A 97,218-nucleotide genomic window follows, 5' to 3' on the forward strand; every position below is an offset into this window, starting at 1 on the left:
GTCCAGCCCTGGTCGGCGCTCGCCCGGATGCAGGGCCGGCCGCGCCGGCCGGTGCGGGCCGTCACGGCGGCGGCGCTCCCCACCATCGCCACCGGCATCGGCGAGGCGCCGCGCGCCACCGGCTCGACCGGCGGGTCGGTCGAGCCGGGCCGGATCCTCGACGGCGCGCGGCTGGCCGCGGAGGCCGCCGCCCTGCCGACGCTCGCCGCCGTCCCGGCCTCGTCGCTGCCGCCGGCCTTGCGCCCGCCCGCGCCCCTCTGCGGCTCCGACGAGGTCCGCATCCAGGCCTATGCCGCCCGCATCGCCGGCAGCGTCGGCGTCAAGCCCGGCGACGATCTCGAGCTGTTCACGGCGGATGGCCGCGCCACCCCGCGCCTCGCGCCCGTCCTCCTGGCGATGTCGTCGGTCGAGCTCGGCGCGCTGCGGGCGAGCCCGGCCCTCGTCGCCGCGGCGATCGCGCGGGCGGATGCGGAGCGGACGGCGGCGCGCCGGCAGGCCGAGGCCGGCCCTCCAGCGACGCCCTGAGCCCTTGCGGAAGCCCGCTCCCCGCGCCACCTCCCGGACCAGACCAAGCGAGAGCTTATCCGCGTGCCGCCCCTGACCGATTTCGCCGCGCGTGCCGGCTCCCTCGTCAAATCCGTCACGGAGGCCACGCGCTCCCTGGCCGAGGCCTCGAACGACCTCCTGGTCCAGCCGACGGTGCGCCTCGGCGTCACCGGCCTCGCCCGGTCGGGCAAGACGGTGTTCACCACCGCGCTCGTGCACCAGCTCACCGGCCTGCACCCGCTGCCGGCCTTGCGCGCCTCGCAGGAGGGGCGCCTGCGCCGGGCCCGCCTGGTGCCCCAGCCCGACGACGCGGTGCCGCGCTTCTCCTACGAGGATCACCTCGCGGCGCTGACCGAGGCGCGGCGCTGGCCGCGCTCGACCGACCGGATCAGCCAGCTGCGCCTCGAGATCGACTACGAGCGCAAGAGCGGCTGGCGCACCGGACCGGCGAGCCTGATGGTCGACATCGTCGACTACCCGGGCGAGTGGCTGCTCGACCTCGCCCTCATCGAGCAGACCTACGAGGGCTGGTCGCGCGAGACGATCGTCGCCGCCGAGCGCCCCGGCCGGGCCGCGATGGCCGCGCCCTGGCTCGCCTCCCTGCGGGCCCTCGACCCCAACCAGCCCCTCGACGAGGTCGTGGCCGAGCGGGCGAGCGAGGCCTTCACCACCTACCTCGCCGCGGTGCGCGCCGGCCCCGAGGCGGTGGCGACCACGCCGCCGGGCCGCTTCCTGATGCCGGGCGACCTCGCCGGCTCGCCGGCGCTGACCTTCGCGCCGCTGATCCTCGACGGGCCGGTCAATCCCGACAGCCTGGGCGGCCTGATGCAGCGCCGCTTCGAGGCCTACAAGAGCCGGGTGGTGACGCCGTTCTTCCGCGACCATTTCCAGCGCATCGACCGGCAGATCGTGCTGGTCGACGTGCTGGCGGCGGTCGATGCCGGGGCGGCGGCGCTCGCCGAGCTCGAGGAGGCCCTCGACCGGGTGCTGATGAGCCTGCGGGTCGGGCGCAACACCGTCCTGTCGCGGCTCTTCGCGCCGCGGGCCGACAGGATCCTGTTCGCCGCCACCAAGGCCGACCACCTCCACCACGCGAGCCACGACCGGCTCGACGCGCTGCTGCGCCTCCTCGTCGCCCGTTCCCTGCGCCGCACCGAGGCGGCGGGCGCCCATGTCAGCACCCAGGCGCTCGCCTCCGTGCGCTCGACCCGCGAGACCGTGGTGCATGACGGGCCGGCGAGCTTCCGGGCGGTGGCCGGCACGCCGGAGGCCGGCGAGAGCATCGACGGCGAGACCTTCGACGGCGAGACCGAGGCCGCGATCTTCCCGGGCGAGTTGCCGGAGCGGCCGGAGGCGGTGCTGGAGGGCGCGGTGACCCCGGGCTCGCTGCGCTTCCCGCGCTTCCGCCCGCCGGCCGTCCCTCGCGATGCGCTGGGCCGCCCGGGCCGCCTGCCGCAGATCCGGCTCGACCGCGCCCTGAACTTCCTGATCGGCGACCGCCTCGCCTGAGGGCTCTTCCATGACCCAGCCGCCTCCCGCAAAGCCCCGGGCCTTCCGCCTTCCCCCCGCCGGCGCGCAGACCGCCAGCGCGCCGCCGCCGCCCGGCACCGAGACGGCGCTTCCCGACGGGATCCGGGTGGTGGAGGAGCCGTTCGAGATCGTCGAGGCCGCCGACGGCGTGCCGGTCCCGGTGGCGCCGCGCTCTCGCGCACCCTGGGCGACCCTGCTCCTCTCGGCCCTCGGGGGGCTGGCCTCGCTGGGCATCGGCCTCGCGGTCGAGCGGCTGATCGCTGACCTGTTCTCCGCCGCGCCCTGGCTCGGCATCGTCGCGCTGGTGCTGCTGGCAGTGGCCGTGGTGGCGCTCGCCGCCATCGTCTGGCGCGAGGTCGCGGGCGTCCTGCGCGAGCGCCGCATCGAGGCGCTGCGGGGCGACGCCCTCGACGCCCTGCGCTCGCGCGACCACAGCGCCGCCAAGGCGGTGGTGCGCAGTCTCTCGGCCCTCTATGCCGGCCGCCCGGCGGCCGAGGCGGCCCGTGCCCGCCTCGCCGCCCTCGACGACCAGATCCTCGACGTCGAGGACCGGCTCGGCATCGCCGAGGCGGAACTGCTGCGATCCCTCGACCGCGCCGCCAAGGCCGCGGTCGCCGATGCGGCCAAGCAAGTGTCGGCGGTCACGGCACTGAGCCCGCGGGCGATCGTCGATGTCGCCTTCGTGATCTTCGCAGGCGTCCGGCTCCTGCGCCGCATCGCCACCATCTACGGCGGCCGGCCCGGCCTGTTCGGCTTCCTGCGCCTCGCCCGCGCGGCGCTCGCCCACCTCGCCGTCACCGGCAGCGTCGCGGTCGGCGACAGCCTGGTGCAGTCGGTGCTGGGTCTCGGCGTCGCGGCGCGGATCTCGGCCAAGCTCGGGGAGGGGGTGCTCAACGGCCTGATGACGGCACGGTTCGGGCTCGCGGCCTTGGCCGTGTGCCGACCGCTGCCCTTCACCCGCGAGCCGGCGCCGCGGCTGGGCGACGTGGCGGGGGAACTGCTGCGTGGCGGCGGCGAGGGGGAAGACCGCGAGGCGGCACGGTAGCCGGTCGGCGGTCGCGCCCGTGAATCCCCGCGTCGCGAAGCGCCTGGCATCGCTCCGCGATCAGTGCTTTGCTCTGGATACAGTCACTGGCATCAGATGGAGCTGTATTGTCCCGGGCCCGGGGGCGTGTTGAAACACGAGGGCGAGCGGGGATAGCCGATGCCCGCCTCGGTCTCGCCGCTCGCACACTGCGCGCACCAGCCGCCTGACCCGACACAAACAGCCTCAGAAAAACCCGGGGCGGTTCAATCGGGGACGCCGAGACCGCGACCGCCCACCTGATCGGTGGTCGCCTGCGCGGTCGTGCGGGCGAGAAGGCGGGGCGCGGGGAGCCCAGATCCGCTATGACGGCGCCGATCGAGCGAGCCGGGCCCCCCGGCTTCGCCCTCGTCCGAAGTTCACGGGCACGCCATGCTGAAGACCGGTTCGAACGCGCCCATCGAAGACGACAAGAGCCTCGAGCGCGCCCTGGGCCATCAGGTCCGGACGCTGCGCCGGGAGCGCGACCTCTCGCTCGCCGATCTCGCGGCCGCGGCCGGCATCTCGCACGGCATGGTCTCGAAGATCGAGAACGGACAGATCTCCCCGTCGCTCGCCACGATCAACGCCCTGGCGCGGGCGCTGAACGTACCGATCACCACCCTGTTCGCCGCGTTCGAGGAGAGCCGCGACTGCTCTTACGTGGGGAAGGGGACGGGCGTCGTGATCGAGCGGCGCGGCACCAAGGTCGGCCACATCTACGAGCTTCTCGGCGCCGGCATCCGCGGCGAGACCGTGCTCGAGCCCTACCTCATCACGCTGGAAGAGGACGCCGAGGCCTATACGGGCTTTCGCCACGCCGGCGTCGAGTTCATCTTCATGTTGAGCGGGGAGGTGCGCTACCACCATGCCGGCCAGGACTATCACCTGAAGCCCGGGGACGCGCTGCTGTTCGACGCGGAGGCACTGCACGGGCCGCGTGAGCTGATCGAGCGGCCGATGACGTATTTGTCGATCATCGCGTATCCGCGGACTTAAGGACCTTCGGGCCTGTCCCTGGCCTCGGCCGTTCGCTGCCGCGCCGCGGTTCCAGCCGCCCGCCGTCGTTCGGCCCGGGACAGCTCGTCCGCCCCGGCAAAGCCCGTCGCCGCGGCGATCTGCGCTGCTGTCAGTGCCGTCTCGCGGCGCAACTGGCGCGCCCGGTCGAGGCGCACGCCGAGATAGTGCCAGTGCAACCCGTGCCCGAGCCCGTCGGCGAACAGGCGCTCGAGCTGACGCACCGAGACGCCCGCGAGCGCGGCGAGCGTCGTCCGGGCCAGGGGGGCCTCCAGGTTGGCCTCCATGGCGGCGAGTACCCGCAGCAAGCGGGGATCGCGTACGCCGAGGCGCTGGCGCAGGTCCATCCGCTGCGGGCTCAGGCCCTCCCGGATCCGGTTGTGCAGGAACCAGTCGCTCACGCCGGCGGCGAGGCCCGGGCCGTGATCGCGTCCGATCAGGTGGAGCATCAGATCGAGGGCGGCGGTTCCCCCCGAGCAGGTGACGCGGTTGCCCGCGATCTCGAACAGCGAGCGGACCACGTCCGCCTCGGGAAACTGCTCCTCGAAGGCCGGCACGTGCTCCCAGTGCACGGTGCAGCGGCGGCCCTCGAGCAGGCCGGCCCGGGCGAGGAAATAGGGACCGCCCGAGATCCCGCCGATCACGGCGCCGCTCCGGGCGAGATCGCGCAGCCAGGCCGAGAGGGCGGGATCGTCGAAGGCGGCCGGGTTGCCGCCGGCGCAAACGAAGACCCGGTCGGTCCCCGGGACCGCGGCGCCGACCGCGACGTCGGTCGGAATCGCGATGCCGCTCGAGGCCCGCGCAGGGCCGCCCCCCGGTGCGGCGTGCCACCAGCGGTACAGATCGGCGCCCGACAGGGTGTTGGCGGCCCGCAGCGGCTCGACCGCCGCCGCATAGGCCATCAGCGGGAAGTCGGGCACGAGCACGAACCCGATCGTCCGCCGGACCCGCTCCGTCCCGCCCGCGATCGCCGCTCCCGGTATCGTCGCCAAGGGCCGCCTCCGAGGGACACGACGAGGATTTCGGCGCGATTTGCCGGAAATGCGTCGCGAAATGCAAGCCGGGACGGCCTGGACGCCGGCTATCGAGGGGCGGTCGCCCGGCGCTCCCGACAGGTTCCCCGATGCACTTCTCGCTCCTCAGCGTCCTAGGCCAAGCCCTGCGGGGGCAGCGGGGCTGGACGCCGCACTGGCGGGATGCCGGCCCGCGCGATGCGTACGACGTCGTCATCGTCGGCGGAGGCGGCCACGGCCTCGCCGCCGCCTACTACCTCGCCAAGGAGCACGGCATCACCGACGTCGCCGTGCTGGAGAGGAGCCACGTCGGCTCCGGCAATGTCGGGCGCAACACCACGATCGTGCGCTCGAATTACGGCCTGCCCGGCAACATCCCGTTCTACGAGCGGTCGATGAAGCTGTGGGAGGGGCTGGAGCAGGACATTAACTACAACGCGATGGTGAGCCAGCGCGGGGTGCTGAACCTCTACCATTCGGATGGCCAGCGCGACGCCTATGCGCGGCGCGGCAACGCCATGCGGCTCGCCGCCGTCGATGCCGAACTCCTCGATCGCGAGGGCGTGCGGGCGATCGTCCCGTTCATCGATTTCGACAATGCGCGCTTTCCCGTGAAGGGCGGCCTCCTGCAGCGCCGCGGCGGCACCGTGCGCCACGACGCGGTCGCCTGGGGCTACGCCCGGGCGGCGGACGCCCGCGGCGTCGACATCGTCCAGAACTGCGCCGTCACCGGGATCCGGCGCGAGGGCGGGCGCGTCGTCGGCGTCGAGACGTGCCGCGGGCCGATCCGGGCGAGGAAGGTCGCCCTTTCGGTGGCGGGGTCGTCCTCGCTCGTCGCCGCCATGGCGGGCCTGCGCCTGCCGATCGAGAGCCACGTGCTCCAGGCCTTCGTCAGCGAGGGCGTGAAGCCGTTGATCGACGGCGTGATGACCTTCGGGGCCGGTCACTTCTACATCAGCCAGTCGGACAAGGGCGGCCTCGTCTTCGGCGGCGACATCGACGGCTACAATTCTTACGCCCAACGCGGCAACCTCGCGACGATCGAGGACGTGATGGAGAGCGGCATGGCCCTGTGGCCGGGGCTCGGCCGGCTGCGCCTGCTGCGCCACTGGGGCGGGATCATGGACATGTCGATGGACGGTTCGCCGATCATCGACCGCACGCCGGTGGACGGCCTCTACCTCAATGCCGGCTGGTGCTACGGCGGCTTCAAGGCCACGCCCGCCGCCGGCTTCTGCTTCGCGCACCTCATCGCCCGCGACGAAGCCCATCCGGACGCCGCCGCCTTCCGCCTCGACCGCTTCGCCACCGGCCATCTCATCGACGAGAAGGGCGTGGGCGCGCAACCGAACCTGCATTGAGGACCGGCACCGATGCGCATCCGATGCCCGTATTGCGGCGAGCGCGACAACGGCGAGTTCAGCTACCGCGGCGACGCCGCGCCGCGGCTCTCCGGGGGAGATGCCGACACGCCCGAGGCCGTGCACGACGCCGTCTACCTGCGCGACAACCCGGCCGGCCCGATCGACGAATTGTGGTTCCACGCCGCCGGCTGCCGCGCCTGGCTCGTGGTCACCCGCGACACAAGCAGCCACGCCATCGCCGCCGTCGTGCCTGCCCGCGCCGTGGCCCGCGCGCGGCAGGAAGGAGACGCCGCATGACCGCGCTCGCCCTCGCGCGCGCCGACGCGCCCGCCGCCCCGGCATCCGCGCAGCCGCAGCGGGTCGCCGGCGGCCTCATCGACCGCACCCGGCCTCTCGCCTTCACCTTCGACGGACGCCGCTACGGCGGCTTCCACGGCGACACCCTAGCCTCGGCGCTGCTCGCCAACGGCGTTCGCCTCGTCGGCCGCTCCTTCAAGTACCACCGACCCCGGGGCATCCTGTCGGCGGGCTCCGAGGAGCCGAACGCCCTGGTCGAGCTGCGCGGCGGCGCCCGGCGCGAGCCCAACACCCGCGCCACGGTGGCGGAACTCTACGACGGCCTCGAAGCCGCGAGCCAGAACCGCTGGCCGTCGCTCGCCCTCGACGCGCTCGCGGTGAACGGCCTCGTCGGCCCGGTGCTCTCGGCAGGTTTCTACTACAAGACGTTCATGTGGCCGGCGGGCCTGTGGGAGAAGCTCTACGAGCCGCTGATCCGCCGCGCCGCCGGCCTCGGCCGGGCCGCGGGCCAGGCCGATCCGGACTGCTACGACCGGACCCAAGCCCATTGCGACGTCCTGGTGATCGGCTCCGGTCCGGCCGGCCTCTCCGCGGCGCTGGCAGCCGGGCGCGCCGGCGCCCGGGTCCTCGTGGTCGACGAGGATGTCGTGCCCGGCGGCCGCCTCAACGGCGAGCGCCGGGAGATCGCCGGGCGTCCCGCCGCCGAGTGGCTCGCCGCGACGCTCGCCGAGCTGCGGAGCCTGCCGGAGGTGCGTTTCCTCGCCCGGACCACCCTGTTCGGCGTCTACGACCACGGCGCCTACGGGGCGGTTGAGCGGGTGGCCGACCATCTGGCGGTGCCGCCGCCCCACGCCCCGCGCCAGCGCCTTTGGCGGATCACGGCCCGCCGCGCGGTGCTGGCCGCCGGCGCCATCGAGCGCCCGCACGTCTTTCCCGGCAACGACCGCCCCGGCGTGATGCTGGCCGGTGCGGTGCGGACCTACCTCAACCGCTACGGCGTGCTGCCGGGCCGCCGGATCGCGATCCTCGCCTCCGGCGACGACGGCTGGCGGACGGTGGCGGACGTGCTCGCCGCCGGCGGCGAGGTCGCGGCGGTGATCGACACGCGCCCGCAGGCACCGGAGGCCTTGCGCCGCCGGGCCGAGGCGGCGGGCGCCCGGGTGATTCTCGGCGGCGCCGTCATCGGTACCCGTGGCCGCCTCGGGCTCGCCGCGATCGAGGTCGTCGATGGGCGCGGCGTGGGCGCCACCATCGCGTGCGACGGCCTCGCGATGGCCAACGGCTGGAACCCCGCGATCCATCTCGATTCGCACCTGTCGCGCCGGCCGGCCTGGTCCGAAGCGATTCAGGCCTTCGTGCCGAGCCCGGCCCCCGGCGGCATGATCACCGCGGGTGCCGCCGCGGGCCGCCTGACCCTCGCCGAGTGCCTGGAGACGGGAAGTGCGGCCGGTGCCGCCGCGGCGACGGAGTGCGGCTTTGCCGCCGAATCCGTCCCCGCGCCCGCGACCGACCCGGAGAGCGCCGCCCATACGCCCGTGTGGCGGGTGGCGCATCCGCCCGGCCGGCGCGCGTCCGGCAAGGCCTTCGTCGATTTCCAGAACGACGTCACCGCCAACGACGTCGCGCTGGCCCACCGGGAGGGCTTCCGGGCGGTCGAGCTCCTGAAGCGCTACACGACCCTCGGCATGGCGACCGACCAAGGCAAGACCGCGAACCTCGCGGGCCTCGGCCTCATGGCCGAGCTGACCGGGCAGCCGATTCCGGCGGTCGGCACCACGGTGTGCCGACCGCCCTTCACCCCGGTGGCGATCGGCGCCTTCGCGGGGACGCATCGCGGCCGCGCGTTTCGCCCGACCCGCTGCGTCGCCTCGCATGCCTGGGCCGAGGAACACGGTGCCGTCTTCGTGGAGACCGGGTTGTGGCTGCGCCCGGCCTACTACCCGAGGGCAGGGGAGACCGACTGGCTCCAGACCGTGATCCGCGAGGTCGAGACCGTGCGGGCCCGGGTCGGGCTGTGCGACGTCACGACCCTCGGCAAGATCGATATCCAGGGCGCGGACGCCCTCGCCTTCCTGGAGCGGGTCTGCGCCAATTCACTCGCGGGTCTGGCGGTCGGCCGCACCGCCTTCGCCTTCATGTTACGCGAGGACGGCTTCCTGAAGGACGATTGTTCGATCGCCCGCATGGGCGAGCGGCATTTCGTGATGACCGCCTCGACCGCGCACGCCGCCAAGGTGATGGAGCACCTCGAATATGGCCGGCAATGGTTGTGGCCGGACCTCGACGTGCAGCTCGCCTCGGTGAGCGAGCAATGGGCTCAGTTCGCGCTGGCCGGTCCCCGCGCTCGCGACACCCTGCGGGCGGTGGTCGATGACGGGTTCGACCTGTCGAACGACGCCTTCCCGTTCCTCGCATGCGGCGCGGTGACGGTCGGGGGTGGCCTTCCGGCGCGGCTGTTCCGGCTCTCGTTTTCCGGCGAGCTCGCCTACGAGATCGCGGTGCCCGCCTCCTACGGCGATGCGGCCTGGCGGGCGCTGATGGCGGCGGGCGAGCCGTTCGGCATCGCGCCCTACGGCTCGGAGGCGCTCGGGGTGATGCGGATCGAGAAGGGCTACGCCGCCGGGCCCGAGATCGACGGTCGGACCACCGCCCGCGACCTCGGCCTCGCCGGCATGGTCGCAGGGGACAAGGACTTCGTCGGCCGCCGGATGACCGACCGGCCGGGCCTGACCGACCCCGACCGGCCGGCGCTCGCCGGCTTCCGCCCGGTCGCGGTGGGCGAGCGCCTGCGCGCGGGCGCGCACTTCCTGGCGCTCGGCGCCGCCCCGAGCCTGGGGGCCGACGAGGGTGTGATGACGTCCGTCGCCTACTCGCCGAGCCTCGGCCACTGGATCGGCCTCGGGCTGATCCGGCGCGGGCCCGAGCGATACGGCGAGCGGGTGCGCGCCTACGATCCGGTGCGCGGCGGCGACGTCGTGGTGGAGATCTGCGCGCCCACCTTCATCGATCCGGACGGGGAGAGACACCATGGCTGAGGCGGCGCGCGCCCTCTGGCAATCCCGCAGCCCCTGGGTGGGCCTCGCGCGACCGGGCCGGCACGGCGCGGCGACGGGCGCACCGGGCATGCACGTCGCACTGCGCGATGGGCTCGGGCTCGCGACGATCGTCGCCGCGGACGGGTGCGAAGCGGTCTTGGCCGATCGCCTGCTGGCGTTCGGCGGGCTCCCCGAGCCCGGCAAAGCCCGCTTCACGGGCGAGCGCGGCCTCGTCTGGTCGGCGCCCGGCCAGTGGCTCGCCGTCGCCGAGGAACCCGGCGTCTTGTCCGGCCTCGCCGAGGAGTTGCATGGGCTCGCCGCCGTGACCGAGCAGAGCGATTCCCGTGCCGTCCTGCGCCTCACCGGTCCCCGCGCCGGCGACGCCCTGCGCAAGGGCGTCGCGGTGGACCTGCATCCCCGCGCCTTCGGGCCGGGCGACGCCGCCGTCACGGTGATCGCCCATGTCGGTGCCCAGCTCTGGCAGCTCGACGCGGCGCCGACCTACGATCTCGCCGTGCCGCGCAGCTTCGCCGGGAGCGTCTGGAGGTGGCTCGATGAGGCGGCGGCGGAGTTCGGCTACGTCGTCGCGGTGCGGTGAGCGTCGTCTCGAGCGATAGGGGCTGCCGACGTCGTCATGCGACCGCCCCGGCAACCGGAATCCGTGCGATCCTTTCTCCCGTACGCTCCCGCGGAAGCCGTCGGAACAGTTAAAGAGCGCGGCTCTTCCCAATCTCCCACCGTGCAGGGCAGTCCGGAGAAGGCAAAACGCTGTTTTCCCCTCTCCGCCACGGGCGGGAAGAGGGGTCCGGCGACCCTGTCGCTGGCGGAGGCGCAGCCCGAGCGAGAGCGAGGGGGGCTCGACGCGTGGGGGTCCTCCGACACCTGACCCTCGCCCATCGGGCTCCCATGAGCCTCTTCGGAGATCGGGCTCCCGTGAGCCTCTTCGGAGCTCGGGCCTTTCCCCACCCGCGGGGGAGGGGGGACACCGCGCCTCGTCCTGTCCCCGTCAGCCCCGGTCCGCGACTGGGGAATTCGAGCTCGCCGTGATCGCAGTGCGCCGCCTGCCGGGTTCGTTCCTCTGCCGGCATCCGTCCGCACCCCCGGGCCGGCACCGCTGTTGCATGGGATCTCACGACCGCCTTTTTCCTGAGAAGAAATTTTTGTGATCCATAGTTGACGCGCCCTGTTTCCCGTGCGAACCATATTCACACCAAACGGCGCGGGAAAATCTCCGGATGTGCGGGATCGTCGGCCTGTTTCTCAAGAATCCGCAGCTCGAGCCACAGCTCGGCGCGCTCCTCGCATCGATGCTCGGGACGATGACGGATCGCGGTCCCGACAGCGCGGGCTTCGCCGTCTACGGTTCCGCAGCGGAAGACCTGAAATTGACCTTGCGGGGACCGAGCGAGGCGGCCCTGAGGGCCGGCATCGCGGCGCTCGCGGCGGCGACCGGTCGGTCCTTCCCGGTCGAGATGCGCGACACCCACGCCGTCCTGTCGATGCCCGCCGAGGCCGAGGGCGAGATCCGGACATGGCTGCGTGCCAGCGCCCCCGGGCTCGACGTCGTGTCGGCCGGGCGGCGGATGGAGATCTACAAGGAGGTCGGCCTGCCGGCGGCGGTCGCTGCGCGCTTCGATCTCGCCGGGATGGCGGGCAGCCACGGCATCGGCCATACCCGCATGGCGACCGAGAGCGCGGTGACCACCGACGGCGCCCACCCGTTCTCCACCGGCACGGACGAGTGCCTGGTCCATAACGGCTCGCTGTCGAACCACAACGACCTGCGCCGGCGCCTCGGCCGCGCCGGCCTGTCCTTCTCGACACAGAACGACACCGAGGTCGCGGCCGGCTACCTGACCTGGCGCATGCGCGAGGGCGCCTCGCTGCGTCAGGCCCTCGAAGCGAGCCTCGACGATCTCGACGGCTTCTTCACCTTCGTGGTCGGCACCGAGACGGGCTTCGCCGTCCTGCGCGACCCGATCGCCTGCAAACCCGCCGTGATGGCCGAGACCGACGACTACGTCGCCTTCGGGTCCGAGTACCGGGCGCTGGTCGGCCTGCCGGGCATCGCGGGTGCCACCGTGTTCGAGCCGGAGCCGGCCCGGGTCTACGTCTGGGAGCGCCACTGATGCCGAGCTTCGACCTGCGGACCGCCCCCCTGCGCGAGCTGAACCGGGCCCTGCACGCCCTGCGGCCCGACACCAACGAGACGCGCTGGCTGATCGGGAACCCGGACGGGCGCCACGCCGTCGCGGTCGGGCTCGACGCGGCCGTGAGCGTCGAGATCGACGGTCACGTCGGCTATTACTGCGCCGGCATGAACAAGCGGGCGAGCGTCGTCGTCAACGGCAATGCCGGCGTCGGCGTGGCCGAGAACATGATCTCGGGCTTCGTCCACGTGCGCGGCGACGCCAGCCAGGCGGCGGGCGCGACCGCCCATGGCGGGATGCTCCTCATCGACGGCAATGCCGGCGCGCGCTGCGGCATCTCGATGAAGGGCGTCGATATCCTCGTGAAGGGCTCGATCGGCCACATGTCGGCCTTCATGGCCCAGGCCGGCACCCTCACCGTCCTGGGCGATGCCGGCGAGGCACTGGGCGACTCGCTCTACGAGGCGAGGCTCTACGTGCGCGGCGCGGTCGCGAGCCTGGGCGCCGATTGCGTCGAGAAGGCGATGCGCGACGAGCATCGCGCGCAGGTCTTCGCCAAGCTCGAGGCGGCGGGGCTCGCGGGTGAGGTCGATCCGGGCGAGTTCCGCCGCTACGGCTCGGCCCGCTCCCTCTACCACTTCCACGTCGACAACGCCGGAGCCTATTGATGGCCGAGCATCCGCCCGCCCCGCGCACGGCCCCGCGCCTATCGGCGACCTTCACCCCGGACGTCATGGCCGAGATCCGCCGTGCCGCGGCGACCGGCATCTACGACATCCGCGGCGCCGGGGCGAAGCGCGCCCTGCCGCATCTCGACGACCTGCTGTTCCTCGGCGCCTCGATCAGCCGCTATCCCCTCGAGGGCTACCGCGAGCGCTGCGGCACCGAGGTGGTGCTGGGCGCCCGCTTCGCCTCGAAGCCGATCCGCTTGAAGACCCCGGTGACGATCGCGGGCATGAGCTTCGGCTCGCTCTCGGCGAACGCCAAGGAAGCCCTGGGCCGCGGCGCGACGCTGGCCGGCACCTCGACCACCACCGGCGACGGCGGGATGACGCCGGAGGAGAGGCGGCACTCACGGACCCTGGTCTACCAGTACCTGCCGTCCCGCTACGGCATGAACCCGGACGACCTGCGCCGGGCCGACGCGATCGAGGTCGTGGTCGGCCAGGGCGCCAAGCCCGGCGGCGGCGGCATGCTGCTCGGCCAGAAGATCACCGAGCGCGTCGCCGGCATGCGCTGCCTGCCTCCGGGCATCGACCAGCGCTCGGCCTGCCGCCACCCGGACTGGACCGGACCCGACGACCTCGCGATCAAGATCGAGGAATTGCGCGAGATCACCGACTGGGAGAAGCCGATCTACGTCAAGGTCGGTGCCTCGCGACCCTACTACGACACCGCGCTCGCGGCGAAGTCCGGCGCCGACGTGGTGGTGCTCGACGGCATGCAGGGCGGCACCGCGGCGACGCAGGACGTGTTCATCGAGCATGTCGGCATCCCGACGCTGGCCGCAATCCGCCCGGCGGTGCAGGCGCTGCAGGATCTCGGTCTCCACCGCAAGGTGCAGCTCGTCGTCTCCGGCGGCATCCGCTCGGGCGCCGACGTCGCCAAGGTGCTGGCGCTCGGGGCCGACGCGGTCGCCATCGGCACCGCGGCGCTGATCGCGCTGGGCGACAACGATCCGCGCTGGCAGGCCGAGTACGAGGCTCTGGGCACGACCGCCGGCGCCTACGACGACTGGCACGAGGGCAGGGACCCCGCGGGCATCACCACGCAGGACCCGGTACTGTCCGCCCGCCTCGACCCCGAACTGGCCGGACGGCGGCTCGCCAACTACCTCGCGGTGATGACGCTGGAAGCCCAGACCATCGCCAGGGCCTGCGGCAAGAGCCACCTGCACAACCTCGAACCCGAGGACCTCGTCGCCCTGACGATCGAGGCCGCCGCGATGGCGCAGGTGCCGCTCGCCGGGACCGGCTGGATCCCCGGCAAGGGACTTCTCTGAAGCCGCCCGTTCACGCCCCTCCGAGCCGCGCCCCGGACGGGCGCGGCTCCCGCATCCGGCCGTCCTCGCCCACCAGAGGGTTTTTCGCGATGTCGCTCGACCTCGAGACCGCCGCCAGGGAGCGCGGCATCAAGTACTTCCTCGTCTCCTTCACCGACCTGTTCGGCACCCAGCGCGCCAAGCTGGTGCCGGCGGCGGCGATCGGGTCGGCCTGTCGCGACGGCGCGGGCTTTGCCGGCTTCGCTACCTGGCTCGACATGACCCCGGCCGATCCCGACCTCGTCGCGGTGCCGGATCCCGACGGCTTGATCCAGCTGCCCTGGAAGCCCGAGGTCGGCTGGCTGCCGGCCGATCTCGCGATGGCGAGCCGCCCCGTCGCGCAGGGGCCGCGCAACCTCCTCAAGCGCCTGATCGCCGAGGCCGCCCGCGACGGCCTGCAGATGAAGACCGGCGTCGAGTGCGAGTTCTTCCTCATCACGCCCGACGGCGCGGCCCCGGCCGACACCGCCGACCGGCAGATGAAGCCGTGCTACGACCAGTCCGCCCTGATGCGGCGCTACGACGTCGTCAGCGAGATCTCCGACGCGATGCTGGCGCTGGGCTGGAAGCCGTACCAGACCGACCACGAGGACGCGAACGGCCAGTTCGAGATGAACTGGGAGTACGACGACGCCCTCGTCACCGCCGACCGCCACACCTTCTTCAAGTACATGGCCCGCTCGATCGCCGAGAAGCACGGCCTGCGGGCGACGTTCATGCCAAAGCCCTTCGCCGACCTGACCGGCACGGGCTGCCACGCCCACGTCTCGCTGTGGCGCGGGGGCGAGAACGCCTTTTGCGACCGCAGCGACGCCGTCGGGCTGTCGCAGGCCGGCTACCACTTCATCGGCGGGCTGATCCACTCGGCCGAGGCCCTGGCCGCCATCACCAACCCGTGCGTGAATTCCTACAAGCGCCTCAACGCCCCGCGCACCGCCTCCGGGGCGACATGGGCGCCCAACACCGTGACCTATGCGGGCGACAACCGCACCCACATGATCCGCATTCCCGGCAGCGGCCGCTTCGAGTTCCGCCTCGCCGACGGGGCGGTGAACCCCTACTTGCTCCAGGCCGCGATCCTCGCCGCCGGCCTCGACGGGATGCGCCACCGCCGCGACCCCGGCCCGCGGCTCGACCTCAACATGTACACTCACGGCCACACGGTGGAGGGCGTGAAGCGCCTTCCGCTCAACCTCCTCGACGCGATGCGGGCGCTGGAGGGCAACGCCGTCCTGAGCGAGGCCCTGGGGGACTTCGTGCCGAGCTACCTGAAGCTCAAGCACGAGGAGTGGAGCGCCTATTGCCGCCACCTGACCCAGTGGGAACGGGATACGACGCTGGATTGCTGAGTCCGGGGCGCCGCCTCTCGGATGCCGCACGATCCGGCGCCATCTCGCGTCAGCCGCACGGCAGCGCACAGAGATTGCACATCGGCAGTCTGCAGCCGACCACGCTGGTTTCCTATGAAGCCGAGATCGATCCCGTCTTCGACGTCCGGGACGAGGCCGCGCTGAGAACGGTCGGCATGGACCGCGACGGCCTCGCGGACCCGGCCCGGCGCGACCGGATGCGGGCGCTGGGCGAGGCGCCGACGCAAGGCCTCGCGCGGCGACTCATGGGCGAGGGCTTCCACGGCCTCCCGGTTCGCAGCTTCGCACCCGGGGCGGGCGACCAGGACCCGAACCTCGTCCTGCGGCCTTGGGGCGATACCCGCACGCCTGACGCTGATCGATGACGAGGGGCGGCTTTCGCGGTAGGGCGCGGTCCGCTCGTTGCCTCGTCGATTCACCGTTCATCCGCTCCATGCAACGGATCGACGGAGGCGTGCATGCCGGTGCTCGTCGGTCGGACGGTCCGCAAGCGCCGCGATGCTCTGCGGGCGGCGGGCTTGCGCCCCATTCACCCATGTCGGCGAAGCGGGAGACGATCGGATCGTCCTTCGGCCGTCTCGAAGACGAGCGCCTGCTGGCGGTGACCCGCTCGCTGGCCATCGTCCTCGGCATGTCCTAGATTTGGCCCACGCCTCGGCAGTTGTTCGTCTCCCATCCCCCGGCTAGGACGGGGGCGGTCCCGCGCCGGCGGGCGATCACTCGCCGCGGATGGACGGGATGACGACGACAGACCGCGCCTCCAAGGACCGTCCCGAGCCGGCTCACCGGCCCGGCAGCCAGGCCGAGCGCTCGATGCGCACGCGCCAGCGCATCCTCGATGCCGCCCACGCGGTCTTCGTGCGCGAAGGGTTCGCCGGCGCCAAGATCGAGCACATCGCCGAGGCTGCCAACACCAACAAGCGCCTTGTCTACCACCATTTCGGCGGCAAGGACGAGCTGTTCCGGACGGTGCTCGAGACCGCCTACGCGGCGATGCGCCAGGCCGAGCAGGGTCTCGGCCTGGACCTGCTGGCGCCCCGGGACGCCGTCGACCGGCTGATCCGGTTCACCTGGACGTACTACCTCGAGCATGAGGACTTCATCTCGCTCGTCGCGACCGAGAACCTCTACAAGGCCGAGCACATCGCCGCCTCCGAGCACCTGCCGCGCCTGCGGTCGTCGCTGGTCGAGTTGATACGGGACATCGTGCGGCGCGGCGAGGCAAGCGGCGAGTTCCGCCCCGGCATCGACCCGGTGCAACTGTGGATCTCGATCGCGGCGATGTGCTGGTTCTCGGTCGCCAACAAGCACACCATCGCGGCGACTTTCGGTCCGGCGGCCGCGAACCCCGCGATCGGCGCCGATCGTCTCGCTCACATCCTCAGCGTGGTGCACGCCTTTCTCGCACCGGTGGTGGACAAACCCGCACCTTCGGATGCGATGCCCACTTGAGTAACGGGACCGTTACTGTTACCTTTCTTTGGGTGAGCCTACGAGCGAGCGGGGCGCGGCCCCGAACGGCTGGGCAGCTCTCCCGAGGAAAGCGACGCGGGATCCCCTCCCTGGGGTGATTTCGACAGTAGTCTCAGCCGGATTTTCGCGAGCAGCGAAAACCAGAGCGTGGCGTTTTTTACAAAAACATCAAATCCCGAGAAGTGCGCGTCCCGACAACCCCGTTTTCGCGAGGTGTTCGATGAGCCCTGTTATCCGGATCCTGTCCGGCGGCGCCCTTCTGCTCGGGCTGCTCGCCCGGCCCGCCGCCGCCGAGACCGTTAACCTGATGTCGTTCCCGGTGCTGTTCCAGGAGCGCTACACCAAGGCTGTGATCGCGCCGTTCGAGAAGGCCAATCCCGGCATCAAGGTCAGCTATTTCGGCCTGCCGAGCTCCGCCCAGATGCTCGGCACGCTGCGCGCCCAGAAGGCCGCGCCTCAGATCGACGTCGTGATCATGGACCTGGCGGTCTCGAAGGCCGGCACCGACGAGGGCCTGCTCGCCAAGCTCGACGAGGCCGAGATCCCGAACATGAAGGACTTGGTGCCCGAGGCACGCCGCCCGGAGCTCGCCGGGGTCGGCGTCACCTTCGACAACCTCGTGCTCCTCACCAACACCGACCTCGTCAAGGAACGCCCGGATTCCTGGTACGCCCTGCGCGACAAGGCCTATGCCGGACGGGTCGCGATTCCGGCGATGCCCGACATCGTCGGGCTGGCGCTGACGGTGATCCTCGACAAGGCGGAGGGCGGGCAAGATCCGCTGAAGACTGTCGACAAGGGCATCGCGGCTCTGGGCACCATCGCCCCGAACGTCCAGACCTGGGACCCGCGGCCGGAGGTCTACGCGCCGATCGTCTCGGGGCAGGCCGCGATCGGGGCCGGCTGGAACGCCCGGGCGCAGCTCAACCACGACATCTCCGGCGGCAAGCTCGCGGCCGTGCTGCCCAAGGAGGGCAGCGTCTTCCAGGCCAACACCATCAACCTGACGGCCAACAGCCCGAATGCCGCCGCCGCCAAGAAGTTCATCGACTACGCGCTGAGCGCCGAAGCCCAGAAGGCCTTCACCGAGGCGATGTTCTACGTCCCCTCGAACGCCAAGGCGCGGGCGGCGGTCTCGCCCGAGGCGATCGACCGCACGGCGCTCAAGCACGCCGACCGGATGATCCCCCTCGACTGGATCGCCATGGCCGGGCGGCGCGACGCGATCCTGGAACAGTGGCGCCGCCGCGTCATCCCGCTGAGCCGCTAGGGAGGCGTCGATGACCACAGACGCGCCCGGCCACCTCGCGATCCGCGGCCTGACGAAGCGCTACGGCGGCTTCACCGCCGTCGACGGCCTCGATCTCGACGTGGCCCGCGGCGAACTCCTCGCCTTCCTCGGCCCCTCGGGCTGCGGCAAGACCACGTCGCTCAGGATGGTGGCGGGGCTGGTGCCGGCGAGCGGCGGACGGATCGTCGTCGGCGGGCGCGACCTCACCGGCGTGCCGACCCACCGGCGCGACATGGGCCTGATGTTCCAGTCCTACGCCCTGTTCCCGCACCTCTCGGTCGCCCGCAACGTCGCCTTCGGGCTGGAGATGCGCGGCATCGGCCGGGCCGAGCGCGAGGCGCGGGTGCGCGAGGCGATCGCCCTCGTGCGCCTCACCGGCAAGGAGGAGCATCGCCCGGCCCAGCTCTCCGGCGGGCAGCAGCAGCGGGTGGCGCTCGCCCGCGCCCTGGTGATCCGGCCGCAGATCCTGCTTCTCGACGAGCCCCTGTCCAACCTCGACGCCAAGCTGCGCGACGAGATGCGGGTCGAGATCCGCGAGATCCAGCAGCGCCTCGGCATCACGGCGATCTTCGTCACCCACGACCAGGTCGAGGCGCTGACGATGTGCGACAAGGTGGCGGTGATGAATGGCGGGCGGCTCGAGCAGCTCGGCACCCCCCTCGACCTCTACGAGCGTCCCGCGACCCCCTTCGTCGCTCGCTTCGTCGGCCGCATCAACCAGTTCCGGGCCCGCGCCGCCGGCGGCACCGTCAGCCTCGGCGAGGCGCGCATCACCGGGGCGGGGCCGGCCGAGGGACCGGTCGAGGTGATGATCCGGCCCCACCGCATCGCCCTGTCCCCGGTCTCGGCCCCGGCCGAGACGTCCGACGCGCCCCTCAACACCGTCGCCGGGACCGTGGCGCGCACCACCTTCGCGGGCGACGTGCTGCACTACGAGGTCGCGGTCGGCGACGCCATGCTCTGCGTCGAGGAGGCGACGCGCTCCCATGCCGGGCCGGTGGCGCCGGGTACTCCGGTGCGGCTGTCGTGGCGGCCGGACGATACCCTGCTGTTCGCAGCCGCCGCGTGAGACGAGAGGATGCGCCCGTGACCGCCGCGCTCGCCGTGCCGCCCCCCGACATGCCGAACCCGAGGCGCCTGCCCGCCGGCCCGGCGCTGCTGGCGGCGATCGTCGCCGTCAACCTGCTCGGCTTCGTCGCGCCGGTGCTCAACCTGCTGCGCCTGTCCTTCCTCAAGGTCGACGCGATCGGCACCCTGCGGCAGAGCTTCGACCTGTCGAGCTGGCGCGCGATCCTCACCGACGGGTTCTACGCCGAACTCCTCGTCGACAGCGTGCGCACCTGTGCGCTCATCACCGGGCTCACCCTGGTCCTGAGCTACCCGATCGCGCTGCTGATCCACCGCTGCCGCGGCACGGTCCGCACCCTGCTCCTCGTGCTCGTCATCACCCCGCTCCTGACCTCGGCGGTGGTGCGCACCTATGGCTGGGTCGCGCTGCTCTACGACCAGGGACTCGTCAACGGCGTGCTGATGGCGCTCGGGATGTCGGCCCCCTTGCGGCTGATGTTCAACACGGTGGGCGTGGTGATCGGGCTCACCGAGATCCTGATGCCCTACATGATCCTGTCGCTGCTCGCCGGCTTCGGGCGCCTCGATCCGCGTTGCGAGGAGGCGGCGACGACGCTCGGTGCCTCGCCGCTGCGCACCTTCCTGCGGGTCGTGCTGCCGCTCACCCTGCCGGGGATCGCGCTCGGCTGCCTGCTCACCTTCGTGCTGGCGCTCAGCTCCTTCATCACCCCGAAGCTGCTGGGCGGCGGCCGGGTCTTCCTGCTCGCCACCGAGATTTACGACCAGGCGATGGTCACCCTGAACTGGCCGCTCGCCGCCGCCCTGTCGATCGTCATCCTGGCGATGTTCGGCCTCGCCCTCGTCCTCTACGGCCGCCTCGTGCGCAAGATCGGGTAACGAAGGAGCGGATGACCATGGACGAGCGCAAGGTGTCCCCCGGCCTGGTTCTGCTCGCGGTGCCGCTGCTGGCCTTCCTGCTGGCGCCGGTGCTGATCACGATCCCGATCTCGTTCAGCGCCGATCCCTACCTGTCCTTCCCGCCCTCCGGCTGGAGCCTGCGCTGGTACCGCGCCGCGTTCTCCGGCGGTGCGGTGCTCGACGCCTTCGCGACCAGCGTGATCCTGGCGCTGATCGTCACCGCGCTCAGCCTGCTGACCGCCCTGCCGGCGGCGGTCGCGCTCGTGCGGCTGCGCTGGGGGTGGGTCAGCGCCCTCGAGGGCTTCCTCACCGCTCCGCTGCTGCTGCCGGCGATCGTGCTCGGTCTCGCGATCCTGATCGTGTTCGCGCCGCTCGGGCTGCTGGCCACCTTCCCGGGCCTCGTCGCCGCCCATCTGGTGGTGACGCTGCCGTACGCCCTGCGGGTCCTCTCGACCGCGCTCGCCGCGGCGCCGCTCGCGGCCGAGGAGGCGGCGGCCACGCTCGGCGCCTCGCCCCTGCGCGTGTTCTGGCGCGTGACCCTGCCGGCGATCCGCCCGGGGCTCGCGGCCTCGGCCGCGCTCTGCTTCCTCGTTTCCTTCGACGAGGTGGTGATCTCGCTCTTCCTCACCGGGCCGCGCCTGACGACCCTGCCGGTCTGGATGTTCCACCACGTCGAGAACGAGGCCGACCCGCTCGTCGCCGCGGTCTCGGTGCTGCTCATCGCGCTCACGGTGATGATCGTGCTGGTGGTCGATCGCACCGCCGGGTTGTCGCGGACCTTCGTGAAGTAGGGGAGGGGGCCCCGAGCCCACTTCCCTAGAGATAAAAGTAACGGAAACGGTACTGTTACATTCGATTTGAGAGGAGCGATCATGGCCGCCGCCCGGCTTCGTGTAGCCTCCGACGTCGGAGGCACCTTCACGGACAGCATCGCCTACGACGAGGCGAGCCGCCGCATCAGCGTCTCCAAGGTGCCGACGACGCCCGGCAACCGCGCGCTGGGCACGGTGGCGGGCCTGAAGCGGGCGGTCGCCGCGCAGGGTCTCTCCGGCGCCGAGATCGCCTATGTCGGCCACGGCATGACCACGGCGACGAACGCGGTGATCCAGCGCAAGGGCGGCCGCACCGCCTTCGTCACCAACCGGGGGTTTCGCGACCTCCTGCTGATCGGCCGCCAGGACCGCCCGAGCCTGTTCGATCTCGACGACGTCCGGCCGCCGCCGCTGGTGCCGCAGGAGCTGTGCTACACCGCCGCCGGCCGCATCGATGCCGCCGGCCGTGAGATCGAGCCGCTCTCGCTCGCCGACCTCGAAGCGGCGGCCGCCGACATGCGGGCACGGGGCGTCGAGGCGGTCGCCGTGACGTTCCTGCATTCCTACGCCAACCCGGCGCACGAGCGCGCCGCCAAGGCCCTGCTGGAGCGCCTCCTGCCCGGCGTGCCGGTCTGCGCCTCGACCGAGATCGTCGCCGAATTCCGCGAGTTCGAGCGCGCCTCGACCGCGGTGCTCAACGCCTATCTGCGCCCGATCATGGAAACCTATCTCGGCTCCCTGGCGGGTCTGCTCGCGGACCGGGAGGACGGCCTCGGATTGCCCGAGACCAGCCCCGTGATGGTGATCGAGGCCTCGGGCGGCCTGATGACCCTCGATTCGGCCCGCGAGAAGCCGGTCCACACCGTGCTGTCGGGGCCCGCCGGCGGGGTGGTGGGCAGCGCCCACGTCGCCGGGCTCGCCGGCATCCGCGACATCGTCACGATGGATATCGGCGGCACCTCGACCGACATCAGCCTGATCCGCGAGGGGAAGCCGATCCTCACCCGACAGGCCCGGCTCGAGACGGTGCCGATCCGCCTGCCGGTGATCGACATCAACGCCATCGGGGCCGGGGGCGGATCCATCGCCTGGATCGACGACGGCGGCGCCCTGCGGGTCGGTCCGATGAGCGCCGAGGCGGTGCCGGGCCCGGCCGCTTACGGCCGCGGCGGGACCCGCCCGACCGTCACCGACGCCAACCTGGTGCTCGGCCGGTTCGGCGCCGACACGAGGCTCGGCGGCGACCTGACCCTCGACCTCGCGGCGGCGCGGGCGGCGGTCGCGACGATCGCCGCGCCGCTCGGCCTCGACGTCGTCGCGGCGGCGGCCGGCATCCTGCGGGTGGCGCACGCCACCATCGTGCGCGGCATCCGGGTGGTATCGGTGGAGCGCGGGCTCGACCCGCGGGACTTCGCCCTGGTGCCGTTCGGCGGTGCCGGGCCGATGCACGGCACCCCGGTCGCCCGCGACCTGGCGATCCCCCGCCTCCTGGTCCCGCCGACCCCCGGCATCCTGTGCGCGCTCGGCCAGCTCGTGTCGGACCTGCGCCACGACCTCGTCGAGACGCATGTCGGCGCCCACGCGGACTTCGCAGCCGAGCGGGCGGCCGGGATCGTCGCGGCGCTGACCGCTCGCGGCGACGCGCTACTCGCCGCCGACACGGTCCCGCCGGACCGGCGGACCGTCTCCGCCTTCGTCGACATGCGCTACGTCGGCCAGAGCTACGAGCTGCCGATCGCACTTCCCGCGCGCCTCGACGAGGTGGACTGGGCGGGCGTGCCGGCCCGCTTCCACGACGCCCACCGCGCGCGGTTCGGCCATGCGGACGCGTCCGCCCCCGTCGAGTGCGTCAGCTTCGGCGTCACCGCGGTCGGGCGGATCGACACCCCGGTCCTGCCGGTCCTGGAGGAGGGCGGGGCGGTGCCCCCGCCGGAGGCACGGACCGGCTCGCGCCCAGTCTATTTCGAGGCGCTGTCGCGAACCGACATCCCGGGCTTCCACGACGCACCGGTCTTCGCCCGCGCCGCGCTCCGCGCCGGCAACGTCGTCGAGGGCCCGGCGGTGATCGAGGAGGTCTCGGCCACCACCATCCTCTACCCGGGCGACCGCGCCGTCGCCGACGCGTCCGGCAGCCTGATCGTGGAGATGCCCGCATGACCGTCGATCCGATCACCCTCGAGGTGCTGCGCAACGCCCTGGAGGCGGTGGCGCAGGAGATGGGCGCGGTGCTCAAGCTCACCGCCTTCTCGCCGAACATCAAGGAGCGCATGGACGCCTCGACGGCGATCTTCGACGCCCGCGCCCAGCTCGTCGCCCAGGCCGAGCACGTCCCGGTCCATCTCGGCGCGATGATGCGGGCGATGCCGGCGATCCTCGCCCGCTCCGGGCCGCTCGAAGCCGGCGACGTGATCGTCGTCAACGATCCCTTCGTCGGCGGTGCCCACCTGCCGGACATCACCCTGGTGGCGCCGGTCCATGTCCGAGACGCGCAACACGGCGACCGGCTCGTCGGCTACCTCGCCTGCCGCGCCCACCATTCCGACGTCGGCGGGATGGAGCCCGGCTCGATGCCCGGCCGCTCGACCGAGGTGTTCCAGGAGGGCCTGATCATCCCGCCGGTGCGCCTGGTGCGCGCAGGCGCCGAGCAGGCCGACGTGATGGCGCTGATCCTCGCCAATGTCCGCACGCCGGAGGAGCGCCGCGGCGACCTCAACGCCCAGCTCGCCTGCCTCCGGGTCGGCGCACGCCGCCTCGCCGAGATCGCCGGGCGCTACGGCGCCGACACGCTCGTCGCCGGGTTCGACGCGATCCTCGACTATTCCGAGAGGCGGATGCGGCGCCGCCTCGCCGAGCTGCCGCCCGGAACCTACCTGGCCGAGGATCGCCTCGACGACGACGGCACCTCGGACGAGCCGGTGCCGATCCGGGTCTCCGTCACGGTCTCGCCGGAGCGGCTGATCCTCGACTTCGCCGGTACGGCGCCGCAGCGCGCCGGCAACGTCAACGCGGTCGCCCCGATGGCGCAATCGGCCGCCTTCTTCGCCGTGAAGGTGCTGACCGACCCGACCCTGCCGCCGAATGCCGGGGTGCTGCGGGCGATCGAGATCCGCATCCCGGAAGGCAGCGTCCTCGACGCCCGCCACCCGGCGGCGGTCTGCGCCGGCAACACCGAGACGACGCAACGGGTCTGCGACACGGTGCTGCGCGCCTTCGCGCAGGTCGCGCCCGATCGCATCCCGGCGGCGAGCCAGGGCACCATGAACCTGATCGGCATCGGCGGACGCGATCCACGCACCGGCCGATCCTACACCTACATCGAGACGATCTGCGGCGGGCAGGGCGGGCGCCCGCGCGGACCGGGCATGGATGCGGTCCAGGTCAACATGACCAACACGCTCAACACGCCGGTCGAATCGCTCGAGATCGCCTATCCCCTGCGGGTCGAGCGCTACGAGCTCCGCGACGTGCCGGGCGGGGGCGGCCTGCATCCGGGCGGGCGCGGCGTCGTGCGTGCGCTGCGGGTCCTCGATCACGAGGCCCGGGTCTCGCTCCAGACCGACCGGCGCCGCCACGCGCCCTACGGCCTGCACGGCGGCGAGGACGGGCGGCCCGGCATCAACCGCCTGGTCGACCGGAACGGCGCGGCCCGGACCGTACCGGGCAAGGGCTCGCACGGCGTGGGCGCCGACGAGATGGTGATCGTGGAGACCCCCTGCGGGGGCGGATGGGGAGCGCCGTGATGACGGGCATGACGAGCGGCATAGAACGGGGCGGCGTGCGGGTCGCCGCCGATATCGGCGGCACCTTCACGGACGTCGCGCTGATCCATCCGGACGGGCGCATCGCCACCCGCAAGGTGCCATCGACCCCGGCGGATTACGCGGGCGGCGTCGTCGAGGGCATCCGCCAGATCCTGGCGGCGGAGGGCGTGCCGGTCGGCGCGGTGTCGGAGGTGCTGCACGCCTGCACGGTCGCCACCAACGCGATCCTGGAGGGCAAGGGCGCGAAGACCGGCCTCATCACCACGGCGGGGTTTCGCGACGTGCTGGAGCTGCGCCGCATCCGCGTGCCGCGGCTCTACGACCCGCTCTACCGCAAGCCCCCCGTGCTGGTGCCGCGCTCCTTGCGTCTCGAGGTCGACGAGCGGCTCGACTTCGCCGGCCGGGTGCTCGAACCTCTCGACGAGGGAAGCGTGATCCGGGCGATCGACCGGCTCACCGCCGAGGGCGTCCAGGCGGTCGCGGTCTGCCTGCTGCATTCCTACGCCAACCCGGAGCACGAGCGGCGCATCGGCGTACTCCTGCGCGAGCGCCTGCCCGACGCCTTCGTGTCGCTCTCGGTCGACGTGCTGCCGGAGATGCGCGAATACGAGCGCACCTCGACCACGGTGATCAACGCCTATGTCGGACCGGCGGTGCGGGCCTACCTCGAATCGCTCGTCGCCCGGCTCGCCGCCGAGGGGCTGCCCGAGCGCTTGTTCATGATGCACTCGGCCGGCGGCATCGTCGATGCCCGCACGGTGATGCGCCGCCCGGCCCAGATCGTCGAGTGCGGTCCGGCCGCCGGGGTGCTCGGCGCCCGTCATCGCGGCGCTGCGGCGGGATACCGTGACGTGATCTCCTTCGACATGGGCGGCACCACCGCCAAGGCATCGCTGATCGAGAACGGTGCGCTCTCGCGCACCGACGAGTACGAGGTCGGCGGCGGCATCTCGCTCTCGTCCAAGCTGTCGAAGGGCGGCGGCTACGCCCTCAAGCTGCCGGTGATCGACATCTCGGAGGTCGGGGCCGGCGGCGGCTCGATCGTCTGGATCGACAAGGCCGGGGCGCTGAAGGTCGGGCCGCATTCCGCCGGCGCCGTGCCGGGCCCGGCCTGCTACGAGGCCGGCGGCACCGCCCCGACCGTCACCGACGCCAACGTCGTCCTCGGCTACCTCAACCCGCGGGCGCTCGCCGGCGGCAGCGTGCCGATCAGCGCCGCGGCGAGCCGGCGGGCGCTCGGCGAGAGCGTGGCCGAGCCCCTCGGCCTGTCCCTCGACGAGGCCGCCCACGGCGTGCACGAACTCGTCACGACCGTGATGACCCGGGCGGTGAAGAGCGTCTCGACCTATCGCGGGCGCGACCCGCGCGACTTCGCGCTGCTCGCCTTCGGGGGCAATGGCGGCATCCACGCGGCGTCCCTCGCCCGGGCGCTCGGCATCACCCGGATCGTGGTGCCGCCGGGAGCCGGCGTGTTCAGCGCGCTCGGCCTCCTCTACGCCGAGGTCGAGACCGGCGCCTCCGTCGCGCATCCGCGCCGCCTCGACGCCGCCGAGCCCCACGCCCTGGAGGCTGCCTACGAAACCCTGGAGGAGCAGGTCCTCGCCGAGCTCGGCGAGACGCGGCAGCGGCTGGTCCTCACCCGCGCCGCCGACCTGCGCTATGCCGGCCAGGCCTTCGAGCTGACCCTCGACCTCGACGCGGGCCGCGACCTCGCCCAGGCGGCGCGGCTGTTTTCCGAGGCGCACCGGCGCAGCTACGGCTACGACCTGCCGGGGAACCCGATCGAGATCGTCACCCTGCGGGTGACCGGGCGGCTGCCCCGGGACGCATCGGCGCCGGGCCACGGCCGCGCCGTGGCGACGCCCCAGGAGACCCGGCGGGTCTATTTCGGGCGCGACCTCGGCGCCCACGACACCCCGGTGATCGGCCGGGCCAACCTCGGCCCGGTCCCGCGCCCCGGCCCCCTCGTGGTCGAGGAGTACGAGGGCACGACCCTGGTGCCACCCGGATGCACCGCCTGCCTCGATCCCGACGGCAACATCCTGATCGCGCTCGGAGCCGCCGCGGCCGGCACCGCGCGGAACCCAGCCCAGCGGAGCCCCACCCATGCGTGACATCGACCCGATCCGCCTCGAGGTGATGAAGAACGCCTTCGACACCATCGCGGACGAGATGGCCCTGATCCTGATGCGGGCCGCCCACTCGCCGATCGTGCGCGACTCGATGGACTTCTCGACCGCGCTCTGCGACCCCGAGGGGCAAACCCTGGCGCAAGGCGTGACGACGCCGATGCATCTCGGCTCGTTCTACGACGCCATGCGCCACCTGATCACGCGCTACGCCGGCGACGTGCACGAAGGCGACACCTTCATCGGGAACGATCCCTACGCTGCGGCCGGCCAGCACCTGCCCGACTTCTACATCGTGCAGCCGATCTTCCTGTCCGGGCGCCTCGTCGGCTGGGCCACCACGGTCGCTCACCACGCCGATGTCGGCGGCATCGTCCCGGGCTCGAACGCGCTCGGGGCGACCGAGATCATCCAGGAGGGGATCCGGGTGCCCTTCCTCAAGCTCGAGGAGCGCGGCCGGCCGGACGCCAAGCTGTGGGAGATGCTGCGCCTGAACGTGCGGGTGCCCGACCAGCTCACCGGCGACCTCAACGCCCAGATCGCCGCCTGCGCCGCCGCCCGGCGCGGCCTGACCGAGCTGATGACCCGCTACTCGGTCGAGGAGGTGCTGGCCTATGCCGAGGAACTGCACGACTACACCGAGCGCCTGACCCGGGCCGAGATCCGCGAGATTCCCGACGGGACCTACCGCTTCACCGACCACATCGACGGCCTCGGCGAGACCCCTGAGCCGATCGTATTCCAGGTCGCCGTGACGGTGGCGGGCGACGCGATCACGATCGACTGGGAGGGCACCTCGGCCCAGGTCGAGGGCGGGGTCAACACGCCTTTGCCCTTCACCAAGGCGGGGGTCTACACGGCGCTGCGCTCGATCATGGGCTCCGAGCTGCCGAACTGCCACGGCTTCACCCGGGCGGTGACGGTCACGGCGCCCCTCGGTACCGTGGTGAACGCGGTCTACCCGGCGCCGACCGGCGCGCGCGGCATCACCGGCTACCGCATCATCGACTGCGTGATCGCGGCGCTCGCCCCGGTCCTGCCCGACCGCGTCACGGCGGACGGTCCGGGCGGCGCCTCCGTGCCGGCGATCGGCGGCTGGCACGACGGGCGCCCGTTCGTGTTCTCCGAGACCCTGATGGGCTGCTGGGGCGCGGCACGGGGCCATGACGGCCAGGAGGGCGTGCCGCATATGGGCGCCAACCAGGCCAACGTGCCGGTCGAGCTGATCGAGGCCAATTTCCCGATCCGGGTCCGGCGCTACGGCATCGCCCCGGATACGGGAGGCCCCGGGCGCCAGCGCGGCGGCCACGCGCTCCTGCGCGAATACGAGTTTCTGGGCGAGAGCGGCGTCCTCACCCTGCGGTCGGACAAGCGCGATTTCCCCCCGCACGGGCTCGACGGAGGAGAGGCCGGCAGCGGACCGGTCAACCGCGTGCTCTCGGGCGATGCCGAGCGCACCCTGCCGGTTCTGGTGACGGTTCCGGTCCGGCTGCGCCGCGGCGACATCTTCCTCCACGTCACGCCCTCCGGCGGCGGCTGGGGCGATCCTCTCACCCGTGACCCCGCCCTGGTGCTTCAGGACGTGATTGACGAAAAGGTGAGCAGGGCGGCGGCGCGAGCCCGGTACGGCGTGGTGATCGCCGGCGAGGACCGCCCATGCCTCGACCTCGCGGCGACGGCGGCCTTACGCCGGGAGGGGGGTCGGATGGCGTGAGAGAAGCGGCCATCCGCCTCGCGAAAGCCGTGCCGCGCGTGCGACCCGCCAAGGAATCACACCGTCAGCGACGGCCCGCGCCGTCGCCGGGGCAGCCGTTCGCACGGCTGCGTCGCGGGAGGCACGGAGCACGATCTCGTTGGTGCCCTGGATGGCGACGACGCCCGTCCTGAGGAGGCACCACGGACGACGCCATGTTCGATGACCCGAGCCGCAGCCTCGAGCAGGCTGCGGCGAGACCGTGCCGAGCCTGCGCGTCCACGTCCCTCGCAAGGTCGACGTTGCGGCGATCAGGAAGGCATTCGATCTCTCGCTTCGTCGACGAGCGGCACTCTGCGGTCGGATGACGGGACGACCCTGTCGCTGTTCGCCTTTACCAACGCCGAGCCAAGAGCCGGTGGTCGCCAAGGCCGTGAACAGTCCGGCGCAGGACGGCATCCAGGCGATCGCGCCGCGTGGTGATCGGCCCCCACGGGGGTTGGACGTCACCTTCCGCACCAACATCCACGCGATGTTCTACCTGACCAAGGCGGCGGTGCCGCACATGCGGCCGGGCGCGGCGATCATCAACACGACGTCGATCAACGCCGACGCGCCGCGCCCGCACTTGCTCGCCTACGCCACCACCAAGGGGGCGATCCGGAACTTCACCGGCGGCCTGGCGCAGCTGCTCGCCGAGGAGATCCGGGTGAATTGCGTCGCCCCCGGCCCGGTCTGGACCCCGCCGATCCCCTCGACCATGCCCGAGGAGAAGCTGCGCCAGTTCGGCTCGCAGGCGCCGATGAAGCGCCCCGGCCAGCCGGTCGACCTCAGCCCCATCTAAATGTCTCTCACAAAACTCCCGATCACCGCCTCGGCTTGCTGTGGCAGCGACATTGCAGCGGGAGTTTTGTGAGGTGCACTAAGTGATGCTGGCCAGCGAGGAGGCGAGCTACGTCTCGGGCGCCACCGCGGCGGTAACCAACGGCAAGCCGATGATCTGACGGCGCGCCGCCCCGGCGAAGACACCCCGGAGCGGCGGGCTCGGCTCTATGCGGCTGCGAGCGACACCCGGAAGAGCGTCCGCCCGGTCTCGTCGCGGACGTTCATGGCGAGGGCGGCGCCGGCGGAGCGGGCCGGGTCGAGGGAGCACGAGCGCAGGGCCTGGACGGCCTCGGCATGGGCGGCGCCGGCATCGATCAGCACGACGCCGATCGTGTCGCGGGCGTCCCAGGTTCCGGCTTCGAGGTCGAAGAAGTAGCGGTGCACGGCGTGTCCTCCCTGCTCGCCCCGGTCTTGCCGGGCCCCACGACAATCGGCCTTACGCAGGCTAAGCCTTGCCTAGCAAAGTTCGGGCCGCCCCGGAGCGGCCCACGAGACCGGTCGATTCGGCGCGGCTCTTGCGTCACCCTAGCCCGCCAGCGGGAAGGGACTCAAGCCGTGCGCTACACTTTAGGTTGTCGTCTCTCCTACGAGGTCGAGACGGAGACGGTTTTCATCTTCAACCTGGAGGTCGCACGGCTGGCGCGCCACGGCGACCTCTCGGAGACGCTGCGGCTCTCCCCGGATCTCGCCCTGCGCCGACACGAGGCGCCGGAGACCGGCAACCGCTACGTCGCCGTCACGGTGCCGCCCGGCCGCTTCAGCCTCGACTACGAGGCCGCCGTGACGCTCGATCCCCACCGGGCCGACCCCGCCGGGATCGGCGAGACGCCGGTGAAGGACCTGCCGCTCGCCATCCTGCCCTACCTGCTGCCGAGCCGCTTCGTCTCCTCCGATCGCCTCGCGGCCTTCGCCGAGGCGGAGTTCGGCGACGTCCCCCCGGGCTTCGAGCGGGTGAACCGGATCTGCAACTGGATCCACGACCACATCGCCTACGTGCGCGGCGCCAGCGACGAGGAGACCACCGCCGACGAGACGCTGCTGAAACGGGCCGGGGTGTGCCGCGATTTCGCGCATCTCGGGGCCGCGTTCTGCCGGGCGCTCGGCATCCCGGCCCGTTTCGTCAGCTGCTACGCCTACGGCCTCGTGCCGTGCGACTTCCACGCGGTGTTCGAGGCCTATCTCGACGGGCGCTGGTGGCTGTTCGACGCCACGCGGCAGGCCAATCTCGACGGGCTGGTGCGGATCGGCGTCGGGCGGGACGCGGCCGAGATCGCCTTCTCGACGCCCTTCGGCGAGATGAGCCCGACCGGCATGGAGATCCGCATCGAGCGGGCCGACGGCGCGCCGGAGACGGGCGAGCGCACGGTCGCGGCGATCTCGACCGCCGAGGAGGGCCCTGACGCCGGGGGCGGCCTGCGCTAGGTTCCACCCCGGGAGGCCCCGCATGAGCTACCGCCACGTCGTCGGACCCCGGACCTTCGTCTTTTCCGACCTCGCCGAGCTGATGGCGAAGGCGACCCCGCCGCGCTCCGGCGACCGGCTGGCGGGGCTCGCGGCGGAAAGCGCCGAGGAATGCGTCGCGGCGCGCTGGTGCCTCGCCGAGGTGCCACTCGCCGAGATCCTGGCCCGGCCGCTGATCCCCTACGAGGCCGACGACGTGACGCGGCTGATCCTCGACACCCACGACGCGGCGGCCTTCGCGCGGATCGGACACCTGACCGTCGGCGATTTCCGCGAGTTCCTGCTCACCGCCCCGTCCGAGACCCTGGCGGCGATCGCCCCCGGGGTGACGCCGGAGATCGCCGCCGCGGTCTCGAAGATCATGCGCAACCAGGACCTGATCCTGGTCGCCCGCAAGGCCCGGGTGGTCACCCGCCTGCGCAACACCATCGGGCTCCCCGGCACGATGGCGGTGCGCCTCCAGCCCAACCATCCGAGCGACGATCCCGCCGGCATCGCCGCGGCGATCCTTGACGGGCTGGCCTATGGCTGCGGCGATGCCTGCATCGGCATCAACCCGGTCTCGGATTCGGTGCAGGGGCTCGCCGGCCTGCTGCACCTCCTGTCCGAGACGATCGAGCGCTTCGACATCCCGACCCAGGGCTGCGTGCTCACCCACGTCACCACGACGCTGGAGGCGATGAACCGCGGCGTGCCGGTCGACCTCGTCTTCCAGTCGATCGCCGGCACGCAGGCCGCCAACGCGTCGTTCGGGGTCACCCTGCCGCTCCTCAGGGAAGCGCACGAGGCGGCCCTGGGGCAGAGGCGCGGGACCCTGGGCGACAACGTGATGTATTTCGAGACCGGCCAGGGCTCGGCGCTCTCGGCGAACGCCCATCACGGCATCGACCAGCAGACCCTGGAGGCCCGGGCCTACGCGGTGGCCCGCGCCTTCCGGCCGCTCCTCGTCAACACGGTGGTGGGCTTCATCGGGCCGGAATACCTCTACGACGGCAAGGAGATCATCCGGGCCGGGCTGGAGGACCATTTCTGCGGCAAGCTGATGGGCGTGCCGCTCGGCGTCGACGTCTGCTACACCAACCACGCCGAGGCCGACCAGGACGACATGGACACGCTGCTGACGCTGCTCGGCACCGCCGGGGTGACCTACGTCATGGGCATTCCCGGCGCCGACGACGTGATGCTGAACTACCAGTCGACCTCGTTCCACGACCAGCTCTACCTGCGCGAGGTGACGGGCCTGAAGCGCGCGCCGGAATTCGCCGCCTGGCTCGCCCGGATGGGCCTGACCGACGCCGACGGCGCGCTGCGGCCCGGCGGCGGGGCGCCGCTGCTCTCGGGGATCGCCGCGTGAGCCGCGACGACGAGGCGGCGAGGGCCTGGCGGCGCCTCGCCGCCCTGACCCCGGCCCGGATCGCCCTCGGCCGTGCCGGGTCCGGCCTGCCGACCCGGGAGGTGCTGCGCTTCTCCCTCGCCCATGCCCAGGCCCGCGACGCGGTCCACGCGCCCCTCGACGTCGAGGCGGTGCGGGGGGCGATCGCGGCGCTCGGCTTCGAGACGCTGGTGGCGGCCTCGGCCGCGCCGGACAGGGCGACCTACCTGCGCCGGCCCGATCTCGGGCGGCGCCTCGACGAGGCCTCGGCGGCGGCGCTCGCGGCGGCGGCGAGCGATCCGGTCGACCTCGCCCTCGTGGTGGCGGACGGCCTGTCGGCCCGCGCGGTCCACGAGGGGGCGGTGCCGCTGCTGGCGGCGCTCCAGCCGGCGCTCGCCGGCGCCGGGTTGCGCCTCGCCCCGGTGGTCGTCGCGACGCAGAGCCGGGTCGCGCTCGGCGACGCGGTCGGCGCGCTGCTCAAGGCCCGCGCCGTCGCGGTGCTGATCGGCGAACGGCCCGGCCTGTCCTCGCCCGACAGCCTCGGCGTCTACCTTACCTTCGGCCCGCGCCCCGGCCGCACCGACGCCGAGCGCAACTGCCTGTCGAACGTGCGCGCCGCCGGGCTCGCGCCGGACCTCGCGGCGTTCAAGCTGTCCTGGCTGATCGACCAGGCGCTGACCCGGGAGCTGACCGGCGTGGCGCTCAAGGACGAGAGCGACCGGCTGATCGAGGGACCGGCGGAGCGGCAGTCGCTGGGGCGGTGAGGCGGTGTCGCGTGAGGCCGGGGCCGCTTCCCGTCTCACCCCGCCCGCACCCTCTGTCCCTGCAAGACCTGCCCGTCATGCCCGGCGATCCGCAGGTCGATCAGCGTCCCGGCCTCGACGCCCTCCGGCAGCCGGACCGGCAGAAAGCCCTCGGTGCGGCCGGTGCCGCCGCGCTCGGCGAGGACGCGACGGGTCTCGCCGACCTCGCGCTCGAGGCGGCGGGCGAAGGCGATCGCGCCGGCCTCGCGCAGGCGCGCGGCGCGCTCCTTGATCGCCGCCGGGGCGACCTGGGGCATCCGCGCGGCCGGGGTGCCGGGGCGGGGCGAGTAGGGGAAGACGTGGAGCTGGGCGAGGCCGCATTCCGCGACGAGGTCGAGGGAGCGGGCGAACTGCGCCTCGGTCTCGGTCGGGAAGCCGGCGATCAGGTCCGCGCCGAACACCGCGTCGGGGCGAAGAGCCCGGATCTCGGCGCAGAACCGGATCGCGTCGTCCCGGCCGTGGCGGCGCTTCATGCGCTTCAGGATCAGGTCGTCGCCGGCCTGGAGCGAGAGGTGGAGATGCGGCATCAGCCGCGCCTCCTCGGCGAAGGCCGCCACCAATTCGGGATCGGCCTCGACCGAATCGATCGAGGACAGGCGCAGGCGGTCGAGGTCGGGCACCCCGCGCAGGATCGCCCGCACCAGGGCGCCGAGGCTGGTCTCGCCGAGATCGCGGCCATAGGCGGTGAGGTCGACGCCGGTCAGCACCACCTCGCGGGTGCCCTCCGCCACCAGCGCACGGACCTGCGCCACGACCTCGGCGGCCGGCACCGAGCGCGAGTTGCCGCGCCCGAACGGGATGACGCAGAACGTGCAGCGGTGGTCGCAGCCGTTCTGCACCGGCAGGAAGGCGCGGGTGCGCGCCCGCATCGCCGTCGCCGCGGGCACCGGATCGGGGCCCGGCGCCATCACGTCGTCGATCCGCACCCGCTCGGGCGCGGGGACGGTCCAGGTCGCCGGGTCGAGCTTGCGGCGGTTGCCGACGATCTCGGCCACCTCCGGCATGGCGGCGTAGGCGTCGGTCTCGACCTGCGCGCCGCAGCCCGTCACCACCACCCGGGCCGCCGGGTTGGCGCGGGCGGCGGCCCGGATCGCCTTGCGGGCCTGGCGGCCGGCCTCGGCCGTGACCGCGCAGGTGTTGACGAGGAGAAGATCGGTGCGGCCCGCGGCTTCCGCCTGCCGGCGCATCGCCTCCGATTCGGCGGCGTTGAGGCGGCAGCCGAAGCTCAGGACCTCCACGCTCACGAGGCGGCCTCGAACAGCGAGGGCGCGAAGGTGCCCTCGTGCTCCAGCTCGGTCGGGCCGGTCATGCGGACGTGGTCGTCCTCGCCCCAGACGATGCGCAGATCGCCGCCCGGCAGGGTGACGGTGGCCTCGCGGTCGGTGAGGCGCAGGCGCGCCGCTGCGACGAGAGCGGCGCAGGCCGCCGTGCCGCAGGCCCGGGTCAGGCCGGCGCCGCGCTCCCACACCTTCAGGCGGATGTGGCCGCGGTCGAGGACCCGGGCGAGGGAGATGTTGGCCCGGTCCGGGAAGATCGGGTGGCATTCGAGCAGCGGCCCGACCCGGGCGAGGTCGTAGCTGTCGGGGTCGCGTTCGACGAAGAACACCGCGTGCGGGTTGCCCATGCTGACCGCCCCCGGCGAGTGCAGCACCGGATCGTCGATCGGCCCGACCTGCAGCTCGATGCGGCGGGTGTCGGGAAAGGGCTCGGCGAGGGGGATCTCGTCCCAGCGCAGGCGCGGCCGCCCCATGTCGACGGTGAAGTCCACCGGCGACACCCGCACGACCGCGAGCAGGCCGGGCCGGGTCTCGAGAAGCAGGTTCTCGCCCAGCGGCGGGCGCGCCATCGCGGGATCGTCCAGCATCGCCCAGGCGACGCAGCGGGTGCCGTTGCCGCAGGCGCCGGCCTCCGAACCGTCGGTGTTGTAGATCCGCACGAAGGCGTCGGTGCCCGGGGTGACGGGATCGTGCAGCACCATCATCTGGTCGAAGCGCGAGGCCGGGTCGGCCGCGATGGCCCGGGCCTCGGCGGGCTGCACCCGCACGTCGCTCCCGCGCAGGTCCAGAACCACGATCTCGTTGCCGAGCCCGTTCATCTTCAGGAAGCGGCGATGGGCGAGGGGGGACACGGGCGGGGTTCTCCGGCGGGCACATGGGACAGGGGCCGGCCGCTGTATGGACCAGAACCGGTCCGCAGGCGAGACGAGGGCGATCCGTGGGGCCGATGCTCACGGTCTCGCGATGAGGGCGCAACGGCTTTGCGCTTGACGCGTTCGACCGGGCCGGCGATGCCGGCCCTACGCCAGAGCCGGCCGGCCCTCCGCCGGCCCCTGCCAGAGCCGGCCCCGGCCGGCCTACGCCAGAGACCGGAGCGTTCCGCCCGTGATGAAGACCCGCCTCCCGACGATCGCGATCGGCCTCGCCGCGTCCCTGGCCTGCGGGGCCTCCGTTCTGGCCCAGGCGCCCGCGCCGGCCCCTGTGCCGTCGACCGCAGCGCCCCCGGCCGCGACGCCCTCGCCGGCCCAGACGACGCCGCTGCCGACCACCACGGCCCCGGGCCCCGGCCCGGGCGCGAACCAGGCACCGACGCCACCCGCCCCCGAGAAGGCGCTGCTGCCCGGGACCCCGGCGGTGCCGCCCGCCGCGCCGGCGCCGTCGAGCGCCAACCGACCGCCCCTCGTCGCCAATCCGGGCGACCCGTCGGACGTCGACGAGGTGACGCTGCCGGCCAAGCCCGCCGCGATCCTGTCCGGCAACGCGAAGTGGGACCAGGCGGTGCCGAGCCTCAAGGAGGCGATCGCCAAGGTCGAGGCGGCTTTGGCCCAGGCCGGCATCAAGGCCAACGGCAAGCCGATCTCGGTCTTCAACCGCACCGACGACGACGGCTTCCAGTACGAGGTGATGGTGCCGGTCGAAGCGGTGCCGAACCCGCGCCCCGCCGGCCTGCCCGACGACCTGCGCTTCGGCGCGACCCCGAGCGGCAAGGCCCTGCGCTTCACCCACAAGGGGCCCTACGAGGGCATCGACCAGACCTACGAGACGGTGACGGCCTATCTCGACGCCAAGGGCATCCTGGTCCAGGACGCCTTCGTCGAGGAGTACCTGACGCCGCTCGCGAGCCCGTCCGACGAGGCGCTCGAGGTCAACATCTACGCCCTGCCGAAGTAGGAGCCGCGCGCCGTCCCGAATGACCGGAGCGTGCGTGGGATGACATCCGGGACTCGGGAAGCCGCGGAGCGGAAGACCGCGCCCCGATCCGGGATCGATCTCAGACGATACGCCGTAGAGACATACCTCGAAGGCCGTGGGCCGGAGGCCGCGGACGGGATCGGTCGGACCCCGCCGCGGGACGGCGATCCCGGGCGCTACAGCAACGTCCCCTTCAGGATCACCAGCGCCACCGTGAAGTAGATCACCAGCCCCGACACGTCGACGAGGGTGGCGACGAACGGGGCCGAGGCGGTGGCGGGGTCGAAGCCGACGCGCTGGAGCACGAAGGGCAGCATCGAGCCGGTGAGCGAGCCGAACAGCACGATGCCGACGAGCGCGGTGCCGACGGTCGCGGCCACCAGGAACCAGTGCTCGCCGTAATCGTAGAAGCCGAGCTTCTGCCAGATCACGATCCGCACCACGCCGATCGTCCCGAGGATCGCCCCGAGCGTGAGCCCGGCCGGGATCTCGCGGAGCGCCACCCGCCACCAGTCGCTCAAGCGCACCTGGTGGAGGGCGAGCGCCCGGATCAGCAGCGAGGTCGCCTGCGAGCCGGAATTGCCGCCCGAGCTCATGATGAGCGGGATGAAGAGGGTCAGCACCAGGGCCTTTTCCAGCTCGCCCTCGAAGCCCTGCATCGCGCTGGCGGTCAGCATCTCGGACAGGAAGAGCACGCAGAGCCAGCCGGCCCGCTTGCGGATCATGGTCAGGAAGTTGATCGACATGTAGGGCTCGTCGAGCGCCTCCATGCCGCCGAAGCGCTGCACGTCCTCGGTCTGCTTCTGGATCATCGCGTCGATCACGTCGTCGACGGTGACGATGCCGACCACCTGGTTGGTGGCGTCGACCACCGGGATCGCCAGGAGGTCGTATTTCGAGATCAGGCGGGCCGCCTGGTCGCGGCTGGCATCGGCCGAGACCACCACCGGGCGGCGGCTCGGCGCCACCGACAGGATGTTGTCCTCCGGGTTGCCGGTGATGAGGCGGCGCAAGGGGACCGCCTTGGCGAGCGCCCCGGTGCGCGGATCGAGGACGAAGATCGAGTAGATCGTCTCGCGGGTGCGCTCGACCTTGCGGATGTAGTCGAGGGTGAGCCCCACCGTCCACGTCGTCGGCACGGCGACGAACTCGGTCGTCATGATCGAGCCGACGCTCTCTTCCGGATAGGCGATGAGCTTGTCGACCGCCCCGCGGGTCTCGACGTCGAGGCGGGTGCGCAGGTCGGAGCGGCCCGGCTCCTCGATCTCGCGGAAGACGTCGGTGACCCGGTCGGCCGACATCCCCGACAGGAACGAGGCGACGCGGTCGCGCGGCAGCATCTCGATGATGTCGGGGGCGCAGTCGAGCTCGGGCTGGTCCAGCACCTCGACGGCACGGTCGTGCGGCAGGCTGAGCAGGATGGCGGCCGCCACCTCCGGCGCCTCCCGGTTCAGGGCCTCGACGATATCGGGGGCGCTCTCCTCGGAGAGGCGCGCGGCGAGGGCGGCGGGCTCGACGGGGGCGTCGATCACGGTGTCGGTCATGGCTCACCTGTTGGGCGCTGGCGTCGGCCGGCCGTCTCCGGCCGGTCGCGGCGAGCCGCCGAAAGGCTGAGCGCGCGGGACCTCAGGCCGAAGACGGCAAGGGCGGTCGACTGTGACTGTCGCTCGGCATGGAGTCGGGGGTGTCCGGGAATGCTGCGGCGCGAGAGCGCGCTGCGGGCGACCCGTCACTGCGCCGGGCGGGGGCTTGCGTCAAGAGGGGAACCGCGGGCGCGCAATCGGAATTCGTAAGCGGGGTCTCGTCGACTTGGAGCCCCTGGAAACATTCGAGAAAACCTTGGGGAAGCCCCGGGGAAACCGCGGGAGCCACGATGGTCACGACACGCATCCGCACCTTCTCGGATTTCGCCGCCGCGGTCGCCCGGGCGGCGGGGCGCCCCGGCACCTTCGCGGCGAGCCTGCTGCTGATCGCGGTGTGGGCGTTGACCGGCCCGCTGTTCCACTACTCGGACACTTGGCAGCTGATCATCAACACCGGCACGACCATCGTGACGTTCCTGATGGTGTTCCTGATCCAGAACACCCAGAACCGCGACGGCGCGGCGATCCAGGCCAAGCTCGACGAGCTGATCCGGGCGAGCGCGGCCCAGAACGCCTATATCGGCATCGAGAACCTGACCGAGGAGGAGCTCGACGGCCTGCGCGCCCGCTGCGAGGCGCGGGCTCGGGACTTTCGCCTCAGCGAGGCCGCGGACGCCGCCGAGGAGGCGGCCAACGCCAAGGCCGAGGCGGCGGCCCGGGCCGCGACCGGATCGCGCGGCGGCCTTAGGCGCTGAGCCGGCGGGCCTGCTCCATCTCGCCCCCCATCATCCGGGCGAGCCGCAGGATGTCGCCGATCACGTAGGGCTTGGTCACGAAGATGCTGCCAGACACCGCCGGGTGGTGCAGGTTGGCGGTGGTCGAGGAATAGATTACCGGGCGGTGCGGCTGGATCTGCCGGAAGGCCTCGGCGACGCTCCAGCCGTCGACGAGGCCGGGCAGCCGGATGTCGGTGAGGAGCCAGTCGATCCGGGCGCCGTGCTCGCGCAGCAGCATCAGGGCCGCCTCGCCGCTCGAAGCGGTCAGCGTCGCGACCCCGTGCTGCTCGCACAGGGTCACCAGGAGCTCGAGCAGCATGTAGCTGTCCTCGACGATCAGCACGCAGGGCCGGTCGCCGGGGCGGCGCGGGACGTCCGGTCGGGGCGTCGGAGGCGGGGGGAGAGGCGCTGGCATCGCCGGACGGTCCCGATGATCGATTCCCCGACGCTCGCGCGAATTGGTTAACCGCACGTCAATCCCGTGGCCGGCGCTGCCGTGCCCGGACCGCCCGATCTGTGGCCTTCGTGCAACGGCGTGGCGGCCCGTGGCCGGCCGGCCGGCGGCGCCGCAGCGTGGCCGTATTTCGACGGTGTTGTGTCGCCGGTTCCGGTCACCGTGCGGGGCCGACAGGTACCGGCCGGCGCGTCGAGGTCCCGTCAAGGTTGACGGAACCTTCGCTTAACCGGCCGGGACTACAGACGATCCGGTGTTCCAGTTCGTGGCGCCGCCGGACGGGAGGATCCGCTCCGGGCCGTCGCCGGGCGCGGCCCCGCCCGGGGCCGCCAGAGGAGTTTTGGTCGATGTCGCTGCCGCTCGCGCCCCTGCGCGCGCTCAAGATCGCCGCCGCCTTCGGGCTCGCCCTCTCGATGGCCGCCTGCGCGAGCAACAACGACCTCGCCGACGCCTCCGCGGCCTACGGCGCCGGGGGCGCGGGCGGGGCCGGCGGGTACGGGGGCCGCGGCGGCCCCGCGACGCCGGGCAGCGCCCAGGACTTCGTGGTCAACATCGGCGACCGGGTCTTCTTCGATTCCGACTCGACCGACCTGAACCCCACCGCCGTCGCCACCCTCGACAAGCAGGCCCAGTGGCTGCAGCGCTACCCGCGCTACACCTTCCTGATCGAGGGCCACGCCGACGAGCGCGGCACCCGCGAGTACAACTTCTCCCTCGGCGCCCGCCGCTCGCAGGCGGTGCGGGACTACCTCGCCTCCCGGGGCATCGGCTCGAACCGCATGCGCACGGTGTCCTACGGCAAGGAGCGTCCGGTCGCGGTCTGCAACGACATCTCGTGCTGGTCGCAGAACCGCCGCGCCGTCACGGTGCTCGACGGCGGCGCCGGCTCCTGAGCCTCGACAGGGGAGGGCGGCCCCGGCCGCCCCCTTTTGCCGGGAGGCGCGGCTTCTGCTAACCCGCCCTCCCGAGCGCGGACTCGCCGAGTGCGGACCCGCAGCCTGACCCGAGCCGTGATGCGCCCCGCCATGCTTCGCCGCCTGTTCCTTGCCCCCGTCCTCGCCGTCTCGGGGCTCGCCCTCGCCGCCGCCTGCCCGGCCGCGGCCCAGGACGCGTCGGAGTTCGTGGTGCGCCTCAACCGGCTCGAGAACCAGTCGCGCCAGATGTCCGGGCAGATCGAGTCGCTCCAGTACGAGAACCGCCAGCTCAAGGAGCAGCTGCGCAAGTTCCAGGAGGACGTCGAGTTCCGGTTCCAGGAGTCGAAGGGCGGCCAGCGCCCGGCTTCCGCGACCCCGCCGGCCAAGCCGCACAAGCGCAGCGACGCCTTCGATCCGTCCCAGAACCCCGATGCCCCGGGCGCCCCGCAGGCGCTCGGCACCGCCCAGGCCTCCGGCGCGACCCCGTCCCAGGCGACTCCCGCCGCGCCGCGCCCCGCCGCGACCCCGAACGCCACCGCCGCGCTGAGCGCGCCCCGCGGCGCGATCGAGGACGAGACCCCCGATTACGGCGCCCCCGTGGACCTGCGCCCGCCGGCTCGCGCCGCCGCCCCGGCCGCGACGCCGGCGCCGCGCCCCTCCGCCAGCGTCGCCGCCACCGGCACCGGCGACGCGAAGGCCGATTACGAGGCGGCCTACGCCTACGTGCTGCAGCGCCAGTACGAGCAGGCCGAGATGAGCCTGCGCCAGTTCATCCAGTCGCATCCCAGGGACACCCTGGTGCCGGACGCGACCTATTGGCTTGGCGAGAGCTACCTGCAGCGCAACCGCACCCGCGAGGCGGCCGAGCAGTTCCTGAAGGTCTCGACCGACTACGCCCGCTCGCGCAAGGCACCGGACGCGATGCTGAAGCTCGGCGCCTCGCTCAACGCGCTCGGCGCCCGCGAGCAGGCCTGCGCCACCCTGGCCGAGCTGGAGCGCAAGTTCCCGCAGGCCTCCTCGACCGTGAAGCAGGGCGTCGACCGCGAGCAGCGGCGGGCGCGCTGCGCCGCGTGAGCGGCCCGGCCCGAGCGGCTGCGCGGAGCCTGACCGAAGCCGATTTCCGCATCGCGAATCGATCCGCGGGCAATCGTACGAGAAGCCCGGTGTGAGAAACGCCGCATGAGCGACCGGGAGGCTCCCCTCGGCCCGTGCGAGCGCGACGATCTCCTCCATCCCTGGATCGGACCCGGCACGCCCTACCGGAGCGCCGTGCTCGCGGTGTCGGGCGGGCCCGATTCGACCGCCCTGATGGGCTGCGCCGCGCTCCTCGACGCCGCCATCCCGCTTCTCGTCGCCACGGTCGATCACGGCCTGCGGCAGAGCTCGCGCGCGGAGGCCGAGGGTGTCGCGGATCTCGCCGCGCGCTTCGGCCTGCCGCACCGGATCCTGTCCTGGACCGGGCCGAAGCCGGCCGCACGGCTGCAGGCGGCGGCGCGGGCCGAGCGTTACCGCCTTCTCGCGGCTCTCGCCGACGAGGCCGGGGCCGACCTGGTGCTGACCGCCCACACCCGCGACGACCAAGCCGAGACGGTGCTGATGCGGCTCTGCGCCGGCTCCGGCCCGGCAGGGCTCGCCGGGATGGCACCGGCCCGCCTCCTCCACGGCCCGGGTCCCGTTCGTGTCACCCTCGGCCGGCCCTTCCTCGACGTGCCGAAGGCCCGCCTCGTGACGACCTGCGAGGCCCATGGCTGGCCGTTCGTCCGCGATCCCTCGAACGCCGACCCGCGCTTCGGCCGCGCCCGGCTGCGGCGCCTGCTGCCGCTGCTGGCCGAGGAGGGCTTGAGCGCCGAGCGCCTCGCCCGCCTTGCCGGTCGGCTACGCCGCGACGAGGCGGCCTTGGCGCAGGCCGCCGCCGCGGCGTTCCACGACCTGCAACGGACCGATCCGGCGGGGGAGGGACGCCTCGTCCTCGACGGTCCCGGCCTCGCGGCCCTGCCGGAGGCGGTAGCCCTTCGGGTCGCGGGGCTCGGGCTCGAGGCGATCGGCGGGCACGGGCCGGCCCTGCGGCTCGAACGGCTGGAGCGGGTGCTTCTCGGCGAGGTTCTGCCGGCCCTGCGGGCGGGGGCCGCCTGCCGGCGCACGGTGGCGGGCCTCCTCCTCACCGCCCGTGGCGGCCGGCTGGTCCTGGAGCCAGAGCCGCCGCGCCGGCGCCCGCCAGCGGCGTGACGCGCGGGCAGGGGATGCGCGAGCGATGCGGCGCGCGGCGCCGCAGGCGCGGGGCCATTACTTGGCAAGCACCGGGTGGGTGCCTACATTGCGTTCCGAGTGCCGGTGCCCAACCCAGCACGCCCGCGCGGCGCCGCGCTCCTCAGGGATTGACTCTTCGATGAACCCCAATTTCCGAAATTTCGCCCTGTGGGTCGTCATCTTCCTGCTGGTGCTGGCCCTCGTGACCCTGTTCCAGAATCCGGGTCACCGCTCGGGCGGCGGGGAGATCGCCTACAGCCAGCTCCTGAACGACGCCGAGGCGGGCCGCATCCAGAACGTGGTCATCTCCGGCCAGGAGGTGAGCGGCAGCTACACGAGCGGCGGCACCTTCACGACCTACGCGCCGAACGACCCCTCGCTGGTGTCGAAGCTGCAGGGCAAGGGCGTGACCATCACGGCCCGTCCGCCCTCCGACAACACGCCGTGGTTCATCGCGCTGCTCGTCAACTGGCTGCCGATCCTGGTGTTCATCGGAGCCTGGATCTTCCTGTCGCGCCAGATGCAGTCGGGCGCCGGCCGGGCCATGGGCTTCGGCAAGTCCAAGGCGAAGCTCCTGACCGAGGCCCATGGCCGCGTGACCTTCGAGGACGTGGCGGGCGTCGACGAGGCCAAGGAGGATCTCCAGGAGATCGTCGAGTTCCTGCGCGACCCGCAGAAGTTCCAGCGCCTCGGCGGCCGGATCCCGCGCGGCGTGCTGCTGGTCGGCCCCCCCGGCACCGGTAAGACCCTGATCGCCCGGGCGGTCGCGGGCGAGGCCAACGTGCCGTTCTTCACCATCTCGGGCTCGGACTTCGTCGAGATGTTCGTCGGCGTCGGCGCCAGCCGCGTCCGCGACATGTTCGACCAGGCGAAGAAGAACGCCCCCTGCATCATCTTCATCGACGAGATCGACGCCGTCGGCCGCCACCGCGGCGCGGGCCTGGGCGGCGGCAACGACGAGCGCGAGCAGACCCTCAACCAGCTCCTCGTGGAGATGGACGGCTTCGAGGCCAACGAGGGCATCATCATCATCGCGGCGACCAACCGCCCCGACGTGCTTGACCCCGCCCTGCTGCGCCCGGGCCGCTTCGACCGCCAGATCATCGTGCCGAACCCGGACGTGATCGGCCGCGAGCGCATCCTGCGCGTCCACGTCCGCAAGGTCCCGCTCTCCCCCGACGTCGACCTGAAGGTGATCGCCCGCGGCACCCCCGGCTTCTCGGGCGCCGACCTGATGAACCTCGTCAACGAGGCGGCCCTGCTGGCGGCGCGCCGCGGCAAGCGCATCGTCACGATGCACGAGTTCGAGGACGCCAAGGACAAGGTGATGATGGGTGCCGAGCGGCGCACCCTCGTCATGACCGAGGACGAGAAGCGGCTGACCGCCTATCACGAGGGCGGCCACGCCATCGTGGCCTTCAACGTCCCGGCGACCGATCCCGTCCACAAGGCGACGATCATCCCCCGCGGCCGGGCGCTCGGCATGGTCATGCAGCTGCCGGAGCGCGACAAGCTGTCGATGTCCTTCGAGCAGATGACCTCTCGCCTCGCCATCATGATGGGCGGCCGCGTCGCCGAGGAGATGATCTTCGGCCACGACAAGGTCACCTCCGGCGCCCAGTCGGACATCGAGCAGGCGACCCGTCTTGCCCGGATGATGGTGACCCGCTGGGGCTTCAGCCCCGAGCTCGGCACTGTCGCCTACGGCGAGAACAATGACGAGGTCTTCCTCGGCATGCAGGTCAACCGGCAGCAGAACGTGTCGGAGGCCACCGCCCAGAAGATCGACGCCGAGGTCCGCCGCCTGATCGAGGCCGGCCTGCAGGATGCCCGCCGCATCCTCAGCGAGCGTCACGCCGACCTGGAGGCCCTGGCCCGCGGCCTCCTCGAGTACGAGACCCTGTCGGGTGACGAGATCCGCGATCTCATCAACGGCAAGCCTCCCGTGCGCGATGCCGGCGACTACCCGACCAACCCGAGCCGCGGCTCGCCGGTCCCCTCCGCCGGCCGCGGCCGGCCGCGGGAGAACGACGGTGGCTACGAGCCCCAGCCCCAGGCCTGACGGCGCCGGGGCGACCGAACGAGCCGGGGCGGGCTAAAAAGTCCACACCGGCCGGTTTTTGCAGCGAGGGGCGGCGGGAGGGATCCCGTCGCCCCTTGTCGTTGTGGCAGAGCCCCAAAATAACCCAACCAACGTGTGACCGCGTCCGGCGGGAAGAGGCGGCATCGGTCGCCGCGCCCCGAGCGGCGCGGCCTAGCGCCGACGGCCCGGACGGGACAGGGAGACGACGAGCGTGCGCAAGTATTTCGGGACCGACGGCATCCGGGGCCGGGCCAACGGCGTGATCACGCCGGAACTCGCGCTCAAGGTCGGCCAGGCCGCCGGGCTCGTGTTCCTGCGCGGCGACCACCGCCACCGGGTGGTGATCGGCAAGGATACCCGGCTGTCGGGCTACATGATCGAGACGGCGCTCGTCGCCGGCTTCACCTCGGTCGGCATGGACGTGATGCTGCTCGGCCCGATGCCGACGCCGGCCGTGGCGATGCTGACCCGCTCGATGCGCGCCGATATCGGGGTGATGATCTCGGCCTCGCACAACCCGTTCGAGGATAACGGCATCAAGATCTTCGGGCCCGACGGGTTCAAGCTCTCCGACGAGGTCGAGCGCGAGATCGAGCGCCTGATCGACTCGAATCTCCAGACCAAGCTCGCCGGCTCGCAGGACCTCGGCCGGGCCAAGCGGATCGAGAGCGTGCATGCCCGCTACATCGAGTTCGCCAAGCGCACCCTGCCGCGGGCGCTGACCCTCGACGGGCTGCGGGTGGTGGTCGACTGCGCCAACGGCGCGGCCTACCGGGTGGCGCCCGAGACGCTGTGGGAGCTCGGCGCCGAGGTGATCGCCATCGGCACCGAGCCGGACGGCTTCAACATCAACCGCGACGTCGGCTCGACCGCCCCCGAGGCGCTCGTCGGCAAGGTGCGCGAGCTGCGCGCCGATATCGGCATCGCGCTGGACGGCGACGCCGACCGGGTGCTGATCGTCGACGAGAAGGGCCAGCGGGTCGACGGCGACCAGCTGATGGCGGTGGTCGCCCGGTCCTGGCAGGAGGACCAGCGGCTGACGAAGAACGGCATCGTCGCCACCATCATGTCGAATCTCGGCCTCGAGCGCTATCTCGGGGGCTTGGGCCTCGGCATGGTCCGCACCGCCGTCGGCGACCGCTACGTGCTCGAGCACATGCGCGAGCACGGCTACAACCTCGGCGGCGAGCAGTCCGGCCACATCATCATGTCGGACTACGCCACCACCGGCGACGGGCTGGTGGCGGCGCTCCAGCTCCTCTCGGTCGTGCAGCGCCAGCAGCGCCCGGTGAGCGAGGTCTGCCACTGCTTTGAGCCGCTGCCGCAGGTGCTCAAGAACGTGCGCTACGGCGCCGGCCGCGAGCCGCTGCGCCAGGACAGCGTCGTCACCGCCATCGAGGGCGCCCGCCAGCGCCTCGGCGAGGGCGGCCGCCTCGTCATCCGTCCCTCCGGCACCGAGCCGGTGATCCGCGTGATGGCCGAGGGCGACGACCGCGACCTCGTGGTCCAGGTCGTCGACGACGTGATCGAGGCCCTGCGCAAGGTCGCGGCCTGAGCGAGGACGCCCCCACCGTCGCGCGATCGACGGACGAGGCGCGGGAACCCGCCGCCTCGTCCGGCGGAGGCATTGCGCGCGTGGCGGAAATCCGGGTCTCCCCGGTTTGTGCCGGCGCTGCGTCCTGCCGGATGCAGTCTCGCGCGAAAGCAACGATTTCTCAGGCATAAGGCTTAACGTTAAGGTCGGGTTTACCGAACGCGGCAAGAGTCGTGACGTCTTTCGGAACGGCCGCCCGATCTCCAGCGGCCCTTCGCAACAGGGAACCGTCATGGGCCGCAGCAAGCCACTCGCGCTGGCGCGCATCTTCACGCTCGCTGCGAGCGTGGCCGCGCCGGGGCTCGTTCACGCCGCCGACCTCCTGCCCCCGCCGCCGATGCCGCTGCCGCCCCCGCCGGTTGAGATCGGCGGCAGCTGGTACCTGCGCGGCGATGTCGGCGTCGGCATCCTCGATCTGCGTAAGACGGTCGTCGAGGACGTCTCGACCCCGCGCGTCCCCTACAAGTACACCGCGATCGAGGACCACGTCGGCGACCAGGCCTTCGTCGGCGTCGGCGTCGGCTACCAGTACAATCCCTGGCTGCGCTTCGACGTCACCGGCGAGTACCGCACGCAGGCGGAATGGCGCTTCCTGGCCGAGGACCGGTCCTACGACACCCGCGGCGGCTACAACCTCACCACGGGCAAGTTCTCGTCCGTCGTCGGCCTGGCGAACGGCTACGTCGATCTCGGCAACTGGTACGGCATCACCCCGTTCGTCGGCGCCGGCGTGGGCTTTGCCCACCACATGTTCGGCAGCGTGACGGACCAGGGCCAGGGCACCTACGCCGGCGGCCTCGGCTACGGGCGCGCCAAGGACAAGACCAACTTCGCCTGGGCGGCCCATGCCGGTCTCAGCTACGCGGTCACGCCCAACCTCAAGCTCGAGCTCGCCTACCGCTACCTGAACATGGGCGAGGCCGAGACCGGCGTCGTCGGCTGCCTGCCGAGCTGCGCCCTCAAGACGGTGTACCGCGCCAAGGAGCTCGAGTCGCACGACATCAAGCTCGGCATGCGCTGGATGTTCGGCGCGCCGGTCGTGACCGCCGCCTACGAGCCTCCCCCGCCGCCGATGCCGATGGCGCCGCTGGTGCGCAAGTACTGAAAAACCTCGCACACGCCCGCCCCCGCATCGGGGGCGGGCGGCGCGGCGAAAGGCACTTAAGGTTAAGGGCCCGCTAACCTTGCGGTCTTAATCCTCGTCATCGGGCCCGCGGGTCCGTCCGGCACGATCACGACGTACGCCCCGGCTGAGGAGCCGACCGGGCAGAAGAGGGCGCCCCATGGCACGGTTCGGTCACTGCATTCCGGTCGCGGCCTTCGGGCTCGGCCTGCTCGGCGCGCCGGCCCTCGCCGCCGATCTGCTCCCGGCGCTTCCGCCGCCGCCCCCGCCGCCGGTCGCCCCGGTGGAAGTCGGCTCCGGCTGGTACCTGCGCGGCGACTACACGGCGAGCGACTTCCGCCACCCGAAGGACGGCACGTTGCCGGGCACCGACGGCGCGCCGCTCGTCGGCTTCCGCATGGGGAGCACCGACGGATACGGCGGCGGCATCGGCTACCGCTTCAACAGCTTCCTGCGCGCCGACGTCACCATCGACGGGCGTACCCACAGCCGCTTCCGCGACTATTCCTCGCGCACGCTGTTCACCGAGGGCTTCAACACCGAGGCCGGCAAGATCGACGTCCTGACCGGCCTGTTCAACGTTTACGTCGACCTCGGCACCTGGTGGGGCTTGACCCCGTATGTCGGCGCCGGCGTCGGCATGGCGAGCAACCGCTTCCGCGATGCCTGGACCGGCACGACCTGCTACACCACCGCCTGCGGCGGCGGCGTCGACGGCGTGTACAAGCTCGGCGGCCAGGGCTTCGACGTGCGCGCCAACCACACCGCGATCGGCCTCGCCTGGGCGGCGATGGCGGGCATCTCCTACGAGATCGGCGCCGGCGTGAGCGTCGATGCCAGCTACCGCTACCTCAATGCCGGCAAGGCGCGCTCGGGCTTCGACGCCTTCGCCCAGAACACCCGCATCAAGGACATCACCGCCAACGAGTTCCGGGTCGGCCTGCGCTGGGCCTTCGGCAACGGCCTGGCGCTGCCGGGGCTCGGCGGGCTGACCTACTGAGCCTTCATGCCGACGGTCGCCGAGGAGCGCCGCCGGCACCGCGCATGCGCCGTCACCATCGATCGAACCGCCCGGTGCGCCCGTCGCACCGGGCGTTTGACTTTGGGGAAGCGACTCGCAGAAACCAGTTTCCGGAAACGCAATATTAAGGTTACCGAGTCATTCTGCCCATAACGGCGCGGCGACGACTGCCGATCGAATGGCCGGGGGCGGGTCCACCATGCGTTTCGCGATTCTCGGAATTCTGGCCGGTCTGGGCCTCGGCGCACCGCTGGCGGCGCAGGCCGCCGACCTCGATTTCGGGGTCCTGCGCGGCGGCGACTACGATCCCGTCGCCGCCCCGTCGCCGACCGTCTGGGACGGCATCTATGTCGGCGGCCATGGCGGCTGGTCGAGCGCGAGCTTCGGCTTCGGCGCGGTCTACCAGCCGATCGTCGCCGAAGTTCTGCGGGCCCGCGCGATCGAGAGCGACCTGCAAGCCTCGACGCTGCTGCACGCCGGCTCGGTGCGCCGGGACGGGGTGAGCTTCGGCGCCTATGCCGGCGTGAACTATCAGTTCGACGACGCGGTCTTCGGCATCGAGCTCGACTACACCCATTCCGGAATCACCGGGCGGGCGCTGACCAACACAATCGGTCGCAGCATCACCGGCAGCAACGGTGACTACCGCGCCATCAACCTGCGCGGCGACGCCTCGACGGAGATCGGGGACTACGCCACGATCCGGGCGCGGGCCGGCTACGCGATGGGCAACCTCATGCCCTACGTCACCGGCGGTCTCGCCATCGGCCGGGCGCAGGTCACGGAGCGCGTCTCGGTCCAGGCCTACGAGTTCGACCAGACGACCTACCGCGCCAACCAGTCGATCACCGACCCGTCGAAGCGCCCCCCGCTCTGGAATGCCGGCTACCGCACGTTCGACCAGACCGATGCGACCTTCAACCCCTACGCGCCGACCGCGGGCCAGCTCCTCGCCCCCGTCGTGGTGGGGCGCACCAAGGAGAAGATCGTCGGCGGCTTCGCGGCGGGCGCGGGCCTCGAATACGCGATCACCCCGGGCCTCATCCTGCGCGCCGAGTACCAGTACGTCCTGTTCAGCGATTTCGACGGCCACAAGTCGAACATCAACACCGTGCGCGGCGGTGCCGCGGTGAAGTTCTAGGTCCCGTTCACGGCGGGCGCTTGCGGGCGCGGCTCCGCCGCGCCACCCTGCCGGGCCGCCCCGCGAGAAGAGGCGGACCGAAGGGCAGGAGATTCCCGATGCAGCGTCTGGCCGGCAAGGTCGCCCTGGTGACGGGCGGCGCGCGGGGGATCGGGCTCGCCATCGCGCGGCGCTTCGCCCGCGAGGGGGCGGCCGCGGTGATCCTCGCCGACATCGACGCGGCGCAGGCCGAGCGCGTCGCGGCCGAGAACCCCGCCTTCGAGCCCTGCGCTCTCGACGTGACCCGGGACGAGGACTGGACCCGGGCGGTCGACCGCACGATCTCCCGCCACGGCGGCCTCGACGTGCTGATCAACAATGCCGGCATCGCCGTCGTCGGCACGATCGAATCCGTGACCCTGGAGGAGTGGCGCCGGGTCCAGGACGTCAACGTCGACGGCACCTTCCTGGGCTGCCGCCATGCCGTACGGGCGATGAAGCCGCCGGCCGGGCGGGGCGGGGCGATCGTCAACCTCTCGTCGGTCTCCGGCATCGTCGGCGGGCACAACCTCGCCGCCTACAACGCCTCGAAGGGGGCGGTGCGGCTCCTCACCAAGTCGGTCGCGCTGCATTGCGCGCGCCAGAATTACGGCGTGCGCTGCAACTCGATCCATCCGGGCTTCACCGAGACCGACATGCTGCGCGACCTCGCCGCAGGCAGCCGCCACAGCCCAGAGGAGCTGCGCCAGCGCCTGCAGGCCGCGGTGCCCCTGGGGCGCAACGCCGCGGCCGACGAGATCGCCGGGCTCGCCGCCTACCTCGCCTCCGACGAGGCCGGCTTCGTCACCGGGGCCGAGATGGTGATCGACGGCGGCGTGACCGCCCAATAAACGGCTGCCCCGAAAGTCGGAACCCGGCGGCAGGCTGCCCCCTCTACAGGTCGCCGATTCGCGGCTATTTGTATGCGCCGCAGCAAATTCTCCGGAGACCTGACCGATGTCCGCCCAGGCCGCCCCCGCCCCGACCGATCTCGTCACCCTCGCGCAGGAGGCGGGCCTTTCCGCGAAGGCGCTCGCCGCGGATGCCGCCCGGCGCGTGCGCGCCGGCCTCGTCGGGGCCGACGGCCGCCTGTCGGCGGAGCGCCTCGAGGCCGAGCAGCACGCCGCCCACGGCCTCGCCTGGCTCTCGACCTACGCCGAGGCGATCGTCCAGCTCGGCGCCTACGCGGCCCGCCTCGCAGGCGAGGGGCGCTTCGGCGAGACCGAGACGCTCCTCGTGCGCATCGGGCTCGGCGAGTACCTGGAGCAGCTCTTCGGCGGCATACCGATGAGCCAGGGCGAGATGGTGCGCCCGACGACCTCGCTGGGCCTCAAGGCCCAGGAGGTGGCGCGCCACCGCTCGGACGCCGTCGAGACCCTGATCGCCGAGGGCAACACCGCCAAGAACCGCGCCGCCCTGGTGCGGCTGATCCGCGAGGGCGTCGCCGTCGCGACCGTCGGCGACAGCGGCCTCGACGAGGACATGGAGGCGATCCGCACCGAGATGCGCCGCTTCGGCCAGGCCGAGGTCGCGCCCCACGCCCACGAGTGGCACCTCGAGAACGCCTACATCCCGCTCGAGATCATTGGCCAGATGGCCGAGCTCGGCGTGTTCGGCCTGACGATCCCCGAGGAGTACGGCGGCATGGGCCTGCCGAAGATCTCGATGTGCGTGGTCTCCGAGGAGTTGTCGCGCGCCTATATCGGCGTCGGCTCGCTCGGCACCCGCTCGGAGATCGCGGCCGAACTCATTCTCTGCGGTGGCACCGAGGAGCAGAAGAGCCGCTTCCTGCCCAGGATCGCTTCGGGCGAGATCCTGCCGACCGCGGTCTTCACCGAGCCCAATACCGGCTCCGATCTCGCCTCGCTCCGCACCAAGGCGGTGAAGGACGGCGACACCTGGCGGATCCACGGCAACAAGACCTGGATCACCCACCCGGTCCGCGCCGACCTGATGACCGTGCTGGTGCGCACCAAGCCCGAGGAGCCGGGCCACAAGGGCCTGTCGCTCCTGCTCGGCGAGAAGCCCCGCGGCACCGACGAGGATCCCTTCCCGGTCGAGGGGCTGTCGGGCGGCGAGATCGAGGTGCTCGGCTATCGCGGCATGAAGGAATACGAGCTCGCCTTCGACGGTTTCGCGGTGCCGGAGGGCAACCTCCTGGGCGGCGTCGAGGGCAAGGGCTTCGCCCAGCTGATGCAGACCTTCGAATCGGCCCGCATCCAGACCGCGGCCCGGGCCGTCGGCGTCGCCCAGGCGGCCCTCGATGTCGGCCTGCGCTACGGCGAGGAGCGGGTGCAGTTCGGCAAGCCGCTGGTGTCGTTCCCGCGGGTCGCCGACAAGCTCGCCATGATGGCGGTCGAGATCGCGATAGCCCGCCAGCTCACCTACTACGCCGCCCACCAGAAGGACGAGGGCAAGCGCTGCGACCTCGAGGCCGGCATGGCCAAGCTCCTCGCCGCCCGCGTCGCCTGGGCGGCGGCCGACAACGCGCTCCAGATCCACGGCGGCAACGGCTTCGCCCTCGAATACCAGGTGAGCCGCCTGCTCTGCGACGCCCGCATCCTGTCGATCTTCGAGGGGGCGGCCGAGATCCAGGCCCAGGTCATCGCCCGGCGCCTGCTCGAGGTGCAGTGAGGCGAGGGGGCCGAACGAGCCCCCGACGCGACGACGGCGCGCGGGGATCGCCCCGCGCGCCGTCGTCGTTCCGGGCAACCGACCCGGGGTTACTTGGTGATCTTCACCGAGACCGGATCGCTCGACGGGAAGGTCTCCTCCAGCCCCTCGTCGAGGCGCTCGCTGAGCTTGCTCTGCTGGTTCTCCGGCCGCGCCTTGTCGTCCGGGGAGGCGCTGTCGCGGCGGAAGCCGGGCTGGTCCTGGTTCGGGGTCTTGGTGTCGTCGGCCATCGGGGCCTCCCTGGGCGTGGCGTCCCGGCACGGGACGGGTTGCCCGGCTAACGCGCGGGGTCGGCGCCTGTTTCGTCCGCCCCGCGCTTAACCGCGCGGTGGCGCCTCGCCGGCTAGGGTGCGCGGGTGAGAGGGCCCGCCGATGCACGCCGTCATCCTGACGAATTTCGCCACGCCGAAGGGCGGCGCCGAGAAGGTCGCGATCGAATCCGCCCGCGGCCTCGCCGAGCGCGGCGTCGCCGTGACGCTGATCCACGGGGTCGACGGGCCGGCCGACCCGCTCCTCGACCATTCCGGCATCCGCCGGGTGTCCTTGGGCCTCACCGACGTGTGGGAGCGGCCGGCCTGGCGCGGCGCGATCGAGGGGATCTGGAGCCGCGAGGCGGCGCGGCGCCTGGACGCGGCGCTGGCGGCCCTGCCGGACAGGCCCGACGTGCTGCACCTGCACCAGTGGACCCGCTCGCTCTCGCCCGCGGTGTTTTCCGTGCTGGCGCGCCAGCGCGCCCCGGTGGCCGTGACCCTGCACGATTACTTCCTCGCCTGCCCCAACGGGGTCTACTACCGCTTCGACACCGCGGAGCCCTGCTCCCTGCGGCCGTTCTCGCCCGGCTGCCTCGCGGCGTCCTGCGATCCGCAATCGCGTGCCCATAAGGCGGTGCGGCTGGTGCGCGGCTTCGTCCAACTGGCCGCGATCTTCCGCGGCTTCGGGCGCCGGCCGCTCGCCCTCGTCCACGTCTCCGACGGCAGCAGGGCGCGGCTCGAACCGATGCTGGCCGGCGGACCGTTCTTCCACCACCGCATCGACAACCCGGTCCGGGTCGAGCGTACCGCCCCGGCCGATCCGGCCGGCGGCGACGCCGTCGCCTTCGTTGGCCGCTTCACCCGCGAGAAGGGGGCCGACCTCGTGGCGCAGGCCGCCCACCGGGCCGGGCTGGCGTCGCTGTTCGTCGGCGACGGGCCGCTCGCGGAGGACTTGCGCGCCGTGCCCGGCGCCGAGGTGGTCGGCTGGCGCGCACCCGCGGAGGTCGAGGCGCTGCTGCGCCGCCGGGTCCGGGCCGTGGCGGCCCCGTCGCGCTGGCTCGAGACCGGGCCCTTGACCGTCTACGAGGCGCTCGCCGCCGGCATCCCGGCGGTCGCCTCCGATTGGGCCGGCGCCGGAGAGAAGATCCGGGACGGCGAGACCGGCTTCGTCGTCGCGCCCGACGTCGCGGCGCTCGCCGAGGCCTTCGGTCGCTTGAAGGACGACGCCCTGGTGCGCCGCCTCGGCGCGGCCGCGCACGAGCGCTACTGGGCGGCCCCGATGACGCTCGCCACCCACGCGGCGGCCCTGTGCGACCTCTATGCGGGGATGACGGGAGCCGCCGAGGCGCCATCTTTTCAGCGCAGTGCTGTCATGTGAGAGAGCACCCAGACACCGACAGGACACGAATGCCGATGCGCCGCCCGACGACCTCCCTGCTGCTCGCCGCGCTCCTCCTCGGCGCCGCCCACCCGGCAGGCGCGCAGGCCGAGTCGGTGCCGCCGTTCCGCGCCCTTCAGGACAACCGCACGGTCCCGGAGTCGAAGGCGCAGGTGCAGCTCTCCTTCGCGCCGCTGGTCAAGCGCGCGGCGCCCAGCGTGGTCAACGTCTACGGCACCCATGTCGAGAAGCGCGCCGCCAACCGCGGCGCCATGGACGAGTTCCTGCGCCGCTTCTTCGGCGATGCCGGCCCGAACCTGCCGCAGGAGCGGGCGCAGCGCTCGCTCGGCTCGGGCGTCATCGTCGATGCCTCGGGGCTGATCGTCACCAACAATCACGTCATCGAGAACATGAACGAGGTGAAGGTGGCGCTGAACGACCGGCGCGAGTTCGAGGCGCAGATCCTGCTGCGCGACCCCCGCACCGACCTCGCCATCCTCAAGATCAAGAGCCCGAGCGGCGGCCTGACGCCGATGGAGATCGGCGATTCCGAGCACCTGCAGGTCGGCGACTTCGTGATCGCGATCGGCAACCCGTTCGGCGTCGGCCAGACGGTGACGCAGGGCATCGTCTCGGCGCTCGCCCGCACCCAGGTCGGCTCGGCCGACTACCAGTTCTTCATCCAGACCGACGCGGCGATCAACCCGGGCAACTCGGGCGGCGCGCTGGTCGACCTCAACGGCGGCCTCGTCGGCATCAACACGGCGATCTACTCGCAGTCCGGCGGCAGCCACGGCATCGGCTTCGCCATCCCCGCCAGCATGGTCAAGGCGGTGGTGGAGACCGCCAAGGGCGGCGCCAAGACGGTGCGCCGGCCCTGGCTCGGCGCGCGCCTCCAGCACGTCACCCCGGACATCGCCGAGAGCGTCGGCCTCGACCACCCGACCGGCGTGATGGTCGCCTCGATGCAGCCGAAGAGCCCGGCCGAGGAGGCGGGGCTCAAGCGCGGCGACGTGATCCTGGCGGTGGACGGCCAGACGGTCGACGATCCGGAGGCCTTCGGCTACCGCTTCGCCCTGAAGGGCATCAAGGGCGAGACCAAGCTGACGGTCCTGCGCGGCTCCAGCCGCACGACGGTGCCGGTGCGCCTCGGCCCGGCGCCGGAGACCCGCCCGCGCGACGCGCTCAAGGTGAAGACCCGCTCGCCCTTCCTGGGCTCCACGGTGGTCAACCTGTCGCCGGCGGTGATCGAGGACCTGCAGCTCGACCTGCCGGCCGCGACGCAGGGCGAGGGCGTGATCATCTCCGAGGTCGAGGCCGGCACCGTCGCCAACCGGGTCGGCCTGCAGAAGGGCGACATCCTGATCGCGGTGAACGGCACCCCGGTCGCCACCACCAAGGACCTGGAGCGGGTCACCCGCGCCACCGCCCCGATGTGGGAGGTCACGATCAACCGCGGCGGGCAGCAGATGACGTCGGTGTTCGGGGGGTAGGGGCGCCTATCGTTCCCGCGCGTCCGGCCTCGTTGTCCGGGCCCGGGACGACAAGCGCCGTTCGGGGAGGAGGAGCACGGATCTTCTCCTGTTCCTGCGGGCGGCTACGAACGACACAGGCCTTTGCCGGGCCGAGCGACGACGACATCGGCGAGGGCCACGGCGAAGCGGTTCCTGCCGCGGGGCGTGGTCTTGGGTACGATCTGGGGTCGGCGGGCTTGCCGTGGCGGCTCCAGCCACCGGAGCGCGCCACCATCCGCTCCGATAGCCATGCCCCGCGGCCTGGGTCACAGCGCGTTCCAGCCCCCCAATTCTCCCATCCATCGCGCCCGAGCCGGAAAAAGCGGACAACGCTCCGCGCAGAACACGAGCCAGAACCTGCGCAGCCCGCAGCTGGCCGCGCGGGGGGGAGACCAGCGTCTCGCCCACATCCCGAACTTCCTGCCCCTGAGGCAGTTACCCCGGCGCCCCGCGCCGGAGATCCCCGATGCCCACCCGCCCGACCTTCACCGCCTTGCTGCTTCTCGCCGGCCTCCTGCCGCTGACGCCCGCGCAGGCCGGGCCGGCCCAGGACTATATGTACCAGCGCCGCCAGCTCGGCCGCGGCCAGGTCTGCCGGCCGCCGCTGAAATTCGCGGCCGGCGCCTGCGTCCGGCGCTGCCCGGCGGGCTACCAGGACAACGGGGGCTATTGCCGGCTGCGCAACATGCAGCGCTGACCGCGACGCGGCGGGATCACACCGCCGCCTTGTGGAAATGGCTGAGGAAGGCCTTCGTCGCGGCCTGCTGGGGGTCCTCGATGATCTGCCGGGCCGGTCCCTCCTCGACCACGAACCCGTCGCGCATGAACACGCAGGTGTCGGCGACATCGCGCGCGAAGGCGATCTCGTGGGTGACGAGCACCATCGTCATGCCCTCCGACGCCAGCTGGCGGACGACGCTCAGGACCTCCCCGACGAGCTCGGGATCGAGCGCCGAGGTCGCCTCGTCGAACAGCATCACCTCCGGCTGCATCGCCAGCGCCCGCGCGATGGCGACCCGCTGCTTCTGTCCCCCGGAGAGCCGGTCGGGATAGGCGTCGGCCTTCTCGCGCAAGCCGACCTTGTCGAGGAGCCGGACGGCGAGGTCCCGGGCATCGTCCCGCCCCCGGCCGAGCACGGTGACCGGCCCCTCCATGATGTTTTGGACGACCGACATGTGGGGAAACAGGTTGAAGTTCTGAAACACCATGCCGACCGTCGAGCGGAAGGCGGCGAGGTCCCGGTCCCGCGGCATCCGATGGTCGGGGCCGAAGCGCATCGCGTGCGACCCGATGCGAATCGTGCCCTCGCACGGGATGGTGAGGAGGTTCAGGCAGCGCAGCAGGGTCGACTTGCCCGAGCCGCTCGGGCCGATGAGCGAGAGGACCCCGCCCTTCGGCACGCTCAGGGAGATGTCCTTGAGCACCGGCACCGGGCCGAACGACTTCCTGACGTGCTCGACCGCGATCATCGTCGTCTCCGGCATGGCCCGCACCGCTTCCGTCGTCATGGGGTCCTTCCTCGTGCTCACCGGGCGAGCCTGCGCTCGAGGCCGTGGGCGAGGGTCGTGAGCGGGAACAGGATGATGAAGTAGATGACCGCGATCATCGTGTAGACCTCGAGCGGCTTGTACGTCGCCGAGGTGATGAGCTGTCCCTGGTAGAGCAGATCGGGAACGGCGAGCACGGACAGGAGCGAGGTGTTCTTCAGCTGGAGGACGACCTGGTTGACGAGGGGCGGGATCATCCGCTTGAGCGCCTGGGGCAGGACGACGCGCCGCATCAGCGCCGCCCGGCGCATGCCGAGGGCCCGCCCGGCATCCCACTGGCCGGTGTCGATCGAGGCGATGCCGCCGCGGATGATCTCGGCGAAGAACGACGCGCCGTAGAGCGTCAGGGCGATGAACGCCGCCGTCGCGGGCTTGAGCTCGACGCCGATCACGATCGGGAGGGCGTAGTAGATCCAGACCAGCTGTACGAGCACGGGCGTGCAGCGGAAGATCTCGATGAAGGCCAGGAGCGGGAGGGTCACCACCCTGGCGTCGGCGAGGCGCGCGACGGCGATCAGGCCGCCGACGACGAAGCCGGCGATCGCCGTGACGATGGTGAACCCGATCGTGTACAGGGCGCCGATCGCGATCAGGCCCTTGTATTGCAGCAGGAACGAAAAGTCCCACTCGTAAGTCATCGTCTGCTCCGGCCCGCTCTACGGGTATCGTGTCTGCGTGAGGCCCGAGTGAAACCAGCGGCCCAGGGTGATGACGTCGAAGACGGGGACGCCGAACGCCTCGGCGACGGCGCGCGAGAACGGCGGCAGGTTGGTGCATTCCATCACGAGGGCGCCGACGTCGCCCCGCGCGATCAGCGCGCCCGCGGCCGCCAGGACGTCGCGGGCGAGGGCGGCCGCGTCGTAGGCCGCCTCCCGCTCGATCAGGCCGCGCAGCGCCCCGTTCGCCGGCAGGCCGACGACCGGCGTGGCGGGATCGGCCCCCACCTCGACGAAGTGGGCCGGCGTGAGCGCGTCGGCGTCGTAGGTCACGACCCCGGCCCGCTTGCCGCCGGGCAGGCAGCGGTCGACCAGCGGGAGCTGCATCAGGCTCGATGTCGCGAGCGGCAGCGACATCCGGGCGGCGAGCGCGCGCTGCCGCGCCGCGAGGAACCCGCACGACGTGATGACGCCGACGGCGCCGCGGGCCCGCAGCGCCTCCCCGGCCGCCACGAAGGCGTCCGCCAGGTCGGCGTCCCGCCCCCCGACGACCCGCCGCGCGGTGGCGCCGCGCACGACCTCGAACAGGACCGGAAAGGGCCAGCTCGCCGCGTGCCCGACATCGCCGGGGGGGCGCTCGAACCGGGTGTCGAGCATGATGATGCCCAACGGCGGGGCGGGGTCAGGGGGCATGGAGCGAGACGGGGAGGATGGGTCGAGGGCGCGAGGACACGGCCCGGGCGGGACGTCCCGGGCCGTGGCGACGGGCGCGCGTCATATGGTTTTCCGGAAGTCGTCTTCCGAAAAAACCGGATCAGAACGTGATCTCGGCCGGGATGTCCCCGGCCTTGACCCCGACCAGCTCCAGGCTGGAGGTGATCCAGCCCTTCATCGCGCCGAGGCCGCGATTGTACTCGAGCCAGTTGTCGACGAAGGTCCGGAACCGAGGATCCGGCTCGGCCCGCACGCCGGCGCAGGTCGGCTGCGCGCTCGCCGGCGTCGGCACGATGATCTTGCCGACCTTGGGGTTCTTCTTCACCGTCACCAGCGACAGCATCGCGACCTGGATGACGCAGTCGGCGCGGTTTGACTGCACCGACAGCATGGCGTCGTCAGGGGTCTTCAGCGCGAGCAGCGTGGCGTTGGGGATGATGCGCCGGGCGAACAGGTCGTGGGTCGAGCCGATGTCGACGGCGACCCGGACCTCGGGCTTGTTGAGGTCGGCCCAGGTCTTCGGCTCGAAGCCCGGCTTGGCGATGATGGTGAAGGTGTTCAGCATGATCGGCCGGGTGAACTCGACCGTGAGGGCGCGCGAGGGCGTCGGCGACAGGCCGAACATGATGTCGATCTTGTTCGCCTGGAGGTCGAGCACCGCGTTGCCCCAGGTGGTCTCGGCGATCTCGAGCTCGGCATCCATCGCCTTGGCGAGGTCCTGCGCCATGCTCACGCAGAAGCCGGACCACTCGCCGGACGCGATGTCCTTCTTGTAGTACGGCTCGGTCCCGACGATGCCGGCGATGCGCAGCTTCTTGGTCCGCCGGATGCGCTGGAACGTGTTCTCGGCCGCGGGCCCCGTCTGAGCCTGGGCAGTACCGATCGGGGAGAGGGCGGCCGCCGCCAGCGTGCCGGCGCCGAGAAGCGATGCGATGTCCCTGCGTGATACCATGACGGGCCCTCTCCGTGTTAGCTTGGCGGTTCTTAAGCCCTTAGGCCGCATGGCGGGAGTCTTGTCGATAGGCGCCCCGACGCCACCATGCCTGGATTGCGGGCAGGCCTGACAAGGGCGGCGCCAGGTTTCCGCCCCGCCCGCCGCGGGCGGGGCGGCGGCGCTACTTGGCGGCCGCCTTCACCAGCGGGCAGCCGCCCTCGGCGAGCGGCCGGAACGCCTCGTCGCCCGGCACCGTGGCGATGAGCTTGTAGAGGTCCCACTCGCCGGTGGATTCCTTCGGGGTCTTCACCTGCATCAGGTACATGTCGTGGACCATCCGGCCGTCCTCGCGGATCTTGCCGTTCGTCGCGAACATGTCGTTGACCGGGGTCTCGCGCATCCGGGCGACCACCGTCTTGGCGTCGTCGGTGCCGGCGGCCTGCACGGCCTTCAGGTAGTGCAGCACCGAGGAATAGACGCCGGCCTGGTGCATCGTCGGCATCAGCCCGGCCTTCTCCTTGAAGCGGGTCGCGAAGGCGCGGGTCTCGGGCGTGCGGTCCCAGTAGAAGGCGGTGGTGAGCAGCAGGTTCTGCGCCACCTCGATCCCGAGGCTGTGCACGTCGTCGATGTTGATGAGGAGCGCCAGCAGGGTCTGGCCGCCCTGGACGAGGCCGAACTCGTGCGCCTGCTTGATCGCGTTGACGGTGTCGCCGCCGGCATTGGCGAAGGCGATCAGCTTCGAGCCCGAGCCTTGCGCCTGGAGCAGGAACGACGAGAAGTCGGCGGTGGCGAAGGGCGCGCGCACCGTGGAGAGCACCTTGCCGCCCGAGCGCTTGACCTCCGCGACCGCGTCGCGCTCCAGCGCGTGGCCGAAGGCGTAGTCGGCGGTGACGAAGCTCCAGGTGTCGAGACCCTTCTTCACCGCGGCGTTCCCGGAAACGTGCGAGAGCGCGTAAGTGTCGTAGGTCCAGTGGATGCCGGTGGGCGAGCATTGCGGGCCGGTGAGGTCCGAGGTGCCGCCGCCCGAGACGATCAGCACCTTGCCCTTCTCCTTGGCGATCTGCTGGACCGCGAGCGCCACCGAGGAGGTCGGCACGTCGAGGATCACGTCGACGCCGTCGCGGTCGTACCATTGCCGGGCGATGTTGGAGCCGACATCCGGCTTGTTCTGGTGATCGGCGAACACGACCTCGATCGGCTTGCCGTCGAGGCTGCCGCCGAAATCCTTGACCGCCATCTCGGCGGCGATCACCGAGCCGCGGCCGGTGGAATCGGCGTAGACGCTCGACATGTCGTTGAGGACCGCGAGCTTGACCTTGCCGTCGGAGAGGCGTGGCTCGGCGGCGCGGGTGGGGACGGTCAGGGCACAGAGGGACGCGGCGGCGAGCAGCGCGGCGCGAAGGGGCGTGAGGGGCATTGGGCGTTCTCCCGGGCGCGTCCGCTTCTGGTCGAGCGGATCGTGGCGAGCCCATCAGAGGGGGCGGGGCGGCGGAGCGCAAGTCCGGGATCGCCCGCTCCGCACGCATCACGTCGGGGATCGCCCGGGCCTCGCCCTCGTCCCCTGCAACCCCGATCCGAGGGCCGGTCGGCCGTGGACAGCGACGGCGCATTCTTTGCCCGAGGTCGATCCCGAGCCGAATCGTCGCGGAATGGTGGTAGCGCGGGATCGGGAGAACAGACAGCGCAGGCCTGCCAGACCGGACAGTCAGGAATCTCATCCGCCCCGCAAGGTAAACGATCGCAAGGCACAAGTTGTCTCTAAGGTAAACTTGGCTGGGGGACGTGGATAGGGATCCACCGGACCGCCATACGAAAACATGAGATGGTACAGTGGGTTAGCTTCGCTTCCGCCACAGAATGCGTAGCAGCAGGGTGGAGCGGCAGCAAGGACGAACGCTGGGGCCAGCCTGAGGACGGCGGCGCACGGGGACGCACCCTTGCAGAGCCCCCGGCCATCCGCCGTCGATGTCCCGTAATCGCTTCTGGCTCCTTGAGTTCATAGCTTTGGCAGGAGGGTACGAAGGCAGGGTCCGCGTAGGGTGCCCCACACCCTCGGGGCTGGATGCGAGCGACGCGGCTGTGGTGAGACGCGTCGAGCAGGATGACACCGCACGGACGATCACGGGTCTGGCTGGCCGCTTCACGGCCCTGGTGCGCTGCAGGGAAGGGCAAGACCGTCACCAATGATCAGGATGCGGACGCCGCAGCGGACATCGCCGCCTGGATCACGCAAGCACGGAATTGCGACGCTCCTGCCATCGCGACGTTCGCCGCGGGATTGGAGGCGGACATCGCCGCCGTCCGGGCTGCTCTCACGGAGCCATGGAGCAGCGGCCAGGCGGAAAGCCAGGTCAACCGGCTCGAGCTCATGAAGCGCCAGTGCTACGGACGGGCAGGCCTCGATCTCCTGAAGCGCCGCCTGGTTCCGGCCGCCCGATCCACGCAAAACGAGCAGGAACCAGAAAGAAGGGGCAATCCCAATCCCAGTCGGCGCCAGCCGCGTCTGGCTCACCGCAGCGACAGCGAGGTCGTTGTCGCCGCCTAGCTGCAGCGCCCGCAGTGGGGCGATATCGACCCAGGCGTCCGCATTGCCGAAGGCAACTCCGCCCAGCCTCGTCAAGTCGGTCGGCCCGCGTCGGTCAGCCGCTCGAATCGGCTCACCGCGCGCGGTCCCTGCTTTGACCAGATCTCAGGCCGCGCGCACGGTTTCCAGGAACCGATCCACTTCCGCAGAGAGATGCTCTGACTGGCGCGAGAGCTCGGACGCGGACCCGAGAACCTGACTCGCCGCTGCTCCCGTCTCCTCCGCTGCTCCCGCCAGACCGGCGATGTTGCCCGTCACAGCGCTCGTCCCCATGGCAGCTTGCGCCACATTGCGGACGATCTCCTGCGTCGCGGCGCCCTGCTCCTCGATGGCCGCTGCGATCGAGGCGGCCACGGCGCTGATCTCGCGGATACGGCCGCCGATCCCGCCGATCGCGCTGACCGCCTGACCCGTCGCCCCTTGAACCTGGCCGATCTGCTTACCGATCTCCTCGGTCGCCTTCGCGGTCTGATCGGCGAGCTGCTTGACCTCCGCCGCCACGACCGCGAAGCCGCGCCCCGCCTCGCCGGCGCGCGCCGCCTCGATCGTGGCGTTCAGCGCCAGAAGGTTCGTCTGACCCGCGATCGAGGAGATCATCGCCACCACGTCGCCGATCTTGGACACCGCGCCGTTCAGCTCGTGCACCAGCCGGGCGCTCTGCTCGGCCTCGGACACGGCGGTCTGGGCGAGGGCGGCGGAACCGGACACCTGGCGGCCGATCTCCTGAACGGACGAGCCGAGCTGCTCGGCGGCGGCTGCGACGGCATCGACGTTGCTGGCGGCTTGGCTGGCGGTCGCCGCGACGGTGGTGGATTGGGCGGCCGTCTCGGAGGCGGTGGAGCTCATCTGCTGCGCCGTCGCCTGGAGTTCGGTGGCGGCGGCCGAGACCTGCGAGACGATGCCGCCGACCGCGCCCTCGAACGCATCGGCCATCTGGCGCATGCCGGCTTTGCGCTGCTCTTCCGCGGAGGCGCGGGCGAGAGCCGTCTGCTCTTCCAGGGACCGGGTATGGATCAGGTTGTCCTTGAAGATCTGGACCGCGCTCGCCATCCGGCCGAGCTCGTCCCTGCGGTCGATCCCCGGGACCGTCGTGCCGACCTGCCCCTCCGCGAGGCGCCGCATCGCCGCCGCGAGGTCGAGAATGCCCCGCACCACGCGGGTCTGCACGATCAGGACCGCGGCGACCGAGAGGAGGCCGGCGAAGACGATGACGACGACCGCCAGGACGAAGCTTTGTTGCGCCGCCGCCGATTCTGCCTTGGCTTTCGCGACGGCCGAATCGATCACGGCGAGCGCCACGTCGACGATCGCCCTCTGCCCCGCGATCACGCCGGCATCCCAGTCGGCCAGCGCGAGGGGAATCTTGCGCCCTTCCGCGACGGCCGCGACGGCGGTCTCCCGCATCGCCTTAAAGGTCCCGCCGTAATAGAGTTCGTTCGAACGCGCGTAGGTGTCCTTCACGGAGGCGTCGAACCCGCCGACGTCGATGATGCGGCCCGCCAGTTGCCAGGCCGTCCGGCTCTCGGTGAAGGCGCTGTTCAGCTGCGTCCAGTCGTTGGCCGTCGCGGCCTGGTCGGCGGCCAGGAGGCGGTTGACGACCAGGGTGCCGCGCCCGTCGCTGGTGCGCGCGGTCCACGTCGCCGCCCGGGCATCGATGCGGCTGCCCAACGAGGGATCGAGCCTCTGGATGACCTTCTCGGTCGCGTCCGAGGTCGCGTCGATCGCGACGAGCAACCGGCTGCCCAGCTCGTCGAGTCGCTTGGTCAGCGACGCGTCGCGCGCCGAGAGCTTCTGATCGTAGGCGGCATCCAGCGCCGGGCGCATCTGCCTCCACTCGTCGGTGAGGCGCTGAAGCTCGCCGCGCTTCGCCAGGACGGCGGGATCGGACACCTGGCCGAGATAGTCGAGAGCGAAGGAGATCGCCTGCTCGAAAGACTTGCGGGCGCCGAGCGACAGCTCGCGATGGCTGCGATTGAGGTCGGGCTCCCGCTGCAGCGTCAACAGCCCGTATCCGCGCTCGACGCGTGCCTGCGCCAGGCTCGCGAACAGGTTGCGGTCCGTCTGCATGTAGACCGCCACCTGGTCGGCCACGTTGCTGCGATCGCGGCTTTTGACGAGCTCGGTCCCAGCCAGGCCGACGGCCGATACTCCGAGAAGAACCGACGTCGATACAATCAAGGCACGAATTGACGGCACGGCGCCCTCTCGGATAAATAGTCTCAAGTCACGATATTGGAAATGCCTTAATCGTTGGTAAATTTCTGAGCTAATACTGATTATGAAGTCTATTGTCGCGCCTCCTGCCTTTGGTCAGATGCTGACAAGATGTTGCACGCTGGTGGCGCGCGAAGGGCGCGCGGAGACGGGCTCGAACAGGCGATCGATATCCGAGGGGCACGCCGCTCGTGCCCCAGCCCGTCACGCTCGCAGGTGGTTGCAGCCCGGGGCTCTGCAAGCCGGTCACGGCAGCGCGACGGTTCGTAGCCGGACCCGCCTGCGCGCGTTCATCGACACCGTGCCGCCGGGCTTGGCCCGGGGCACCGGCCCTGCGGGGCGCCGCTCACGCCTTGACGAGCGGGCACCCGCCCTGGGCGAGCGGCTTGGCCGCCTCGTCGCCGGGGATCTCGGTCACCACCTTGCAGTAGTCCCACCGTGCCTTGCTCTCCGCGGGCTTCTTCACCTGGAGCAGGAAGGCCGGGACCAGGGCGCGGCCATCCTGCCGCACCACCGTCCGGCCGAAGGCGTCGTCGTCGGCCGGCATCTCCTTCATGCGGGCGATCGCCGCCGCTCCGCTCGCCTTGGCGGCCGTGACGCCGAGCGCGGCGACGGCCTTGAGGTAGTGGAGCGTGCCGGCGTAGCAGCCGGCATGGACCATGCCCGGATAGGCACCCTGCATCCGCGGCAGCACGCGCCTGGTGAAGGCGCGGGTGCGGTCGTTGGCGTCCCAGTAGAAGCTGTTGGTGTGCAGCAACCCTTGCGTCAGCGGCAGGCCGAGCGCGTTGATGTCGTTGAGGAACATGACGGGGGCGGCGATCCGCATCTGGTCGCGCAGCCCGAATTCGTCGGCCTGCTTGAGGCAGTTCACCATGTCGGTGCCGGCGAGCGCGAGACCGAGCACCTGTGCGCCGCTGCCTTGCGCGGCGATGAGGAACGACGAGTAGTCGGTCGCGCCGATCGGGTAGCGGGAATTGCCCAGCACCGTGCCGCCGGCCTGCTGCACGAAGCTCGCCGTCTCACCCTGGATCGCGTTGCCGAAGGCGTTGTCGGTGGTGATGAAGTACCACTTGCGCCCGCCGCTCTTCACCGTCTCGGTACCGAGCGCCTTCGCCAGCATGTAGGCGTCGTAGGTCCAGTTGATGGTGTTCGGGGTGCATTGCGCGCCGGTGAACTCCATCGAGGTGACCGCGGTGCCGATGCAGGCCTTGTTGCGCTCGGCGGTGACGAAGGCGAGTGCGAGCGCGACGGAGGAGTTCGGCAGGCCGATCACCAGATCGACGCCCTCGGAATCGTACCAGCGCCGGGCTATCCCTGAACCGACATCCGGCTTGTTCTGGTGGTCGGCGAACACGACGTCGACGGAGAACCCGTGCTGCTCGGGTCCGAAATCCGCCACCGCCTGCTGCACGCAACCGACGCCGCCCGGCCCGAGCAGGTCGGTGTAGATGCCAGAGAAGTCGGCCAGCACGCCGATCTTGATCCTCGGCCCCTGGGATCCGGTCCCTTGAGCGCAGGCACCACCGCTCCAGGCAGCCGCGAGCGCGGTGGCCCCACCCACGAGGGCTCGTCGCGAGATCTGCATCGTATCCTCCCGTTTGGTCTCAACCACGGTCCCGGGCCGCGGCTGGGTGCCGCGCGCTTCGCGAGATCGGGTCGGCTTTGCATCCCGCGACCGTGTGGTCAGGTCCGCGGGATGTCGGTCTCGATGGCGCCCGATAGGCGCGCGAGCGTCAGGCCGTCAGCCGGCCATCCTCAAGGCGGAGCAGCCCCAGCGGGTTCGCGGCGGAAAGGGCGTCCGGCAGCAGGGCGTCGGGCAGGTCTTGGTAGCTCACCGGGCGCAGGAAGCGGTCGATGGCGAGGCTGCCGACCGAGGTGGTGCGCCCGTCCGAGGTCGCCGGATACGGCCCGCCATGCACCATGGCATGGCCGACCTCGACGCCGGTGCCGAAGCCGTTGACCAAGATGCGCCCGGCCCGGCGCTCCAGCACCGGCATGAGCGCGCGGGCAGCATCATAGTCGGCCTCGTCGAGGTGCACGGCCGCGGTCAGCTGGCCCTCCAGCCGCTCCAGCACCGCCCGGATCGTCGCGAGGTTGGGGCAGCGCACCACCAGGGAGGCGGCGCCGAACACCTCCTCGGCGAGGGTATGGTCGGACAGGAACGCCTCGGCGGTCGTGGAGAACAGCGCCGCCTGGCCCTGATGGGTGCCGCCGGCGAGCCCCCGCGCCAGGGTGGTCACGGCGGGGTTGGATTCGAGCGCCGCGACGCCGGCGCAATAGGCCTTGTGGATGCCGGGCGTCAGCATCGTGGCGGCCTGGATCTCCGTCAGCGCGGCGCTCGCCGCCTCGACGAAGCCGTCGAGGCCCGGGCCCTCGACCGCCAGGATCAGGCCGGGATTGGTGCAGAACTGCCCCGAGCCGAGAGTGAGCGAGCCGGCGAAGGCCCGGCCGATGTCGCTACCGCGGGCCTCGAGCGCCGCCGGCAGCAGGACGACCGGGTTGATGCTGCTCATCTCGGCATAGACCGGGATCGGGACCGGACGGGACGCGGCCGTGTGCATCAGCGCCGTGCCGCCGGCGCGGGAGCCCGTAAAGGCGACGGCGGCGATGCGCGGATCGGCCACCAGCCGCTGCCCGACGTCGCGGTTCGAGGCGAGCAGGAGCGAGAACGTCCCCTCCGGCAGCCCACATTCCTGCACCGCCTTCTGCACCGCCGTCCCGACGAGCCAGGCGGTGCCGGGATGGGCGGAGTGCGCCTTGGCGACCACCGGGCAGCCGGCGGCGAAGGCGGAAGCCGTGTCGCCACCCGCGACCGAGAAGGCGAGCGGGAAGTTCGAGGCGCCGAACACCGTGACCGGGCCGACGGCGATCCGACGCAGGCGCAGGTCCGGGCGCGGCAGCGGCTTGCGCTCGGGTTGCGCCGGGTCGACCCGCAGGCCCAGGAAGGCGCCGCTGCGGACCACCTCGGCGAACATCCGCAACTGGCCGACGGTGCGGCCGCGCTCGCCTTCGAGGCGGGCGCGGGGCAGGCCGCTCTCGGCCATGCAGCGCACGATCAAGTCGTCGCCGAGATCGAGGAGGTTGCGGGCAATGGCCTCGAGGAACGCCGCACGGTCTTCGAGGGACGTCTCGCGGAAGGTGTCGAAGGCCGCGTCGGCGAGCGCGCAGGCCCGCTCGACATCCTCCAGCGTCGCCGAGGCGAAGGCCGGCTCCAGGCCGTTGCCGGTGGCGGCCTCGACGGCGCGGAAGGTCTCCCCCTCGCCGCGGACCTGGGCGCCCCCGATCAGGCTGGCATTGCCGATGTTCATGTCGTCGCTCCGGTTCGATCGCTCGTCGTGGTGTCGGTGGAAGGCTCCGCCTCAGCGGCGTTGAGCGTGAGCCCGGTCGGCACCGGTATGGTCCAGGCATCCGCAGGGGTCGGACGCCGCATCCGTGTCGTTCGCGACCTCCGACGCCGCCCACCGGCGCAGGCGGGAGGTCTTCCCGATGCCGGGATTGAAGGCGTTGGTCGGATCGAGGCTACGATAGAAATCCCTCAGCGCCGGCTTGGCCTCGTAGAGGTGGCCGACATTGTGCTCGGCCGGATATTCCGCGCCGCGCGCGTCGAGCAGGGCGCAGAGCGCGTGTTCCAGCGCCTCGCAGTCCTGGCCTTTGTGGACGAGGTATTCCTGGTGCATGACGTGGCACAGGAAGTGCCCGACATAGATCTTCAGCGCGATTCTGTCCTCGATGTCCGATGGGAGCCGCTCGAACCAGTCGAGCGCGTCGCGCGGGAGCGCGACGTCGAGGGCGACGATGTCCTCCACGGTCCGTCGATGCACCGTCCGGTAGCGCACGACGGCGCCGCCGGTCACGAAGCGGTTCAGGAGGGCGGCACGGCCCTCCTCGTCGTCGCATTCGAGGAAGGCACCGTCCTCGGAGGGGAGGATCGACGAGAGGTAGTCCCGCATCTCCACGATGCCGGCGCCGCCGGTGCGGAAGATCAGGTGATGCGCGTAGCGGTCGCGGTACCCGATCAGGCGAGCCGGCATGTGCTCCGGCAGGAGCCGGGTCACGGCCTGCAGCAGGTGATCCGACACGGACTTGCCGAGGCCGACCGCCTCGGTCACCCCGTCGAACCAGCTCTTGGCCGCGTAGGCGCGCGGCACGTTGATCGCGCCGAACCGGCGGATGAAGAGGAAGAGATCCTTGCCGTAGGTCTGGGCGGCGCGGAAGGCGTCCGCGTGCATGTACTCGCCGGCGATCGGCAGGTTCTCGAACCGGCCGAGAACGTGCCGGCGGATCGATTGCAGGACGGCCGGGTCGTTCGTCCCGACGTAGAACACCCGCTCCTCCGGCTCGACCGCGAAGGTGTCGAGCCGCACGGCGAAGACCGCGACCTTCCCGGCCGAGCCCGAGACCTCGTAGAGCCGCCGCGGATCGGCGTTGAAGCGCGCCGGCGTGGCGGCGTCGATGTCGCGGACATGCCCGAGATACTCGCGGTCAGAGGCCCAGGCGCCGTTCTCGTCGTGGATGTCGGAGGGGCCGTAGGCCGCGCGGTCGAGGCGCCCCAGGATCTCCTCCGGGGAGGTGCCCAGCGCGACGCCGAGATGGTTGACGAGTTCCAGCCGCCCCTGCGCGTCGATCCGCGCGAAGAGCGAGAGCTGCGTGTAGGCCGGGCCGCGTTGGACCAGCGAGCCGCCTGAATTGTTGCACACGCCCCCGGTCACCGAGGCGCCGATGCAGCTCGAGCCGATGACGGAATGCGGCTCGCGGCCGATCGGGCGAAGGCGCCGCTCGAGGTTCTCCAGGGTAGCGCCGGGCAGGCAGACGACCTGGTGCCCGTCCCGGATCAGGTCGATGCGGGTCATGCGCAGCGTGCTGACGATCACGATCGGCCGGTCGTAGCCGTCGCCGAAAGGCGTCGATCCCCCGGTCAGTCCCGTATTGGCCGCCTGCAGGATGATGGCGACGTCGTGATCGACGCACGCTTGCAGCACCCTCCACTGCTCGAGGAGCGTGCCCGGCTGCACGGCCGCGGCGATCTCGCCCTCGCCGTAGCGGTAGCCGGTACTGAACCGCCGCGTAGCGCGCCGGCCGACATGGACGTGACGGGAGCCGACGATCTCGGCGAGCCGCGCGATGAGGACCTCGGACATTCTTCTTGCTCTCGATGTCGTGGCGCGCGACCGGCAAGGACGCGACCTCATGCTCGCGTCCTCACGGCGCCCGATCGCGCTCCGCCTGCTCTGCTGCCCATCGACCTTGCGACACGACGTATCGCACCTCGCGCCGACGTAACGACCCCATCCCGGTCGGACGAGGGAAGACGATCGCCGTCGGGCCGCATTCACGCTTGTTCGCGCGTGCGCTCTGCCCTCGACTTCGGGCCGCCGTGCCGTTGCACGGCCCTGACTTGATCACGCCGCCCCGACGACCGGCCCGGGTCGGCGGCGACTATAGGAAAGCACGACGACGTGTAAATCCGGCGCTTGAGGATAGCGATATAACGGCAGGAAATACCGGGCGCCCGGCACCCACGCCCGTTCGCCGGATGGCCGTCCGCCTCGAGAGCGCCCGGCGCGCGGCGGTCATCGCATGCTCAAGGCCCGGATGAACTCCGCGGCCGCCGGCGGGAGCGGCGTCTTGCGGCGGGTGATCACCTCGTAGGCCTGGCTCTTCGAGCGCAATCTGAAATTGAGCGTCCGCGCCGCGCCGAGATCGACGAAGAAGGCCGCGACGTCGCTCGACAGGAGCGCGATGTATTTCGGGCTGGAATGAAGCAGCGACATCGTCGCGAAGGCCGATCGCGTCTCCACCAGCGTGCGTGGAAAGGCCAGACCGGCCTCGCGGTATTCCTGCTCGAGCGAGATGCGCATCGGCATCATGGCGGTGTAGACGATCCACCGCGACTGCGACAGCTCCGCGAGGGTCACCCGCTTGCGCTCGACGAGCGGATGGGCCGGGTTGGCGACGACCGTGAGCAGCTCGTCGTGGAACGCGACGGTGTCGTAGAGCTCGGGCCTGCCGCTGACGGAGCTTCGGCCGATCATCAGATCGAGGTCGCCGCGGTCCAGCAACCGCAGCAGTTCCACGCTCGTATCCTCGAGGATCTCCAGCGAGACGTTCGGGAAGCGTTCGGAGAACGTCCCGATCGCCTCGGTGACGATCGGGGTCGCCCCCATGATCGTCCCGATGCGCAGCTTCGCCCAGGCGCCTTCGGCGATGTGACGCAACTCTTCCTCGAGGCTGCCGATCTGCGACAGCATGACCTTCGCGTGGCGGATCGCGCAGGCCCCCGCGATGGTCGGCGTCAGGCCCCGGTTGGTCCTGGTGAAGAGCTGCTGCTCCACCATGTCCTCGATCTCCTGCAGGCTCTTGGTCGCCCGCGGCTGGCTCATGCCGATGCGCGTCGCCGCCCCCTTCAGCGAGGCGCTGTCATCGATCGTGGCGAGGAGGAGCATCTGCCGCATCGTCAGGCGGCCCAACCCGCGGGTGACAGGCTCCGACATTCGATATTCGCTTTCGTTATATCCGTATCGGAATTCAAGGTATTTACAGCAGAGAACTTACCGGTAGCTTCACGGCAATTGCGACCGCACCGGACCCGATGGGTCACGGGAGCGCCGTTGCCGAAGATTGCGTAAAGGTGGAGGAAGCCGTTGCCGCTGATCAACTACGTCACCCGGGTGCAGTTCGGGTACGGGGTGCTCGACACGCTCGACGCGGAGCTGTCGCTCGCACGGATCGACCGGGCCTTCATCGTGACCGACGCCACGCTCCAGCGCCTCGGCATGGTCGACCGGATCCGCACCCGGCTCGGCGACAGGGTCGTCGACGTGTTCGATGCGACGCCCAGCAATCCCGACGAGGCCGCGGTCCGTGCGGCCACCGACCTCTTCCGGGCCTGCGGTGCGGACGGCCTGGTGGCGTTCGGCGGCGGTTCGGCGCTCGACCTCGCCAAGGCCGTCGCCGTCATGGCCGCCCATGACGGCCCGCTGAAATCGTTCGCCGTCATCGAGGGCGGCTCCGAGCGCATCACCGCCGCCACCTTCCCGACCGTCGCGATCCCGACGACGTCGGGGACGGGCAGCGAGGTCGGCCGCGGCGCCATCCTCATCCTCGACGACGGCCGCAAGGTCGGCCTCCTGTCGCCCTACCTGATCCCCAAGGCCGCGATCTGCGATCCCGAGCTGACGCTGAGCCTCCCGGCCACGCTCACGGCGGCGACCGGCATGGATGCGATCTCTCATTGCATCGAGACCTTCCTGGCTCCCTCCTTCAACCCGCCGGCGGACGGGATCGCGCTCGAAGGCCTCCGTCGCGCCTGGGGGCACATCCGCGCCGCGACCGAGACCCCGCAAGACCGCGACGCCCGCCTGAACATGAGCATCGCCGCGACGATGGGCGCGATGGCGTTCCAGAAGGGGCTGGGCTGCGTCCACAGCCTCAGCCATTCCCTCGGCGGTCTCAATCCGCGGCTGCATCACGGCACGCTCAACGCCATCTTCATGCCGGCCGTGCTGGCGTTCAACCGCGACGACGCGACCGTGATGGCGGAGGGGAAGTTCGCCCGGCTCGCGCAGGCGATGGGCCTGAAGGACGAGGAGGAGGTCATCCCGGCCATCTCCCGGATGACGAAGCAGATCGGCTTGCCGAGCGGGCTCTCCGCGCTCGGCGTCGAGGAGGCGCTCTTTCCCCAGATCGTCTCGGGCGCGCTCAAGGATCATTGCCACAAGACGAACCCGCGCGAAGCGTCGGCGGCGGATTACCTGGCGATGCTGGAAGGCTCGTACTGACGCTTCGTCGGCGGCACGTCGCTCGAACGGGCCGCCGGTCCACCGCGATCGCGGCGCGAAAGCGCGACGACGGCGAGAGGCCGCGACGCATCTCGTGACGCGCCCGCACCGTGCCGGCGGCGTGACGGCGCGCCGGATTCCGGCGCTCGGTGTCCGGCGCGCCACCAAGGCCGTCTGCCCGCCGGGCGGTCCGGGACACCAAAATACGACCAAGCAAGAGGGGAAACGATGTCCATGGAAGCTGATAACGCCCTGCAATCGGCGACGCTGAGGACCGTGACGTGGCGGCTCATCCCGTTCGTGATGCTGCTCTACTTCATCGCCTATCTGGACAGGGTCAACGTCGGCTTCGCCGCGCTGACGATGAATGCGGATCTCGGTTTTTCCGCCACGATCTACGGCATCGGCGCCGGGGTCTTCTTCATCGGCTACGCGCTGTTCGAGGTTCCGAGCAATATCTTCCTGCACAAGGTCGGTGCCCGCATCTGGATCGCCAGGATCATGATCACCTGGGGCCTTCTGTCGGCCAGCATGGCCTTCATCCAGGGCCCGATCAGCTTCTACATCGTGCGTTTCCTGCTCGGCGCGGCGGAGGCCGGCTTCTTTCCGGGCATCATCCTCTACCTGACCTACTGGTACCCGGCGAAGGCGCGCGGCAAGGCGGTGGGCCTGTTCATGGTCGCGATCCCGCTGTCGGCGATGATCGGGGCTCCGGTCTCCTCCATGCTCCTCGGGGTCGAGGGGTTCGGGATGAAGGGCTGGCAGTGGATGTTCGTCATCGAAGCCGTTCCGGCGCTCCTGCTCGGCTTCGCGGTGCTGGCCTACCTGACCGGCCGGCCCGAGAAGGCCGCGTGGCTGCCGGTGGAGCAGCGTGACTGGCTCATCCGGACGATGGAGGCGGAGCGCGCCGGCATCGCGAGCGATCACGGTCACAAGTCGCTGAAGACGGCACTCCTCGACAAGAAGGTCCTCGGCTTCGCGTTCATCTACTTCTGCGTCGTCATGGGTTCGTACACGCTCGGCTTCTGGCTGCCGCAGATGATCAAGAGCTTCGGCACCATGAGCAACCTGCAGATCGGCATGGCGACCGGCGTCGTCAACCTGTTCGCCGTGATCGCGATGATCTACTGGACGCGGCGGTCCGATGCCCGCCAGGAGCGGGTCGGCCACTTCGCGACGGCCGCCCTCCTGGCATCCCTCGCCTTCGGCGTCTGCGCGGCCACGCTGACGACGCCCGCCATCGCGATCGTGGCACTGACCTTCGCGGCGATCGGCATCTACTCGGCCCTTCCGACCTTCTGGACCCTGCCGACCTCGTTCCTGACCGGCGTCGGCGCGGCTGCGGGCATCGCGCTCATCAACTCGATCGGAAACCTGGCCGGCTATCTCGGACCGTTCGTCATGGGATATCTCAAGGATACGACCGGCAGCTACAGCAGCGGCCTGGTGATCGTGTCCGGCCTTCTGGCCGGCGGTGCGGGGTGCCTTCTCCTGCTCGCGCGCAAGAAGAACCGGATCGGCGCGATGGAACACGCTCATTAACGACTGGCGACTGGGATGCGGGAGGCGTGCCGAAAATCGGCACGCCTGGGAAAAGCGCCCGATCGGCTCGCGATCGGGCGCTTTTCCATGACTGTGGTGTTGACGGATTTCTATCGACGACCCGTCAGGTGACGGACGGCTCGTCGGGGCGGTCAATTCGTGCAGCCGCGGCTCGCGAGGAGGAGGGCGGCCAAGAGCGTCCTCCCCGATCCGCCCGCATCGCGTCCCCGGGGAGGGCGGAGGGATGCTCAGCCCGTGTCCGAGGCGCCGGGCATCGAAGGGTTTGACGCATCCAGCGGCGGTCCGGCCGTGCCGTCTCGGTCCCTACCGGGAGGTCCCGATCCCCGCTCCCGTTACCGCGTCGCCGCCACCACGATCCGGGTCCGGCTGATGAAGGCGCGCGGGTCGGCGCCCTGGTGGCCGTAGAGGTCGCGGGTGACCGTCACGCTCTTCGGCCCCAGCGCCTTGCGGCACTCCTCCTTGACGAAGGTCTCGCCGAGCGGCGTCTCGTCGCCGACGGGCTTGGCCTCGGCGCAGGTCCAGCCGTCCTCGCCCCAGTGGCCCCGGGCCTGGATCCCGAGGAGGTGGCCCTTCTTGCGCAGGTAGAGCGGCACCGCGTCGTCGGTCTCGATCACCAGCCCGTCCACCCGCGCGTCGTCGCCCACCAGCAGCGTGAGGCGGGCCGGGTGCCCGGCGACCCGGGTGCCGTTGCGGGTGGTGCCGTCGGCGTAGGAGAAGCCGATGGCGTGCAGCCCCTTGGCGTCGGCCGGGCAGGCGCGCCAATCGGTCCAGCCGGCGAGGGGCTTGGCCGGGCCTTCGCGGCAGGCGAGGTCGCCGTAGCCCTTCGGCGAGATCTCCGAGACCGGCATCCCGACCTTGATGTCGCGCAGGTCCGCGATCTCGGGGCCGGCGGCCAGAGCCGGGCCGGCGCAGGTCAGGGCGGCGAGGATCGCCAGGTCAGTGCGAGACGGTCGGCGCATCCGAGCCCTCCTTCTTGCGGTAGACGTCGCAGGCCCGGGAGGTGGTGCCGAAGAAGGCGGTGCATTCCTCGAAGGTCGGCTCGCCCTTGCCCTTGAGCTGGGTGGCGACGTAGCCCGCTACCGCGTCGATCTCCGCCGGGCGCAGGAACACGGCCGTCTCCGGCGGCATGTTGCCGGCCATGTCGGCCTTCAGCGAATCGTAGCACTTCACCGAATCGTAGGCGCCGCGCAGGTGGTAGGGCATGCCGGTCCCGGGCCGGCCGCAGCGCACCACCTCGGCGATCTGGTCCTTGTCGAGCTGCGTCTTGCGCAGGGACAGGGCCTCGCCGCCATAGCCGCCGCCGCCGCCGCCATGCCACTTGTGGCAGCCCGAGCAGGCCTTCTTGAATACCGCGAGGTCGCCCTCGCCGCCGCCGCTCCTGACCCCCTGCGCCCAGGCCGCCGGGGAGGCGAGCGCCAAGCCGGCCAGCGCCAGGCCGGCGAGCAGTGCCGGCATTACCAGTTTCCGCATCCGCATGAACCTCTTGCGTGACCTCGTGCGTGGGGATCCCGCGCGTGGCGGGGCGCCGCCGGCGCCCCGCCTCAAGGAATGTCGGCTCAGAGCGCGAAGACGTAGAGCATCGAGCCGGTCTGGATGTTCTTCAGCTCCGGGGTCGAGTCGATGAACCACTTGTCCCAGGCGCCCCCGAGGCCGACCAGGATCGCGACGTACTGCTTGCCGTCGACCGTGAAGGTCATCGGGGGCGCGTTGACGCCGCTGCCGGTGCGGAACTCCCACAGCTTCTCGAGGCTCCTGGCGTCGAGCGCCATCACGCCGCCGCCGGGCTCGCCGGTGAAGACGAGGTCGGGCGTCGCCAGCATGCCGCCGAGCAGCGGGAACTGGGTCTCGTGCTTGCCGGCGACCTTGCCGGTCTTCACGTCGATCGCCGTCACGCTGCCGGTGATGCGGAACGGGTTGGTCGGCCCGCCGCCGGTGAAGAACTCGCGGGGTTTCAGGTTGGCCTGCGTCATCGCCTCGTGGGTGACGCGGTTGCAGCTCTCGATGACCGGGATGTACCAGTATTGCAGGTTCGGATTGTAGGCGGTCGGCGGCCAGTTCTTGCCGCCCATGTTGCCCGGGCAGAAATCGGCGGTCTTGTTCTCGGCCGAAGGGGTCGCTGCCGGGTTGTAGCGCTGCACGTCCTTGTTCGGGTCGTACTCGAACGGCTTGCCGGTATCGGGGTTGATGCCCTTGGTCCAGGTCACCTTCTTGACGAACGGCGTCGCCCAGACGAACTGGCCGTTGGTGCGGTCGACCGCATAGGCGTGGCCGTTGCGGTCGGCCTCGATGGCGAGCTTGCGGCCGCCGGCATCGACCAGAAGGTTCTCCGACACGCTGTCATAGTCGTAGGGGTCGTTCGGCGTGTGCTGGAAGTGCCATTTGATCTTGCCGGTCGTCGCGTCGAGGGCGAGCGTCGAGTCGGTGTAGAGGTTGTCGCCCGGGCGGTAGGCGTTGTCCCAGTCCGGACCCGGGTTGCCGGTGCCCCACACGATGGTGTCGGTGTCGGGGTCGTAGGTGCCGGTGACCCAGGTCGAGCCGCCGCCGCTGACGGCCGCGTTGTTGTTACCCTTCCAGGTCTCGTAGCCCGGCTCGCCCTTGCCCGGGATGGTGTGGGTGCGCCAGACCTCCTTCTCGGTCTTCAGGTCGGTGGCGGCGATCCAGCCGCGGATGCCGTACTCGGCGCCGCCGACGCCCGAGATCGCCATGCCCTTCACGATCAGCGGTGCGCCCGTGATGGTCTCGCCCTTGTCGGGATCGGCGACCTGGCGCTGCCAGGCGACCTGGCCGGTCTCCTTGTTGGTGGCGATCAGGCGTCCGTCGAGGGTGTGGCTGACCACGAGGTCGCCCCAGAGCGCGACGCCGCGGTTGTTGACGCCGCAACAGGCGACCGCGCCGGCCCATTCGCGGTCGGTCTTCGGGTCCATCTTCCAGAGGAGCTTGCCCTCGCCGCCGCGTGTGTCGATCTTGTAGACCGAGCCCCACCCGTCGGTGACGAACATCATGCCGTTCTCGACGATCGGGGTGCCCTCGAGCCCGCCGTGGCTCCAGATGCCGCCGGATTCGATGCCGCCCAGCGCCATCGTCCAGGCGACCTTGAGGCCCTTGACGTTGTCCTTGTTGATCTGGGTCAGGGTCGAGAAGCGGTGGCCGGCGAAGTTCTTGTGGTGCTGGATCCAGTTGCCTTCCTCCTTGTCGGCGTTCAGCAGGCGCTCCTGCGTGACGCCGCCCTCGGCGGCGAGCGCCGGGGGCAGCGAGAGGGCACCGGCGGCGAGCGCGGCGAGGGAGGTGGCGGCAAGGATGCGCCGCGCCGTCCGGGACGTCGTCATGGGGGTCTCCTCCGGGCCGCCGTCTTTTGGGACGTGTCGCCGCGCCGCGGGCAGCCGCGCGGCCGGCGTCTTTTATTAAGAAATAAATCCTAGTTCGCGGCGCGAACCTCGACCGGCACCTCGACCGGGCCGGCCTTGCGGAAGCTCGCCGAGCAGGTGAAGCGCTCGCCGGCCACCAGCGGCTGGCGGGTCTGCAGCAGCATCACGTGCATGCCCTCGGGCGTCAGCGCGGTCTCGCCGGAGGCCTTGAGGGCGATGGCCTGGACCGGGCGCCTGGAGGGCGGGCCCTCGCCGCCCTTGTCGACCGTGACGCGCTCGCTGAAATTCGCGAACGGGCAGCGGAAGCGCACCAGCGAATCGGCCTCGGCCGCACGGTTCATCACCGTCAGGTGCAGGGGCACGTCGGACCCGACCTTCTCGGTGGGGGCGACCGAAGCGTGCAGCACGTCGATCTCGCCGGCCAGGGCCGGGACACAGCCCAGCAACACAGCAAAGGCCACGCTCACCGTGCGGCGCCGGTAGTCGAGAGACGCTCTCAGCGACGGCATGGCGTAGCCGTCCAGGCGTCAAGGCGCGACATGGATGACGACATCCATTATCCTCCCTCTCGTGTCAGCTTCGCCTTTTGGCGGCGAATTGTCCGAGAGGGTAGCCGTCAGGGTTGCGTCGTCAAGGTCTTATTATAAGGCTCGCATAAAAGTTGCCCGCGACCGATCGGCCGGGAGAGCCGCCCCCTCGCACACCCGTCCGCATCGCCCTAGCTGCCGGGGACGGCGCCGAGCGCCGCGACCGACCAGGGAGATGCGCGATGGCGAAGACCGATCCGACCGAAAAGGCGACGAGCGGCCGCTTCGACGTCCGGGCGATCGCCGACGCCCTGCCGGCGAGCGCCACCACGATGCTGGTCGACACCTACCTGACCGACCGGCCGGCGGCGAGCGCCCGGGTGTTTCGCGTCTACCGGCCGACGCCGGCGCATTACCACGAGGGGTGCGACGAGTACCTCTACGTGCTCTCGGGCCGCGGCACGTTCTGGATCGGCGACGCGTCCGACGAGGCGGAGTTCGGGCCGGGCCAGCTCCTGTTCTTCGAGCGCGGCGTCGTCCACGCCCTGCCGCGGCTGATCGAGGAGCCGGTGGTCTTCCTCTCCGTCGACACGCCCCGCCGGGCGCCGACCGACGTGATCTTCGTCGATGCCGCGAGCGGCTCGGCGGAGACCTTCATGGCGCGCAACGCGGCCGAGCCCGATCCGGCTTGACCTCCCCGGCTCCGGCCGCGATGCACGGAGCACAACAAGCGGGAGGACGCGACATGACGGGCGTGAGCGGGACGGGCGCGGGCCGGGTGGCCCTGGTCACCGGGGCTGCGCGGGGCATCGGGCTTTCGGCGGCGCGGCTCCTCCTGGAGGAGGGCTGGCGCGTCGCGCTCCTCGACATCGACGGGCCGGCGCAGGAGGCGGCCGTGGCCGAGATCGCCCGGCCGGACGACACGCTGGCGCTCACCGGCGACGTCGCCGACCCGGAGGCCGTGGCGGCGGCGGTGGCGGCCGTGGAGGCCCGGTTCGGCCGCCTCGACGCGCTCGTCAACAATGCCGGCACGGCGGTGTTCAAGCCGCTCCTCGACACCACCCCGGCCGAGTGGGCCCGGGTGCTCGCCGTCAACCTGACCGGCCCGTTCCTGTGCGTGCAGGCGGCCGCCCCGCTGATGGCGCGGGGCGGCGGCGGGGCGGTCGTCAACATCACGTCGATCTCGGGGCAGCGCGCCTCGACCCTGCGGGTCGCCTACGGCACCAGCAAGGCGGCGCTCAAGCACCTGACGAAGCAGCAGGCGGTCGAGCTCGCGCATCTCGGCATCCGGGTGAACGCCGTGGCGCCTGGGCCCGTCGACACCGCGATGGCCAAGAAGGTCCACAGCCCGGCGATCCGGGCCGACTACCACGACGCGGTGCCGCTCAACCGCTACGGCCTGGAGCGCGAGATCGCCGACGCCATCGTGTACCTGTGCGGGGCGCGCGCGAGCTACGTCACCGGCCAGACCCTGGCGGTGGATGGCGGATTCGACGCCGCCGGCATCGGCCTGCCGACCCTGCGCCGGGACCTCGCGGCGCGCTGACGGCGCACCCGGCGCGACCGGCGCCGGGAGGAATCTCATACGATAATCCGGTTGATCGCTCCGCGATGCGGATTTCAGCTTCGCTCAAGCGCCGCGCGGGCTGGTGATACCGTGTCCGGAAGGGATCTTCCGGACACGGTATCACTCGCCCCGGGCCAGGAACTGCCGGAACCGCTCGGAGCGCGGCGCGGAAAACACCTGCTCGGAGGGGCCGTCCTCCAGGATCCGGCCCTCGTGCAGGAAGATCACCCGGTGGGCGACGTCGCGGGCGAACGCCATCTCGTGGGTGACGACCAGCATGGTGCGGCCCTCCTCGGCGAGCGCCCGCATCACCCGCAGGACCTCGGCGACGCGCTCGGGATCGAGGGCGGAGGTCGGCTCGTCGAAGAGCAGGACGCGGGGGTGCATGGCGAGCGCCCGGGCGATGGCGGCGCGCTGCTGCTGCCCACCCGAGAGATGGGCCGGGTAGTGGTCGCGCTTGTCGGCGATGCCGACCTTCGCGAGCAGCGCCTCGGCCTCGGCGACGCACTCGGCCTTCCTGCGCCCCAGCACGTGGACCGGCGCCTCGATCACGTTCTCCAGCACCGTGCGGTGGGACCAGAGGTTGAAGCTCTGGAACACCATGCCGACCCGGGCGCGGATGCGGTCGACTTGTCGGGTATCCGCCGGAATCCGGCCGCCGCGCTTGGCGCGCCAGGCCACCGCCTCGTCGCCGACCACGACCTCGCCGGCCTCCGGAACCTCCAGGAGATTGATGCAGCGGAGCAGCGTCGACTTGCCGGAGCCCGACGAGCCGAGGATCGCCACCACCTCGCCCTCGCGGGCCGAGAGCGAGACGCCGCGCAGGACCTCGAGTTGTCCGAAATGCTTGTGCAGGTCGCGGACCGCGACGGCCTCGGGACGAGTCGGGGAGGGGGCGAGCATGGGCGGGTCCGACAATCAGGCGGGGCGGGCCACCGGCCGCGGGCGCAGGTCCGGGGAGAGCCAGGCCTCGGCGAGCCGCAGGGCGCCGATGATCACGAAGGTGAGGGCGAGGTAGAAGGCGCCGGCGCAGACGAAGACCTCGAGCGCCCGGAAGCTCTGGGCGATCAGCTTCTGGGCGAGGCCGGTGATCTCCATAAGTGTGATGGTGGAGGCGAGCGAGGTCGCCTTGACCACCGAGATCACCTCGTTGCCGTAGGCTGGCAGGGCCTGGCGGGTGGCGAGCGGCAGGGTGACGCGGCGAAACAGCAGGAGCCGCGGCATGCCGCAGGCGCGGCCCGCCACCAGCGCCCCGTACGGTACCGACAGGACCGCGCCGCGGAAGATCTCCGCCGTGTAGGCGCCGGTGTTGAGGGCGAGCGCCAGGAGCGCGCACCAGTACGGCTCGCGGAAGAACGTCCATAGCCCCCAGGCCTGGAGCGTCGGCCGGAACTGCCCGAGCCCGTAATAGATCAGGAAGATCTGCACGAGCAGGGGCGTGCCACGAAACACGAAGATGTAGAGCCGGGCGAGCCAGTCGGCGGGCGCGACGCCCGAGAGCCGGCCCCAGGCGGCGAGCGCCGCCAGGACGCCGCCGAGGGCGACCGAGCCGGCGGTGAGGCTCAGGGTGAGGGGCACGCCGCCGAGCAGCGTCCGGATGGTCGATTCGAGGAACGCGACGTCGATCATCGGGTCCCCCGGCGCGCGTGCGACTCGGCCCGGGAAAAACCCCAGGTCGAGAGCGAGGTGATGGCGAGGTAGAGGGCGCCGGCCGCGAGGTAGAAGGTGAAGGGCTGGCGGGTCGAGCCCGCCCCGACCTGGGCCTGGCGCAGCAATTCGACGAGGCCCGTGACCGAGACCAGCGCCGAGTCCTTGAGCAGGATCTGCCAGACGTTGCCGAGGCCGGGCAGCGCGTCGCGGGCGACGAGCGGCGCAACGACCCGGCGCAGGATCAGCCCGCGATGCATGCCGACGGCGCGGGCCGCCTCGATCTGCCCGCGGTCGAGGGCGAGGTAGGCGCCGCGGAAGACCTCCGCCTGGTAGGCGCCCGAGATCACCCCGAGCGCCACGACGCCGACCCCGAAGGCCGGCACGCCGATGAACCCCTCCGCGCCGAACCAGCTCCCGACCACGCCGAGGGCCGCGCTGCCGCCGAAATACATCAGGTAGATGACGAGCAGGTCCGGCACGCCGCGCAGGAGCGTGGTGTAGCCGTCGGCGAGCGCCCGTAGGGGCAGCAGCCCGGAGAGCTTGGCGCTCGCGGCGAGGCCGCCGAGCACGGCCCCGAGCAGGAAGCCGCACAGGGCGAGGCTCAAGGTGGTTCCGGCGGCGACGAGCAGCGCGCCGCCCCAGCCGCCGGGGCCGAAGCCGAGAAGGGTGAAGGCGCTCACGCGGATGCGGCCCCCGTCCGACGACGTGCCATCAGCCCTGCGGGGTCATGTCGGCCTTGAACCACTTGAGCGAGAGCTTCTTCAGGGTGCCGTCGGCGATCACCGCGTCGATGCCCTCGTCGAGCTTGGCCTTCAGCTTCGCCTCGCCCTTGCGCAGGCCCATCGCCACGCCGCGGCCGAGGATGCCGCCGCGAAAGCGCGGCCCGGCCAGCATCACCGTGTCGGCGAATTCCGGCTTCTCGACGGTCGCCCGAAGGGGAGCGTCGTTGGCGAAGATCGCGTCGATGCGGCCGGCGGCGAGGTCGAGGTCGTGCTGCTCGGTGGTCTTGTACTCGCGCACCTCGACGGTGCCCTTGAGGTACTTGTCCATGAAGGCGGCGTGGATGGTCGAGACCTGGACGCCGACGGTCTTGCCCTTGAGGAGCGGCTTGATCGCGTCGAGGGCCTTCGCCGCCTCGGCCTCGTCCATCAGGCTGAACTTCTGGCCGCCCATCGGCAGCTTGGCGAGCGGCCCGTTGCGGTCGACCGCGAAGCCCGAGGAATCGCCGCTATAGGGCTTGGTGAAGTCCACCACCTTCAGGCGGGCGTCGGTGATCGTCATGCCCGACATGATGGCGTCGAACTTCTTGGCGTTGAGGCCCGGCACCACGCCGTCCCAGTCCTGGGCCACGAACTCGCACTTGATCTTCGCGCGGGCGCAGATCTCGCGGCCGAGCTCGATCTCGTAGCCGTCCAGCGTGCCGTCCGGCTTGGTGAAGTTGTAGGGCGCGTAGGCGCCCTCGGTGGCGATCCGGACCGTCGCCGGCACCGTGTCCTCCGCGCGGGCCGCCCCCGCGCAGCCGATGGCGAGGGAGAGGACGAGGGCGAGAGCAGACCTGATTGTCATTGTGGCGTCGTTCCCGAACCGTTGAGGCGTTCCCACGCGCAGCTAACCCGCAAGCCCTGCCTCAAGGCAAGCGCTTGCATGCCCGCACGATGCGAACGGCATGCCACCGGAGGTTTGCACTCACAGGCAAGCGCTGCTATGGCGCCCCCGCGGGCGGAGCGCCCGCCAGGAGTTGAGCGATGGCCCCGAGGGCAGAGGCGCGACGACGGATCGGCTGACCGATCCGCCCTTCCTCATCGACGCCCGCCCGAGAGTGTGCCCGTGACCACGCTTCCCCTCGTCATCCGTCCCGAATCCCCGCGCGACAACGACGCCATCGAGCGCCTGCACGAGCGCGCCTTCGGGCCCGGACGCTACGCCCGCACCGCCTTCCGGCTGCGCGAGGGCGTGCCCCATCTCTCCGACCTCTCGTTCACCGCCCTCGTCGGCACCCTGCTCGTCGGGTCGATCCGGGTCTCGCCGGCCCGGGCCGGCGCGAGCCCGCTCCTGGTGCTCGGGCCGCTCACCGTCGACCCGGCCTTCGGCAGCCGCGGCATCGGCGGCGCCCTGATGCGCGCCTCCCTCGACGCGGCGCGGGAGGGCGGGCACGGCCTCGTCATCCTGGTCGGCGACGCGCCCTATTACGCCCGCTTCGGCTTCCGGGTGCTGCCGCCGCGCAAGCTCACCCTGCCGGGCCCGGTCGATCCGGGCCGGTTCCTCGGCCTCGAGTTGCGTGAAGGCGCGCTCGCCGAGGCCGGCGGCAGCGTCGTCGGCGGGGCCTGAGGCCTCAAGCCGGATCGGCCTCGCCGCGATAGGCGTCGAGCGGGATCGTGCCGCCCTTGCGGGTGACCTTTTGCTCGTCGCCCGCCGGCAGGGCCCCCTCGAAGAGGTCGATCCGCTTCCAGGCCAGGAAGGGCTGGTGCCCGTCCGCGTCGGGCAGGTGCGGCGACAGCTCGGTGCCCCGGCTCCGGTGGATGTAGCGGCCGCAATTGACGAAGATCTTTTCGACCGAGACCCGCACGACGTGGTCGGCGCCCGGATAGAGCGCGAGCAGGCCGGGATCGTCGGCGAGCGCTGCGGCGCCGTGCACCCGCAGGCGGTGCGGATTCTCGAAATCGATGAAGAGCAAGCCGATGCGGGGATTCTGCCCGAGATTGCCCAGCGTCAGGAACATCCCGTTGCCGTCGTAGCTCGGAAAAATCAGCTCGCTCGGGCCGGTGATGCGCACGAAGCCCGGGGGGCCGCCCTTGTAGGACACGGTGGGCTGGCCGTTGTCGTCGACGGTGCTGAGGAAGACCATCGTGGCACCGGCGATGAAGTCGCGCTCCGGCGCCTCGAACGCCGCGTGCGCGTGGTCTTCCAGCCGGTCGGCGAGACGGCGCGTGCCGTGCTCGTCCTGCAGGCGCCGGTGGCTCTCGCCGAAGAAGACGCTCATCGTTTCCCCCCTGGCTCTTCGGCCGTTCGCGGCCGTTACCCCGGTCTAGCACGGGGGCGGGGGGCCGTCGCACCCGCCCTTACGGCTGCGGCGCGACGGATCTCGCGAAGGCCGGCGCCCCGTCCCGGGGACGGCGCGCCGATCAACGACCGCTTCAGTCCTTCATGATCTGGCCGTCCGGCCCGACCTTCACTTCCTTCTCGTTGTCGGCCAGCGCCACCTTGATCTCGTAGGCGACGGCCGAGCCCTCGCGCTCGACCTCGGCCTCGTAGGCCTTGCCGCCGCCGGCCTGCTTCTCGGCGATCGCCAGGGCGTCCTTCAGCGAGACCTTGGCGTTGTTGAAGTCAGCGACCTTGAGGCGGGTGAAGTAGCGCTCGATCGGCTGGTTCTCGCTCTTGTAGAGCTCGCCGGTGTCGGCGTTGATGCCGTGCTCGACCAGCTTGCCGTCCGGATAGACGACCTTGATCGACCAGTGGGTCGGGTTCTTGCCGTCGGCCTTCTCGAAATCGGCGTCGATGGCGCGGCCGTTGCCGTCCTTCTTCTCGGCGGTGGCGATGGCGTCGGCCAGGCTGATCTTGGCAAGCTTGACGGCCTGCCACTCCTTCATGTCCTTCATGTCTTTCGTCGCGACCGGGGCGGTGGTCGTGCCCATCGGGGCGGTGCCCGGCGCGGTCGGGGCGGTCGGCGCCGTCGTCTGGGCGAGGGCGAGGCCGGTGGTGAGGGCGAGGGCGCCGGCGGTGGCGAGGAAGCGGGTCAGCATCGTGGTCTCCGAGGGCGTCTGAGCCATCCATCAGGGACACCGGAAACGCCGCTCCCCCGACTTGGTTGCCCATTGGGCAACATGCTCGCGCGCGAGGCAGGGCCGGACCTGGAACGCACATACTCCCCGCCAGTTGGCTGGACATCACCGGACCCGACGGAGCCCGACCTCCCGAAACCCCCGTTCGCCCGCCGGAAGCCGATCCCGATGCCCGGCCGACGCCGAGATGGATCCCCGTCCGGATTACGGCGAGACGCGCTACCGCGGCTCGGGGCGGCTCGCCGATCGCAAGGCGATCGTCACCGGCGGCGACAGCAGCATCGGCGAGGCGGTCGCGCTCGCCGTCGCGCGCGAGGGTGCCGACGTGCTGATCGCCTATCACGACAAGCACGAAGACGCCCGCGAGACCGCCAAGCCGGTCGAATCCGCCGGGCGGCGGGCGGTGCTGGTGCCGGGCGACATCGAGGATCCGGCCCATTGCCGCGCCGTCGTCGAGAAGGCGGTGGCGGCGTTCGGGCGGGTCGACGTGCCGGTCATCAACGCCGCCCACTGGAGCATTTTCCGACGAAGTGCATGCCGGTTCGTCGAAGAAAATGCCGCAAAACTAAAAATCGAGAGAGCTTCGCGATTGCGACACGATCGTGAAGTTCTCTATGCCGTAGCGATTGATTAACTATCTAAGCCAGATGGCGATGGCCGCAGGCTTGACGAAGCCCATATCGTTGACAAGCAATTTGTCATAGCGCGTGGCCACCCACCGAAACCGCTTCAGCTTGTTGAAGAAGCACTCGATCTGGTTACGCTCCTTGTACACATCGCGATCAAATTCACGTGCGACTTTACGGTTGCGGCGCGGCGGGATCACCACCGTCGCGCCGCTCGCGCTCACCACCTCGACTAAGCGGTCTACAACGTAACCTTTGTCCGCGATCACAGATCCAGGCTCGAACCCATCGATCGACGCACTGCCGCGTGTTGCGTCATGCTCCGGGCCAGGGCCGCCGATCAGCCGTACCGGCAAGCCAAGACCATCGGTGGCCGCGTGGATCTTCGTCGTCAGACCGCCGCGTGACCGACCCGGGCCCTGGGCATTCGCCCCCTTCGATCTTGCGCGCGCCCGCAGCCTGACCGTCGCGCGCACAATCGTCGCGTCCCGCATCAGACAGTCCAGATCGGCCTCCTGGGCCAGAGCATCCAGCATCTCGTCCAAAACACCACGAGCGATCTAGTCATAGTACCGCCGCTTGACCGTGTCGGGTTTGCCAATCGACAGCCGTGCGGCCGCTAAAGTGCGGCTAGGCGCGACGCAGGCCGCCGGGCGAGCAGCAGTCCGTGCCTGCGCCAAGGAACAGTGAATCGACGACGACGATTGGCAGGACCGTCGATGGTCAGGGTGATGAGGCATGCTGCCATCCGCGACGCTGCGAGGGTGGGGACCGGCCGGCGGACGTGGTGCTGGATAGCTGCGGTCAAGTTGCTCACGATCTCCCTCAGTGAGGAGGCGTCTCTCAACCGCAGCATGGTTCCTTGTTGGTCGAGGGAGCGCAACAGGCGCTGGCCTTCCGCTGCTCAAGCCAGCGATCACGCGGCTTGCAGCTCGCTGCACGCGGCGACAGGGCGACGCGCAGCACCCCGTCCGCCGACACCGGGCTGCCGGCGCAGTGGAGCTGCATGGGAGACACCCCGTCGCTGACCTCGAACGTCAGGCGAGCGCTCAGGTCGAGGCCTACGTGCTCGGACACCTTGCGGATGATCGCGGCGAACTTGCCCGCCGTCATGTGCGTGCGGTCGCCGTCGACCACGTCCCAGAGCTGCACGAAGATCTCCGACCACGCTTCGGGACTGCCGCCGCAGTCGAGGGCGGCGAACTGCCCGGCCTTCACCTCGGTGACGTGGTAGCCGGGGCGGATCGTCCGGCCCTCATACGCGAACGCCAAGGGTGCGGTCGGCTGGACGTCACAGGCCGCCAGCAGCGCCCCGAGCTGAATGTCCTCTGCGACCGCTGGCGGCGGCAGGGTCACGTCCATCTTGGCAACGTCGAGCATCGGTGCTACCTGTCAATTTCATACTTCCAGGATTATCGAAACGTGGAAGAGCGTCAAGCCCTTCTGGCCTTCGCGGCCCTTGCGCAGGAAACGCGCCTGCGCCTCCTGCGCCAGCTCGTGATCGCCGGCCCGGAGGGTGTCGCTGCCGGCACCCTCGCCAGCGAGGTCGCGGCCCCAGCCTCCACCGTCTCGTTCCACCTGAAGGAGCTGGAGCAGGCCGGCCTGATCGCCTCGCGGCGGGAGGGGCGCTCGATCATCTACAACGCCGCGTATCCGGCGCTGTCGGGCCTGATCGCCTTCCTGATGAAGGACTGCTGCCAGGGCAGGCCGGAGGTCTGCACCCCGGCAGTCGCTGCGCTGACCGCCTGCTGCACAGAGGTCGGGGAGGTCCGCGCGTGACCGTCACCATTTACCACAACCCGAACTGCGGCACCTCGCGCAGCACCCTCAAGCTCCTGCGGGCCTACGGCATCGAGCCGGTGGTGATCGAATACCTGAACACCCCGCCGTCCACGCCGGAACTCATCGCTCTGCTCGACCGCATGGGCGTGCCGGTGCGCGAGGTTCTCCGCGAGAAGGGCACGCCCTACGCGGATCTCGGGCTGGGTAACCCGGTCCTGACGGACCACGAGCTGCACGCGGCCATCCAGGCGCACCCCATCCTGCTCAACCGACCCATCGTGGTCACGACCAAGGGCGCGAAGCTCTGCCGCCCGTCCGACGTGGTGCTGGATCTCCTGCCGGACGAGCTGCCGGACATGACCGCGACCCGCGACGACGGCACCCCGTATCTCAGGGACGACCCGACCAGAGGCGACAGCCCCGACCTGGCTGCAGCCCTGAGAGCAGCGGGCCTGCCGACAGCCGACCTGACTGATCCCGGCCGCACGTTCTTCCACTACACCACCCTGGATCGCCACGGTGTCGGCTGGGGCGGGTTCGAACTCTACGGCGCGGACGTGCTGCTGCGCTCGCTGGCCGTGATGCCGCGCTTCCACGGCCGGGGCTACGGGCGCAACCTGACGGCGCTGCTGATGCGGCGGGCCTACGATCAGGGCGCGCGCCGGGCCTACGCGCTGACCAGCGAGCCTCATGCCCGCGCCTTCTTCGAGCGGCTGGGCTTTGCCGCCTGCGACCGGGCGTCGGCTCCGGCGACCATCCAGAACACGCGCCAGGCGAGCGGGCTGTGCCCAGCCTCGGCGACGCTGCTGACCAAGCGCATCACCTTCTGAAAGCTCGGCCCATGTCCACCTTCGAACGCTACCTGACCCTGTGGGTCGCCCTCTGCATCGTCGCCGGCATCGCGCTCGGCCATGTGATGCCGGGGTTCTTCCACCTGGTCGGTGAGGCCGAGATCGCCAAGGTCAACCTGCCGGTCGCGGTGCTGATCTGGTTGATGGTCATCCCAATGCTGCTCAAGATCGACTTCGCCGCGCTCGGCCAGGTCGGCCGGCACTGGCGCGGGATCGGCGTCACCCTTCTGGTGAACTGGGCGGTCAAGCCCTTCACGATGGCGCTGCTCGGCTGGCTGTTCGTGGGCTACCTGTTCAAGCCCTACCTGCCGGCCGACCAGATCAACAGCTACATCGCCGGCCTCATCATCCTGGCTGCCGCGCCCTGCACCGCGATGGTGTTCGTGTGGTCCAACCTCACGAAGGGCGAGCCGCACTTCACGCTGTCGCAGGTCGCGCTCAACGACAGCATCATGGTGGTGGCCTTCGCCCCGATCGTCGGCCTCCTGCTCGGCCTGTCCTCGATCACGGTCCCGTGGAGCACGCTGGTGCTCTCGGTCGTGCTCTACATCATCATCCCGGTGATCGTGGCGCAGCTCGTGCGCCGCGCCCTGCTGGCTTCGGGCGGGCAGGCGGCCCTGGATCGGCTGCTGCACACCCTCGGCCCGGTGTCGCTGGTCGCCTTGCTCGCCACCCTGGTGCTGCTGTTCGGCTTCCAGGGCGAACAGATCCTGGCGCAGCCGCTCGTCATCGCCCTGCTGGCCGTGCCGATCCTGATCCAGGTCTATTTCAACGCAGGCCTGGCCTACCTGCTCAACCGTCTGGCCGGGGAGCAACATTGCGTTGCCGGGCCCTCGGCGCTGATCGGCGCGTCGAACTTCTTCGAGCTGGCCGTTGCCGCCGCGATCAGCCTGTTCGGCTTCAACTCGGGCGCGGCCCTCGCCACGGTCGTGGGCGTTCTCATCGAGGTGCCGGTGATGCTGACGGTCGTCTGGATCGTGAACCGCAGCCAGGGCTGGTATGAGCGCGGCGCGGCGCGCAAGGGCAGGGCGCTCGAGCCGGCCTCCCGTGAGGTCTGAGCCCGGCGGGCGCAGCCGCCTCGCCGTCATCTCCGCCCTGGGCGTCGTCGAAATCCTCGCCTGGGGCTCGTCGTTCTACCTGCCGGCGATCCTCGCCGGCCCGGTCGCGGACAGCACCGGATGGCCGCTCGCCGGAATCGTCGGCGGCCTGACCCTCGGCCTCCTGGTCGCCGCGTTCGCCTCGCCGCATGTCGGTGCGGCCATCCAGCGCCACGGCGGCCGGCCGGTCCTCGCCCTCGCGGCGCTGCTGCTGGCAGCAGGTCTCGTCATCCTGGCCGTCGCGCCGGTCCTGCCGGTCTACCTGATCGGCTGGCTGTTCCTCGGCCTCGGCATGGCCTGCGGCCTGTATGACCCGGCCTTTGCCACGCTCGGCCGCCTCTACGGCGCGGCTGCACGGCCGGCGATCACGACGCTGACCTTGTGGGGCGGGTTCGCCAGCACGGTCTGCTGGCCGCTGTCGGCGTTTCTGGTTGCGCAGGTCGGCTGGCGTGGCGCGTGCCTGGCCTACGCCGGCCTGCACCTCCTCGTCGCTCTACCGCTGGTGCTGCTGCTCATCCCACGAGCCCCGGCGCTCCCGGCGACAGCGGACACCCACACCTCGGCGGCCGGCCCGCTCTCGTCACCCGAGCGGAAGGCGTTCCTGCTGTTCGCCGGGGTGCTCGTGCTCGGCGGGGCGATCATGTCCCTGGTGTCGGTCCACCTCATCACCCTGCTGCAGACGCGCGGCGTCGCGCTCGCCTCGGCGGTGTCCTACGGAGCGCTGATCGGGCCGGCGCAGGTCGGCGCGCGGATCGTGGAGATGGCGTTCAAGGGCCGGCATCACCCGCTCTGGACGCTGACGGCAGCCTTCGGCCTTGTCGCACTCGGTCTCGCGCTGCTCGCCGGCGGCGTGCCGGGTGTCGGGATCTGGCTGGTGCTCTACGGCGGCGGCAACGGAATCTCCTCGATCGCGCGGGGCACGGTGCCGCTCGCGCTGTTCGGCCCGGATCGCTACCCGCTGCTGGTCGGTCGTCTGGCACGGCCAGGACTGATCGCCCAAGCCCTGGCTCCACCGGCTGGCGCGTTCGTGCTCACCCACGCCGGCGCTGATCCGTTGTGGTGGCTGTTGCTCGCCCTCGCCCTCATCACCCTCGGCATGATCGGGGCACTGTGGCGGACGCGTTAGCTGTCCCTCCGAATCCGCGACGGCATTCGCGGTCACGGCTGATGTCACCCTCGGGACGTTGCCGTTCCACCTCGTCCGCATGACGGCGCAATGCGCCAGGTGACGAAGCTCGACGCCCTGAGAGCTACAGTGGAGGCCGAGACACTGGCCTCCACACCCCTTGAGTTTGCTCGCCCACGTCGACTTTCTCAAGCGCGCCCCGCGCAACGCCCTCCAGCATCGGAAGTTAGCGGTAGCCGAATGGGCGCGGCTGCAATGGAGGTGCGAATCTTCTGCGATACGCACCAGCGCCGGCCAATCGTTCAGGACAGCGAGTGCATCGCTCGGCCGTGTCGCACCCTAGCGGTAAGTGCGCGTCGATCACGACGCAGCTTGAGGTGCCGGAATAGATGCGGTCAGTTCGGGGGGGGCGCTGCCAGCGCTCTTGATACGAGCCGCACTGACACGTCGGAAAAGCCCTTAATTTTTAAGGGCCTTGTGCAGAATATCAAAACCGTACTGGAATCGTAGCAAAGAACACCGCCAAACACGCAATACTATGGTGTTCGTGATGCTTGGCGGAGAGGGAGGGATTCGAACCCCCGATGGACTTGCGCCCATGCCGCATTTCGAGTGCGGTGCATTCAACCGCTCTGCCACCTCTCCGCGGGCGCCGTCGCCAGCGCAGGCGGGGCATTAGCATGGGTTCTCGCCGCTCCACAAGCGGGGAGGGGCGAGAAATTCGCGCTCAGGCGATCGCGCGGCTGCCCGCGAGGCTGATGCGGCGTTGGCCGGGGAGGCGGGTCTCGGCGGGGCGGCGCTCGGCGCGGGACTGGGCGAACAGCACCGCGCCGGCATGGCCGGCGACGCGCACCAGGTCGGTCTCGGTGCAGGCCGAGGCGACGCGCAGGCCGAGGGCGTGGAGGTGGCTCTTGCCGTAAAGGTAGGCGGCGAGGCGGGCGCGGGTGCCGGACGGAATGTCGGCCAGCACCGTCTCCACCATCTCGGAATCGCCGCGGTAGAGCGTGCCGAGCACGTCGAGGGGAACGGGACAGTCGTCGGGGGCGGACGGGCGGGCCTGCGGCGCGGGCATGGGAACCTCGGGGAGGGCGACGGGAGAAGTCGGCAAGGGATCGTGAATTGCCGTCAGGGTCGCCCCCCGTGCTTAACAGAAGGTTAAGCGTGGCCGTAAAAACCCGGAAATCCAAGTCCTCCCCAGACCTGATGCGCCGAAGCCACCGTCCTGGTGCGGACCCTCCACGGACCCGCCCTCCGCCGATCCGCCGACCGCGCAATGGAGAGGGCGTGAGATCGGGGTGAAACCTGCGGCATCGGCGCACCGGGACTGGCGGCATCTGAAAACCGCGGGAAGGGAACCGTGATTACCTTCCCGCGTTATCCCCGCCCTTCGAGGCCGGCCGCGGTCACGGATGGCGGTGGATCGGGTCGACCCAGTAGACCGCCTCCGGCCGCTCGACGGGTTCGATGTCGGTGATGTTGACCACCACCGCCTCGTTGTCGGAGCGCACGAGCACGCATTCCAGCACCTCGTCCGGGGAGGCGTTGATCTCCTGGTGCGGCACGAAGGGCGGAACGTAGATGAAGTCGCCCGGGCCGGCCTCGGCGACGAATTCGAGCCGCTCGCCCCACCGCATCCGGGCCCGCCCGCGCACAACGTAGATCACGCTCTCCAGCGCGCCGTGATGGTGCACCCCGGTCTTGGCGTCGGGCTCGATCGCCACGGTGCCGGCCCAGATCTTCTGCGCCCCGACCCGGGCGTGGTTGATCGCCGCCTGGCGGAACATGCCGGGCGTCTGGGCGGTGTTGGGATCGAGGCGGTCGCCGGTGATCACTCGGACGCCGTCGTGCTTCCAGGGCGCCTCCTCCGCCCCGGCATGGCCGTGGGCATGATCGTGATCGTGATCTCGGGAGTGATCGTGGTCTTGCGACATGGCGGGCTCCGGCCGGATGGACGCCCGCATCCTGCGCCACGGCGCGGGGCCGCGCCAGGGCGACGCTCCGCCCATCGTGTTTGTTTTAAAGAACGATGCTCGGTTGTGCGCGAGGGTCTAGGACGGAACAAGTCGGAGAAGCGGTCGATCTGCTCCGAAACGACGCGGCACGGGAAGCTTCTTGTATTTCGAGTTGTTCCATAAAAAGAACATTCTCGTTGACATCACGGTCCGGTCGGCCGATGCTGCCCTGGCATTCGAGGCCGGCGACCGGCTTCCCGCCGCGGTGATTTGAGGCGATTGCGCCGCGAGACCAAACGCTAAAGCACCCCGGCGCCGCACGGCACCGGTGGGCCAACCCGGAGACATGACGCGATGCTGCTCTGCCGCATGCCCTGCGCCGGCCGCCCCGTTCCGGCTTCCGCCGCCCTCTGTCGATGCGGCGTGCGCCGCGACCCCGTTCGCGCCGCCCGCCAGGGCCGCTGAAACCGGCCCGATCCCTGCATCACCCGTTTCGCGAGACGTTTTGCGCGGCGCCCGAGCGGCGGCCGCGACCGGAGATTGTTGCCCATGCAGCCCGCCCGCATCGTCGAGGTCGGCGAGACCTCGGCCGGGATCGTCGTTCCCGAGACCGACGGCTTCCGTTTCTTCTCCGCCCACCCGGACTTCCACACCCTCGAGGGCCGGATCTTCCGCAGCCCGCGCCACGCCACCCGCGCGGCGCAGGACCTGCACGCCCGCAAGCGCAACCGCCGCCTCGCCGCCTGAGCGAGGACCGGACGGATGGACGAGAGAGGGGCCGTCCCGCCGGGACGGCCCCTCTCTTATGTCTCAGCGGTTGCGGGCGAGGAGCAGGATCCAGCCGATCCCGATCGTCAGCACCAGGATGCCGATGGTGGCGAAGGCCGGCGTGCCGTGCTCCATCAGCCGGGGCGCGAGCTGGGTGGCGAAGGCCGCCACCACGAGGCCGACCGCGACCCGGGCGGCGGCACGCTCGATGCCGCGGGTCAGCTTGTCCATGCCCTTGAGCTCGATCTCGACCGTGACGCGGCCCTGCTTGAGGCGCACCAGCATCAGGTGGATGAGCGTCGGCAGCTCGGAGGCCGCACCATAGAGCCCGGTCGCCAGGCCCTGGAACCGGCCCTTGAGGTCCTTGACCGAGAATTGCTGCCGCATGTGGCGGCTGACGGTCGGGCCGGCCGCCGCGAACAGGTCGAAGGCCGGGTCGAGCTGGCGCATCACGCCGTCGGCGGTGACGAGGCCCTTGAACAGGATCGCGAGGTCGGTCGGCATCGCGAGATCGTTCTCGCGCGCCATGGTCATGAAGTCGGTGAGGACGAGGCCGAGATTGAGCGTCGCGCCGTTGTGGCGGGTGACGAAGGATTGCGAGGCCGCCTCGAGCTTGGTGAGGTCCGGGTTGCTGGCGCCGGTCCAGTCGAGCAGCACCGCCATCAGCCCGTCGGCATCCTCCTGCAGCATCGCGCCGATCAACATCAGGAGCTGCGAGCGGCGGCGCTGCGACAGCCGGCCGACGATGCCGAAATCGATGAAGGCGATCCGGTTGCCGGGCATCGCCAAAAGGTTGCCCGGATGCGGGTCGGCGTGAAAGAGGCCCTCGATCATCGCCATCTGCAGGAAGGCGTCGACGCCGCGCTGGGCCAGGACCTTGCGGTCGAGCCCGGCCTCCTCCAGGCGCTTGGTGTCCGTCGGCGGGATGCCGTGGATGAACTCCTGCACCAGCACCCGCTCGGAGGTGTATTCCCAGTAGACCTTCGGGAACACGACGTCGTCGCGGTCGGGGAAGAGCGCCGCCAGCATCTCGCAGTTGCGGCCCTCGTTGGCGAGGTCGAGCTCCTCGCGCAGGCCGTTGGCGATGTGGCGCATCTGCTCGGTCGGCCGGTAGCGGGCCATCTCGGGCCACTCGGTCTCGACGATGCGCGAGGCGTGCGACAGGAGCCGCAGGTCGGCCTCGATGATCTTCTGGAGCCCCGGGCGCCGGACCTTGACGATCACCTCCTCGCCGGTCTCGAGCCGGGCGCGGTAGACCTGGGCGATCGACGCCGAGGCGATCGGGTTGGTGTCGAACTCCGAAAAGATCTCGGCCGGCGGGGCGCCGAGATCGGCCTCGAGCTGGGGCCGGATCACCTCCCAGGGCAGCGGCGCGACCTTGTCGTGCAGCTTGCCGAGTTCTTCCGTCCATTGCGGCGCCAGCAGGTCGGCGCGGCTCGCCAGCACCTGGCCGAGCTTGATGAAGGTGGGCCCCAGGGCCTCGATCGCCCGGCGCAGGCGCTCGGGCTGGGACAGGCGCGCGAGGTCGACGGCGGGGGCGCTGCGCCAGGCGAGCCGCGGGATCGCCCTGAGGCCGAGGCGGTCGACGACCTTGTTGACGCCGAAGCCGATGAGGATGCCGGCGATTTCCTGGAGGCGCTGGCGGTCGCGCGCCGCGACGATGGCGGTTTTCAGCATCTGCGCGTCGAATCTGCTCGGCTGGGAGGGGTGGGGGCGACGGCCGGGGCGAGCCGGCCGGGCAGGGCGGTGGGGGCGCGGGGCTCGCCCGGGCCGGGGATCGGGGCTCGCATCGGCATCCTGGTCCTCCCGGGCATCGGCCCCGCCAATCGCCCGGTGGTCGGCCGCGGCGCGCTACCTTGCGGCGCCAAACGGGCGGGAAAGGGGCGGCGGGGCCCGTCGGCGGTAGCGCATGACCCGGACCGATACAATCGCGCCGGCGGACGGGCGCTCCATTGCCGCAACCCCGGCGGGCGGCCCGCACGCGCGAGGACCGACCGGGGAACGGCGGCGACGGGTCGGGGCCGGCGGCCGTCGCGCACGCGCGAAGGCCGGCCCCGGGCGATCCGGGGCCGGCCTCCATGGTGTTGCAGGGGCGAGCTTTGCGTCCGCGGATTACATCCGGCCGCCCGCACCCGGCTGGCCGGCACCGGCCGGCTTGCCGCCTTCGGGCTGCCCGCCCGGACGAGCGCCGCCGCGCTGGGTGCTGCCGGTGGTGTCCGGACCGGCGCCGCGGTTGCCCATCTGGCGCTCGCCGGCCTGACGCTCGTTCATGCCGTCCTTGGCCATTCCGTCCTTGGTCATACCGCGCTCGGCCCCGTTGCGGCCGGGCTGGTTGCCCGCGGCCTGCTCCGGCCGGGCGCCGTTGCGCTCGCCCATCTCGCGACGGTCCTTGTCGCGACGATCCTGGCCGTCCTTCATCTCGCCGCGCGACATCTCGCGGTTGCGCTCGCGATCCACGGTGCCGTTGCGGCGCTCCTCGCTGCGGCTCAGCCGGTCCTCGCGGCGCTCGCCGCTCCGCACGTCGACGCGGTCGCGGCCGCGCACGCTGCCGGTGACGCTGCTGCGCTCGCTCACCACCAGGCGGCGGTACTCGGGCGACCCGTAGAGCACGCGCTGGCCCGAAATCGTGACGTAGCGTTCGGTGCCGGTGCGCTCGGACACGATCAGGCGACGATATTCCGGCGAGCCGTAGATCACGCGCTGGCCGCGGACCATCACGTACCGGCCCGGCCCGCTCCGCTCGCGGATGACGAGGCGGCGGTACTCGGGCGAGCCGACCCGCACCCGGCGGCCCTGGAGCGTCACGAACTCGACCCGGCCGGGACGCACGACGCGGTTCTCGCGCCGCTCGACCACGACGAGGCGGCGGTACTCGGGCGAGCCGTACAGGACGCGCTGGCCCGAGATCGTCACGTAGCGGCGGCCGCCGACGGTGGTGATGCGGTCCTCACGGGCCTCGCTGCGGAAGCCGGCCCGGCCCTCGCGGTGCTCGAACCGCTCGGCCCGGTCGCCGCGGCGCTCGGCGCGGCGGTCGCCGTCGCGATCACGGCGCTCGTCCATCGCCCGGCGGCCGTCGCGGCCCTCGGGTCCGCGCTCGGCCCGGTCGCGGGTCCCGTCGCGGTCCATGCCGCCCTTGCGGTCGGCCGTGTCGCCACGCTTGTCGGCCTTGTCCATGCCGTCGCGGCCGGCGCCCGGACGGGCGGCCTCGGCCTTGTCCATGCCGCCCTTGCCGGACTCGGACTTGCCCATCTCGGACTTGCCCATCTCGCCGCGGGCCTGGGCGCCGGGACCGGCCTTGGGGCCGCCGGCGTTGGGGCCGGACTGGCTCGTCTCGCCGCCGCGGCCGGGGGCGGCGCCGGGGCCGGCAGTCTGGGCGAATGCCGAGGTGCTGAGCAGCAGCGCGGCCAGTCCAACGGTCAGTCTGTTCATGTTCGTCCGCCTCCCTGTGCGCCGGCATCGCGATGCGGCGGCGCTGCGAAGATGCTTCAAAACGCCGACCCCAGATTATCGTTCCGGATCTTCTCTATCCCCGACGCGATCTCGTCTTCCCAACGGCCAAGTTTATATTGCAAGACTTGATGAGCTTGGGTCTGACACGGCGCGGACTGCGTCTCCACGCGCGGGCATCCTCGCGCGCGTGCGGCGCGCGAGTACGGTTACCGGAACCGTTTCGCCGGAGCCGACGTTTCTGCCGGACCGTAGCCGTTCCGCGTCTCCGGCCGCTGGCGTGCGGCCGGGGCGGGATTGGCTGCGTCCCGGAGGTGATCAGGCAGGATGGTGGCGGAGCCGATGACGACGCAGTCCGGGCGGGATTGGCTCGACCTCGCCAGCCCGAAGCCCGAAGCCGCGGCCCCGCCCGCTCCCTCCCGCCTCTCGGCCGCGCAGCGCGAGGTCTCCGACCGGCTCGCCCGGGCCCGGTCCGGCGCGGCGCGGGCCGGACGGGCGGCCCTCTCGCCGGTCCTGGCTGCCGCCGCCGTGCCGATGCGCCGGGTCGCACCGGCCTGGCAGGGGGCGGCCGCACGCTGGAGCGACCGCCTGGGCGCCCACCCCCTTACGGCCCGCGCCGCCGATGCGGCACGGCGAGCCTCGGCGCTGCCCTGGGGGCGCGCTCTCGGCCTCGCGGCGCTGGGGACCGCCGGCCTCGCCGTCCTGTTCCTGGCCTGGTGCGCCGCGACCCTGCCGCCCCTGTCGGGCCCGGCGCTCACGACCCGCACGGTCGCCGTGCAGGCGGAGGACGGCACGCCGATCGCCCGGCGCGGCACCGCCCGCGGGCGCAGCCTTCCCGTCGAGGCGGTGTCCCCGGCCATGCGGGCGGCTTTTCTCGCCGCGCAGGATCCGTGGTTCGACGATATCTACCGGCTCGATGCGGCGGGGGTCGCCGCGGTGATCGGCCAGGCCTTCCGCGACACGATCAGCGACGGCCCGCGGACCGGCAGCCCGCGCCTGACCCAGCGGCTCGTGCGCCGCGACCTCATCGGCGCCGCGCCGGGCGAGGCGCGCAGCCTCGCCGACCGGGTGCGCGAGGCGATGCTGGTGCTGCGTCTCCAGGCCGGGGAGGACCGGACGCGGATCCTCGCCCGGGCGCTCGACCTCGCCCGCTTCGGCCCCGGCCTGACCGGCCTCGACGCCGCCGCCCCCGCCCTGTTCGGCAAGGAGGCGGCCGCCCTCGGCACCGCGGAGGCGGCGTATCTCGCCGCGCTCACCCGGGCGCCCGCCCTGCAGCCCGACCGCGACGTGACGGCGGTCCGGGCGCTCGCCCGCGACGTCCTCGACGGCATGGTGATGCGGGGCGACCTGTCGGCCGCCAGGGCCGCGGAGGCGGGGCGCACCCTCGACGGGCTCGCCCCCGTGGGCACCACCCCGTTGACCCGCAGCGGCGTCCCCGACCTCGTCCTGGCGGAGGCCGCCGACCGCCTCGGCCCCGAGGCGCCGCGGGACGCGGTGATCCGCACCACCCTCGAGCGCGATCTCCAGGCGATGGCCGAGGCTGCGGTGGAGCGCCGCCTCGAGGCCGCCGGCCGCGGCGGCGCGCGGGCGAGCCTCCTGATCCTCGGGCCCGACGGCTCGGTGCGGGCGGCGGTCGCCGGC

General features: G+C 71.3%; 83 protein-coding genes, 1 tRNA gene and 4 pseudogenes. 54 read left to right on the top strand and 34 right to left on the bottom strand.

Annotated elements, in window-relative coordinates; all coding sequences use genetic code 11:
• From HPY23_RS00005 to HPY23_RS00020, 4 genes and pseudogenes are all read left to right on the top strand, one after another.
• Positions 1–525, top strand: a pseudogene (locus tag HPY23_RS00005) (hypothetical protein); the annotation flags it as partial.
• A gap of 63 nt (positions 526–588) precedes the next feature.
• A complete protein-coding gene (locus HPY23_RS00010; protein WP_091886872.1) occupies positions 589–2,055 on the top strand; it encodes a YcjX family GTP-binding protein in 1,467 nt (488 codons plus the stop codon).
• 10 nt (positions 2,056–2,065) lie between these two features.
• Positions 2,066–3,121, top strand: coding sequence for a TIGR01620 family protein (locus HPY23_RS00015; RefSeq protein ID WP_091886875.1), 1,056 nt, complete (start codon positions 2,066–2,068; stop codon positions 3,119–3,121).
• A 411-nt stretch (positions 3,122–3,532) separates the two neighbouring features.
• Complete coding sequence (locus tag HPY23_RS00020) at positions 3,533–4,138, top strand: helix-turn-helix domain-containing protein (protein WP_091886878.1); 606 nt, start codon at positions 3,533–3,535, stop codon at positions 4,136–4,138.
• Here the strand turns inward: HPY23_RS00020 and HPY23_RS00025 are convergent.
• A complete protein-coding gene (locus tag HPY23_RS00025; RefSeq protein ID WP_091887048.1) occupies positions 4,135–5,058 on the bottom strand; it encodes a GlxA family transcriptional regulator in 924 nt (307 codons plus the stop codon). The two genes, HPY23_RS00020 and HPY23_RS00025, sit on opposite strands and share 4 nt — an antisense overlap.
• Positions 5,059–5,279: 221 nt before the next feature.
• Here HPY23_RS00025 and HPY23_RS00030 point away from each other — a divergent pair, with 221 nt between their 5' ends.
• The 19 genes and pseudogenes from HPY23_RS00030 to HPY23_RS00120 form a co-directional block, all read left to right on the top strand.
• Positions 5,280–6,530: a sarcosine oxidase subunit beta family protein gene (locus tag HPY23_RS00030; RefSeq protein WP_091886880.1), complete on the top strand. Its 1,251-nt coding sequence runs from the start codon at positions 5,280–5,282 to the stop codon at positions 6,528–6,530.
• A 12-nt stretch (positions 6,531–6,542) separates the two neighbouring features.
• Positions 6,543–6,830 (top strand): sarcosine oxidase subunit delta, encoded by a 288-nt coding sequence (locus tag HPY23_RS00035; RefSeq protein WP_091886883.1) that lies wholly within the window; start codon positions 6,543–6,545, stop codon positions 6,828–6,830.
• Positions 6,827–9,865 (top strand): sarcosine oxidase subunit alpha family protein, encoded by a 3,039-nt coding sequence (locus HPY23_RS00040; RefSeq protein ID WP_091886886.1) that lies wholly within the window; start codon positions 6,827–6,829, stop codon positions 9,863–9,865. Before HPY23_RS00035 ends, HPY23_RS00040 begins: the two co-directional genes overlap by 4 nt.
• The gene (locus HPY23_RS00045) at positions 9,858–10,463 is read left to right on the top strand and encodes a sarcosine oxidase subunit gamma (protein ID WP_091886889.1); all 606 of its coding nucleotides are present in this window, start codon (positions 9,858–9,860) and stop codon (positions 10,461–10,463) included. Before HPY23_RS00040 ends, HPY23_RS00045 begins: the two co-directional genes overlap by 8 nt.
• A gap of 637 nt (positions 10,464–11,100) precedes the next feature.
• Positions 11,101–11,994, top strand: coding sequence for a class II glutamine amidotransferase (locus HPY23_RS00050; protein ID WP_060846285.1), 894 nt, complete (start codon positions 11,101–11,103; stop codon positions 11,992–11,994).
• Positions 11,994–12,683 carry a GltB/FmdC/FwdC-like GXGXG domain-containing protein gene (locus HPY23_RS00055; RefSeq protein WP_060846284.1) on the top strand — a complete coding sequence of 230 codons (690 nt, stop codon included), beginning with the start codon at positions 11,994–11,996 and terminating at the stop codon, positions 12,681–12,683. Before HPY23_RS00050 ends, HPY23_RS00055 begins: the two co-directional genes overlap by 1 nt.
• Positions 12,683–14,017 (top strand): FMN-binding glutamate synthase family protein, encoded by a 1,335-nt coding sequence (locus tag HPY23_RS00060; protein WP_060846283.1) that lies wholly within the window; start codon positions 12,683–12,685, stop codon positions 14,015–14,017. The genes HPY23_RS00055 and HPY23_RS00060 overlap by 1 nt, the downstream gene beginning before the upstream one ends.
• 89 nt (positions 14,018–14,106) lie before the next feature.
• Entirely contained in the window at positions 14,107–15,405 is a 1,299-nt protein-coding gene (gene glnT / locus HPY23_RS00065; RefSeq protein WP_060846282.1) for a type III glutamate--ammonia ligase, read from the top strand.
• Positions 15,399–15,791, top strand: coding sequence for an RES domain-containing protein (locus HPY23_RS00070; RefSeq protein WP_334318835.1), 393 nt, complete (start codon positions 15,399–15,401; stop codon positions 15,789–15,791). Before glnT ends, HPY23_RS00070 begins: the two co-directional genes overlap by 7 nt.
• A 373-nt stretch (positions 15,792–16,164) precedes the next feature.
• A complete protein-coding gene (locus tag HPY23_RS00075; RefSeq protein ID WP_175539965.1) occupies positions 16,165–16,878 on the top strand; it encodes a TetR/AcrR family transcriptional regulator in 714 nt (237 codons plus the stop codon).
• 241 nt (positions 16,879–17,119) lie between these two features.
• On the top strand, positions 17,120–18,169 hold the full coding sequence (locus HPY23_RS00080) for an ABC transporter substrate-binding protein (protein WP_091886895.1): 1,050 nt from the start codon (positions 17,120–17,122) through the stop codon (positions 18,167–18,169).
• Positions 18,170–18,179: 10 nt separating this feature from the next.
• Positions 18,180–19,259: an ABC transporter ATP-binding protein gene (locus HPY23_RS00085; protein WP_200601864.1), complete on the top strand. Its 1,080-nt coding sequence runs from the start codon at positions 18,180–18,182 to the stop codon at positions 19,257–19,259.
• Between the two features lie 17 nt (positions 19,260–19,276).
• Positions 19,277–20,155 (top strand): ABC transporter permease, encoded by an 879-nt coding sequence (locus tag HPY23_RS00090; protein ID WP_244537583.1) that lies wholly within the window; start codon positions 19,277–19,279, stop codon positions 20,153–20,155.
• A gap of 17 nt (positions 20,156–20,172) precedes the next feature.
• On the top strand, positions 20,173–20,967 hold the full coding sequence (locus HPY23_RS00095) for an ABC transporter permease (RefSeq protein WP_091887052.1): 795 nt from the start codon (positions 20,173–20,175) through the stop codon (positions 20,965–20,967).
• An 81-nt stretch (positions 20,968–21,048) separates the two neighbouring features.
• On the top strand, positions 21,049–23,145 hold the full coding sequence (locus HPY23_RS00100) for a hydantoinase/oxoprolinase family protein (protein WP_091886902.1): 2,097 nt from the start codon (positions 21,049–21,051) through the stop codon (positions 23,143–23,145).
• Positions 23,142–24,728, top strand: a complete 1,587-nt coding sequence (locus HPY23_RS00105) for a hydantoinase B/oxoprolinase family protein (RefSeq protein WP_091886905.1) — start codon at positions 23,142–23,144, stop codon at positions 24,726–24,728. The genes HPY23_RS00100 and HPY23_RS00105 overlap by 4 nt, the downstream gene beginning before the upstream one ends.
• Complete coding sequence (locus HPY23_RS00110; protein WP_236012788.1) at positions 24,728–26,863, top strand: hydantoinase/oxoprolinase family protein; 2,136 nt, start codon at positions 24,728–24,730, stop codon at positions 26,861–26,863. Before HPY23_RS00105 ends, HPY23_RS00110 begins: the two co-directional genes overlap by 1 nt.
• Complete coding sequence (locus HPY23_RS00115; RefSeq protein ID WP_091886908.1) at positions 26,856–28,592, top strand: hydantoinase B/oxoprolinase family protein; 1,737 nt, start codon at positions 26,856–26,858, stop codon at positions 28,590–28,592. The genes HPY23_RS00110 and HPY23_RS00115 overlap by 8 nt, the downstream gene beginning before the upstream one ends.
• 487 nt (positions 28,593–29,079) lie before the next feature.
• A pseudogene (locus tag HPY23_RS00120) lies at positions 29,080–29,575 on the top strand (SDR family oxidoreductase); the annotation flags it as partial.
• A 46-nt stretch (positions 29,576–29,621) separates the two neighbouring features.
• On the opposite strand, the gene HPY23_RS00125 reads toward HPY23_RS00120, so the two are convergent.
• Entirely contained in the window at positions 29,622–29,840 is a 219-nt protein-coding gene (locus tag HPY23_RS00125; RefSeq protein ID WP_091886911.1) for a DUF6894 family protein, read from the bottom strand.
• A gap of 171 nt (positions 29,841–30,011) precedes the next feature.
• Here HPY23_RS00125 and HPY23_RS00130 point away from each other — a divergent pair, with 171 nt between their 5' ends.
• Genes HPY23_RS00130 through eutC form a run of 3 tightly spaced genes read left to right on the top strand, consistent with a single transcriptional unit; the run spans position 30,012 to position 33,053 of the window.
• On the top strand, positions 30,012–30,878 hold the full coding sequence (locus HPY23_RS00130) for a transglutaminase-like domain-containing protein (protein ID WP_060846217.1): 867 nt from the start codon (positions 30,012–30,014) through the stop codon (positions 30,876–30,878).
• A gap of 22 nt (positions 30,879–30,900) precedes the next feature.
• On the top strand, positions 30,901–32,271 hold the full coding sequence (locus HPY23_RS00135; protein ID WP_091886914.1) for an ethanolamine ammonia-lyase subunit EutB: 1,371 nt from the start codon (positions 30,901–30,903) through the stop codon (positions 32,269–32,271).
• The gene (gene eutC / locus HPY23_RS00140) at positions 32,268–33,053 is read left to right on the top strand and encodes an ethanolamine ammonia-lyase subunit EutC (RefSeq protein WP_091886917.1); all 786 of its coding nucleotides are present in this window, start codon (positions 32,268–32,270) and stop codon (positions 33,051–33,053) included. Before HPY23_RS00135 ends, eutC begins: the two co-directional genes overlap by 4 nt.
• Positions 33,054–33,088: 35 nt before the next feature.
• Here eutC and mtaB read toward each other — a convergent pair whose 3' ends face one another.
• Positions 33,089–34,336 (bottom strand): tRNA (N(6)-L-threonylcarbamoyladenosine(37)-C(2))-methylthiotransferase MtaB, encoded by a 1,248-nt coding sequence (mtaB, locus tag HPY23_RS00145; RefSeq protein WP_091886921.1) that lies wholly within the window; start codon positions 34,334–34,336, stop codon positions 33,089–33,091.
• Entirely contained in the window at positions 34,333–35,220 is an 888-nt protein-coding gene (gene dapF / locus HPY23_RS00150) for a diaminopimelate epimerase (protein WP_091886924.1), read from the bottom strand. Before dapF ends, mtaB begins: the two co-directional genes overlap by 4 nt.
• Before the next feature lie 256 nt (positions 35,221–35,476).
• Between dapF and HPY23_RS00155 the strand changes: the two genes are divergently transcribed.
• Positions 35,477–36,259 carry a GyrI-like domain-containing protein gene (locus HPY23_RS00155; RefSeq protein WP_091886927.1) on the top strand — a complete coding sequence of 261 codons (783 nt, stop codon included), beginning with the start codon at positions 35,477–35,479 and terminating at the stop codon, positions 36,257–36,259.
• Between the two features lie 197 nt (positions 36,260–36,456).
• Here HPY23_RS00155 and mgtE read toward each other — a convergent pair whose 3' ends face one another.
• Positions 36,457–37,824, bottom strand: a complete 1,368-nt coding sequence (gene mgtE, locus HPY23_RS00160; RefSeq protein WP_060846211.1) for a magnesium transporter — start codon at positions 37,822–37,824, stop codon at positions 36,457–36,459.
• Positions 37,825–38,153: 329 nt separating this feature from the next.
• Between mgtE and HPY23_RS00165 the strand changes: the two genes are divergently transcribed.
• Positions 38,154–38,618 carry a low affinity iron permease family protein gene (locus tag HPY23_RS00165; RefSeq protein ID WP_060846210.1) on the top strand — a complete coding sequence of 155 codons (465 nt, stop codon included), beginning with the start codon at positions 38,154–38,156 and terminating at the stop codon, positions 38,616–38,618.
• Here the strand turns inward: HPY23_RS00165 and HPY23_RS00170 are convergent.
• Entirely contained in the window at positions 38,608–38,982 is a 375-nt protein-coding gene (locus tag HPY23_RS00170; RefSeq protein ID WP_280142903.1) for a response regulator, read from the bottom strand. The genes HPY23_RS00165 and HPY23_RS00170 overlap by 11 nt on opposite strands.
• A 458-nt stretch (positions 38,983–39,440) precedes the next feature.
• Here HPY23_RS00170 and pal point away from each other — a divergent pair, with 458 nt between their 5' ends.
• The 10 genes from pal (at position 39,441) to HPY23_RS00220 (ending at position 51,868) form a co-directional block, all read left to right on the top strand.
• A complete protein-coding gene (pal, locus tag HPY23_RS00175; protein ID WP_060846208.1) occupies positions 39,441–39,986 on the top strand; it encodes a peptidoglycan-associated lipoprotein Pal in 546 nt (181 codons plus the stop codon).
• Positions 39,987–40,118: 132 nt separating this feature from the next.
• Positions 40,119–41,081, top strand: a complete 963-nt coding sequence (gene ybgF, locus HPY23_RS00180) for a tol-pal system protein YbgF (protein ID WP_091887056.1) — start codon at positions 40,119–40,121, stop codon at positions 41,079–41,081.
• A 105-nt stretch (positions 41,082–41,186) separates the two neighbouring features.
• Positions 41,187–42,233: a tRNA lysidine(34) synthetase TilS gene (tilS, locus tag HPY23_RS00185; RefSeq protein ID WP_091886932.1), complete on the top strand. Its 1,047-nt coding sequence runs from the start codon at positions 41,187–41,189 to the stop codon at positions 42,231–42,233.
• A 160-nt stretch (positions 42,234–42,393) separates the two neighbouring features.
• The gene (ftsH, locus tag HPY23_RS00190) at positions 42,394–44,316 is read left to right on the top strand and encodes an ATP-dependent zinc metalloprotease FtsH (protein ID WP_060846206.1); all 1,923 of its coding nucleotides are present in this window, start codon (positions 42,394–42,396) and stop codon (positions 44,314–44,316) included.
• Between the two features lie 232 nt (positions 44,317–44,548).
• The gene (glmM, locus tag HPY23_RS00195; RefSeq protein ID WP_091886934.1) at positions 44,549–45,892 is read left to right on the top strand and encodes a phosphoglucosamine mutase; all 1,344 of its coding nucleotides are present in this window, start codon (positions 44,549–44,551) and stop codon (positions 45,890–45,892) included.
• A gap of 271 nt (positions 45,893–46,163) precedes the next feature.
• On the top strand, positions 46,164–47,036 hold the full coding sequence (locus HPY23_RS00200) for an outer membrane protein (RefSeq protein ID WP_091886936.1): 873 nt from the start codon (positions 46,164–46,166) through the stop codon (positions 47,034–47,036).
• Between the two features lie 178 nt (positions 47,037–47,214).
• Positions 47,215–48,054: an outer membrane protein gene (locus HPY23_RS00205; RefSeq protein ID WP_091886937.1), complete on the top strand. Its 840-nt coding sequence runs from the start codon at positions 47,215–47,217 to the stop codon at positions 48,052–48,054.
• Positions 48,055–48,274: 220 nt separating this feature from the next.
• Positions 48,275–49,216, top strand: coding sequence for an outer membrane protein (locus tag HPY23_RS00210; protein ID WP_091887058.1), 942 nt, complete (start codon positions 48,275–48,277; stop codon positions 49,214–49,216).
• A 98-nt stretch (positions 49,217–49,314) separates the two neighbouring features.
• Positions 49,315–50,085, top strand: coding sequence for a glucose 1-dehydrogenase (locus tag HPY23_RS00215; RefSeq protein ID WP_091886939.1), 771 nt, complete (start codon positions 49,315–49,317; stop codon positions 50,083–50,085).
• 106 nt (positions 50,086–50,191) lie between these two features.
• Positions 50,192–51,868: an acyl-CoA dehydrogenase family protein gene (locus HPY23_RS00220; RefSeq protein WP_091886943.1), complete on the top strand. Its 1,677-nt coding sequence runs from the start codon at positions 50,192–50,194 to the stop codon at positions 51,866–51,868.
• Positions 51,869–51,957: 89 nt separating this feature from the next.
• Here HPY23_RS00220 and HPY23_RS00225 read toward each other — a convergent pair whose 3' ends face one another.
• The gene (locus tag HPY23_RS00225; RefSeq protein ID WP_048427723.1) at positions 51,958–52,137 is read right to left on the bottom strand and encodes a hypothetical protein; all 180 of its coding nucleotides are present in this window, start codon (positions 52,135–52,137) and stop codon (positions 51,958–51,960) included.
• 142 nt (positions 52,138–52,279) lie between these two features.
• Between HPY23_RS00225 and HPY23_RS00230 the strand changes: the two genes are divergently transcribed.
• The 3 genes from HPY23_RS00230 (at position 52,280) to HPY23_RS00240 (ending at position 55,747) form a co-directional block, all read left to right on the top strand.
• Entirely contained in the window at positions 52,280–53,536 is a 1,257-nt protein-coding gene (locus HPY23_RS00230) for a glycosyltransferase family 4 protein (RefSeq protein WP_091886945.1), read from the top strand.
• A gap of 35 nt (positions 53,537–53,571) precedes the next feature.
• Positions 53,572–55,029: a DegQ family serine endoprotease gene (locus tag HPY23_RS00235; RefSeq protein ID WP_060849240.1), complete on the top strand. Its 1,458-nt coding sequence runs from the start codon at positions 53,572–53,574 to the stop codon at positions 55,027–55,029.
• Between the two features lie 487 nt (positions 55,030–55,516).
• On the top strand, positions 55,517–55,747 hold the full coding sequence (locus HPY23_RS00240; RefSeq protein ID WP_091886947.1) for a hypothetical protein: 231 nt from the start codon (positions 55,517–55,519) through the stop codon (positions 55,745–55,747).
• A 16-nt stretch (positions 55,748–55,763) separates the two neighbouring features.
• On the opposite strand, the gene HPY23_RS00245 is transcribed toward HPY23_RS00240, so the two are convergent.
• The 5 genes from HPY23_RS00245 to HPY23_RS00265 all read right to left on the bottom strand — a co-directional run bounded on the left by HPY23_RS00245 (position 55,764) and on the right by HPY23_RS00265 (position 60,318).
• Positions 55,764–56,534 carry an amino acid ABC transporter ATP-binding protein gene (locus tag HPY23_RS00245; protein ID WP_091887060.1) on the bottom strand — a complete coding sequence of 257 codons (771 nt, stop codon included), beginning with the start codon at positions 56,532–56,534 and terminating at the stop codon, positions 55,764–55,766.
• A gap of 41 nt (positions 56,535–56,575) precedes the next feature.
• A complete protein-coding gene (locus tag HPY23_RS00250; protein WP_060846197.1) occupies positions 56,576–57,235 on the bottom strand; it encodes an amino acid ABC transporter permease in 660 nt (219 codons plus the stop codon).
• Between the two features lie 18 nt (positions 57,236–57,253).
• Positions 57,254–57,946, bottom strand: a complete 693-nt coding sequence (locus tag HPY23_RS00255; protein WP_091886949.1) for an aspartate/glutamate racemase family protein — start codon at positions 57,944–57,946, stop codon at positions 57,254–57,256.
• 121 nt (positions 57,947–58,067) lie between these two features.
• Complete coding sequence (locus tag HPY23_RS00260) at positions 58,068–58,919, bottom strand: transporter substrate-binding domain-containing protein (RefSeq protein ID WP_091886951.1); 852 nt, start codon at positions 58,917–58,919, stop codon at positions 58,068–58,070.
• 163 nt (positions 58,920–59,082) lie between these two features.
• Positions 59,083–60,318 (bottom strand): ABC transporter substrate-binding protein, encoded by a 1,236-nt coding sequence (locus tag HPY23_RS00265; RefSeq protein WP_091886953.1) that lies wholly within the window; start codon positions 60,316–60,318, stop codon positions 59,083–59,085.
• Between the two features lie 684 nt (positions 60,319–61,002).
• Here HPY23_RS00265 and HPY23_RS00270 point away from each other — a divergent pair.
• Positions 61,003–61,446, top strand: a complete 444-nt coding sequence (locus HPY23_RS00270) for a transposase (protein ID WP_091886955.1) — start codon at positions 61,003–61,005, stop codon at positions 61,444–61,446.
• Between the two features lie 144 nt (positions 61,447–61,590).
• Here HPY23_RS00270 and HPY23_RS00275 read toward each other — a convergent pair whose 3' ends face one another.
• The 5 genes from HPY23_RS00275 to HPY23_RS00295 all read right to left on the bottom strand — a co-directional run bounded on the left by HPY23_RS00275 (position 61,591) and on the right by HPY23_RS00295 (position 70,190).
• On the bottom strand, positions 61,591–63,576 hold the full coding sequence (locus HPY23_RS00275; RefSeq protein WP_244537584.1) for a methyl-accepting chemotaxis protein: 1,986 nt from the start codon (positions 63,574–63,576) through the stop codon (positions 61,591–61,593).
• A gap of 469 nt (positions 63,577–64,045) precedes the next feature.
• A complete protein-coding gene (locus tag HPY23_RS00280; RefSeq protein ID WP_060847768.1) occupies positions 64,046–65,284 on the bottom strand; it encodes an ABC transporter substrate-binding protein in 1,239 nt (412 codons plus the stop codon).
• A 148-nt stretch (positions 65,285–65,432) separates the two neighbouring features.
• Positions 65,433–67,007: an aldehyde dehydrogenase (NADP(+)) gene (locus HPY23_RS00285; RefSeq protein ID WP_091886957.1), complete on the bottom strand. Its 1,575-nt coding sequence runs from the start codon at positions 67,005–67,007 to the stop codon at positions 65,433–65,435.
• Positions 67,008–67,058: 51 nt separating this feature from the next.
• Entirely contained in the window at positions 67,059–68,837 is a 1,779-nt protein-coding gene (gene dld / locus HPY23_RS00290) for a D-lactate dehydrogenase (RefSeq protein ID WP_091886959.1), read from the bottom strand.
• 432 nt (positions 68,838–69,269) lie between these two features.
• Positions 69,270–70,190 (bottom strand): LysR family transcriptional regulator, encoded by a 921-nt coding sequence (locus tag HPY23_RS00295; RefSeq protein WP_091886961.1) that lies wholly within the window; start codon positions 70,188–70,190, stop codon positions 69,270–69,272.
• 150 nt (positions 70,191–70,340) lie between these two features.
• Between HPY23_RS00295 and HPY23_RS00300 the strand changes: the two genes are divergently transcribed.
• Both HPY23_RS00300 and HPY23_RS00305 read left to right on the top strand, forming a co-directional pair.
• Complete coding sequence (locus HPY23_RS00300) at positions 70,341–71,477, top strand: iron-containing alcohol dehydrogenase (RefSeq protein ID WP_091886963.1); 1,137 nt, start codon at positions 70,341–70,343, stop codon at positions 71,475–71,477.
• A 234-nt stretch (positions 71,478–71,711) separates the two neighbouring features.
• A complete protein-coding gene (locus HPY23_RS00305) occupies positions 71,712–73,019 on the top strand; it encodes an MFS transporter (RefSeq protein WP_091886965.1) in 1,308 nt (435 codons plus the stop codon).
• A 353-nt stretch (positions 73,020–73,372) separates the two neighbouring features.
• On the opposite strand, the gene HPY23_RS00310 is transcribed toward HPY23_RS00305, so the two are convergent.
• The 4 genes from HPY23_RS00310 to HPY23_RS00325 form a co-directional block, all read right to left on the bottom strand.
• Complete coding sequence (locus HPY23_RS00310) at positions 73,373–73,999, bottom strand: hypothetical protein (protein WP_060846230.1); 627 nt, start codon at positions 73,997–73,999, stop codon at positions 73,373–73,375.
• Positions 73,977–74,495, bottom strand: a complete 519-nt coding sequence (locus HPY23_RS00315) for a c-type cytochrome (protein ID WP_082742429.1) — start codon at positions 74,493–74,495, stop codon at positions 73,977–73,979. The genes HPY23_RS00310 and HPY23_RS00315 overlap by 23 nt, the downstream gene beginning before the upstream one ends.
• 101 nt (positions 74,496–74,596) lie before the next feature.
• Positions 74,597–76,366 (bottom strand): PQQ-dependent dehydrogenase, methanol/ethanol family, encoded by a 1,770-nt coding sequence (locus HPY23_RS00320; RefSeq protein ID WP_091886967.1) that lies wholly within the window; start codon positions 76,364–76,366, stop codon positions 74,597–74,599.
• Between the two features lie 89 nt (positions 76,367–76,455).
• Positions 76,456–76,914 (bottom strand): copper chaperone PCu(A)C, encoded by a 459-nt coding sequence (locus tag HPY23_RS00325; protein WP_091886969.1) that lies wholly within the window; start codon positions 76,912–76,914, stop codon positions 76,456–76,458.
• Positions 76,915–77,174: 260 nt separating this feature from the next.
• Between HPY23_RS00325 and HPY23_RS00330 the strand changes: the two genes are divergently transcribed.
• Positions 77,175–77,624, top strand: a complete 450-nt coding sequence (locus HPY23_RS00330) for a cupin domain-containing protein (RefSeq protein WP_060846227.1) — start codon at positions 77,175–77,177, stop codon at positions 77,622–77,624.
• Positions 77,625–77,677: 53 nt separating this feature from the next.
• The gene (locus tag HPY23_RS00335; RefSeq protein WP_091886971.1) at positions 77,678–78,478 is read left to right on the top strand and encodes an SDR family NAD(P)-dependent oxidoreductase; all 801 of its coding nucleotides are present in this window, start codon (positions 77,678–77,680) and stop codon (positions 78,476–78,478) included.
• A gap of 141 nt (positions 78,479–78,619) precedes the next feature.
• Here HPY23_RS00335 and HPY23_RS00340 read toward each other — a convergent pair whose 3' ends face one another.
• The 4 genes from HPY23_RS00340 to HPY23_RS00355 are packed head-to-tail and all read right to left on the bottom strand — an operon-like array spanning position 78,620 to position 81,715.
• On the bottom strand, positions 78,620–79,402 hold the full coding sequence (locus HPY23_RS00340) for an ABC transporter ATP-binding protein (RefSeq protein ID WP_060846225.1): 783 nt from the start codon (positions 79,400–79,402) through the stop codon (positions 78,620–78,622).
• A 15-nt stretch (positions 79,403–79,417) separates the two neighbouring features.
• Positions 79,418–80,128 (bottom strand): ABC transporter permease, encoded by a 711-nt coding sequence (locus HPY23_RS00345; protein WP_060846224.1) that lies wholly within the window; start codon positions 80,126–80,128, stop codon positions 79,418–79,420.
• Positions 80,125–80,829 (bottom strand): ABC transporter permease, encoded by a 705-nt coding sequence (locus HPY23_RS00350; protein ID WP_060846223.1) that lies wholly within the window; start codon positions 80,827–80,829, stop codon positions 80,125–80,127. The genes HPY23_RS00345 and HPY23_RS00350 overlap by 4 nt, the downstream gene beginning before the upstream one ends.
• Positions 80,830–80,860: 31 nt before the next feature.
• Positions 80,861–81,715, bottom strand: a complete 855-nt coding sequence (locus HPY23_RS00355; protein ID WP_060846222.1) for a transporter substrate-binding domain-containing protein — start codon at positions 81,713–81,715, stop codon at positions 80,861–80,863.
• 261 nt (positions 81,716–81,976) lie between these two features.
• Here HPY23_RS00355 and HPY23_RS00360 point away from each other — a divergent pair, with 261 nt between their 5' ends.
• Positions 81,977–82,477 carry a GNAT family N-acetyltransferase gene (locus tag HPY23_RS00360; RefSeq protein ID WP_060846221.1) on the top strand — a complete coding sequence of 167 codons (501 nt, stop codon included), beginning with the start codon at positions 81,977–81,979 and terminating at the stop codon, positions 82,475–82,477.
• 4 nt (positions 82,478–82,481) lie between these two features.
• Here the strand turns inward: HPY23_RS00360 and HPY23_RS00365 are convergent, their stop codons facing one another.
• Together HPY23_RS00365 and HPY23_RS00370 are read right to left on the bottom strand one after the other, a co-directional pair.
• Positions 82,482–83,129, bottom strand: a complete 648-nt coding sequence (locus HPY23_RS00365; RefSeq protein ID WP_091886973.1) for a pyridoxamine 5'-phosphate oxidase family protein — start codon at positions 83,127–83,129, stop codon at positions 82,482–82,484.
• A 154-nt stretch (positions 83,130–83,283) separates the two neighbouring features.
• Positions 83,284–83,889: a PepSY domain-containing protein gene (locus HPY23_RS00370; protein WP_060846219.1), complete on the bottom strand. Its 606-nt coding sequence runs from the start codon at positions 83,887–83,889 to the stop codon at positions 83,284–83,286.
• Between the two features lie 207 nt (positions 83,890–84,096).
• Between HPY23_RS00370 and HPY23_RS00375 the strand changes: the two are divergent.
• Positions 84,097–84,451: pseudogene (locus HPY23_RS00375) on the top strand (SDR family NAD(P)-dependent oxidoreductase); the annotation flags it as partial.
• A 111-nt stretch (positions 84,452–84,562) separates the two neighbouring features.
• On the opposite strand, the pseudogene HPY23_RS00380 reads toward HPY23_RS00375, so the two are convergent.
• Positions 84,563–85,153, bottom strand: a pseudogene (locus HPY23_RS00380) (IS5 family transposase); the annotation flags it as partial.
• A gap of 244 nt (positions 85,154–85,397) precedes the next feature.
• On the bottom strand, positions 85,398–85,934 hold the full coding sequence (locus HPY23_RS00385) for a DUF6428 family protein (RefSeq protein WP_236012744.1): 537 nt from the start codon (positions 85,932–85,934) through the stop codon (positions 85,398–85,400).
• A gap of 42 nt (positions 85,935–85,976) precedes the next feature.
• Between HPY23_RS00385 and HPY23_RS00390 the strand changes: the two genes are divergently transcribed.
• The 4 genes from HPY23_RS00390 to HPY23_RS00405 are packed head-to-tail and all read left to right on the top strand — an operon-like array spanning position 85,977 to position 89,410.
• A complete protein-coding gene (locus HPY23_RS00390) occupies positions 85,977–86,333 on the top strand; it encodes an ArsR/SmtB family transcription factor (RefSeq protein ID WP_091886977.1) in 357 nt (118 codons plus the stop codon).
• Positions 86,330–87,166, top strand: coding sequence for an arsenic resistance N-acetyltransferase ArsN2 (arsN2, locus tag HPY23_RS00395; RefSeq protein ID WP_091886979.1), 837 nt, complete (start codon positions 86,330–86,332; stop codon positions 87,164–87,166). Before HPY23_RS00390 ends, arsN2 begins: the two co-directional genes overlap by 4 nt.
• Positions 87,167–87,177: 11 nt before the next feature.
• Positions 87,178–88,245 carry an ACR3 family arsenite efflux transporter gene (gene arsB / locus HPY23_RS00400; RefSeq protein WP_091886981.1) on the top strand — a complete coding sequence of 356 codons (1,068 nt, stop codon included), beginning with the start codon at positions 87,178–87,180 and terminating at the stop codon, positions 88,243–88,245.
• Complete coding sequence (locus HPY23_RS00405; protein ID WP_091886983.1) at positions 88,235–89,410, top strand: MFS transporter; 1,176 nt, start codon at positions 88,235–88,237, stop codon at positions 89,408–89,410. The genes arsB and HPY23_RS00405 overlap by 11 nt, the downstream gene beginning before the upstream one ends.
• A gap of 555 nt (positions 89,411–89,965) precedes the next feature.
• Here the strand turns inward: HPY23_RS00405 and HPY23_RS00410 are convergent.
• From HPY23_RS00410 to HPY23_RS00420, 3 genes are all read right to left on the bottom strand, one after another.
• Positions 89,966–90,055: transfer RNA gene (locus tag HPY23_RS00410), tRNA-Ser, on the bottom strand.
• An 82-nt stretch (positions 90,056–90,137) separates the two neighbouring features.
• Complete coding sequence (locus HPY23_RS00415; RefSeq protein WP_091887017.1) at positions 90,138–90,482, bottom strand: hypothetical protein; 345 nt, start codon at positions 90,480–90,482, stop codon at positions 90,138–90,140.
• Between the two features lie 331 nt (positions 90,483–90,813).
• Positions 90,814–91,341: a cupin domain-containing protein gene (locus HPY23_RS00420; RefSeq protein WP_060846262.1), complete on the bottom strand. Its 528-nt coding sequence runs from the start codon at positions 91,339–91,341 to the stop codon at positions 90,814–90,816.
• 570 nt (positions 91,342–91,911) lie between these two features.
• On the opposite strand from HPY23_RS00420, the gene HPY23_RS00425 reads away from it, so the two are divergent.
• Positions 91,912–92,109 carry a hypothetical protein gene (locus HPY23_RS00425; RefSeq protein WP_060846261.1) on the top strand — a complete coding sequence of 66 codons (198 nt, stop codon included), beginning with the start codon at positions 91,912–91,914 and terminating at the stop codon, positions 92,107–92,109.
• Positions 92,110–92,172: 63 nt separating this feature from the next.
• Here HPY23_RS00425 and HPY23_RS00430 read toward each other — a convergent pair whose 3' ends face one another.
• Both HPY23_RS00430 and HPY23_RS00435 read right to left on the bottom strand, forming a co-directional pair.
• The gene (locus tag HPY23_RS00430; protein WP_060846260.1) at positions 92,173–93,807 is read right to left on the bottom strand and encodes an ABC1 kinase family protein; all 1,635 of its coding nucleotides are present in this window, start codon (positions 93,805–93,807) and stop codon (positions 92,173–92,175) included.
• 435 nt (positions 93,808–94,242) lie between these two features.
• Entirely contained in the window at positions 94,243–95,559 is a 1,317-nt protein-coding gene (locus tag HPY23_RS00435; protein WP_091887019.1) for a hypothetical protein, read from the bottom strand.
• A gap of 360 nt (positions 95,560–95,919) precedes the next feature.
• On the opposite strand from HPY23_RS00435, the gene HPY23_RS00440 reads away from it, so the two are divergent.
• Positions 95,920–97,218, top strand: a 1,299-nt coding sequence (locus HPY23_RS00440) for a transglycosylase domain-containing protein (RefSeq protein ID WP_200649533.1), incomplete at its 3' end; no start/stop codon positions are given.

The organism is Methylobacterium ajmalii (assembly GCF_016613415.1).
Taxonomy (GTDB): Bacteria; Pseudomonadota; Alphaproteobacteria; order Rhizobiales; family Beijerinckiaceae; genus Methylobacterium; species Methylobacterium ajmalii.

Excerpts from the sequence above, each read along its gene's own strand:
- HPY23_RS00030 (WP_091886880.1), top strand. The coding sequence starts at position 5,280 with ATGCACTTCTCGCTCCTCAGCGTCCTAGGCCAAGCCCTGCGGGGGCAG.
- HPY23_RS00155 (WP_091886927.1), top strand. The coding sequence starts at position 35,477 with ATGAAGACCCGCCTCCCGACGATCGCGATCGGCCTCGCCGCGTCCCTG.
- HPY23_RS00320 (WP_091886967.1), bottom strand. The coding sequence starts at position 76,366 with ATGACGACGTCCCGGACGGCGCGGCGCATCCTTGCCGCCACCTCCCTC.
- HPY23_RS00050 (WP_060846285.1), top strand. The coding sequence starts at position 11,101 with ATGTGCGGGATCGTCGGCCTGTTTCTCAAGAATCCGCAGCTCGAGCCA.
- HPY23_RS00420 (WP_060846262.1), bottom strand. The coding sequence starts at position 91,341 with ATGTCGCAAGACCACGATCACTCCCGAGATCACGATCACGATCATGCC.
- HPY23_RS00285 (WP_091886957.1), bottom strand. The coding sequence starts at position 67,007 with ATGAACATCGGCAATGCCAGCCTGATCGGGGGCGCCCAGGTCCGCGGC.
- HPY23_RS00260 (WP_091886951.1), bottom strand. The coding sequence starts at position 58,919 with ATGGTATCACGCAGGGACATCGCATCGCTTCTCGGCGCCGGCACGCTG.
- HPY23_RS00015 (WP_091886875.1), top strand. The coding sequence starts at position 2,066 with ATGACCCAGCCGCCTCCCGCAAAGCCCCGGGCCTTCCGCCTTCCCCCC.
- HPY23_RS00080 (WP_091886895.1), top strand. The coding sequence starts at position 17,120 with ATGAGCCCTGTTATCCGGATCCTGTCCGGCGGCGCCCTTCTGCTCGGG.
- HPY23_RS00270 (WP_091886955.1), top strand. The coding sequence starts at position 61,003 with ATGACACCGCACGGACGATCACGGGTCTGGCTGGCCGCTTCACGGCCC.
- HPY23_RS00210 (WP_091887058.1), top strand. The coding sequence starts at position 48,275 with ATGCGTTTCGCGATTCTCGGAATTCTGGCCGGTCTGGGCCTCGGCGCA.
- mgtE (WP_060846211.1), bottom strand. The coding sequence starts at position 37,824 with ATGACCGACACCGTGATCGACGCCCCCGTCGAGCCCGCCGCCCTCGCC.
- HPY23_RS00255 (WP_091886949.1), bottom strand. The coding sequence starts at position 57,946 with ATGCCCCCTGACCCCGCCCCGCCGTTGGGCATCATCATGCTCGACACC.
- HPY23_RS00355 (WP_060846222.1), bottom strand. The coding sequence starts at position 81,715 with ATGACAATCAGGTCTGCTCTCGCCCTCGTCCTCTCCCTCGCCATCGGC.
- HPY23_RS00430 (WP_060846260.1), bottom strand. The coding sequence starts at position 93,807 with ATGCTGAAAACCGCCATCGTCGCGGCGCGCGACCGCCAGCGCCTCCAG.
- HPY23_RS00370 (WP_060846219.1), bottom strand. The coding sequence starts at position 83,889 with ATGCTGACCCGCTTCCTCGCCACCGCCGGCGCCCTCGCCCTCACCACC.
- HPY23_RS00215 (WP_091886939.1), top strand. The coding sequence starts at position 49,315 with ATGCAGCGTCTGGCCGGCAAGGTCGCCCTGGTGACGGGCGGCGCGCGG.
- glnT (WP_060846282.1), top strand. The coding sequence starts at position 14,107 with ATGTCGCTCGACCTCGAGACCGCCGCCAGGGAGCGCGGCATCAAGTAC.
- HPY23_RS00330 (WP_060846227.1), top strand. The coding sequence starts at position 77,175 with ATGGCGAAGACCGATCCGACCGAAAAGGCGACGAGCGGCCGCTTCGAC.
- HPY23_RS00115 (WP_091886908.1), top strand. The coding sequence starts at position 26,856 with ATGCGTGACATCGACCCGATCCGCCTCGAGGTGATGAAGAACGCCTTC.
- HPY23_RS00025 (WP_091887048.1), bottom strand. The coding sequence starts at position 5,058 with ATGGCCTATGCGGCGGCGGTCGAGCCGCTGCGGGCCGCCAACACCCTG.
- HPY23_RS00165 (WP_060846210.1), top strand. The coding sequence starts at position 38,154 with ATGGTCACGACACGCATCCGCACCTTCTCGGATTTCGCCGCCGCGGTC.
- HPY23_RS00325 (WP_091886969.1), bottom strand. The coding sequence starts at position 76,914 with ATGCCGTCGCTGAGAGCGTCTCTCGACTACCGGCGCCGCACGGTGAGC.
- HPY23_RS00225 (WP_048427723.1), bottom strand. The coding sequence starts at position 52,137 with ATGGCCGACGACACCAAGACCCCGAACCAGGACCAGCCCGGCTTCCGC.
- HPY23_RS00240 (WP_091886947.1), top strand. The coding sequence starts at position 55,517 with ATGCCCACCCGCCCGACCTTCACCGCCTTGCTGCTTCTCGCCGGCCTC.
- HPY23_RS00315 (WP_082742429.1), bottom strand. The coding sequence starts at position 74,495 with ATGCCGGCACTGCTCGCCGGCCTGGCGCTGGCCGGCTTGGCGCTCGCC.
- HPY23_RS00205 (WP_091886937.1), top strand. The coding sequence starts at position 47,215 with ATGGCACGGTTCGGTCACTGCATTCCGGTCGCGGCCTTCGGGCTCGGC.
- HPY23_RS00235 (WP_060849240.1), top strand. The coding sequence starts at position 53,572 with ATGCGCCGCCCGACGACCTCCCTGCTGCTCGCCGCGCTCCTCCTCGGC.
- HPY23_RS00105 (WP_091886905.1), top strand. The coding sequence starts at position 23,142 with ATGACCGTCGATCCGATCACCCTCGAGGTGCTGCGCAACGCCCTGGAG.
- HPY23_RS00060 (WP_060846283.1), top strand. The coding sequence starts at position 12,683 with ATGGCCGAGCATCCGCCCGCCCCGCGCACGGCCCCGCGCCTATCGGCG.
- HPY23_RS00040 (WP_091886886.1), top strand. The coding sequence starts at position 6,827 with ATGACCGCGCTCGCCCTCGCGCGCGCCGACGCGCCCGCCGCCCCGGCA.
- HPY23_RS00245 (WP_091887060.1), bottom strand. The coding sequence starts at position 56,534 with ATGCCGGAGACGACGATGATCGCGGTCGAGCACGTCAGGAAGTCGTTC.
- ybgF (WP_091887056.1), top strand. The coding sequence starts at position 40,119 with ATGCTTCGCCGCCTGTTCCTTGCCCCCGTCCTCGCCGTCTCGGGGCTC.
- HPY23_RS00020 (WP_091886878.1), top strand. The coding sequence starts at position 3,533 with ATGCTGAAGACCGGTTCGAACGCGCCCATCGAAGACGACAAGAGCCTC.
- HPY23_RS00110 (WP_236012788.1), top strand. The coding sequence starts at position 24,728 with ATGACGGGCATGACGAGCGGCATAGAACGGGGCGGCGTGCGGGTCGCC.
- HPY23_RS00310 (WP_060846230.1), bottom strand. The coding sequence starts at position 73,999 with ATGCGCCGACCGTCTCGCACTGACCTGGCGATCCTCGCCGCCCTGACC.
- HPY23_RS00345 (WP_060846224.1), bottom strand. The coding sequence starts at position 80,128 with ATGATCGACGTCGCGTTCCTCGAATCGACCATCCGGACGCTGCTCGGC.
- tilS (WP_091886932.1), top strand. The coding sequence starts at position 41,187 with ATGAGCGACCGGGAGGCTCCCCTCGGCCCGTGCGAGCGCGACGATCTC.
- HPY23_RS00295 (WP_091886961.1), bottom strand. The coding sequence starts at position 70,190 with ATGTCGGAGCCTGTCACCCGCGGGTTGGGCCGCCTGACGATGCGGCAG.
- HPY23_RS00250 (WP_060846197.1), bottom strand. The coding sequence starts at position 57,235 with ATGACTTACGAGTGGGACTTTTCGTTCCTGCTGCAATACAAGGGCCTG.
- HPY23_RS00280 (WP_060847768.1), bottom strand. The coding sequence starts at position 65,284 with ATGCAGATCTCGCGACGAGCCCTCGTGGGTGGGGCCACCGCGCTCGCG.
- HPY23_RS00230 (WP_091886945.1), top strand. The coding sequence starts at position 52,280 with ATGCACGCCGTCATCCTGACGAATTTCGCCACGCCGAAGGGCGGCGCC.
- HPY23_RS00200 (WP_091886936.1), top strand. The coding sequence starts at position 46,164 with ATGGGCCGCAGCAAGCCACTCGCGCTGGCGCGCATCTTCACGCTCGCT.
- HPY23_RS00085 (WP_200601864.1), top strand. The coding sequence starts at position 18,180 with ATGACCACAGACGCGCCCGGCCACCTCGCGATCCGCGGCCTGACGAAG.
- arsB (WP_091886981.1), top strand. The coding sequence starts at position 87,178 with ATGTCCACCTTCGAACGCTACCTGACCCTGTGGGTCGCCCTCTGCATC.
- dld (WP_091886959.1), bottom strand. The coding sequence starts at position 68,837 with ATGTCCGAGGTCCTCATCGCGCGGCTCGCCGAGATCGTCGGCTCCCGT.
- HPY23_RS00340 (WP_060846225.1), bottom strand. The coding sequence starts at position 79,402 with ATGCTCGCCCCCTCCCCGACTCGTCCCGAGGCCGTCGCGGTCCGCGAC.
- HPY23_RS00435 (WP_091887019.1), bottom strand. The coding sequence starts at position 95,559 with ATGAACAGACTGACCGTTGGACTGGCCGCGCTGCTGCTCAGCACCTCG.
- ftsH (WP_060846206.1), top strand. The coding sequence starts at position 42,394 with ATGAACCCCAATTTCCGAAATTTCGCCCTGTGGGTCGTCATCTTCCTG.
- HPY23_RS00365 (WP_091886973.1), bottom strand. The coding sequence starts at position 83,129 with ATGAGCGTCTTCTTCGGCGAGAGCCACCGGCGCCTGCAGGACGAGCAC.
- HPY23_RS00385 (WP_236012744.1), bottom strand. The coding sequence starts at position 85,934 with ATGCTCGACGTTGCCAAGATGGACGTGACCCTGCCGCCGCCAGCGGTC.
- HPY23_RS00095 (WP_091887052.1), top strand. The coding sequence starts at position 20,173 with ATGGACGAGCGCAAGGTGTCCCCCGGCCTGGTTCTGCTCGCGGTGCCG.
- HPY23_RS00035 (WP_091886883.1), top strand. The coding sequence starts at position 6,543 with ATGCGCATCCGATGCCCGTATTGCGGCGAGCGCGACAACGGCGAGTTC.
- HPY23_RS00415 (WP_091887017.1), bottom strand. The coding sequence starts at position 90,482 with ATGCCCGCGCCGCAGGCCCGCCCGTCCGCCCCCGACGACTGTCCCGTT.
- pal (WP_060846208.1), top strand. The coding sequence starts at position 39,441 with ATGTCGCTGCCGCTCGCGCCCCTGCGCGCGCTCAAGATCGCCGCCGCC.
- HPY23_RS00055 (WP_060846284.1), top strand. The coding sequence starts at position 11,994 with ATGCCGAGCTTCGACCTGCGGACCGCCCCCCTGCGCGAGCTGAACCGG.
- HPY23_RS00265 (WP_091886953.1), bottom strand. The coding sequence starts at position 60,318 with ATGCCCCTCACGCCCCTTCGCGCCGCGCTGCTCGCCGCCGCGTCCCTC.
- HPY23_RS00075 (WP_175539965.1), top strand. The coding sequence starts at position 16,165 with ATGACGACGACAGACCGCGCCTCCAAGGACCGTCCCGAGCCGGCTCAC.
- HPY23_RS00305 (WP_091886965.1), top strand. The coding sequence starts at position 71,712 with ATGGAAGCTGATAACGCCCTGCAATCGGCGACGCTGAGGACCGTGACG.
- HPY23_RS00335 (WP_091886971.1), top strand. The coding sequence starts at position 77,678 with ATGACGGGCGTGAGCGGGACGGGCGCGGGCCGGGTGGCCCTGGTCACC.
- HPY23_RS00045 (WP_091886889.1), top strand. The coding sequence starts at position 9,858 with ATGGCTGAGGCGGCGCGCGCCCTCTGGCAATCCCGCAGCCCCTGGGTG.
- HPY23_RS00135 (WP_091886914.1), top strand. The coding sequence starts at position 30,901 with ATGAGCTACCGCCACGTCGTCGGACCCCGGACCTTCGTCTTTTCCGAC.
- HPY23_RS00220 (WP_091886943.1), top strand. The coding sequence starts at position 50,192 with ATGTCCGCCCAGGCCGCCCCCGCCCCGACCGATCTCGTCACCCTCGCG.
- HPY23_RS00100 (WP_091886902.1), top strand. The coding sequence starts at position 21,049 with ATGGCCGCCGCCCGGCTTCGTGTAGCCTCCGACGTCGGAGGCACCTTC.
- HPY23_RS00425 (WP_060846261.1), top strand. The coding sequence starts at position 91,912 with ATGCAGCCCGCCCGCATCGTCGAGGTCGGCGAGACCTCGGCCGGGATC.